Source organism: Desulfovibrio sp. JY (assembly GCA_021730285.1).
Classification (GTDB): Bacteria; Desulfobacterota; Desulfovibrionia; order Desulfovibrionales; family Desulfovibrionaceae; genus Solidesulfovibrio.
In genome coordinates, this window is the sequence record CP082962.1 from 3,869,412 (window position 1) to 3,984,117 (window position 114,706).

Annotated in this window: 103 protein-coding genes and 2 tRNA genes (2 of these 105 only partly in view); 60 read left to right on the top strand and 45 right to left on the bottom strand. The window is 64.1% G+C overall.

Annotated elements, in window-relative coordinates:
* Positions 1-1,441, top strand: the 3' portion of a protein-coding gene (locus K9F62_17345) for a response regulator (protein ID UJX40444.1). Its footprint begins 440 nt before the window's first position; only the last 1,441 of its 1,881 coding nucleotides appear in the window; the start codon falls outside the window, past its left edge; its stop codon occupies positions 1,439-1,441.
* Between the two features lie 211 nt (positions 1,442-1,652).
* Here K9F62_17345 and dapB read toward each other — a convergent pair whose 3' ends face one another.
* The 8 genes from dapB to K9F62_17385 form a co-directional block, all read right to left on the bottom strand.
* Positions 1,653-2,441, bottom strand: coding sequence for a 4-hydroxy-tetrahydrodipicolinate reductase (gene dapB / locus K9F62_17350; GenBank protein UJX40445.1), 789 nt, complete (start codon positions 2,439-2,441; stop codon positions 1,653-1,655).
* Positions 2,442-2,502: 61 nt separating this feature from the next.
* On the bottom strand, positions 2,503-3,504 hold the full coding sequence (hypE, locus tag K9F62_17355; GenBank protein UJX40446.1) for a hydrogenase expression/formation protein HypE: 1,002 nt from the start codon (positions 3,502-3,504) through the stop codon (positions 2,503-2,505).
* A gap of 412 nt (positions 3,505-3,916) precedes the next feature.
* A complete protein-coding gene (locus K9F62_17360) occupies positions 3,917-4,990 on the bottom strand; it encodes a chemotaxis response regulator protein-glutamate methylesterase (protein UJX40447.1) in 1,074 nt (357 codons plus the stop codon).
* 31 nt (positions 4,991-5,021) lie between these two features.
* A complete protein-coding gene (locus tag K9F62_17365) occupies positions 5,022-5,882 on the bottom strand; it encodes a chemotaxis protein CheR (protein UJX40448.1) in 861 nt (286 codons plus the stop codon).
* 5 nt (positions 5,883-5,887) lie between these two features.
* Positions 5,888-6,400: a chemotaxis protein CheW gene (locus tag K9F62_17370; GenBank protein ID UJX40449.1), complete on the bottom strand. Its 513-nt coding sequence runs from the start codon at positions 6,398-6,400 to the stop codon at positions 5,888-5,890.
* Between the two features lie 75 nt (positions 6,401-6,475).
* Positions 6,476-8,599: a chemotaxis protein CheA gene (locus tag K9F62_17375; GenBank protein UJX40450.1), complete on the bottom strand. Its 2,124-nt coding sequence runs from the start codon at positions 8,597-8,599 to the stop codon at positions 6,476-6,478.
* A gap of 39 nt (positions 8,600-8,638) precedes the next feature.
* Positions 8,639-10,462: a methyl-accepting chemotaxis protein gene (locus K9F62_17380; protein UJX40451.1), complete on the bottom strand. Its 1,824-nt coding sequence runs from the start codon at positions 10,460-10,462 to the stop codon at positions 8,639-8,641.
* A 294-nt stretch (positions 10,463-10,756) separates the two neighbouring features.
* Positions 10,757-11,335, bottom strand: a complete 579-nt coding sequence (locus tag K9F62_17385; GenBank protein UJX40452.1) for a DedA family protein — start codon at positions 11,333-11,335, stop codon at positions 10,757-10,759.
* A 217-nt stretch (positions 11,336-11,552) separates the two neighbouring features.
* On the opposite strand from K9F62_17385, the gene K9F62_17390 reads away from it, so the two are divergent.
* The 21 genes from K9F62_17390 to K9F62_17490 all read left to right on the top strand — a co-directional run bounded on the left by K9F62_17390 (position 11,553) and on the right by K9F62_17490 (position 30,351).
* Positions 11,553-12,029: a chemotaxis protein CheD gene (locus K9F62_17390; GenBank protein UJX40453.1), complete on the top strand. Its 477-nt coding sequence runs from the start codon at positions 11,553-11,555 to the stop codon at positions 12,027-12,029.
* A complete protein-coding gene (locus tag K9F62_17395) occupies positions 12,026-12,880 on the top strand; it encodes an HDOD domain-containing protein (protein UJX40454.1) in 855 nt (284 codons plus the stop codon). Before K9F62_17390 ends, K9F62_17395 begins: the two co-directional genes overlap by 4 nt.
* A gap of 12 nt (positions 12,881-12,892) precedes the next feature.
* On the top strand, positions 12,893-13,660 hold the full coding sequence (locus K9F62_17400) for a tRNA 2-thiocytidine biosynthesis TtcA family protein (GenBank protein UJX40455.1): 768 nt from the start codon (positions 12,893-12,895) through the stop codon (positions 13,658-13,660).
* Positions 13,661-13,677: 17 nt separating this feature from the next.
* A complete protein-coding gene (locus K9F62_17405; GenBank protein UJX40456.1) occupies positions 13,678-14,574 on the top strand; it encodes a M23 family metallopeptidase in 897 nt (298 codons plus the stop codon).
* A gap of 33 nt (positions 14,575-14,607) precedes the next feature.
* Entirely contained in the window at positions 14,608-15,387 is a 780-nt protein-coding gene (gene fliR / locus K9F62_17410; GenBank protein UJX40457.1) for a flagellar biosynthetic protein FliR, read from the top strand.
* A gap of 15 nt (positions 15,388-15,402) precedes the next feature.
* Entirely contained in the window at positions 15,403-16,476 is a 1,074-nt protein-coding gene (locus K9F62_17415; protein UJX40458.1) for a flagellar type III secretion system protein FlhB, read from the top strand.
* A 32-nt stretch (positions 16,477-16,508) separates the two neighbouring features.
* The gene (gene flhA, locus K9F62_17420; GenBank protein UJX40459.1) at positions 16,509-18,611 is read left to right on the top strand and encodes a flagellar biosynthesis protein FlhA; all 2,103 of its coding nucleotides are present in this window, start codon (positions 16,509-16,511) and stop codon (positions 18,609-18,611) included.
* Entirely contained in the window at positions 18,601-19,734 is a 1,134-nt protein-coding gene (locus K9F62_17425; protein ID UJX40460.1) for a flagellar biosynthesis protein FlhF, read from the top strand. Before flhA ends, K9F62_17425 begins: the two co-directional genes overlap by 11 nt.
* A gap of 9 nt (positions 19,735-19,743) precedes the next feature.
* A complete protein-coding gene (locus K9F62_17430; protein ID UJX40461.1) occupies positions 19,744-20,610 on the top strand; it encodes a MinD/ParA family protein in 867 nt (288 codons plus the stop codon).
* The gene (locus K9F62_17435) at positions 20,552-21,346 is read left to right on the top strand and encodes a FliA/WhiG family RNA polymerase sigma factor (protein ID UJX40462.1); all 795 of its coding nucleotides are present in this window, start codon (positions 20,552-20,554) and stop codon (positions 21,344-21,346) included. The genes K9F62_17430 and K9F62_17435 overlap by 59 nt, the downstream gene beginning before the upstream one ends.
* 111 nt (positions 21,347-21,457) lie before the next feature.
* Positions 21,458-21,841, top strand: a complete 384-nt coding sequence (locus K9F62_17440; GenBank protein ID UJX40463.1) for a chemotaxis response regulator CheY — start codon at positions 21,458-21,460, stop codon at positions 21,839-21,841.
* Between the two features lie 149 nt (positions 21,842-21,990).
* A complete protein-coding gene (locus tag K9F62_17445; protein UJX40464.1) occupies positions 21,991-22,695 on the top strand; it encodes a flagellar basal body-associated FliL family protein in 705 nt (234 codons plus the stop codon).
* Positions 22,696-23,010: a hypothetical protein gene (locus K9F62_17450; protein ID UJX40465.1), complete on the top strand. Its 315-nt coding sequence runs from the start codon at positions 22,696-22,698 to the stop codon at positions 23,008-23,010. It abuts the gene before it with no gap.
* Positions 23,011-23,121: 111 nt separating this feature from the next.
* A complete protein-coding gene (locus K9F62_17455; protein UJX43238.1) occupies positions 23,122-23,541 on the top strand; it encodes a hypothetical protein in 420 nt (139 codons plus the stop codon).
* Between the two features lie 380 nt (positions 23,542-23,921).
* Complete coding sequence (locus K9F62_17460) at positions 23,922-24,764, top strand: hypothetical protein (GenBank protein ID UJX40466.1); 843 nt, start codon at positions 23,922-23,924, stop codon at positions 24,762-24,764.
* Between the two features lie 53 nt (positions 24,765-24,817).
* Positions 24,818-26,263, top strand: coding sequence for a menaquinone biosynthesis decarboxylase (locus K9F62_17465; GenBank protein UJX40467.1), 1,446 nt, complete (start codon positions 24,818-24,820; stop codon positions 26,261-26,263).
* A gap of 2 nt (positions 26,264-26,265) precedes the next feature.
* Complete coding sequence (locus tag K9F62_17470; GenBank protein ID UJX40468.1) at positions 26,266-26,856, top strand: DNA-3-methyladenine glycosylase I; 591 nt, start codon at positions 26,266-26,268, stop codon at positions 26,854-26,856.
* Entirely contained in the window at positions 26,853-27,353 is a 501-nt protein-coding gene (locus tag K9F62_17475; GenBank protein UJX40469.1) for a DUF488 family protein, read from the top strand. The genes K9F62_17470 and K9F62_17475 overlap by 4 nt, the downstream gene beginning before the upstream one ends.
* Positions 27,354-27,498: 145 nt before the next feature.
* Positions 27,499-27,756 carry a hypothetical protein gene (locus K9F62_17480; GenBank protein UJX40470.1) on the top strand — a complete coding sequence of 86 codons (258 nt, stop codon included), beginning with the start codon at positions 27,499-27,501 and terminating at the stop codon, positions 27,754-27,756.
* Between the two features lie 530 nt (positions 27,757-28,286).
* Positions 28,287-29,642 (top strand): pyridoxal phosphate-dependent aminotransferase, encoded by a 1,356-nt coding sequence (locus K9F62_17485; GenBank protein ID UJX40471.1) that lies wholly within the window; start codon positions 28,287-28,289, stop codon positions 29,640-29,642.
* Positions 29,626-30,351: a hypothetical protein gene (locus K9F62_17490; protein UJX40472.1), complete on the top strand. Its 726-nt coding sequence runs from the start codon at positions 29,626-29,628 to the stop codon at positions 30,349-30,351. The genes K9F62_17485 and K9F62_17490 overlap by 17 nt, the downstream gene beginning before the upstream one ends.
* Before the next feature lie 198 nt (positions 30,352-30,549).
* Here the strand turns inward: K9F62_17490 and K9F62_17495 are convergent, their stop codons facing one another.
* The 4 genes from K9F62_17495 to argF all read right to left on the bottom strand — a co-directional run bounded on the left by K9F62_17495 (position 30,550) and on the right by argF (position 35,970).
* Positions 30,550-32,109, bottom strand: coding sequence for a sigma 54-interacting transcriptional regulator (locus K9F62_17495; GenBank protein UJX40473.1), 1,560 nt, complete (start codon positions 32,107-32,109; stop codon positions 30,550-30,552).
* Positions 32,091-33,473 carry an argininosuccinate lyase gene (argH, locus tag K9F62_17500; protein UJX40474.1) on the bottom strand — a complete coding sequence of 461 codons (1,383 nt, stop codon included), beginning with the start codon at positions 33,471-33,473 and terminating at the stop codon, positions 32,091-32,093. The genes K9F62_17495 and argH overlap by 19 nt, the downstream gene beginning before the upstream one ends.
* A 373-nt stretch (positions 33,474-33,846) precedes the next feature.
* The gene (locus tag K9F62_17505) at positions 33,847-35,040 is read right to left on the bottom strand and encodes an argininosuccinate synthase (protein ID UJX40475.1); all 1,194 of its coding nucleotides are present in this window, start codon (positions 35,038-35,040) and stop codon (positions 33,847-33,849) included.
* A 21-nt stretch (positions 35,041-35,061) separates the two neighbouring features.
* Positions 35,062-35,970, bottom strand: coding sequence for an ornithine carbamoyltransferase (argF, locus tag K9F62_17510; GenBank protein UJX40476.1), 909 nt, complete (start codon positions 35,968-35,970; stop codon positions 35,062-35,064).
* 241 nt (positions 35,971-36,211) lie between these two features.
* On the opposite strand from argF, the gene K9F62_17515 reads away from it, so the two are divergent.
* The 3 genes from K9F62_17515 (at position 36,212) to K9F62_17525 (ending at position 39,159) form a co-directional block, all read left to right on the top strand.
* Positions 36,212-36,583: an SH3 domain-containing protein gene (locus K9F62_17515; protein UJX40477.1), complete on the top strand. Its 372-nt coding sequence runs from the start codon at positions 36,212-36,214 to the stop codon at positions 36,581-36,583.
* Positions 36,584-36,884: 301 nt separating this feature from the next.
* On the top strand, positions 36,885-38,048 hold the full coding sequence (locus K9F62_17520; GenBank protein UJX40478.1) for a DUF459 domain-containing protein: 1,164 nt from the start codon (positions 36,885-36,887) through the stop codon (positions 38,046-38,048).
* Entirely contained in the window at positions 38,014-39,159 is a 1,146-nt protein-coding gene (locus tag K9F62_17525; protein UJX40479.1) for a DUF459 domain-containing protein, read from the top strand. Before K9F62_17520 ends, K9F62_17525 begins: the two co-directional genes overlap by 35 nt.
* 36 nt (positions 39,160-39,195) lie before the next feature.
* Here K9F62_17525 and K9F62_17530 read toward each other — a convergent pair whose 3' ends face one another.
* The 3 genes from K9F62_17530 to K9F62_17540 all read right to left on the bottom strand — a co-directional run bounded on the left by K9F62_17530 (position 39,196) and on the right by K9F62_17540 (position 45,706).
* Positions 39,196-42,186 carry a PAS domain S-box protein gene (locus tag K9F62_17530; GenBank protein ID UJX40480.1) on the bottom strand — a complete coding sequence of 997 codons (2,991 nt, stop codon included), beginning with the start codon at positions 42,184-42,186 and terminating at the stop codon, positions 39,196-39,198.
* Positions 42,187-42,512: 326 nt separating this feature from the next.
* Positions 42,513-43,880, bottom strand: a complete 1,368-nt coding sequence (locus tag K9F62_17535; GenBank protein ID UJX40481.1) for a sigma-54 dependent transcriptional regulator — start codon at positions 43,878-43,880, stop codon at positions 42,513-42,515.
* Positions 43,877-45,706, bottom strand: coding sequence for a PAS domain-containing protein (locus K9F62_17540; protein UJX40482.1), 1,830 nt, complete (start codon positions 45,704-45,706; stop codon positions 43,877-43,879). Before K9F62_17540 ends, K9F62_17535 begins: the two co-directional genes overlap by 4 nt.
* Before the next feature lie 271 nt (positions 45,707-45,977).
* On the opposite strand from K9F62_17540, the gene K9F62_17545 reads away from it, so the two are divergent.
* Positions 45,978-48,023: an MCP four helix bundle domain-containing protein gene (locus K9F62_17545; GenBank protein UJX40483.1), complete on the top strand. Its 2,046-nt coding sequence runs from the start codon at positions 45,978-45,980 to the stop codon at positions 48,021-48,023.
* A gap of 92 nt (positions 48,024-48,115) precedes the next feature.
* On the opposite strand, the gene K9F62_17550 is transcribed toward K9F62_17545, so the two are convergent.
* From K9F62_17550 to K9F62_17585, 8 genes are all read right to left on the bottom strand, one after another.
* Positions 48,116-49,126, bottom strand: coding sequence for a DUF1566 domain-containing protein (locus K9F62_17550; GenBank protein UJX40484.1), 1,011 nt, complete (start codon positions 49,124-49,126; stop codon positions 48,116-48,118).
* A gap of 98 nt (positions 49,127-49,224) precedes the next feature.
* Entirely contained in the window at positions 49,225-49,677 is a 453-nt protein-coding gene (locus tag K9F62_17555; protein UJX40485.1) for a C-GCAxxG-C-C family protein, read from the bottom strand.
* Between the two features lie 153 nt (positions 49,678-49,830).
* The gene (locus tag K9F62_17560; protein UJX40486.1) at positions 49,831-50,082 is read right to left on the bottom strand and encodes a ferrous iron transport protein A; all 252 of its coding nucleotides are present in this window, start codon (positions 50,080-50,082) and stop codon (positions 49,831-49,833) included.
* Positions 50,083-50,205: 123 nt separating this feature from the next.
* Positions 50,206-50,457, bottom strand: a complete 252-nt coding sequence (locus tag K9F62_17565; GenBank protein ID UJX40487.1) for a ferrous iron transport protein A — start codon at positions 50,455-50,457, stop codon at positions 50,206-50,208.
* A gap of 79 nt (positions 50,458-50,536) precedes the next feature.
* Positions 50,537-51,211: an ABC transporter permease subunit gene (locus K9F62_17570; GenBank protein UJX43239.1), complete on the bottom strand. Its 675-nt coding sequence runs from the start codon at positions 51,209-51,211 to the stop codon at positions 50,537-50,539.
* Between the two features lie 18 nt (positions 51,212-51,229).
* On the bottom strand, positions 51,230-51,949 hold the full coding sequence (gene modA, locus K9F62_17575; protein ID UJX40488.1) for a molybdate ABC transporter substrate-binding protein: 720 nt from the start codon (positions 51,947-51,949) through the stop codon (positions 51,230-51,232).
* Positions 51,949-52,704: an ATP-binding cassette domain-containing protein gene (locus K9F62_17580; GenBank protein UJX40489.1), complete on the bottom strand. Its 756-nt coding sequence runs from the start codon at positions 52,702-52,704 to the stop codon at positions 51,949-51,951. Before K9F62_17580 ends, modA (K9F62_17575) begins: the two co-directional genes overlap by 1 nt.
* A complete protein-coding gene (locus tag K9F62_17585) occupies positions 52,704-53,423 on the bottom strand; it encodes an alpha/beta hydrolase (protein UJX40490.1) in 720 nt (239 codons plus the stop codon). Before K9F62_17585 ends, K9F62_17580 begins: the two co-directional genes overlap by 1 nt.
* A 295-nt stretch (positions 53,424-53,718) precedes the next feature.
* Between K9F62_17585 and K9F62_17590 the strand changes: the two genes are divergently transcribed.
* Positions 53,719-54,903 carry a TOBE domain-containing protein gene (locus tag K9F62_17590; protein UJX40491.1) on the top strand — a complete coding sequence of 395 codons (1,185 nt, stop codon included), beginning with the start codon at positions 53,719-53,721 and terminating at the stop codon, positions 54,901-54,903.
* 104 nt (positions 54,904-55,007) lie between these two features.
* Here K9F62_17590 and K9F62_17595 read toward each other — a convergent pair whose 3' ends face one another.
* Positions 55,008-56,351, bottom strand: a complete 1,344-nt coding sequence (locus K9F62_17595; GenBank protein UJX40492.1) for a TrpB-like pyridoxal phosphate-dependent enzyme — start codon at positions 56,349-56,351, stop codon at positions 55,008-55,010.
* A gap of 210 nt (positions 56,352-56,561) precedes the next feature.
* On the opposite strand from K9F62_17595, the gene modA (K9F62_17600) reads away from it, so the two are divergent.
* The gene (gene modA / locus K9F62_17600) at positions 56,562-57,308 is read left to right on the top strand and encodes a molybdate ABC transporter substrate-binding protein (protein ID UJX40493.1); all 747 of its coding nucleotides are present in this window, start codon (positions 56,562-56,564) and stop codon (positions 57,306-57,308) included.
* 73 nt (positions 57,309-57,381) lie between these two features.
* On the opposite strand, the gene K9F62_17605 is transcribed toward modA (K9F62_17600), so the two are convergent.
* Positions 57,382-57,732 (bottom strand): cupin domain-containing protein, encoded by a 351-nt coding sequence (locus K9F62_17605; protein ID UJX40494.1) that lies wholly within the window; start codon positions 57,730-57,732, stop codon positions 57,382-57,384.
* Positions 57,733-57,945: 213 nt separating this feature from the next.
* On the opposite strand from K9F62_17605, the gene K9F62_17610 reads away from it, so the two are divergent.
* Complete coding sequence (locus K9F62_17610) at positions 57,946-58,791, top strand: hypothetical protein (GenBank protein UJX40495.1); 846 nt, start codon at positions 57,946-57,948, stop codon at positions 58,789-58,791.
* Positions 58,788-60,296, top strand: a complete 1,509-nt coding sequence (locus K9F62_17615; GenBank protein ID UJX40496.1) for a carboxypeptidase M32 — start codon at positions 58,788-58,790, stop codon at positions 60,294-60,296. The genes K9F62_17610 and K9F62_17615 overlap by 4 nt, the downstream gene beginning before the upstream one ends.
* Here K9F62_17615 and K9F62_17620 read toward each other — a convergent pair.
* Positions 60,284-60,916, bottom strand: coding sequence for an MBL fold metallo-hydrolase (locus K9F62_17620; protein UJX40497.1), 633 nt, complete (start codon positions 60,914-60,916; stop codon positions 60,284-60,286). The two genes, K9F62_17615 and K9F62_17620, sit on opposite strands and share 13 nt — an antisense overlap.
* Before the next feature lie 83 nt (positions 60,917-60,999).
* On the opposite strand from K9F62_17620, the gene K9F62_17625 reads away from it, so the two are divergent.
* The 3 genes from K9F62_17625 (at position 61,000) to K9F62_17635 (ending at position 64,791) form a co-directional block, all read left to right on the top strand.
* Positions 61,000-62,172: a hypothetical protein gene (locus K9F62_17625; protein ID UJX40498.1), complete on the top strand. Its 1,173-nt coding sequence runs from the start codon at positions 61,000-61,002 to the stop codon at positions 62,170-62,172.
* A gap of 241 nt (positions 62,173-62,413) precedes the next feature.
* Entirely contained in the window at positions 62,414-63,508 is a 1,095-nt protein-coding gene (locus tag K9F62_17630; protein ID UJX40499.1) for a D-alanyl-D-alanine carboxypeptidase, read from the top strand.
* A 233-nt stretch (positions 63,509-63,741) separates the two neighbouring features.
* The gene (locus K9F62_17635) at positions 63,742-64,791 is read left to right on the top strand and encodes a polysaccharide deacetylase family protein (protein ID UJX40500.1); all 1,050 of its coding nucleotides are present in this window, start codon (positions 63,742-63,744) and stop codon (positions 64,789-64,791) included.
* A gap of 12 nt (positions 64,792-64,803) precedes the next feature.
* Here K9F62_17635 and K9F62_17640 read toward each other — a convergent pair whose 3' ends face one another.
* Positions 64,804-65,277, bottom strand: a complete 474-nt coding sequence (locus tag K9F62_17640; GenBank protein ID UJX40501.1) for a hypothetical protein — start codon at positions 65,275-65,277, stop codon at positions 64,804-64,806.
* Positions 65,278-65,395: 118 nt separating this feature from the next.
* Between K9F62_17640 and K9F62_17645 the strand changes: the two genes are divergently transcribed.
* Entirely contained in the window at positions 65,396-66,835 is a 1,440-nt protein-coding gene (locus tag K9F62_17645) for a DUF853 domain-containing protein (GenBank protein UJX40502.1), read from the top strand.
* Positions 66,836-66,997: 162 nt separating this feature from the next.
* Here the strand turns inward: K9F62_17645 and K9F62_17650 are convergent, their stop codons facing one another.
* From K9F62_17650 to K9F62_17665, 4 genes are all read right to left on the bottom strand, one after another.
* Positions 66,998-67,225: a hypothetical protein gene (locus K9F62_17650; protein ID UJX40503.1), complete on the bottom strand. Its 228-nt coding sequence runs from the start codon at positions 67,223-67,225 to the stop codon at positions 66,998-67,000.
* 193 nt (positions 67,226-67,418) lie between these two features.
* Positions 67,419-68,081 carry a lactate utilization protein gene (locus tag K9F62_17655; GenBank protein ID UJX40504.1) on the bottom strand — a complete coding sequence of 221 codons (663 nt, stop codon included), beginning with the start codon at positions 68,079-68,081 and terminating at the stop codon, positions 67,419-67,421.
* Positions 68,078-69,496 (bottom strand): lactate utilization protein, encoded by a 1,419-nt coding sequence (locus tag K9F62_17660; protein UJX40505.1) that lies wholly within the window; start codon positions 69,494-69,496, stop codon positions 68,078-68,080. The genes K9F62_17655 and K9F62_17660 overlap by 4 nt, the downstream gene beginning before the upstream one ends.
* Positions 69,493-70,215, bottom strand: coding sequence for a (Fe-S)-binding protein (locus K9F62_17665; protein UJX40506.1), 723 nt, complete (start codon positions 70,213-70,215; stop codon positions 69,493-69,495). The genes K9F62_17660 and K9F62_17665 overlap by 4 nt, the downstream gene beginning before the upstream one ends.
* Before the next feature lie 126 nt (positions 70,216-70,341).
* On the opposite strand from K9F62_17665, the gene gltA reads away from it, so the two are divergent.
* From gltA to K9F62_17690, 5 genes are all read left to right on the top strand, one after another.
* Positions 70,342-71,631 (top strand): citrate (Si)-synthase, encoded by a 1,290-nt coding sequence (gene gltA, locus K9F62_17670; protein ID UJX40507.1) that lies wholly within the window; start codon positions 70,342-70,344, stop codon positions 71,629-71,631.
* A 128-nt stretch (positions 71,632-71,759) separates the two neighbouring features.
* Positions 71,760-74,192: a mechanosensitive ion channel gene (locus K9F62_17675; GenBank protein UJX40508.1), complete on the top strand. Its 2,433-nt coding sequence runs from the start codon at positions 71,760-71,762 to the stop codon at positions 74,190-74,192.
* A 71-nt stretch (positions 74,193-74,263) separates the two neighbouring features.
* On the top strand, positions 74,264-74,539 hold the full coding sequence (locus K9F62_17680) for a hypothetical protein (GenBank protein UJX40509.1): 276 nt from the start codon (positions 74,264-74,266) through the stop codon (positions 74,537-74,539).
* A 57-nt stretch (positions 74,540-74,596) separates the two neighbouring features.
* Positions 74,597-75,019: a polymer-forming cytoskeletal protein gene (locus tag K9F62_17685; GenBank protein UJX40510.1), complete on the top strand. Its 423-nt coding sequence runs from the start codon at positions 74,597-74,599 to the stop codon at positions 75,017-75,019.
* A gap of 188 nt (positions 75,020-75,207) precedes the next feature.
* The gene (locus tag K9F62_17690) at positions 75,208-75,432 is read left to right on the top strand and encodes a hypothetical protein (protein ID UJX40511.1); all 225 of its coding nucleotides are present in this window, start codon (positions 75,208-75,210) and stop codon (positions 75,430-75,432) included.
* Between the two features lie 270 nt (positions 75,433-75,702).
* On the opposite strand, the gene K9F62_17695 is transcribed toward K9F62_17690, so the two are convergent.
* Entirely contained in the window at positions 75,703-77,043 is a 1,341-nt protein-coding gene (locus tag K9F62_17695) for a UDP-glucose/GDP-mannose dehydrogenase family protein (GenBank protein UJX40512.1), read from the bottom strand.
* Positions 77,044-77,264: 221 nt separating this feature from the next.
* Here K9F62_17695 and K9F62_17700 point away from each other — a divergent pair, with 221 nt between their 5' ends.
* The 14 genes from K9F62_17700 (at position 77,265) to K9F62_17765 (ending at position 89,941) form a co-directional block, all read left to right on the top strand.
* Positions 77,265-77,990 carry a pyridoxine 5'-phosphate synthase gene (locus K9F62_17700; protein ID UJX40513.1) on the top strand — a complete coding sequence of 242 codons (726 nt, stop codon included), beginning with the start codon at positions 77,265-77,267 and terminating at the stop codon, positions 77,988-77,990.
* Positions 77,991-78,002: 12 nt separating this feature from the next.
* Positions 78,003-78,461: a holo-[acyl-carrier-protein] synthase gene (locus K9F62_17705; protein UJX40514.1), complete on the top strand. Its 459-nt coding sequence runs from the start codon at positions 78,003-78,005 to the stop codon at positions 78,459-78,461.
* A 159-nt stretch (positions 78,462-78,620) separates the two neighbouring features.
* Positions 78,621-80,168 (top strand): NAD(P)H-hydrate dehydratase, encoded by a 1,548-nt coding sequence (locus K9F62_17710; protein UJX40515.1) that lies wholly within the window; start codon positions 78,621-78,623, stop codon positions 80,166-80,168.
* Between the two features lie 2 nt (positions 80,169-80,170).
* Complete coding sequence (locus K9F62_17715) at positions 80,171-80,629, top strand: CBS domain-containing protein (protein UJX40516.1); 459 nt, start codon at positions 80,171-80,173, stop codon at positions 80,627-80,629.
* 8 nt (positions 80,630-80,637) lie between these two features.
* Positions 80,638-81,138: a tRNA (adenosine(37)-N6)-threonylcarbamoyltransferase complex ATPase subunit type 1 TsaE gene (gene tsaE / locus K9F62_17720; protein UJX40517.1), complete on the top strand. Its 501-nt coding sequence runs from the start codon at positions 80,638-80,640 to the stop codon at positions 81,136-81,138.
* 55 nt (positions 81,139-81,193) lie between these two features.
* Positions 81,194-82,429 carry an aspartate kinase gene (locus tag K9F62_17725; GenBank protein ID UJX40518.1) on the top strand — a complete coding sequence of 412 codons (1,236 nt, stop codon included), beginning with the start codon at positions 81,194-81,196 and terminating at the stop codon, positions 82,427-82,429.
* Positions 82,430-82,555: 126 nt separating this feature from the next.
* Positions 82,556-84,184: a citramalate synthase gene (gene cimA, locus K9F62_17730; GenBank protein UJX40519.1), complete on the top strand. Its 1,629-nt coding sequence runs from the start codon at positions 82,556-82,558 to the stop codon at positions 84,182-84,184.
* Between the two features lie 56 nt (positions 84,185-84,240).
* Positions 84,241-85,314: an acyltransferase gene (locus K9F62_17735; GenBank protein UJX40520.1), complete on the top strand. Its 1,074-nt coding sequence runs from the start codon at positions 84,241-84,243 to the stop codon at positions 85,312-85,314.
* 87 nt (positions 85,315-85,401) lie between these two features.
* Positions 85,402-85,854: a universal stress protein gene (locus K9F62_17740; protein ID UJX40521.1), complete on the top strand. Its 453-nt coding sequence runs from the start codon at positions 85,402-85,404 to the stop codon at positions 85,852-85,854.
* Positions 85,855-85,911: 57 nt separating this feature from the next.
* Positions 85,912-86,703, top strand: a complete 792-nt coding sequence (locus K9F62_17745; protein ID UJX43240.1) for an alpha/beta hydrolase — start codon at positions 85,912-85,914, stop codon at positions 86,701-86,703.
* 264 nt (positions 86,704-86,967) lie between these two features.
* Complete coding sequence (locus tag K9F62_17750) at positions 86,968-87,216, top strand: hypothetical protein (protein UJX40522.1); 249 nt, start codon at positions 86,968-86,970, stop codon at positions 87,214-87,216.
* Between the two features lie 245 nt (positions 87,217-87,461).
* Entirely contained in the window at positions 87,462-87,665 is a 204-nt protein-coding gene (locus K9F62_17755; protein ID UJX40523.1) for a hypothetical protein, read from the top strand.
* 273 nt (positions 87,666-87,938) lie between these two features.
* Complete coding sequence (locus K9F62_17760; GenBank protein ID UJX40524.1) at positions 87,939-88,922, top strand: GTP-binding protein; 984 nt, start codon at positions 87,939-87,941, stop codon at positions 88,920-88,922.
* Positions 88,919-89,941, top strand: a complete 1,023-nt coding sequence (locus K9F62_17765) for a WD40 repeat domain-containing protein (GenBank protein ID UJX40525.1) — start codon at positions 88,919-88,921, stop codon at positions 89,939-89,941. Before K9F62_17760 ends, K9F62_17765 begins: the two co-directional genes overlap by 4 nt.
* Positions 89,942-90,091: 150 nt before the next feature.
* Here the strand turns inward: K9F62_17765 and K9F62_17770 are convergent, their stop codons facing one another.
* Entirely contained in the window at positions 90,092-92,884 is a 2,793-nt protein-coding gene (locus tag K9F62_17770) for a PAS domain S-box protein (GenBank protein UJX40526.1), read from the bottom strand.
* A 204-nt stretch (positions 92,885-93,088) separates the two neighbouring features.
* Here K9F62_17770 and K9F62_17775 point away from each other — a divergent pair, with 204 nt between their 5' ends.
* From K9F62_17775 to K9F62_17790, 4 genes are all read left to right on the top strand, one after another.
* Positions 93,089-93,988: an NAD(P)/FAD-dependent oxidoreductase gene (locus K9F62_17775; protein UJX40527.1), complete on the top strand. Its 900-nt coding sequence runs from the start codon at positions 93,089-93,091 to the stop codon at positions 93,986-93,988.
* Positions 93,989-94,091: 103 nt separating this feature from the next.
* A tRNA-Ile gene (locus K9F62_17780) sits at positions 94,092-94,167 on the top strand.
* 128 nt (positions 94,168-94,295) lie between these two features.
* Positions 94,296-95,318, top strand: a complete 1,023-nt coding sequence (locus K9F62_17785; GenBank protein UJX40528.1) for a Nif3-like dinuclear metal center hexameric protein — start codon at positions 94,296-94,298, stop codon at positions 95,316-95,318.
* Positions 95,319-95,334: 16 nt separating this feature from the next.
* Entirely contained in the window at positions 95,335-96,099 is a 765-nt protein-coding gene (locus K9F62_17790; GenBank protein ID UJX40529.1) for a hypothetical protein, read from the top strand.
* Positions 96,100-96,260: 161 nt separating this feature from the next.
* Here the strand turns inward: K9F62_17790 and K9F62_17795 are convergent, their stop codons facing one another.
* Entirely contained in the window at positions 96,261-96,980 is a 720-nt protein-coding gene (locus tag K9F62_17795) for a YrhK family protein (GenBank protein ID UJX43241.1), read from the bottom strand.
* A gap of 255 nt (positions 96,981-97,235) precedes the next feature.
* Between K9F62_17795 and K9F62_17800 the strand changes: the two genes are divergently transcribed.
* Positions 97,236-98,249, top strand: coding sequence for a glycerophosphodiester phosphodiesterase (locus K9F62_17800; protein UJX40530.1), 1,014 nt, complete (start codon positions 97,236-97,238; stop codon positions 98,247-98,249).
* Between the two features lie 80 nt (positions 98,250-98,329).
* On the opposite strand, the gene K9F62_17805 is transcribed toward K9F62_17800, so the two are convergent.
* The 3 genes from K9F62_17805 to K9F62_17815 all read right to left on the bottom strand — a co-directional run bounded on the left by K9F62_17805 (position 98,330) and on the right by K9F62_17815 (position 102,951).
* Complete coding sequence (locus tag K9F62_17805; protein ID UJX40531.1) at positions 98,330-101,209, bottom strand: caspase family protein; 2,880 nt, start codon at positions 101,207-101,209, stop codon at positions 98,330-98,332.
* A gap of 244 nt (positions 101,210-101,453) precedes the next feature.
* Positions 101,454-102,005 carry an AmmeMemoRadiSam system protein A gene (amrA, locus tag K9F62_17810; protein UJX40532.1) on the bottom strand — a complete coding sequence of 184 codons (552 nt, stop codon included), beginning with the start codon at positions 102,003-102,005 and terminating at the stop codon, positions 101,454-101,456.
* A gap of 82 nt (positions 102,006-102,087) precedes the next feature.
* Entirely contained in the window at positions 102,088-102,951 is an 864-nt protein-coding gene (locus tag K9F62_17815; protein ID UJX40533.1) for an alpha/beta hydrolase, read from the bottom strand.
* Positions 102,952-103,069: 118 nt separating this feature from the next.
* Between K9F62_17815 and K9F62_17820 the strand changes: the two genes are divergently transcribed.
* Positions 103,070-104,851, top strand: a complete 1,782-nt coding sequence (locus K9F62_17820) for a methyl-accepting chemotaxis protein (GenBank protein ID UJX40534.1) — start codon at positions 103,070-103,072, stop codon at positions 104,849-104,851.
* A 206-nt stretch (positions 104,852-105,057) separates the two neighbouring features.
* On the opposite strand, the gene K9F62_17825 is transcribed toward K9F62_17820, so the two are convergent.
* From K9F62_17825 to K9F62_17855, 7 genes are all read right to left on the bottom strand, one after another.
* Entirely contained in the window at positions 105,058-107,427 is a 2,370-nt protein-coding gene (locus K9F62_17825) for a bacteriohemerythrin (protein ID UJX40535.1), read from the bottom strand.
* Between the two features lie 102 nt (positions 107,428-107,529).
* Complete coding sequence (locus K9F62_17830) at positions 107,530-108,315, bottom strand: amidohydrolase family protein (GenBank protein UJX40536.1); 786 nt, start codon at positions 108,313-108,315, stop codon at positions 107,530-107,532.
* 26 nt (positions 108,316-108,341) lie between these two features.
* Positions 108,342-108,776 (bottom strand): acyl-CoA thioesterase, encoded by a 435-nt coding sequence (locus K9F62_17835; protein UJX40537.1) that lies wholly within the window; start codon positions 108,774-108,776, stop codon positions 108,342-108,344.
* Between the two features lie 7 nt (positions 108,777-108,783).
* Positions 108,784-109,980 (bottom strand): cofactor-independent phosphoglycerate mutase, encoded by a 1,197-nt coding sequence (locus tag K9F62_17840; GenBank protein ID UJX40538.1) that lies wholly within the window; start codon positions 109,978-109,980, stop codon positions 108,784-108,786.
* 70 nt (positions 109,981-110,050) lie between these two features.
* Positions 110,051-110,692, bottom strand: coding sequence for a DJ-1/PfpI family protein (locus K9F62_17845; protein UJX40539.1), 642 nt, complete (start codon positions 110,690-110,692; stop codon positions 110,051-110,053).
* A 177-nt stretch (positions 110,693-110,869) separates the two neighbouring features.
* Entirely contained in the window at positions 110,870-112,168 is a 1,299-nt protein-coding gene (locus K9F62_17850; GenBank protein ID UJX40540.1) for a homoserine dehydrogenase, read from the bottom strand.
* 2 nt (positions 112,169-112,170) lie between these two features.
* Positions 112,171-113,343: an aminotransferase class I/II-fold pyridoxal phosphate-dependent enzyme gene (locus K9F62_17855; GenBank protein ID UJX40541.1), complete on the bottom strand. Its 1,173-nt coding sequence runs from the start codon at positions 113,341-113,343 to the stop codon at positions 112,171-112,173.
* 154 nt (positions 113,344-113,497) lie between these two features.
* On the opposite strand from K9F62_17855, the gene K9F62_17860 reads away from it, so the two are divergent.
* Positions 113,498-113,591, top strand: a tRNA-Ser gene (locus K9F62_17860).
* Positions 113,592-113,982: 391 nt separating this feature from the next.
* Here the strand turns inward: K9F62_17860 and K9F62_17865 are convergent.
* On the bottom strand, positions 113,983-114,706 hold the 3' end of the coding sequence (locus K9F62_17865; protein ID UJX40542.1) for a glucosyltransferase domain-containing protein. Its footprint extends 776 nt past the window's final position; 724 of the gene's 1,500 nt are visible here — the last part of the coding sequence; the start codon falls outside the window, past its right edge; its stop codon occupies positions 113,983-113,985.

The following is a 114,706-nucleotide window of genomic DNA, read 5'->3' on the forward strand; positions in this document are numbered from 1 at the left end:
CACGGAGCTGACCTCCAAGCAGCGCGAGTATCTGGAAATGGCCCGCCACTCGGCCCAATCGCTTTTGACCGTGCTCAACGACATCGTGGACTACGCCCGCATCGAGGTCGGCGCGCTCGAATTGGCCAAGACGCCGTTCGACCTGTTCGCCACGGTGGAGGAGGCGGTCAGCGTCTTTCGTCCCCTGGCCGTCAAAAAAGGCCTGTCCCTGGAATACCGTTTTCTCGGCGAGGTGCCCCAGAATCTCGTCGGCGACGCCAGCCGGCTGCGTCAGATTCTCATCAATCTCGTCGGCAACGCGGTCAAGTTCACCGACTCCGGCAGCGTCGTCCTGGCCGTGTGTCCGGAACAGGATACCTCCCTCCCAGGCAAGGTGCGGCTGCGCTTCGCCGTGCGCGACACCGGCATCGGCATCCCGCGCGACAAGATCCAGGCCATTTTCGACAGCTTCACCCAGGCCGACGTGTCGCCGGCCCGGCGCTACCAGGGCGCGGGGCTGGGGCTGGCCATCGTGCGGCACCTGGTCGAGATGCAAGGCGGCGTCTACGACGTGGAAAGCGAAGAGGGGCAAGGCAGCGTCTTTTCATGCACCATCGATTTCGGCTTGCCCGCCGACCACGACGAGAACGCCCCCGACACCGTGGTGTCCCCCCGGACGGCCCCATCCCGTCCCCTGACCATCCTGCTGGCCGAGGACAACCCCATCAACCAGATCTATGCCCAGGAACTGCTGGAAATGGATGGGCACCAGGTGGCGGTGGCCCATACCGGCCGCCGGGCCCTGGAGGTGCTGCGACGGCGGCGCTTCGACATCATCCTCATGGACATCCAGATGCCGGAGATGGACGGGTTGGAGGCGACGCGGGCCATCCGTCAGGACAAGACCGGGGACTTCGACCCGCAGATCCCCATCGTGGCGCTGACCGCCCATGCCCTCAAGGGAGACCGTGAGACGTTCCTGCGTGCCGGCATGAACGAATATCTGAGCAAGCCCGTCAGCCCCGAAAGCCTGGCCACGGCCCTGTCGCGGGCCATGGGACGTCAAGCCACGACCGCACAGGAGGTGGCTCCGGCAGCCCCCATGCCGGCCGATGCCGGCAGCCTCGAATGGTCCGAACTTCTCACCAAGGCCCGGGGCAACACCGGATTTCTCATGAAGCTTTTTGCGGCCTTCGTGGCCGAACAGCCGGTCAACCTGGAATCCATGCGCGAGGCGCTGGCCCTGGCCGACTTCGACCAGTTGGCCTTCATGGCCCACTCGCTCAAGGGTGCCGCCGCCACCATGTGCACGCCGCTGTTGCGTGAGGCCAGCCACGCTCTGGAACGAACGGCCAAGGCCGCGGACGCGAAAGGAGCCGCTCATGCCTTCGATGCCGTGGAGGCGGCCCTGCGCGACGTGGTGCGGGCCATGCGCGAGAAGCTCGCCGTCTCGGCCGCTTAGACAGGAGAATTGAAGCCGCTGGGGGAAAACTTTTCTGAAGAAAAGTTTTCCCCCAGACCCCCTTTCCAAAGACTTTCAATAGGAATGGGATGTTTCCCGCACCACATCGCGAAAGGTAAAAAGTTTAGGATGGGGAGAGCGCGAGAGGGGAGAACCCTTTTCAAAGGGTTTCCCCTCTCGCACGTTCTTCACGCTTCTCCCCTGCCCTTCCCTACGCCAACATGTCGGCCATGGCGTAGAGTTTGCCGGGCTTTTGCCGCCGCACCCAGGCGGCGGCCCGCAGGGCTCCCTGGGCGAAGGTTTCCCGGTTGCCCACCCGGTGCGTCACTTCGATGCGTTCGCCGGGGCCGAAGAAATAGACGGTATGATCCCCCACCACATCACCGCCGCGAAGCGCCGCCACGCCGATTTCGTCCTGGGTGCGCGGCCCGATGATGCCGTCGCGGGTATGGCGCTTGACCGCGTCGTACTCCTGGCCCCGGGCCGAGGCCAGGCACTGGCCGAGCTTGATGGCCGTGCCGCTCGGCGCGTCGGCTTTCCGGTTGTGGTGGATTTCCATGACCTCGAGGTTATAGGCGGGGCCGAGCTTGCGCACGAGATCGGGCAGCACGGTGAGGAGCACGTTGAGGCCCACGCTCATGTTGGGGGCGAAAAAAATAGGCGTTTTTTCCGCCGACCGGGCCAGGGCGGCCGTCTGTTCGGGGGAGAGCCCCGTGGTGCCGATGACCATGGGGTTGCCGGCCTTGGCCGCGATTTCCGCCGAGGCCACACTGGCCTGGGGAGCCGTGAAGTCGATCACCACCGCGCCCGGGCATTTGGCCAGAACAGTCGCCAGATCGTCGCCCACGGCGCATTCGAGCCCGGCCAACCCATCGGTGCAGCCGCTGCGTTCCAGCGCCCCGGCCAGACGGTAGTTGTCCGGATCGGCCTTGGCCAGCCGGGCCAGGGTCGCGCCCATGCGCCCCATGGCCCCCATGATCACCACATCGCACACGCTCATGTTCGCGCTCCCATCGGGTCAAAGTGTTGCTGCCGCCACAGGCGCCGCCCGCCGGACGGCGTCAGCAGATACGGGGCAGTTGCTCGCCTTCGAGCATGCCGAGAAGCCTTTTCCCGCCAAGCGGCGTAATCATGGCCACCTTGCCGGGATGGTCGGACACGACCCGGCCGATGATGGCCGCTTTTCCGCCCAGGGGATCGGACCGCAGCACCTGCAAGGCCGCCTCGGCATCGGCCCCGGGCACGATGCAGATGCACTTGCCCTCGTTGGCCAGGTACAGGGGATCGAGCCCGAGCACGGCGCAGCCGCCGGTCACGGCCGGGTCCACGGGGATGGTGTTCTCGTCCAGCTCGATGCCGACCCCGGACTGGCCGGCGATCTCGTTTAACGTGGTGGCCAGCCCGCCGCGCGTCGGGTCGCGCAGCACGTGCACGTCCGGCAGTCCTTCGAGCAACCGGGACACCATTCCGGCCAGGGAGGCGCTGTCGCTGACCACCGGCGCATCGAAGGACAGCCCCTCGCGGGTGGACAGGATGGCCAGGCCATGATCGCCCATGGAGCCGGAAATCAGCACCGCGTCGCCGACGGCGGCCCGGTGGCCGCTCGGGGCCGGATCGACCTGAATTTCGCCAATGCCGGCCGTGTTGATGAAGATCTTGTCCGCCGCGCCCTTGGGCACGACCTTGGTGTCGCCGGCCACGATGCGCACCCCGGCCTTGCGGGCCGCCTCGCCCATGGAGGCCACGATGCGTTCGAGATCGGCCATGGGCAGGCCTTCTTCGAGGATGAAGCCGCAGGTCAGATAAAGCGGTCGCGCGCCCATCATGGACACGTCGTTGACCGTGCCGTGCACGGCCAGTGAGCCGATGTCGCCGCCCGGGAAAAAAACCGGATCGACCACGAAGCTGTCCGTGCTCATGGCGATGGGGCCTTTGACGGAAAGTACGGCGGCGTCGTCCATGCGGGCCAGGATGTCGTTGCCGAGATGGCGGAAGAACAAGTCGTTGATGATGCGCTGCGAGGCCCGCCCCCCGCTGCCGTAGTCGAGCAATACCTTATCCATGGTTGGGCCTTTGGAGCTGCGGCGGGCGGGAAGGCAGGCATGCGGCGCGCAGGCGTTCGCCCGGCCCCGCGTCCTGTCGCGACGGTTTTCGGAAAATGCGTCCCGGCCCGCCGCCCTGGGTTGCGGTCACGACGCGATATGCGTCAGGGCCGCACCATAGCCCCAAACCGGGATTGTTTCCAGAGGGTTTGGGGAAGGGCAATGAGGCGGAAAGGAAGAGGATAAAAAAAGTGCGAGAGGGGAAACCCTTTTGCAAAGGGTTCTCCCCTCTCGCGCTCTCCCCTTCCTAAACTTTTTAACTTGTGCGATGTGGTGCGGGAAACATCTCGTTACTATTGAAAGTCTTTGGAAAGGGGGCCCGGGGGGAAACTTTTCTACAGAAAAGTTTCCCCCCGGCATGCCTTGCACCCTCCTACCCGGCGCAGGCGCGAACCACTTCGCCGGCGATGGCGCCGAGGGACATGACCTTGTCCACGCCACCGAGCTTGATGGCTTCCTGGGGCATGCCGAAGACCACGCAGGAGGCCTCGTCCTGGGCGATGGTATAGGCCCCGGCGTCGTGCATCTCCTGCATACCGGTGGCCCCGTCGTCGCCCATGCCGGTCATGATGACGCCCACGGCATTTTTCCCGGCGTAGCGGGCGGCGGAACGGAAAAGCACGTCAACGCTCGGCCGATGGCGGCGCACCAACGGGCCGTCCTTGATTTCGACGTAATAGCGCGCGCCGCTGCGCTTGAGCAGCATATGACGGTTGCCCGGGGCGATGAGCGCCTGGCCGCGCAAGATCGTGTCGTTGTCGGCCGCTTCCTTGACCGTGATGCGGCAGATCCCGTCCAGCCGTTTGGCAAAGGCGGCCGTGAACTGCTCGGGCATATGCTGGACGATGGCGATGCCCGGACAGTTCTGGGGCATGGCTTCGAGGAATTCGCGCAAGGCCTCGGTGCCGCCGGTGGAAGCGCCCACGGCAACAACCTTTTCGGTGGTCTGAAACATGGCCTTCCCCACCGGCCCCGGCAGCACGACATCGGCGGAGAGCTTGGGCGCGACCTTCATCGTGCTTACGGGCAAGAGCCTTTTCATCTTGGCCCGGGCCGCCGCCTTGACCGCGTCCACCACCCGGATGCGCGACTCCTCGAGAAATTGCCGGGTGCCGAGCTTGGGCTTGAGGATGATATCCGTGGCCCCGTATTCCATGGCCTTGAGCGTCGTTTCCGAGCCGGATTCGGTCAACGTCGAGCAGATGACCACCGGAATGGGGTGCTGGGTCATGATCTTGCGCAGAAAGGTCAGGCCATCCATGCGCGGCATCTCGATATCGAGGGTGATGACGTCCGGAGCCTCTATCTCCATGCGCTTGACCGCGGCATAGGGATCGACGGCCGCGCCGATGACTTCAATTTCGGGATCCGAGGACAGGATATCGGTGAGCGTCTGACGGACAAGCGCGGAATCGTCCACCACGAGAACTTTGATGGTGTTTTTCACGGACGGCCTCTTTTGCAGGTTGGAGCACCGGCTAAATCTTTTTATATACCGTTGGAGCGTGCTGGCGCAAGGGCAAGTCCATTCCGGTGAGGCTCTCGGAATGGCCTATAAAAAGGAACCCGTCCCGACGCAGTTGGGTGCAGAATTTCTGCAGCAACTGCTCCTGGGTCGTCCGATCGAAATAGATCATGACGTTGCGGCAAAATATGGTGTCGAGGGGTTCCGGAAAGCTAAAGGGTTGCATGAAGTTCAAGCGTCTGAAGTCGATGCCCCGGCGCAATTCGGGCATCAGGCGCACGAGCTTTTTCGACCGGTCCTTGCTGCGCAGGAAATAGCGGCGCTTGAAATCCAGGGACATCTTGGCCAGCCGTTCCTCGGGATAGACGCCATTTTTGGCCATGGCCAGCACCCTGGTCGAAATGTCCGTGGCCATGATGGCGTAGCGGAAGCCCGGGGTACGCAGGGCGAATTCCGACAACACGATGGAAAGCGTGTAGGGTTCCTCGCCTGTGGAGCAGCCGGCGCTCCACAGGCGAAACGGACGCGAGGGGCCATAGGCGGCGCGCCAGGTAGGCAGGACGTCCTGGGTCAGGACCTCGAAATGGCGCGGCTCACGAAAAAACTCCGTGGTATTGGTGGTGATGACGTCGATCAAGTGCACGAGTTCCTCGTCCAGCCCCCTGGGGCTGAACAGGAAATCGTAATAGTCGTGGTACCCGGACATGCCGAGGGTGCGCAGGCGCTTTTGCAGCCTGGCCTCGACCATGACCTTTTTGGACGGCGGCAGCTTGATGCCGACTTCGGTATGGATGAACTCGCTAAGCTTCTTGAATTCCTTCTCCGTCATGGCCACAAGGCCGCTGGCCCTGGTCTGAACGCCGACAGCCGCCATGGGGATCAGGCCTCCCCGTTTTCCGCGGCCACTTCGCCGAGACTCTGGGTCAGCCCGGCCAGTTCCAGGGAAGTGAAAACCTTGTTGATGTCGAGAATGATGATGAATTTCTCGCCGGATTTGCCGATGCCCCGGATGAACTCGCCCCTGATCGGGGTGCCCATGCGCGGAGCCGGCTCGATCTGCCCGGTTTCCATCTCGTAGACTTCCTGGACCGAGTCGGCCAGGGCCCCGAGCACCGTGGACTCGCCGTCAAGAGCGACCTCCACGATGATGATGCAAGTATTGACCGTGCGTTCGGTGGCGCCCATGCCGAACTTGAGCTTGAGATCCACCACCGGCACAGCCCGGCCGCGCAGATTGATCACGCCACGGATGTACTCCGGGGTACGCGGCACGCGGGTGATGTTGACCAGCTCCAGGACCTCGCGCACCGAGCCGATATCCAGGGCGAAGAGCTCCCGTTCCAGGGTGAAGGTGAGGTATTGGTTGTCGTTTGAGCTTGCGGCCTCGGCCATGTATTCCTCCCTGCGGCGGCGTTCGTGACGCATCCCTTGAAAAATAGGCCCAGATGGCCATGGGCGGCCTTCCGGTCAGACGGTGGCAGGCCGGCGGATCTCGCTGGATTCGGCCCGGCGCACCAGGGCGGCCACGTCGAGGATCAGCGCCAGGCGACCGTCCCCCCGTATGGTTGCCCCGGAAAACTCCCCGATGTCGCGGTACAGCGGTCCCAGGCTTTTGATCACGGTCTGATGTTCCCCGATCACCCGGTCCACGGCCAGCCCGACCCTGATCCCGTCGACGGCCACGACGACGATGGGCTCGATGTCGGGCGGCGCACCGTCGATGGCGAACAGGTCGCGCAGCCGCAGGCAGGGCACGACCTCGCCGCGCATGTTGAGCATCCCGGCTTCGCCGCCGTTGCCGGGCTCGCGGGCCATCTCCAGGCACTCCCCGACCGAAGCCAGGGGCAGGACATAATATTGCGCGCCCACCTGCACCTGCAAGCCGTCGATGATGGCAAGCGTCAGGGGCAGACGCACGGTGATGGTCGTGCCCCGGCCGGGCTCGGAATCAATTTCGACCACGCCGCGAAGCGTTTCGATGGCCCTTTTGACCACGTCCATGCCCACGCCCCGGCCGGAAATGCTGGTAACGGCCTTGGCCGTGGAAAAGCCGGGCAGGAAAATGAGGTTGTAGAGTTCCTTGGGGGTCATCTCCAGGCCGGGGGGAACAAGTCCCCGCTCCTCGGCCCGGGTACGGATGGCGGCGGCATCAAGTCCCGCACCGTCGTCGGCCACGGTGATGACCACCTCGCCGCCGGCATGGGCGGCGCCCAGGCGGATGACGCCGGTCGCGGGCTTGCCCGCCGCTGCCCTGGCCTCGGGCGATTCGATGCCGTGGTCGATGCTGTTGCGCAAAAGGTGGACCAGCGGATCGCCCAGGCGCTCGATGACCGTCTTGTCGAGCTCGGTCTCCTCGCCCGTGGTCACGAGCTCGATCTCCTTGCCGAGTTCCGCGGTCAGGTCCCGCACCAGGCGGCGGAACTTGCCGAAGGTGGCTCCGATGGGCAGCATGCGGATGGAAAGGGTGGAATCGCGCAAACTGTCGCCCAGGCGCTCCAGGTGCTCGGCCAGGGAGCGCAGCAGCGGATCGCCCCGCTCCTCCACGGCCTGCCGGATCTGGGCCTGGACGATGACCAGTTCGCCCACGAGGTCGACCAGGGCGTCGAGCTTGTCGGCGGCGACGCGAATGCTCGAGGTCTTTTCGGCGCGCTCATGATGCTTGACGGCCAGCTCGCGCACGGCGGCCTGCTCGGACAGCGCCGAGGCCACCTGCCCGTTGCTGACGACCCCCTTGTCTTTGAGAATGTCGCCCAGGCGGCGCTGGCTGGAGAGCGCCTCGGCCAAATCCTCGGGGGTGATGTCGCCACGGGCGACCAGGATGTCGCCCAGGCGGCAATGGACCTGCTCCCCGTTCACGGCGCAACCGTCATCAAGGACTTCCACGGAAAGCTCGCAGTCGTCCTCGGCGAACACGAACACGTCCGTCAGGGCCGCCGCATCGGACGTGGTGCGGATGACGCAGTCCCACCAGGCCAGGCAGGCCTCCGGGTCCAGACCGTCAAGGGGGGGGATATTCTCGACATGGACGTACAGGCGGCAATCGCCCAAAGCGGCGACGTCCTCGAGCAGGTGCAGCGGATTGTTGCCCGAGGCCAGCATGCCGGCATGGGGCTGGAAACGCAGCCGGAAAATGCGCATCACCGCGGCGGGGGACGCCTGGGCAGCGGGCTCGGCCTGGGGCGCTTCGGTGGCAGGCTTGGCCGTTTCACCGCCAAAGGCTCGAAACCCCTCAAGGATTTCCCGCCCATCGGCGTCAAGGGTTGCCGCATCCTCGTCTTCAGAGGAAAGCAGGCTTTTGATGTGGTCGCAGGCGCGCAGCGACAGGTCGAGCAGCCGGCCGTTGACCGCGAGCAGGCCGTTTCGGACGCGGTCGAAAACCGATTCCACGTCGTGGGTGAAGGCCGCGATGTCGTCGAAGCCGAACATGGACCCGGAGCCCTTGATGGTATGCAGGGCGCGAAAAATTTTGTGCAGCAGATCGGCGTCGTCCGGGGTGCGCTCGAGTTCCAGAAGCGATGCTTCCAGATCGGCAAGCAGTTCCCGGGCTTCTTCCAGGTAGGCGGCGCGGTGGGCATCTTCCTGCGTGTTCATGGACAACCGCCCCTCCCAGCCTGCGCCTTGGGTTCGTGGTTAAAACAATTCGACATTGTCCCCGAATTCCCCTGCGTCGGTGGACGCCGCCTCGGGGGCCGCCGTACCCGGATCGGCCTTTTTCTTCCCCACCGGGGCCAAGCCAAACGCCGTTTCGTGCACGGCCCGCTCCGCCTCCATGGTGTAGCGATCGTACAGCTCGCGCAAGCGCGTGCTGGTGCCTTGCCCGCCTTCGGGCACGATTTCCCGGGCCTTGGCCACCTGCCCGTCCAGCGTCCGGCGGATGGCGGCCAGACGGGAGCCGATCTCGCGGTCGAAGTCGATGCCCTGCCCCACTTCGGCGGCCCGGGTCCCGAGGGAGGCGCTGGCGTCGCGCAGAAAGGCGAAAAGCGACTGGCACTTCTCCGCAGTCACCGAAACGTCGGCCAGGACGGCGTCGAGCTCGCCCACCACCCGCCAGGCCTCGGACTGGTCGTTGTGCTTGCCGGCGTTGTCCTGAAGCGTCTTGGCGGCGTTTGAAATCTCGCCGAGGATGGCGGCCACGGCGTCGGTCTGTCGCCTGGCGTCGGCGGACAGATGCTGGATGGCCAGGGCCAGCACGCCGAGCGCCGCGCCGGCTTCGCCGGTATGGGCGGCCTTGATGCTGGCATTGAGCGCGATCAACTCGATTTCCGCCCCGACCTCCTCGATGGCCTCAATGGAATCGCCCATGCCGGTGATGGTGGCGGCAACCGAGTCCATGATGCCGCCAAGCGCTTCCCCCTGGGCGGCGAAATCGCCCAGCTCGGCCTTGACCGAGGCGATGCCCGCCTGCACGCGGGCCAAAGGACTGGCCTCGCCGGCCCTCCCGCCCACAGCGGCGATGTCCACGCCGATGCCCCGGATGCGGGAGGCCAGGGAGGCGAGACTTTCGCGCAACACCCCCGCCGCCTCGGAAAAATGGTGATTAGCGCTATCCAGTTGCGAATCCTGCAAGGTGAGCACGTCGGCGACAAAGGCCACCAAGTCCCTGGCGTCCTCGCCATCGTCGTCGTCCTTGGGACCGGCTTCGAGCAGCCCGGACACCTCGGAGAGGGCGCGTTCGGCATGCTCGATCTGCTGGCGGACGATATCGTGGGATTGCAGCGACCTGACCGCCTGGCCGATATCGGTTTCTATCTCACCGGCGGCCAGGGACAGCTGGCGGGAGACCACACCGGAACGCTCGGCCATGTCGGCCACATTCTCGATATTGGACGTCAGTTCCCGGGAAATGACGTCGTAGCAGTGCTCCTGGGCCTTGATGATGCCCCGGGTCCGTTCCTTGGCCGCGTGCACATGGCCGCGCAGGGTCTCGACCTTGGCGGCGATGGCCCCGCAGTGGTCCACGATCAGATGGGCGAGCTTCTCCACGTCGTCAGCCAGGGTGGAAAAACCGCGTCCGTCGGCGCCAAGGCGGGCGCTTTCGATGCGGGTGGCGATGCCGAGCATGCTCAGGTGCTTGACGATCTTGGAAAAGGCCGCGGTGATGGAGGAAAGTTCCTCGACGATCCTGCCGACATTCTCAATGTCAGCCAGGCTGCGGCGGCCGGCGTCGTTGGCCGAGACATCGGTCAGGTCGGTCAGCTCGCCGGAAAGGCGGCCAAGGGAGGCGTGCATGTCCGCGCCGGCGGTCTGCTCCACCAACTCGTGGGCATTGCGCGAGATCTCCTCGCAGCCCGATTGCAAGGCCATGAGGTTTTCCCCAAGGCCGAGAAAATCCCGTTCGCGCCCTTTCATGAGGGACGACAGGCCGTGTTCCATGCCGCCAAGAGCCGCGCGGCATTGACGCAGCATGTCGAGAGTGGACTGCGCGTGGTGCATGGTATCAGCCATTATTCCCATCTCCGCCGCTTCGGCTTTACGAAGAGCGACGCCGGACATTCGCGCTTGACACTGCCGCGCGCATTTCCAAACAACCCCCACGGACGAGATGCCGGGGTCATGGAGAAACTACACGTTTTTTTGCGGATTTCAAAGGATTCCTTTGCCGTCGTACAAGTCGCGCAACACGCCCCTCTGGCCATTGCACGGTGGAGCGCGATCCGCTTTCCCCGCGAATCTCCTGAAATAGCCAGTATCGTCAACCTAATAGTAGGTTGGAAAGGAAGAAAACATCCGGAGCTTGCAGGCGCAAGGCTAGCGGCGGCGCACCCGCTTGACGACCCAGACGACGACGATGGCCACGACGGCCAAGCCCAATATGGCCAGCTCGGCGTGGTGCACGTTGTCGATCAGCCGGATCAACACGTTTTCCAGAATGCTGCCGAACGCGTAGCCCACCATGGCGAAGGCCACGGCCCAGACGGCCGCACCGATGGCGTTTAAAAAGAAGAACTTGCGCACGGTGATATCGGCCGTGCCAAGGACGAACGGCGTAAGGTTGCGCAGGCCGTAAAAAAAACGGAAAGAGAGAATAAGGATTTCATGATACTTTTTGAGCATGGTATGGACCCGCTCGGCCCGTATCCGCCATTTCTCGCTTTTTTGGATCAACCGGCGGCCGAAGTGGCGGCCGACGAAAAAGGCCGTCTGGTCCCCGGCCAGGCTGCCGGCGAAGGCGAAAAGAATCACGTAGCGCAAATCCAGTCCGAACTGCGGTGACTGGGCGGCGAATCCGGCCAGGAGCAGGATGGTCTCCCCTTCGAGAAACGTGCCGATAAAAAGGGCGAGGTACCCGTATTGCTCAATGATGTGTTTGAAAAATTCGATGGACATCGCCGGCTCCTGATGGGCCTTTGCCCTATTTCCGCAGCGTCTGCGAAAACCTGGGGAAAGTATGCGCTTGCCCGGATTCTGTCCACAACCATGGGCGACGGCACGGCCCGGGGGCTGGCGCTACCTTGTCCTTGTCCGGCTTTCCGGATAAGCTTATCCCCTGGATTTCAAAAGACCTTAACCATTTTGCCGTCAAGGACCACGCAGGCCGCAGCCCATGGAGATCATCGTCAGCATCTCCGACATGAAGGTCACCACCCGGGCCAGGGATGTGCTTGTCACGCATGCTTTGGGCTCGTGCCTGGGGCTTGCCGTCTACGACCCCACGGTCGGCGTGGCCGGGCTCATCCATTGCCTGCTGCCCGTTGCCAGGGACGGTGCCAAGGGGCCTGTCAAAAACCCCTTCATGTATGTTAACCTGGGCGTACCGCAAATGATGCGCGCCATGTTCGGTCGGGGCGCGACCCGGGATAACATGATCCTCAAGGCCGCTGGTTGTGGAAAGATGATGAATATTTCCAACCAGTTCGATACGGGAGCCAACAATTTCGCGGCACTGAAAAAGCTGCTACAGATCAATGAAATGCGCCTGGCCGCCGAGGACGTCGGCGGCACCATTCCGCGCACCATGCGTCTTTTCACGGAAACGGGCAGGGTTGTGATCTCATCTTGCGGGAGGTCCTGGGACTTATGAGCCGACGCGAGGAAATCATCCAAAAGGCCACGGCCATCCCCCAGATGCCCATGCCCGTGCAGAAGGTTCTGACCTATATCGGCAACCCCAAGGCCGACCTGCGCGAACTGGCCCGCATCATCGAGTACGATCCGGGGCTCACGGTCAACGTGCTGCGCATGGCCAATTCCTCGTTCTTCGGTTCCGGCGGCAAGGTAAGCTCGGTCAAGGAGGCGCTGATGCGCCTGGGACTGCACCGGATCTACCAGCTCGTGATCGCCTCCGGGGTCGCCCCCATGACCCGCAACGCCATCGAGGGCTACGGCCTGCGCCCCGGAGAACTGCTGGAACATTCCGTGGCCGTGGCCACGGCTTCCGAGAGCCTGGCCAGGGAACTGGACCTGACCGCTCCGCCCCACACGTTCACGGCCGGCCTGCTCGTCAATATCGGCAAGACGGTGCTCGGCTCCTTTCTGGAGGTGGACGCGGCGCCCATCCTGGCCCTGGCCCATGAACGCCAGATATCCTTCGAGCAGGCCGAGGAGGAAGTGCTCGGCATCAACCACGCCGAGCTCGGGGCCGTGCTGCTCGAACGTTGGTCCATCCCCATTCCCATCGTCAACGTGGTGCGCTACCGCCTGCGGCCAGACGACTGCCCCGAGCCGGATCTGGCCCTGGACCTCGTGCACGTGGGCGACGTCATCGCCAAGATGACCGGCATCGGCATGGGCATCGACGGCATGCAGTACACGCCTTCCGAGTCCGTGTTCGCCCGCCTCGACGTCACTCCCATCCAGATGGAAAACGTCATGGCCGCCATCCTCGAGCACATCGCCGAGGTGCGCGACATTCTCATGAAAAACACGCTGTAACAGGGAAGATTCATGACGGGCGCGACAAAGTTCCTGCGAACCCGGGACCTGGGCTATGCCCAGCGGACCTGCGTGGCCAAGGCCGGCAAGCTCATGATGCACACCGGCCAGCTGACGCCGAGGGCCCGGGTCGGTGTGGCTGTTTCCGGCGGCGTGGACAGCCTGGTCATGCTGGCCGTGCTGGGTATCCGCCGCCGCATCGTGCCCTTTCCCGTGGAACTCATGCTGCTCCATTTAAACCCTGGGTTCGACAGGGAAAACCATCTGCCGCTGCTTGATCTGGCGGCGGACATGGGTTTGGCCGCCCATATCGAGGTCACGGACTTCGGGCCCCGGGCCTTTTCCGAGGAGAACAAAAAGAACTCTCCCTGCTTTTATTGCGCCTGGCTGCGCCGCAAGCGGCTCTTTGACCTGTGCGCGGCCTACGGGCTCACCCATCTCGCCTTCGGCCACAACGCCGACGACCTGGCGGCCACCTTTTTCCTCAATATGTTCCAAAACGGCCGCGTGGACGGCCTGTCCTGCCGGGAATCCTTTTTCGAGGGACGGCTGACGGTCATACGTCCGCTGCTTCTGATCGACAAAAAGACCATCATCCGGGCGGCCAAGGCCTGGGAACTGCCGGTTTTCGCCAATCCCTGCCCCATGGCCGGCAAGTCCATGCGCCACGAGGCCGAGGGGTGGGTCGCCGGCATCTGCGCCGGCGACAAGAAACGCGCCGTCAACCTGGAGCATGCCCTGGGCCGCTGGCAGCTTGACAAGGACGCAACGCCCCGTTAGCCGCCTTCCCAGCCGTCATGTTTAAAAACTACCATATCGTCGTTTTCCGGGACCAGCACGGCGTGTGCCGCAAGCTGCGCCTGCGGGGCTGGCTTTTCGCCGCCATCCTCATTCTGGCCGCCGTGCTTGTGGCCGGCAACGTCTTTCTCGTAAAATATTTTTATAATTATAAACAGATGGAACGCGACGTGACCGCCAAGGAAAAGCAGGCCACGGAGCAGACCAGCCAGCTTCTGGCCTTGTCTGAAAAAGTCAAGACACTGGAGGCGGACCTCACCAGACTGCGTGGCTTCGACGCCAAGCTGCGCCTGATGGTCGGCCTGGACAAGGAGCCCCGCGACGTCTCCTCGGATGGGGCCGGGGACAAGGATTTCGAGAAAAAATACCTGCCGCTGTACCGCCAGGAAATGCTCACCCGCAAGCTCCATGAATTTCTCGGCCGCCTGCGCGAGACCGCCTCCCTGGAGCGCGCGCGCCAGCGGGAACTGTTCGACGCCCTGTCGCAGGAGGGAAGCCTGCCCGCCTCCATGCCCATGTCCTGGCCGGTGACCGGCTGGATCTCCTCGCCCTTTGGCGAGCGGGTTTCGCCTTTTACCGGCAAGAAGGAACTGCACAAGGGCCTGGATATCTCCGCCCCCATAGGCACACCGGTGGTGGCCCCGGCCGACGGGACGGTGACCTTCGCCGGCGAGGCCGACGACGGGGGATTCGCCGTGACCGTCGACCACGGCGGGGGGCTGACCACCTCCTACAGCCATCTGCGCGACGCGGAAGTGGCCGCCGGCCAGACCGTCAAGCGGGGCCAGTTGATCGGCCATGTGGGCGATCTCGGCCAGTCCACGGGCCCCCATCTGCACTACGAGACGCGCCTGGGCGGCGTGCCCGTGGACCCCATGCGCTACATCCTGGAATAGGCGCCCTGGCCCGGGTTTTGCTTGCCGCACGGCATGAATCTGTTCCAATTCGAGCCCGCCACCGTTTTCAGTTTCGTGCTGACGCTCATGCGCATAAGCTTGGTGGTGTTTCTGCTGCCTTTTTTCGGGGCCAACTTCCTGCCCAATATGGTCAAGGCGGCGTTTTGCCTGATGCTGACCCTGGCCGTCTTTCCCATGCTGTCCTTTCCGGGGACCATGATGCCGGGCAACGTCTGGTCGCTGTCGCTGATGCTCCTTGGCGAGGTGGTCATGGGGCTTTTGCTCAACATCCTGGTCCTGTTCCTTTTCTCGGCCGTGCAATGCGCCGGCTCCATCATGGGCTTTTCCATGGGCTTTTCGCTCATGAACAGCATGGACCCCATGACCGGCGCGTCGGAGTCGGGCCTTGGGCACCTGATGAGCCAGGTGACCACCATGCTTTTTTTGAGCTTAAACGGCCATCTGGTCCTGCTCGGCGGGCTGGCCCAGAGCTTCAAGCTGGTGCCGCCGGGTGGGCTTTTCATAAGCCCGGCCCTGGGCGAACATCTCATCACCTTTTCCGGGCAGATGTTCGTCATGGCGCTTAAAATCGCGGCCCCGATCATGGCCTCGATCTTCCTGGTGGACCTGGCCCTGGCCTTGGTGGCCCGGGCCGCGCCCCAGATGAACGTGCTTTTCATCGGCTTTCCGCTCAAAATCGGCGTGGGCTTTCTCTTTATGACCCTGGTCTTCGGCGCGCTGGCGCTGTACGTCGGGCGCTATATCGCCGAGATCGGCCCGATGTACGCGCTCATGCTCAAGGCGTCGGGATAAGCCGCCTTTTCCGCCATGGCCAAAGATCCGAGCAAAACAGAACAAGCCACCCCGAAACGGCGCGACAAGGCCCGCGAAAAGGGGTCGGTCCCCCGCAGTCAGGAACTGCCCAAGCTCACCGTGCTTTTCACGGGACTCTTTGTCATCCGTTTGACGATCAGCTCTCTGGGCGACGAGCTCCAGGAGGTGTTCGCCTTTTTCTTGGGCCAGCGCCTCCGGTTCGAAGCCACCCCCGATGCGGTCTACGCCCTGCTCTGGATGCTCTCCGGCAAGCTGGCCATGATGCTGCTGCCCCTTTTTCTGGTCATCGCCGTCATCGCCTTCGTCACCCAGCGAATGCAGGTCGGCTCCATTTGGCACTCGAAGCTGTTCGAGCCGGATTTCAGCAACCTCTTCAATCCCATGGGCGCGCTGCAAAAGCTCCTCATAAATCCAAGGACCCTTGTGCAGCTCGGCAAGCAGGTGGGCATGGCCGCGGCCATCGCCGTTGCGCCCTATCTGATCCTCAAAAACAAATTCAACGAATTTTTACCGCTTTTCTACCAGACGCCCCATACCCTGACGGTTTTTCTGCTGCAAAACGGCTTCACCATGGTGCTCTACACCCTGGCCCCCATGGTCCTCATCGCCGTTCTCGACGTCTGGTACACCCGCTGGGACTACGAAGAAAACCTCAAGATGACCAAGGACGAGATCAAGGACGAAACCAAGCAGTCCCTCGGCGACCCGGCCATCAAGCAACAACAGAAGCGCAAGATGATGGAAGTCATGCAGCGCCGCATGCTCCAGGATGTTCCAAAGGCCGACGTGGTCATTACCAACCCGACCCACCTTGCCTGCGCCCTGCGCTACGACCCCAAGGAGTCCCCGGCCCCGCTGCTTCTGGCCAAGGGCGCCGATCATCTGGCCGAAAAGATCAAGGAAGTGGCCCGGGAAAACCACATCCCCATCCGGGAGAACAAGCCCCTGGCACAGGCTTTGTATAAGAATGTGGAAATTGGCCAGACCATCCCCGAGGACCTCTACCAGGCAGTGGCCTCGATCCTGGCTCAGCTCGACAAGTTCAAGCGTCCCGGCCGCATCCGCTGATCGGCCAAGGCCGGGGCAAAGGCGTCAAAAACATGGCGAAGATAGCCGAACCGGTCAAATTCAATTACGAGCGCTTCACCAAGCAGGGCGACCTCATGCTGGCCGGTGGCGTGGTGTTGATCCTGTTCGTCATGTTGGTGCCCGTTCCGCCGGCGTTCATCGACCTGATGCTCACCTTTTCCATCTCGATCAGCCTGGTGGTGCTCATCACCAGCATGTTCATGGGCTCGCCGCTGGAATTCTCCATCTACCCGTCCCTGCTTCTGGTCACCACCATGCTGCGCCTGTCCATGAACGTGGCCTCAACGCGCCTGATCCTGCTCCACGGCGACGAGGGCCCCTCGGCCGCCGGCCACGTCATCCAGGCTTTCGGCCAGTTCGTGGTAGGCGGCAACTACATCGTCGGCTGCGTCATCTTCCTGGTCCTCTTCGCCATCAACAAGAAGGTCATCGTCTCCGGCACCACCCGTATCGCCGAGGTGGCCGCCCGCTTCACCCTGGACGCCATGCCGGGCAAGCAGATGGCCATCGAGGCGGACTTGAACGCCGGGATCATCAACGAAAAACAGGCCACGGATCGCCGCGAAGCCATCCGCAAGGAGGCCGACTTCTACGGCGCCATGGACGGCGCGGGCAAGTTCGTTTCCGGAGACGTGACCGCGACAATCATCATCACGGCGATCAACATTTGCGGCGGCTTCCTCATCGGCGTCATGCAAAAGGGCATGGACTGGAAGGACGCCGCCCAGACCTATACCCTGCTCACCATCGGTGACGGCCTGGTCTCCATCATCCCGTCCATCATCATTTCCACCTCCGCCGGCCTGATCGTGTCCCGGGCCGCGGCCGAAGCCAAGATGGGCGAGGAATTCCTGGCCCAGCTCACCTTCCATCCCCGGGCCCTGCGCATGGTCTCGGGCATCCTGCTTTTATTCGCCATCGTCCCGGGCCTGCCCACGCTTCCCTTCCTCATCATGTCGATTCTGCTCTTCGTCGTGGCCCGCCTGTCCGGAAAGCAACAGGAGATGCTCAAGGCCGAGGCCGAACAGCATGAGAAAAAGCCGGCCCCGGAACTGGAAACGCCCGAAGAGGTCCAAACGCTGCTGCCTCTCGACGCCCTGGAACTGGAAGTGGGCTACGGGCTCATACCGCTGGTCGACGAGGAGCAAAACGGCAACCTGCTGACGCGCATCCGCTCCATCCGTCGCCAGTTCGCCCTGGACATGGGCGTGGTCGTCCCCTCGCTGCACCTGCGCGACAACCTGCAATTGCGCCCCGGCCAGTACGTGGTGCTCATAAAGGGCAACGAGGTGGCTTCGGCCGAAATCCTCATCGACCATTACCTGGCCATGGACCCGGGCGACGCCAAACACCGCATCAAGGGCGTGGAAACGCGCGAGCCGGCCTTCAACCTGCCCGCGCTGTGGGTGCCGGAACTGCAAAAGGAAGAGGCCATGCTGGCCGGCTACACCGTCGTCGACCCGGCCACGGTCATCGCCACCCATTTGACCGAGGTCTTCAAGCGCCACCTGCACGAATTCCTGGGCCGCCAGGAAGTGCAGACCCTCCTCGACAACCTGGCCAAGCGCGCGCCCAAGGCCGTGGAGGACCTGGTGCCCGGGACCATGAATCTCGGCGGCGTCCAGAAGGTGCTGCAAAACCTGGTCAAGGAAAACGTGTCCATCCGCGACATCCTGACCGTGGTCGAAACCATGGCCGACTACGGAAGCTCGGTCAAAGATCCCGACCAGCTCACCGAATACGTGCGCTCGCGCATGGGCCGCACCATCGTCAAGCCCTACCTCACGAGCGAAGGCGCGCTGCCCATCTTGAACCTCGCGCCCAAGGTCGAGGGGGCCATCCAGGAAAGCGTCCGCCAGACCGATCACGGCGCCTATCTGGCCATGGAGCCGGGGCTCGCCCAGCGCATCATCCAGGCCATCCAGAAGTCCATGGACAAGGCCATGCTGACCGAGGGCCAGCCTGTGCTTTTGACCACGCCGCTGGTGCGGCCGCACCTTTCCCAGCTCCTCTCGAGGTTCATCCCCAACCTGCCGGTGATCTCGCAAGCCGAGATCCCCGCCGAGATCAAGCTGCAATCCGTCGGCAACATAGGACTGACCAATGCGGGTTAAGACCTTTCGCGGCGAAAGCATGGCGGCCGTGCTCTCCCAGGTGCGCCAGGAACTCGGATCCGAGGCCGTCATTTTGGGCAACCAGACCGTGCGCGAGGACGGACACTGCCTTTGCGAGGTCATGGCCGCCCTGGAACAGCCGGAAAAGCCCTTGGCAACGCCCCAAAAGCCGGCGGCCCCCACACCCGCCCGGGAACGCGCCGCCGGCCCGGCGCGCCAGGCCACGACCGCCGCGTCCCCCTCCCCCGGGCCGGCGGACTGGACCCGGGAATGGGACGAAATCAAGGGGCACATGCTGGCGCTTCTGCGGCCGCGCATGGATTTCGGCGTCCTGGCCCCACGCCAGCGCCTGGCCCTGGAATATCTCGAACGGGAAGGCGTGGACGAGGCCTCGATCCTGGCGCTTTACCGCTCCATCGTCGATGGCGGCGAGGACAAGGTCATTCCGGCCCTGTCCCGGATGGTGCGCGTCAAACCCCTGACGGTCGACCAGTGGCCGCAAACCGCCCACATGTTCGTCGGGCCAAGCGGCGTGGGCAAGACCACCGCCCTTGTGCGCCAGGCCCTGGCCGTGCGGCGGGGAGAGCCCGGTCGGCGGGTGATTGTGGTCAACGCCGACGGCGATCGCGGCAAGGGAAGGCTCCTTTTGCGCCACTATGCCGAACTGTCGGGCCTGACCTACGCCGAGGCCGACGGCCCCGAGGGGTTCCGCCGCCTTCTGGACGAGGCCCAGCCCGGGGACGCGGTGTTCGTGGATACGCCGAGCCTTCGCGGCGAAGGGGCCATGGCTGGCTGGTGCCGGGAGATGGGCCTCGCCGACCGGACGGACCTGTGCGCCCATCTGGTCCTGTCGCCGCTTTACGCCCCGGCGCAGGCGGCGCATTTTCTGCGCGTCTACGCCTGTGCCCCACTTTCGAGCATCATCTGGACGAAGCTCGACGAAGCCTGTAATTATGGTTGCCTTGTCAATATGGCGCATGCCGCGTCCCTGCCCGTTTCGGCCCTGGCCCACGGACCGGAACTGACCCAGGGCATGACGCCGGCCTCGGGCAAGGCCGTGTGGAAACTGCTTTTCAAACACCAGTTGCCCGGCGAGTATTCCGATGCCGCCGCCGGCGTTTAAGGACCCTGCATGGCTAGCCGCACATCCGAACTGCCGCCAAGCGCCTCCCACGGGACGGACATCCCCCGGGTGATCTCCGTCACCTCGGGCAAGGGCGGCGTCGGCAAAACCAATATTTCGGTCAATCTGGCCTATTGTCTGTCCAAGATGGGACGCAAGGTCGTGCTGCTCGACGCCGACCTGGGGCTGGCCAACGTCGATATCCTGCTTGGGCTCACCCCCAAGATGAACCTGTTCCATCTCTTTCACGAGGGTGTGGATCTGCGGCAAGTGCTGATGGAAACGCCGTTCGGGTTTTCCATCCTGCCCGCCTCCTCGGGCGTCAGCGAGATGCTGGCCCTTTCCACCGGCCAAAAGCTCGACCTGCTGGAAGCCATGGATTACCTTGAAGGCCGCATCAATTATTTGCTAGTGGACACCGGGGCCGGAATCAATGACAATGTCATTTATTTCAACTTGGCCGCGCGGGAACGGCTGCTTGTGCTGACCACCGAGCCCACGTCGCTCACCGACGCGTATGCGCTTATAAAGGTCATGCACCTGCATCACGACGTGCACCGCTTCCGCGTCCTGGTGAACATGGCCCCGAGTCTCAAGGCGGCCAAGGCCGTGTACGAAAAGTTGTCCACGGCCTGCGACCATTTTCTCTCGGGCATCTCCCTGGATTTCACGGGGATTGTGCCGAGCGACCCGGCAGTGAAAAACGCGGTGATCCGCCAAAAACCGTTCTGCCACCTGACGCCGGAGGCTCCGGCCAGCAAAAAGCTTCAAGAGCTGGCCCAAACGATCGATTCCTGGGACGTGGACGCCAAGCTCGATGGAAACATCAAATTCTTCTGGAAAAAACTCCTCTTCCAGGAACAGCCCCTGGCTTGACCTCGAATCCGGGGCGAAACGGTGGGACGATTTCGATGCGCGCGATCGCCAGGAGATCGTGCGCCACTACTCGCCCAAGATCAAAATCGTGGCCACGCGGCTCAAGGCCAAGCTGCCGCAGTCCGTGGAGCTGGGCGAGCTTCTAAGCGCCGGGGCCATGGGGCTGATCGAGGCGCTGGGCAGATTCCGGCCGGAACTGGGCATCAAGTTCGAGACCTATGCCGAATCCCGCATCAAGGGGGCCATGCTCGACGACCTGCGGCGCATGGACTGGTTTTCCAGGGGCCAGCGCCACCGGGTGCGCACCCTGGAGGAGGCGACGCGGCGCATCGAAAGCGACTCCGGCCGCACCCCTTCCGTCGAACAGCTGGCCGAGGCCACGGGGCTTTCCGAACGCGAGGTGACCCAGGGCCTCGAGGCGCTGCAAAACCAGCTGTGCCTGAGCCTCGACGCCATCACCGAAAATATCTCCTCCTACCAGAAGAACCAGCTGGAAAACGAGCCCTACAAATCGGCCGAGTTCAGGGAGCTCGTCGACAAGCTTGCGTCCCTGATCGATGATTTGACTCCCCGGGAAAAGCTGGTATTGTCGCTTTATTACGGCGAGGAATTGAACATGCGGGAGACTTCCGAGGTCATGGGCATCACCGAGGGGCGCGTATCGCAACTGCACTCCCAGGCTCTGGCCAGGCTTCGTCAAAAGTTCAAGGCCCAATTCAATATCGAGCAGCACTGACGCCGGTATGGCCCGAGGCCGGTTTACCCCGGCAAAAAAGAAAAACCGCCATGCCGCGCGTCGCCCCGCGTCGGGCGACTGACGGGCATTTGCAAGCACAGGAGAAAAGCCATGGCCGCCAACAAGGAAATGCGCATCCTGGTCGTCGACGATTTTTCCACCATGCGCCGCATCATAAAGAATATTCTCAGGCAGTTGGGTTTCAACAACATCATCGAGGCCGACGACGGCAGCACCGCCTGGGAAACCCTCAATAAAGACAAGGTCGATTTTATCATCTCCGATTGGAACATGCCCAAGATGCCGGGCATCGAACTGCTGCGCAAGGTGCGTTCCAGCGAGGAATTCGTCGATACGCCGTTCCTCATGGTCACGGCCGAAGCCCAGCAGGAAAACATCATCGAAGCCGTCCAGGCCAAGGTCTCCAATTACATTGTCAAACCCTTCACGGCGGAGACCCTCGGCCAGAAGATAGACAAGATTTTCGAAAAGTAATCCGCTTGCCGTCAGGCTTAGGCCCACGCGCCATGTGTGTGGGGTGAGGGACAGGCGCAGCCGCCAGGGCCCTTCACGGGACGGTCTGCTGCGTTGCGGCCCAACGCCCTGTCCTCGCGACGCGAAGCGGCATACGCCACGAGGCATCCATGGCTGTCGACGACGGTCTCGAGTCCCAGGTCAAGGCCAAGCTCGACGACAGCGAGCTGTCCGACGACCTCCCCAAGGCGCTGCAAAAGGTCGACCTCGACCTCGACGATGCGCCCTTTCTCGAAGACGAGGAAGAGGCCCCCGCCGCCGAGGAAGGCCAAGCCGAGGAATCGACGCCGTTCCCGATCGAGGCCGAAGAGAAAAAGCCTTCCCGCAAAAAAAAGCTCATTTTGATCGTCGCGCCGGTGCTGCTGCTCGTCATCGGCGCGGCCGTCTTTTTTCTGCTGCACAAAAAGCCCGCGCCGCCCCCGGCTCCGGTCGAGGAGACGCCGCCGGTCGAGCAGGCCCCGCCGCCCCCGGAACCGGTGCCCACGCCGCCGGAACCGCCCGCGCCCAAGCAGGAAATCGTCATACCCATGGAACCCTTCCTCGTGGAGTTGACCGACTCCCAGGGCCGCACGCGATTTCTCACCATCCGCTTCACGGCCGTGACCCAGGAAAAAGCCGTGGAGCTGGAATTCAAGCGCAACATCATTGTCCTGCGCGACGCCGTGTATTATTATCTGAAGAATAAGAAATTGGAGTTTTTGACCGATAAGAACAATGCCGATGTCCTGAAAAAAGACGTGCTGTCGGTCATAAACCAGTTTATCGGAGCTCAACCGTTGGATAACCTGCTTATCGAGGATTACCTGGTGAAGTAGATGTCCATCGATTTGACCACAATCTTCCAGGCCATGCCCTACGTGCAAAACGTGGCCCATGCCGAATTGGTCCAGCCGGACGCCGCCCTGGCCTCCGCGCAGGTGCTGGCCCAGCAGGCCCTGGCCGAGCAACGCAAGCAGCCCCAGCGCATCGAAGAACAAAGCGCCATGGATTCCGTCGGCGACGAACGCCAGCGCCAAGCCGGCGGCGAGCAACAGCATCGCCCGCGTCGCCACCCCGAGCCGGAGCCCGAGGAAACCCAGGCCAGCAATACGTCGCCGTTTGCCGGCCAGATCATCAACCTGAAAATATAAGGACTCGCGCGGCCGGAGACGTCGCCACAGGCCCGGGGTCGGCGGCGGCCGCCGTCCATGGCCTGTTCCGCTTACGCCCTGCCTCCCCGCGCCGGCCCGGATATCCGCCTCATGAATGGCTATTCCACCCTCGTCATCTTTCTGACCGTCTGCGAACTGGCCCTGCTCCTTTTGGTGGTGCTTTTTTTCTCCCGGCTGCGCCGGTCCGAGGATCTGCTGGCCAAGATGCAGAAAAACCAGGACGGGCTCCTCAAAAAACTCGACTTCAACGCCAGGCTCGAACAAGAGCTGGTGGGCAGCTTCCGGCAACGGCAGGCGGAGCTGGCCGAGCTCGACCAGAAGCTGGAGCAGCGCCGCGGTGAACTGGAGAAGCTGGTCAAAAAAGCCGAAGAATGCATCCGGTCACCGGATTTTTTGCGCCAGATCATCCTCAACGGCTCCCGCCGGGGCCAGTCCCCCGTGGCCCTGGCCAAGGCCACCGGCCTGTCCCGGGAAGAAGTGGAACTGATCCTGGCCCAGGAAAAGCTGTAATAGGCAGGAGAGGCTCTGCCTCTCCTGCACCTCTCCGCCAGGGCGCTGCCCTGGACCCGCCGGGGGACTTGATGTCCCCCGGACCCCCTTTTACCGGGTTGGGATGGTGAGGTGGGAGTGTGGTCGGGTCAGGTTGGTTTGGTATTGTCGGACAGCGGGACGCCGTATGTTAGTTGCCGCAATCGGCCCGGCGACACGAGGCGCTCACGCGCCTCGACGCCGGACGCGATTGCGGCAACAACCGCGCCAGCGGCGAAGCGCCGCATAAAAGACATGAAATAAGGACATTACCCCACCATCAAGAGTTTTTGGGGAGGGTGGGGGTCCGGGGGAGGGAACCCCTTTTTGCAAAAAGGGGTTCCCTCCCCCGGTTCACAACTATGCCATACAGCAACACACAGGCTTTCCGGCGCGGACACAAGGTTGGGCAGACCGTCCAGGGAAGACTCCTCTCGCCCGGACCCGGAGGCCTTTTCTGGGTGGTGGTGTCCGGCATCAAGCTTCTGGCCAGCCTGGATCACGAGCCCGTGCCCGGTCGCGAATTGACCTTTCGCATCGAGGCCCTCGAGCCGGAACTGGTTTTAAAGGACATCACCCCGCCGCCCAGTTCCGCCACGGAGCCGGGCCTGCTCCTTGCCGGCATCGCCGCCGCGCGGACCCGTTTCGAGCGCCACTTGCCCCGATTTGCGCCGCCGCCCTGCCCGCCGCTGGACTTGACCGCCGCGCGTCGTCTTTTCCACGCTTGGCTGGCTGGCGATACCACCGCGCGCGCGGATTTCAGCGCCGTCCAGGAGCTTTTCCGGCTGGCCCGGACCTTCGTACCCCGCGCCGAGGGGCGTCCGCGCTACCTTCCCTGGGTCTTTCCCGGGCTCACCCAGGCCGAAGCCCTGACCGCGCGTCTTTCCCCGGAGGAAGGCGGCCCGGGATTTCGTCTGCGCCTTTTCGGCCACCTCCCCAACCTGGGCCCTATCGCCGTCGAGGCCAGCCATCACCCCACCACCCGGGAAGCGCCGGCCCGCACCGTCTACCGGCTCATGCTCGAACGCCCGCAAGAGGCCGCCGACTGCATGGCCATGCTGGTCGACCTGCGCTTCGGCAAGGCCGTCCTGGCCCCGGCGTGCCTGTCCGCCGGAGCGCTGCCCGCACCGCTTGCCGCCGGGTTCCTGGCCCGGATCGTGGCCGCAACTTCCCGGCCCTTTACGGGGCTTCGCCTTCGCGTATAAATATGGGGACCGGCCGGCGCGGCCCAATCCACCGACCTCTGGAGCGTTTCCCCATGGCGTACAAGGACTTGCAGGAATTTTTGCGGCTTCTGGAAAAAAAAGGCGAACTGCGGCGCGTAAAGCCCGAACTGGACCCGTATTTGGAAATCGCCGAGGTCACGGACCGGGTGTCCAAGGCCGTCGGTCCGGCCCTCTACTTCGAACACCCCAAGGGATCACGCTTTCCGGTGGTCACCAATGCCTTCGGCTCGTTTCCCCGCATGCACCTGGCCCTTGATTGCGACAACCTCGACGCCCTGGGACACCGCATCGACGCCGTGCTGGAGATGGAAAAACCGGATGGGCTCATCGACAAGCTCAAGATGCTGCCCAAGCTGGCCAAGATGGCCGGCATCTTCCCCAAGACCGTCAATTCCGGCCGCTGCCAGGATGTCGTTTTGACCGGCGACGACGTGGACCTGTCCCTCCTGCCGGTGCTGACCACCTGGCCCGGCGATGCCGGCCCCTTCATCACCCTGCCCGTGGTCGTCACCAAGGACCCGGAAAGCGGCAAGCGCAACGTGGGCATGTACCGCATGCAGGTCTTCGACAAGAACACCACCGGCATGCACTGGCACCGCCACAAGGGCGGGGCCTACCACTACCATCTGGCGGAAAAGCGCGGCGAGCGCCTGCCCCTGGCCGTGGCCATCGGCCCGGACCCGGCCTGCACCTATGCCGCCACCGCCCCGCTGCCGGACGACATCGACGAATTTCTCTTCGCCGGTTACCTGCGCCAGGCCCCGGTGGAGCTTGTCCAGTGCAAGACCGTGGACTTGCAAGTGCCGGCCTCGAGCCAGTTCGTGCTGGAAGGCTACGTGGACCCGGGCGAACGCCGCCGCGAGGGGCCGTTCGGCGACCACACCGGCTATTACTCCCTGGCCGACGACTATCCCGTATTCCACGTCACGGCGCTCACCCATCGCAAGGACGCCGTCTATCCGGCGACCCTCGTCGGCCCGCCGCCCATGGAGGACTGCTACATGGGCAAGGCCACCGAACGTCTGTTTTTGCCGCTCATAAAAAAGCAGCTTCCGGAAATCGTGGACATGAGCCTGCCGCTTGAAGGCGTGTTCCACAACTTCTGTTTCGTCTCCATCGACAAGCGCTATCCCGGCCAGACGCGCAAGATCATGTACGCCATCTGGGGCCTTGGGCAGATGATGTTCACCAAGATCATCGTGGTGGTCGATGCCGGGGTCAACGTGCAAAATACGTCCGAGGTGCTCTGGCGGCTCGGCAACAATGTCGATCCCCGGCGCGACATCATCATCGTCGACGGGCCTCTCGACGCCCTGGACCATGCCTCGCCCACGCCTTTTTACGGCGGCAAGATCGGCATCGACGCCACGAAAAAGGGCCCCGAGGAAGGTCATATGCGCGAATGGCCCGATTCGCTGGTCATGTCCCGGGAGGTCAAGGGCCGCATCGACGCGCTGTGGAACGAACTGGGGCTGTGACCATGACCGTGGACAAAGCAATCATCCGCTGCCCATGGTGCGGCGATCTCGACCTCTACGTACGCTACCACGATACGGAATGGGGCGTGCCGCTGCACGACGACCGGGCGCTGTTCGAGCTGCTCATCCTCGAAGGCGCTCAGGCCGGTCTGTCGTGGCTGACCATCCTCAAGCGCCGGGAAGGTTACCGGGCCGCCTACGAGGGTTTCGACCCGGCGCGTGTGGCCGACTACGACGCGCCAAAGCTCGCCGCCCTGGCGGAGGATGCCCGCATCATCCGCAACAAGGCCAAGATCAAGGCCTCGGTGGCCAACGCCCAGGCATTTCTCGCCGTCCAGGAGGCCTTCGGCTCCTTTGACGCCTACCTCTGGCGCTTTGTCGACGGACGGCCCATCGTCAACCATTTCTCGGAGTTGCGGCAGGTCCCCGCCACCACGCCCCTGGCCGAACAGATCAGCCGCGACCTCAAATCCCGGGGATTTTCCTTTGTCGGCCCGACCTGCGTCTACGCCTTTCTCCAGTCGGCAGGCCTCGTCAACGACCATCTGACCGGCTGTTTCCGCCACAAGGAACTGGCCGGAGCCGTCCGATGACCCAGGGACCGCTTTCCCGCCCGCCGATTTACACGCTGGGCCACGACAACCATGACCGGGCCGTCTTCCTGAGCCTGCTCACCCGCCATGGCGTCAACATGCTTATCGACGTGCGGGCCGAGCCCTACTCACGCCACCTGCCGCATTTTTGCAGGAACGCTCTGACGGCGTCGCTCAAGTCCTGGGGCGTGGGCTATCTTTTTTGCGGCCGCGAACTCGGGGGACGGGGGACGTCCGTGGTGGACGCTGTGTCGTTTTGTCGAGGCATCGACCGGGTGATCGCGGCTTGGCGGCAGGCCTACCGGCTGGCCCTGGTCTGCGCCGAGGAGGACCCCAGGCGTTGCCACCGGGCCTGGCGCATCGCTCCGGCGCTGCTTTCCCGGGGTGCCCGGGTGGTGCATATCCGGGGAGACGGTCGGCTCGAACCCCACACCCCGGCCTGGGCCGATTATGCCGTTTCCTGTGCGACAGCGATGCCAACGCAAGAGATATCATAGCAATATTGTTAATATTTTAATCATAACCAAGGTTATGATTTTTATTTCGATCAGGCCTTGCCCGCCCGCTTTTGGACAGTTCAAGGTCAAAACCCACACGCGGCAGGCACGACGAAGGCCGCCGGACAGAAAAAGGAAAGAAGACGTGAGCGAGGACCCCAAGGAGACGCAAGCGCAATGGGTGACGGTGTCGAGCTTTTATCGCCCCGAGGAACCCGAGGCCGGCTTCGAGGATATTCTGGCTTCCGAGGAGGCCAGGTGGGCGGACACGGCCAGGCAGGCCGGCCTTGCGCCCAAGGAACATGTCCGGGTGCGACGCGGCGAAGAGGAAGTGACCATCGAGGTCAGCCAGGCCCTGGACGCTGTCTTCACGCCCGTCCAGACCTTATGGAAGGCGCAATAAAGGGAGGGAGGGGAGAAACGGCGCGAGAGGGGAAATCCTGTGGAACGAGGGTTCTCCCGAAGAATCGCCACTGCCGTGGAGAGCGCGCCAGGACGCGGTTTCCACCGACAACTCTCTTCCCTGCCTGAAAATACTTCCCGCGACACTTGACCTTTCCAGCATTCTCTCTCTACAATTACACGCATGAAGTTTACATCCCCGCTCTGTCCATCCAGTCCGCGCCGTTATGGACGTCGTCCTGACAGCGTATGGCTCGACGGCTTGGGGAACGCATCCCTGCCGCCCACTTCCGCCTTACTCTCCCGTCTTGACGGGAACGCCGCCGCATTCGCATCCGCCGCCGCAGCCGTTGCTGGATAGCCGAGCCGCGCTTCCAGGCGCCCGCTCGGCTGATCCTCGTGATCCGGAACAACTCGTTGGCCTTGGCCATGCAGTCGCGACCGCCCGCCGCCCCGCCGTTTTACGTGCGGTGCTTCGCCGCCGGCCGTGACGCCGTTCGCTTCCAGAATATCCAGCACGGAGAAAATAGCATGTATTTGCCCCAGCCCGCCGACCGCCATCTCCCGGATTCCATGCCCCAGCCGTCGTTTCCCGCCGGCGCGGGCAACTCCTGTCCCATCCCCGGCTTTCGCAGCGTGCCGCGCACGGGCGTCATCCATGTCATGCACCGCGCCCAGGCGCTCGGCTTCACGTCCGAGCATCCGGAGTGGGCCAACCTGGGCCAGGGCGCCCCGTCCACTTCCGGGTTGCCCGATGCCCCCCGACGCATCGCCTGCGTCGAGTGCGCCCCCTGCGAACAGGAGTACGCGCCGGTCGCCGGCCGGCAGGATCTGCGCATGAAGGTGGCCGAATTTTACAACCACTTCCACCGCCAGGGAAAGCGTTCCAAGTACACCTGGCGCAACGTCTGCATCGCGCCGGGCGGACGGGCGGCGCTCACCCGCGTGGCCGCGGCGCTCGGCAACATCAATCTCGGCCATTTCATTCCGGACTACACGGCCTACGAGGAACTGCTGGCCGTATTTCGCTCCTTTACCCCGATCCCCATTCTCCTCGATCCCGCAACCGGCTACCGCATGGCGCCGTCCGTGCTGGAGCGCGAAATCGTCAGCCGGGGCCTCGGGGCGATCCTCACCTCCAATCCGTCCAACCCCACGGGCCGGCTGGTGGCCGGGGACGAACTGCGGCAGTGGGTGGAGCTTTCCAGAACGTACGATTGCGCCCTGATCATGGACGAGTTCTACTCCCATTATGTCTACGGCCGGGACGAGGCGCGGGTTTCGGCCGCGGCATTCGTGGAGGACGTGGACCAGGACCCGGTGATCGTGGTGGACGGCGTGACCAAGAACTGGCGCTATCCCGGCTGGCGGGTCGGCTGGATCGTGGGCCCGAGCCCGGTCATCGAGGCCGTGGCCAGCGCCGGGTCGTTTCTGGACGGCGGCGCGAACCATCCGCTGCAACGCGCGGCCATGGAGTTGCTTTCCCCGGAAGTGGCCGAACGGGAAATCGCGGCCATCAAGGCGGAGTTCGGCCACAAGCGGGACTACCTTGTGGGGGAGCTTCTCCGTCTGGGATTCGAGATCGAGGCCGAGCCGGCCGGAGGCTTTTACGTCTGGGCCAGCCTCAAGGGGCTGCCCGAGGTATTTCGCGACGCCATGGTCTTTTTCGAGAAGGCGCTGGCGGAAAAGGTCATTGTCGTGCCCGGGGCGTTTTTCGACGTGAATCCCGGGCGGCGGCGACCCCATTCCTGCTACAAGGACCACATCCGGCTGAGCTTCGGGCCGGACATGGAGGTGCTGCGACGCGGCGTGGCCGGACTGACCCGGATGCTTCGGGGCCAGGCCGTGGGCGCAAAGGACGCGAGAGGTAATGCCGAAGGCTTCTGATCCGCTGGCAAATATCCCTGACCTGCGATCACGGGAAGAAATTGTCTCCTGGTTGCAGGGTGAGGACGGCTACAGGAAAATACGGGAGATGCGGTTCTCCGATGCAGGGGAAGCTTTTTCCGTGACGTGGGACGAGGTGCATCCCCTTCCTTCGAAGGGGAATGCGGCGTCCCTGAATCGCTTCGTGTTGGCGCTGCTGCTGGCCGATTGGGCCTGTTACGCCGATGCGGCCGACCGCGAAGACTCTGCGCATTTACAGACGGTTGTCGCGACGTTTCCCAAAGGTTTTCGGTTGTGGATGGCCAGGGTGCGGGAACGGTGTGTCCCTGTCGGCTACACGGGCTTTCATCCCATCGCGAAGGAAACCTTTTCGCTGATGCGCGATGCTCCCGAGCGTATCACCAGCCGGACGCAAATCGCGCCGGAGCGGGCATCGACGGGCGCTCACAACTATTTTTATCTCTTCAACATCGGCATCGTGAAACAGTTTCATGGCACCAATGCGAGCCGGGCGCTGGTCAAGGTCCTGGCCAGGGATCTGGCCTCGACTCCCAAACGGGGCTTGGCCGCGATCGTCATTTCGCCGGACGGGAAACGGGTGGTCGAGCGGTTCGGGCTGCGCCAATCGGGCTTTATCACCCATGCCGGGCAGCGTGAACTTGCCTACGTCGGCGAAAGCGACGCCACGCAAAATTCCTGTCGCGCCTGATCCGCAGCAGCTGGTGGGAAATCTCCCGGGCCGTGGTCTGCATATCACCCCCCTGCGGCTGATGCGCCTTGTCGGAGTTTCTTTTTTTAACTCCTGCCGGATACTCTGAGAGCTTCCCCTCGACACAAAAACAGGCGGTCACCCGCAAGGAATGACCGCCTGTCAAACAACCAGACGTCGCTGCCCGTACTGAACCGATCAGGCCCGGCTTTTCACCCGTTGCACGGCAACCAGGGATTCGAGATTGAACTTCTTGACCCGGTAGCCCATCTGGCGCGGCGTGATGCCGAGTTCCCGGGCCGCCTTGTGCTGGATGCCGCCGCTGCGGCGCAGGGCGTCGATGATGACGGACTTCTCCAGGCTTTGCAGCGACGGGGAATTTTCGCCGCCCAGCTCGACCTCGTGGCTGCCCTCTTCCCGCGACGGAATGGTCAGATAGGGCCGGATGAGGTCGGCGTCGATCCGCTCTTTTTCAGCCAGAATCACCAGCCGTTCCACCAGGTTCTCCATCTCCCGGACATTGCCCGGCCAGTCGTATTGCTTGAGCACGGCCAGGGCCTCGGTGGAAAAGGTCAGCTTGCGGGCGTATTCCTTGGAGACCTTGTTGAGGAAATGGATAAGCAGGCTCGGGATGTCTTCCTTGCGGTCCCGAAGCGGCGGGGCGTTGAGCGGAAAAACGTTGAGCCGGTAGTAGAGATCGGGGCGAAACGACCCCTCCTCGGCCAACGCGGCCAGATCCTTGTTGGTGGCGGCCAGGATGCGCACGTCCGCCTGCCGGGTCTTGTTGCTGCCCAGGCGCTCGAACTCCTTGTCCTGGAGTACGCGCAGCAGCTTGGCCTGGAGCCCGAGCGGCAGTTCGCCGATCTCGTCGAGAAAAAGCGTGCCCTTGTTGGCCTCCTCGAACCGGCCGGGCTTGGTCTGGTCCGCCCCGGTGAACGCACCCTTTTCATAGCCGAAGAGTTCCGATTCCAGCAGGGTTTCCGGAATCGAGGCGCAGTTGACCTTGATGAAGGGATAGTCCTTGCGCTCGGAAAGATCGTGGATGATGCGGCCGATAAGCGTCTTGCCGGTGCCGGACTCGCCAAGGAGCAGCACCGTGGCCCGGGTCGGGGCGACCTTTTCGATCTGGCGCTGCACATCCTGCATGGCCAGACTCTTGCCGACGATATAGAGCCCCTGGGATTCCTGGGACAGCTTGTATTTGAGCGAGATGTTTTCCCGCTTGAGATTCTCGACCTTGGCCTCGTATTTCTGGTTGAGGCTCATGAACTGGGCAATGAGCGTGGCCACGACGGTCAGAAAAGCCACGTCCTCCCCGTAATCCACTTCGTCGCCGAAAAGCCGGTCCACGTTGAGCACGCCGATGGCCTGCCCGTGCAGGATGATCGGCACTCCGACAAAGGAGATCGTATGGCGCTCGATCTTACGCGACTGGGTTTTGTCCAGAAAAAGCGGCTCGTTGCGGATGTCCGGCACCACGTAGGGCTGGGCCGTCTGGAAAATGAGACCGGTGACGCCTTCGTCAAGGCCGTAGACGCCCCGCCGCTTCTCCTCGGCGGACAGCCCCTGGGAAACGCTGATGACAAGCTTGCCCGTGGAGCGGTCGACCAGGGTGATGGTGGCGCGCTTCATGGAAAGCGTTTCGGCCAGGATACGCAAAATATCCTGGAGCGACTGCTCGAGGTCGAGCGCCTTATCGATGATGCCGCTTATGGCGGAGAGGCAGGAGAGCTGGAGATTTAGCGTTTTTGAAGCCATCGGGTAAGTTCCGCCATCTGTGCGGTCACGGATTCGGGACCCGTGCCGCCGGGTCCGTTACGTCTGGCCACGGCGGTTTCATACCGCAGGGCCTCGAAAACATCAGCCTCCATGGCCGGTGAAAACACGCGCAATTCGTCAAGGGTCAATTCTTCGAGCGCCTTGCCCTTGGATTCGGCAAAGGCCACGGCATGGCCGGTGATGTGGTGGGCCTCCCGAAACGGAACACCCTTGGCCGCCAGATAATCCGCCAGCTCCGTGGCGTTGAGAAAGCCCTGGGTCAGGGCTTCGCGCATGCGCTCGGGACGAAAGGCCAGCGCGCCAAGCATCCCGGCCATGACCCGAAGCGAGGCCCGCACGGTGTCGTCGGCGTCGAAAAACGGCTCCTTGTCTTCCTGCAAGTCACGATTATACGTCAGCGGCAACCCCTTGACAACCGTAAGCAGCCCCATAAGCGAACCATACACCCGCCCCACCCGGCCGCGCATCAGTTCCGCCGCATCGGGATTTTTTTTCTGCGGCATGATGCTCGATCCCGTGGCGTAGGCATCGGGCAGCGCAACATAACCGAAACGCGGATTGGCCCAGAGAATGATCTCCTCGCAAAAGCGGCTCAGATGCGCCATGACCAGCGAAGCGCAAAAAAGGGACTCCAGCACGAAATCGCGGTCCGAGACGGCGTCCATGCTGTTGGCAAAGGCGTGGGAAAAGCCCACCGTCCGGGCCACCATGCCCGGATCGAGGGGATAGGTCGTGCCGGCCAGGGCCGCCGCGCCAAGGGGCGATACCTTGACTCTTTTGAGCGCATCCTCGGCCCGCTCGCAGTCGCGCCGCAGCATCCAGGCATAGGCCAGCAGATGATGGGCGAGGCTCACCGGCTGGGCCGGCTGCATATGTGTGCAGCCGGGCAGCAACGTGTCCTTGTGCTCCCCCGCCCGCTCCAGGAAGACGCCGACAAGCTCCCGCAAAAGCTTGGTCCAAACCTCCAGGCTCTCGGCCACGTAGAGCCTGAAATCCAGCGCCACCTGGTCGTTGCGGCTGCGGCCGGTATGGAGCTTGCCGCCAAGGGGGCCGATGAGTTCGGTCAGACGCTGCTCCACATTCATGTGCACGTCCTCGAACTCCACCCGCCAGGGAAAGCCGCCAACCTCGATCTCGTCCAGCACCTGATCCAGGCCATACACAATGCGCTCGGCCTCATCCCCGGTCAAAACGCCGCGTTTGGCCAACATCCGGGCATGCGCCTTGGACCCGGCAATATCCTGCCGGTACATGCGGCGGTCATAGGAAACCGACTCGCTGTAGGCTTCCATCAAGGCCCCGGTACCTTCGCCAAACCGCCCGCCCCACATTTTGGTGGACATGGTGTGTATCCTCCGGAGGAGGGGAAGAGGAACCGGGGGAGGGAACCCCTTTTTTGCAAAAAAGGGGTTCCCTCCCCCGGACCCCCACCCTCCCCAAAAAATTCTCAACGGGGTTGTATAATCCCCTGGTCCTAACGTTCTTCCATGCGGCGCTTCGCCGCTGGCGCACCTTGTCGCCGCAATCGAGTCCGGCGTCGAGGGGCTTTTGCCCCTCGTGCCGCCGGGCCGATTGCGGCGACAAACGTCCGGAGTCCCGCTTCCCCGCCATGGTCTCGCCCGACCAAAGCCGAGAAGGGGGGACCGGGGGGCATCAAGCCCCCCGGCGGTGGGGTCCAGGGGAGGCAGAGCCTCCCCTGGCCGCCGGAGGCAATTCCTACTTCCCAAGCCCGCGCAGGCGCAAGCCGACCAGCTTGATGAAGCCGGACGCGTCGGCCTGGTTGTAGATCTCGTCCTTTTCGAAGGTGGCGAGCTTGGGGTTGTAGAGGCTGTTGGGCGACTTGCGGCCGACCGGGTAGGCTTGGCCCTTGTAAAGCTTGACGCGCACGGTGCCGGTGACGCGGTCGGAGGCTTCGTCGATCATGGCTTGCAGGGCCTTGCGTTCCGGGCCGTACCAGAAGCCGTTGTAGACCATCTCGGCGTACTTGGGGATCAACCCATCGCGCAGGTGCATGACCTCGCGGTCGAGGCAGATGCCTTCGAGGTCGCGCTTGGCGATATGCAGGATGGTGCCGCCCGGGGTCTCGTAGACGCCGCGCGACTTCATGCCGACGAAGCGGTTTTCGACCATGTCGATGCGGCCGATGCCGTGCTTGCCGCCAAGGGTGTTGAGCAGCTTGATGAGCGACGCCGGCGAAAGCTTTTCGCCGTCAACGGCCACCGGGTCGCCGTGTTCGAAATCGATGGCGATGACGTCCGGGGTATCCGGGGCTTTCTCCACGGGCACGGTGAGGAGGTAGGTGTCGGGGCCGGGCTCGTTCCAGGGATCTTCCAGCTCGCCACCCTCGAAGCTTAGGTGCAGCAGATTGCGGTCCATGCTGTGGTCCGAGCCTTTCTTGTCCGAGGGGACGGGGATGCCGTTTTCCTTGGCGAAATTGATAAGGTCGGTGCGCGAGGCGAAATCCCATTCGCGCCAGGGGGCGATGGTGCGCAGATCGGGGGCCAAAACGCCGGTGGTCAGCTCGAAGCGGACCTGGTCGTTGCCCTTGCCCGTGGCGCCGTGGGCCACGGCCTGGGCGCCTTCGGCCCGGGCCACCTCGACCAGGCGCTTGGCGATAAGCGGCCGGGCGATGGAGGTGCCGAGCAGGTAGCGGCCTTCGTAGATGGCCCCGGCCCGCAGCATGGGGAAGATGAAGTCCTTGGCGAATTCCTCGCGCAGGTCGTCGATGTAGGCCTTGGACGCGCCGGTGCGCAGGGCCTTTTCCTCCAGGCCGTCGAGTTCCTCTTCCTGGCCCAGGTCGCAGGTGACGGTGATGACCTCGCAGTCATACGTCTTCTTGATCCATTTGAGGATGACGGAGGTGTCGAGACCGCCGGAATAGGCGAGGACGACTTTCTTGATGGCGCTCATGGCTCGTTCCTTCTTGCGGGGCTATTTCCCCTTGGTGAAAATCCATTCGAGAATGGCTTTCTGCACGTGGAGACGATTTTCGGCTTCGTCCCAGACCACGGAATGGGGTCCTTCCATGACGGAATCGGTGATTTCCTCCCCGCGATGGGCGGGCAGGCAGTGGAGCACCTTGGCATCGGGTTTGGCCAGGGCGAGAAGCGCGTCGTTTATCTGGAACCCGTCGAAGGCCTTGGCCCGGATGGCCTGTTCCGATTCCTGGCCCATGGAGGCCCAGACGTCGGTATAAAGGTAGTCCGCGCCCTTGGCCGCTTCGGTCGGATCGTTGACCACGGCCACGTCGGCCCCTTCGTCCCGGGCGCGTGCGACCACGGCGGGATCGGGCTCGTAGCCCTTGGGCGCGGCCACGACCACGCGGATGGGGAAGCGGGCGGCGGCGTTGATAAGCGAATGGGCGATGTTGTTGCCGTCGCCGACAAAGGCCAGGGTGAGCCCTTGCAGGCGGCCGGAGTGCTCGCGCATGGTGAGCAGGTCGGCCATGATCTGGCAGGGATGGTATTCGTCGGACAGGGCGTTGACCACGGGGATGGAGCCGGCCGCGGCCAGTTCCTCGAGCTTGTGGTGGCCGAAGGTTCGCACGATCAGACAGTCGGCGTAGCGGGACAGCACCCGGGCGGTGTCGCGGATGGGTTCGTCGCGGCCGAGCTGGGAATCGTTTTGGGTCATGAAAATGGGCCAGCCGCCGAGATGGCGCACGGCGACCTCGAAGGAGACGCGGGTGCGGGTGGAGGCCTTTTCAAAGACGAGGATGCAGGTTTTGCCGTCGAGCAGGCCCGAGCGGTAATCGGCGGCCTTCATGGTGGCGGCCCTGTCGAGCAGGGCGGCGGCCTCTTGCTTGGAGAAGTCCAGAATGGTCAGGAAGTGTTGGGGCATGACGTTATCCTTGCGACGCGACTTGCCATAAATTGTAGAAAAGGCAATATATAGTCTTATCCGCCAGGTATTGTAAAGGGCCTGGACGCCACATCGCTGTTCCGGATGCGTTGACCCGGCCGCCGTCAAGGTGGTAGCAAAACCCCATGCTGACACATCCCATCCGTCGCCGGGCCGCCTGTCCGGCCGGGCGCGGAAACACGGGCCCGTCGGCCCATAATCCAGGCGGGAGGATGCACTCATGAAGGCAATGCGCACGGTGTGCCTGTTGGTTGGCTTCTCGGCCCTTGTGGCTCTGTCGGGATGCGTGGTCGCGGCCGGTCCCACGGTGTACGTGCCGTCGCCGCCGCCCGTCTGCCCGGACGGCTACTACTGGTCGCCGGGATACGGCTGCGTGCCCGCGCCCGTCATGGTCGCTCCAAGCGTCGTCTACGCCCAGGTCAATACCCAGTACCTGAGCCTTCGGTCCTGTCCGACGACCAAGTGCGGCATCCTGGCCTCGCTTGACCTCGGCGAGCAGGTCCAGGTGCTTTACCACCAGGGCGGCTGGACCCATGTTTTCGTCCCCACCCGGGGGCTTGAAGGCTGGGTCGCCACCAAGTACATCGATTAAAAGCGTTTTCTTGTCGTGCGGCGGTCGGCCAGCCAGGTCGTCCGCCGCAGCGCCCCCCTCCGTCTGGACAAAGCGCCGCGCCGGCTCTATAGGTAGCCGGATGCGATATTTCCCGTCGACTGCCGCCTGCCGGCGCATCCTTCGGATCTCCGAACGCCTTTTTACCGCCACAACGCCGGTTCGGGTCGCCGCCTTTCGTCACGCCCCGACCCCGGCTGCAAACGAATTGCCCCGGGCCGAGGCCAACTGACGGCTTCCGGCGGACAGCCCCATCCCTAACTCCCGAGCACAGTCAAGGCCCATGAGCTGGAAAAAAGCCTGCCTGATTTTTTATATCGCCCTGCTGGTGACGGCCGTGGCCAACATTGAAAAGGTGTCGGTGTGGGTCGATGAGCGGCTGGCCGACGGCCCCGCCCCCGGAGTGGCCCGCGAGGTGCGCCACGTGCGCAACCTCTGGCGCGAGACCGGTCTGGCCACCGTCTCCCGCAAAATGGACTGCGCCCTGGCGCCTTTTTTCGACGAGACCTACAAAAACACCCTGGCCTGTCGCGACGAACCGGCCACGGCCAAGGCGGCCCAGGCCCTGCATGACCGCCTGGACCCCAACCAGCCGGTGATCAAAAGCGACATCCCGGTGGACACGGCCGGACTGCTGGCCGCCCTGGCCCCGCCACGACCGCCGGTAACGGATACCGGGGCGGCCGGCGACGCGAGCACCACCCAGTCGGGCGCGCCCTCCGCGGGACAGCCGGAAGGTCCCCAGTTGACGGCCGCCAAGCTGCAAGCCCCCCGCAGGATGCTGGTGGTGGGCGATTCCCTGGCCATCGGCCTGTCCCTGTCCCTGCGCCGATCCGTGGCCGAATTCGACGGCATGGAACTTTTCGAGGAAGGCAAGGTGTCAAGCGGCCTGGCCAATCCCAAGTATTACGACTGGAGCAGGGCGCTGCGCGTCTTTCTCGACAAGTACAAACCCGACGTTGTGGTTGTCATGATGGGGGCCAACGACGCCAAGTACATCAACATCAACGAAAAGCCCCGGGCGCCCGGAAGCACGAACAAGACCTGGCCCGAGGTCTTCGCCATGCGCCTGGAAAATCTTTTGAGCGCCTTGCAGGACAAAGGCATCCGCAATTACTGGATCGGGCTGCCCATCATGGGCGATCCGGCCTTTGCCAAGCAGGTCCAGGTCATGAACGGGATACTCAAGACCGAGTGCGCCAAATACAGCGCCAGCCGTTTTCTCGACACCTGGAATCTGCTCACCGACGCCCAGGGCAATTACTCGACGTTTCTGCCCAACGAAAAGGGCGTCAAGATCAAGGTGCGGGCCAACGACAAGGTGCATTTCACCGTGGCCGGGGGCGACATCCTGGCCCAATCCTTCCTGGCCGCCCTGGCCAAGGACATGGAACTTCGGCCCAAGAAATCCGATGCGACCAATACAACGGCTTCCAACAAGCCATGACCCTTGCGCCAAGGCGCCAAACACCGGTTCAGCCCACGCCCGCCGTGGCGGGAAGGGGCGCATTCTCCCGCTGCTTTTGGCCTGTGCCTTGTGTTTCATGGCCGTCTCCTGCAAAGGCGAAAGCGGGGAGACGACCCAGCCCGACAGCGTGCTGACCCCGTCGGACCTCTTTTTCCGACGCGCCCCCAAACCGCCCCACGCCTCCCCCCTGCGGGTGCTCGTCGTCGGCGATTCGCTCTCGATCAGCCTCGGCGAGCAGATGGAACACGCCCTCGCCGGCGCGGTGGGCATCGACTACACCCGCGACGGCACGCGCTCGACCGGGCTGACCAGACCCGAGCTCCTCGACTGGCCGGCCAGGCTGCGCGAACGCGTTGCCGGCGATCCGCCGGACGTGGTGGTCATCATGATCGGGGCCAACGACGTCATGCCCGTGGAAGGGCCGGACGGCAGCCGCGTGTTCTTCGACAACCCCGCCTGGCCCGAGGCCTATGCCGCCAAGGCGCGCGAGCTGGTGGCCATCTGCCGCGCGGCCAATCCCCACGTCCGGGTCTATTGGGTGGGGGTGCCGGCCATGGGCGAGGCCGAACTGGCCAAGGGCGCGATCCAGGTCAACGCGGCGCTTTCGTCCATGTGCGCCGCCACGCCGGGCTGCCGTTTCATCGACACCCACGCGGCCTTCAGCGATCCCGACGGCCACTACAGCCGCCACGGCCGCGACGGCGCGACCGGCGAGCACCTGACCCTGCGCACGGCCGACGGCGTGCATATGACGGAAGCCGGGGCCAGGCTCCTCGGCGGCGTCGTCCTGGCCGGCATCGCCAAGCGGGAACATCTGCCCCCCATCGCCGGCGTGGACGAACTGCGCGCTTACGCCCGGGACGTCCACCCCACCCCCGACCAGACCGCCGCCGCGGAGCCGCAGGCGAAACCCAAAAAGACCAAGGCCAGGCCGTCCGGCAAGGTCTATACGGTGAAAAAAGGGGACACCCTTCGCCTCATCGCCCGCCGACTGGGGATTTCCGCCGACGATCTCATGGAAATCAATCCCAAGGTGGAAGCCACCCGCCTGTCGCTCGGGCAGTCCCTGCGACTGCCGGTCAAACGCTGACACGGAGAAAGACTCTCCCCCGCTCCGCTTTAGGCCCTAGGACGCACTCTTGCCACAGGCCCGCGCAAGCGCCGCGGCCAGGGCCTCCTGGTCCACGGGCTTGGACACGTAGTCGTCCATGCCGGCGGCCAGCAGGTTTTCCTTGTCCCCGGCCATGGCGTGGGCCGTCATGGCGATGACCGGGATGGGATTTTGCCCGGCATCCCGGGTTCTCTCCCGGATGCGCGCCGTGGCCTTGACGCCGTCCAGGACCGGCATGCCCACATCCATGAAGATGCAGTCGGGGCGTATGGTCAAGGCAAGCTCCACGGCCTCCTGACCATTGCGGGCCACGGTCACGACATGGCCGAGCTTTTCCAGCATGCGGCTGATGCCCATGGCGTTTATGGCGTCGTCCTCGGCGACCAGAACGCGCACGCCGGTTGCCGTCCCCGGCGCGGCGGCGGTCGGGAGGGCTCGGCTCTCGTCGCCCTGCGCCCGCGGCTGTACGAGCGGCAGGGCGCACACGCAGCGCGTGCCCCGGCCGACCTCGCTTTCCACGCTGATGGTTCCCTGCATCAGGTCGAGCAGACGGCGCACGATGGCAAGGCCGAGTCCCGCCCCCTGGAAGCGCCGGGAAAACGACCGCTCCACCTGGTGAAAGGCCTCGAAGACCCGCTCCAGTTCCGATTCGGGAATGCCGACCCCGGTATCGGTCACAGCAAAAAACACGCTGCCGTAGCCCGAGGCATTGGCCGGACCGGCCCAAACCTCGAGGCGTACGCCGCCGGCTTTGGTGAATTTCACGGCGTTGCCGACCAGATTGTAGAGGACCTGGCGCACCCGGCCCTCGTCGCCGAAAAGGACCTCGGGCACGCCCGGGGCGACTTCCGTGCCCCAATCGATTCCCGCCTCGCGGCAAATCGGCATGAACGCCGCGGTCACCGCGGACAGAAGGTCCGCCAGTCGAAACGGTTCGGGGAGCAAGGTGAGCTTGCCGGATTCCACCCGGGACAGGTCGAGGATGTCGCCCAGAAGACGCGTCAGCCGGCGGCAGGAAATCAGGGCGGCGTGTACGTATTCATGCTGTTCGGGCGTGAGGCTGGTCGTGGCGAGCAGTTGGGTCATGCCCTGAATGCCGTTTAAGGGGGTGCGCAGCTCATGACTCATGTTGGCCAGAAACTCGCTTTTGACCCGGCTGGCGCGTTCCGCCGCCTCCTTGGCCGCAAGCAACGCGGCCGCATCGCGCCGCCTGGCCACCATCCGCCAAACAGTGTCCAGGAACAGGGAGATGGAGCGCATGTCGGAGGCATCGTAGGGTTCCCGCTTGCCGGCGACGACCAGCATCGCCACCACCCTCTCGTCCGAAACGATGGGCACGCACACCGTCTCGCCGTCACTGCCCGCCTTCCCCGCAGGTACGACCACGGGACGGCGCGTCGCCAGCGCCTCGGACCATTGCCCCGGAACATGCCGCTCAAAAAAACCATCCGGTCGATGGCGCAGGCACTGCGCATCGCATGCCTCGGCCACCCGCGACAGCCGACCGTCCGCTTCGTCCTGCAAAAAAATGCAGCCGAACCGGCTCCCGGTCAGCCGCCTGACCTCTTCCACGGCATGGACAAGCAGTTCGTCGAGGTCAGCCGCCTCCATCTGGGTTACGGCAAAAAGGCTTTGCATCCGGGCTTCCCCCAGGCGCAGGCGCTCTTCGTCGCGCTTGCGCTCGGTGATGTCCCGGAAAAAGACCAGCGCCCCGTCCTTGCCGTCCCAGGCGACAGGGACCGCGGCCACTTCGGCCAAAAACGCCTCCCCGTCCAGGCGCAGCATGGTTTCCTCGACCAAGGGCGCGGCACGCCTGTTGACATTGAGGTCATGGATACGCGCGCGCGCCCGGTCCTGGTCGTGAATGGCGACCCGATCCAGCGCCGCCGTACCGATCAAGGCTTCGGGCGTATCCGCGCCCAGAAAGCTGCGGGCCTGGGGATTGGCGTAGGCAAAAACGCCATCGGTCTGCACGAAAACGCCGCTTGGGGCATGCTCCACGAGCTGGCGAAACCGTGTTTCGCTTTCGATCAGGCGATGTTGGGCCTCCAGGCGGTCCGTGACATCGATGATCACGGAATACAGCAGCTCCCGCCCCATGAGGCGGATTGGTCCGGCATTGACCTCGACCTCCCGGATACGTCCGTCGGCCAGACGGTGGCGGAAGTTGAAGGTCGTGGCCCGCCGGGTCGTTGCGGTTTCCATGGCTGCCTTCACGGCATCAGGCGGCAGCGTGTTGATCTCATGCATTCTTTTCTGCCGGATCTCCTCGCGCGTCCAACCGTAATAGGCGCAGGCCGAGGGATTGGCGTCGACCACGGCGCCGGACTCCGGGTCGATCAGCAGCATGACGGCATGGTTGTTTTCAAAAAGGCTCTGATAGCGCGATTCGCTCTCGGCAAGGTGCAGGACAAGCTGGTTCCGGGCCAGCCGACGCACCATGAGCAGACCCAGGCCAGCCGTCACCAACGGATAAACAAGCAGCACCGGCAAGGTGACGCGGCGAAGCGTCATCAGCGCATAATGGCCCGGCAACAGCAGCATGCAGGCCAACATGGCCACATGCACGACAAGGCCGAAAACATAGAGTTCCCCAAGCCCCAACCCGGCCAGCCGGTCCTTGCGCCATTGCCGCCAGGCCAATCCGATCAGGCCCGAGGCGATGCTGACCGCAACGCCCGCATACAGGCCGACGCCGCCTTGCCCCAGACGCAGGCAGGCCACCATGACCGTGGCCAGGGCCGTGGGCACGAAACCGAAAAAGAGCCCGGTCACGCCGAGCAGGATGGATCGGGTATCGAAGAAAAGCCCGGGGCGCAGCTCCCAGGGGTTGAGCATCACGGCCATGGCGATGACGCCCAGGCAAAGCCCCATCAGGACGCGCCGGGGAAACGAGGCGTGCACCGCTTCGGCCCTGGTGAACGAATCGTAGAGAAAAGCCAACACGAGCAGCAAGGCCGCATTGTTGGCGAGGCCAAGGAGCATGCTTTTGGGGAAAAATTCCATGGATGCTCCTTGCCGGGGCATGAAGGATGTCCACCCGATTGCTGCGCCTGCCTGACGTGGAAGTCTCCACGTTCGCCGTATCACCCACGTTGCGGCCAAAAGCGACTATCGCCGCGTTGTTCCCCGTGTCGTCTCCTTGAAACTAGTGCAGACGAATTTTAAAGGCAACATCTTTAAATAATTATTTTTTATCAAAGACAGTCGTGTTTTAAAAGACACAATACCCAGGGGCTGTTCCTCACAAGAACATACAGGGAAAAATTTTTCCGGAGAAGCAATAAGCGCTCTCGTACGTTCCTTTCAAAACCAAATAAAAAAGCACACCTCTAATCTTCGCCATATTTCTTGAGCTTTTTGTGCAAGGTTGCACGGGTGATGCCGAGCACGCGGGCGGCCTCACTCTTGTTGCCGCCGCAGGAATCGAGGGTGGCCAGGATGACCTCGCGCTCCACATCGTCCAGTGGCCGTCCGGCCAGCCCGCCCACGTCCCCCGCGCCGGCCGCCGCATCCACCCTGGTCCCGATGGGATCGCAAAGGGGCAACTCACGCTCGGAAACATATTCGCCGACGGACAAGATCACCGCGCGCTCCACGGCGTTTTCCAGTTCACGCACGTTGCCGGGCCAGGGGCAGCGGATGAGGTGGTCCATGGCCGAAGGGGTGAACCCCTTGATGCGCTTGCGGTTTTTCTCGGCGAACCGGGCCAGGAAGAACTGGGCCAGCAGCGGAATGTCCTCGGCGCGCTTCCGCAGCGGCGGCACGGTCACGATCACGACATTGAGCCGGTAATAAAGGTCCTCGCGAAACCGCCCTTCCTCCACTTCCTTTTTGAGGTCGCGGTTGGTGGCGGCCAGAATGCGCACATCCACGCCCACCGGCTTGTCCCCGCCCACGCGCTGGATTTCGCGCTCCTGAATGACGCGCAACAGCTTGGCCTGGATGGGCTGGGCGATCTCACCGATCTCGTCGAGGAAGATGGAGCCCTTGTTGGCGGCCAGAAACCGCCCTTCCCGGCGGCGCTCGGCCCCGGTGAAGGCCCCTTTTTCATGGCCGAAAAGTTCCGATTCGAGAAGGGATTCGCTTAACGCCGCGCAGTTGACGGCCACGAGCGGCCCGGAGGACCTGGGGCTGCCGGCGTGGATGGCCTTGGCCACAAGCTCCTTGCCCGTGCCGGATTCCCCGGTAATGAGCACCGTGGCCTCGGTGGGGGCGACCATGCCGATCATGTTGAAAAGATCACGCATCGCCTTGGATTTGCCGATGATTTCCGGCCCGCCGGCCACGGGGCCGAGCTGTTCGCGAAGCGAGGCGTTTTCCGCCGCCAGACGCATATGGTCCAGCGCCCGCTCCAAGGTCAGGCGCAACACGTCGAGGTCGAGGGGCTTGGTCAGGTAGTCGTAAGCTCCGGTCTTGAGCGCCGCGATAGCCGTTTCCACCGACGAATAGGCCGTCATGATGATGACCGGCACCGAAGGGTTGTACTCCTTGATGCGCGTGAGCGCCTCCATGCCGCCCATGCCGGCCATGCGCACGTCGAGCAGCACGGCGTCGTAGGCCTTCTCCCGGACCATGGCCACGGCCTGCTCACCGTCGGAAGCCCCTTGCGGGGCATAGCCCCAGCCGGAAAGCACCGTCCGCAACATGGACAAATGCCCGGCGTCGTCGTCAACCACAAGTATTTGCGCCTGGTTCATGATTCCCCGCTTTCGCGCCGCCGGTTGTCGGACGGCAGGTACACCGTGGCCACGGTGCCGCCGTCCGGCCGGGCGGCCAGGACGATCTCGCCGCCGTGGGCCGCCACGATCTTGTGGGCAATGGGCAGCCCCAGTCCGGTCCCATGCGGTTTGGTGGTATAATACGGATCGAAAATCCGGTCGCGCTCCGTGTCGTCGATGCCGCCGCCGGTATCGGCCACGGACAAGAACGCCCGCCCGTCCGGGGCGGTGCCCGCGGCCAGGGTCATGACGCCGCCGGGCTGCATGGCCTGTATGGCGTTTAGGCACAAATTGAGCAACGCCTGGGTAAGACGGTCCGGATCAGCGGTGACTTCCGGCCCGTCGGCCGCGCCGGAGATGTCCACGGACACGCCCCGGGCCGTGGCGTCGGGCAGGGTCAGCCGGGCGGCGTGGGAGGCCAGATCGGCCAGACGCACCGGCCGGCGCTTGATGTCCGAGGGCCGGGCGAATTCGATCAGCTCGGAGATGACGCGGTTTAAACGGTCCACCTCGCGAACCATGACCTCGGCCGCCTGCCGGTCCTCACTGCCCGGGGCGAACTTGGCCCCGAAATAGGCGGCGTAGCCCCGGATGGAGCTCAGGGGATTCCGTATTTCGTGGGCTACCCCGGCAGCCAGGTTGCCGACGGCGGCCAGCTTCTCGCGCCGCCGTATCTCGGCTTCCAGCCGACGCATCTCACGCAGGTCCCGCAGCACAACCAGCGATCCCACGGGCGTTCCTTCCTCGGTGCGCACGGCCGAGACCGCCACGCCAAGGGCAATGGGCGCGCCACCGCTTATGGCCACGTCCATCTGGCGCTCGCCGCCCTCCGCGCCATCGAGGAGGTCCGGCGGCAACACCTCGCCGGCCGGCCGACCGACAAGGCCCCCGGAGACCACGCCGGCCAGGTTTTCAGCCGCGCCGTTGGCCATGGCCACCCGGCCGTCCGGGGCCACGAGCAGCAGTCCCGCCGGCATGGCGGCCACCACTTCCGAGGCCAGGGCCGTGGTCTGTCGCAAGGCCCGGCGCTGGGCGCGGTAGCTTTGAGCCCAGAAAAGGGCCAACACGCCGCCAAGCCCGAGGACCAGCAGCACGCCGGCCGTGGTCAGGGTGTTTTGGAGATCGACCCGGCGGGCGGCCTCGATGGGGGCGACGTCGAGGCCGACGAAAATGACCAGGGGCATGCCGCGCAAGTCGCGCCGTGCCCCGGGCACGTCGCAGTCGTCCGTGCAGAAAAAACCGGGATCGTGCATGGAGGAATGATTGCCATGGAAGCCGTGGAGTCCTCTCCCCCCCCGCGACGAGGGAATAAAACGCCGGTAGACCAGAAAGGACTCGCGGCCGTCGTCTTCCTTGGCCAGACGCCATTTCTCCGTGGCTTCCGGGGCCAGATCCCGCATGGCCTCGGGGCTGAAGAGCTGGTCGCCGATGCGCTTGGCGTCGTTGTGGGCCAGGATGCGACCGCCCGTGTCCGTGACGGCGATATAGAAGATGCCGGGCTGGTTGGCCGTTTCCTCGAGCAGGTGCTGCAACCGGATATTGGCTCCGAAGCCGCCGCGCATGCCCGTGCGGGTGCCGGCTTCGAAGGCCTTTATCAGAGCCGCGCCTTTTTCCAGCAAGAGTTGGGTGACGTATTGCTTTTCGCGGCCCAGGTCGATGACGGCCATGGTGATGACGACGGCCGCCAGGATCACGGCCGCACCGATGACCAGCAAGGGCGACGAAGCCCCGCGAAAAGGATTTCGCCGGAGAAACGCCAGCGCATTCCTTGCGCGCGTCAGAAGCCTGTTCTGCATAAAATCCATACAACCTGGTTAAATTCTATACGGCACAATCCCACCACTGTCCAGAACAGAAGCGGGTTCGGCCATCCTCCGGAGAGAAACCCGCCAGCCGGGCAAACCATTGCATGGAGTGTTCCAGGCAACGCAACCCTTTTCGCCTGCCCGGCGGCCGTCGGAATCGTCAGCAAACAAATCGGATAAATTTGACAAGCCGTCACTCGCCGCCGTAGGGAATTCGGGAAACCATCAGCATGCCTTTTCTCTTCAACCATCTGGCAACGGGGTGTATTTCATGCGGAATCTGAAACTCGGGGTCAAACTCATCGGTGGTTTCCTTCTCAGCGCCGCCATCACGCTCGTTGTCGGGTTGGTGGGGCTGGCAGGGTTGTCGACCGTTTCCAACCAGTTAAGCATCGTCACCGACGTCGACATGCCGACCGTGCGTGATCTGCAACTCATAAAGATCGCAGGCGAATCCATTCGTGTGGCCCAGCGGACCCTGCTCGTGCCCGGCGTGCCCGAAAAGGACCGCAAACGCCAGTACGACAACATCGCCCGTGTCCGCGACAGCTACCACGAAGCCTGGAACGAATACGAAAAGCTGCCCAAAACGGAAAAGGCGAGGCGCCTCTGGCAGGAATTCGTGCCCGCTTGGCAGGAATGGGTCAAAATCAACAACGAGACGTTCGACGCGGCCCGGGAATGGGACAAGTCCGACCTTGGCGACCCCAACGTGTTAAGCGGCAAGATCGCCAAATTCCGCGGCGACCATTACAAGCTTTTGAGCGATGCCTGGGCCTTGGCCCTTTCCGGCGCGCCCCTGACCGGTGGGGATGACGCCACGGCCTGCGCCTTCGGCCAGTGGCTCGACAGCGAGGGCCGCGACATCAAGAACCCCGTCTTCCGCAAGAACCTGGCCGCAATCCAGCCCGTCCACGAGGCGCTGCACAGGGCCGTGGCCAAACTCAAGGCGCTGGCTGCCCGCAACGCCCCGCGCGAGGAACAGATCGCCCTCGTGCAGCACGACGTCATACCCGCCGTAGAAAAGACCATGAGCCACTTTGCCGCCATGGGCGAGGAAGTGGCCCGTATCGAGGCGACTTACGCCAACATGCGCCAGCAGGCCATGGTCACCACGCGGGACAAACAAATCCGGTGCTTCAAACTGCTCGACGAGCTCATGGCCGACTCCCTGGCCTCCGCCCAGAAGGGCAAGAAGGACGGCGAGGAAGCCGCCTCCCGGGCAATGGTCATGCTGGTCTCGGGCATCGGCATCGGCGTGCTGTTGGCCGTGGTGCTCGGGCTCATCATTTCCCGCATGATTACCAAACCCGTCCTCCTCGGGGTCCGGGCGGCCGAGGGACTGGCCGCCGGCGACCTCAACCAGCGCATCGATCTCGACCAGAAAGACGAAATCGGCGCACTGGCGGCGGCGCTGCGCCACATGATCGCCAAGCTGCGCGAGGTGGTGGGACAGGTCCAGGGCGGGGCGGAAAACGTGGCCTCGGGCTCGGAGGAGCTTTCGGCCACGACCCAGAGCCTGTCGCAAGGCGCGACGGAACAGGCGGCCAGCGTCGAGGAGATCTCGTCGTCCATGGAACAGATGGCCGCCAATATCCGCCAGAACGCCGACAACGCCAAGCAGACCGAACAGATGGCGCTCAAGACGGCCAGGGATACTGAAAGCGGCGGCCAGGCCGTGGCCCAGACCGTTTCGGCCATGAAGCAGATCGCCGAAAAAATCGGCATCATCGAGGAAATCGCCCGCCAGACCAACCTGCTGGCCCTCAATGCCGCCATCGAAGCGGCTCGGGCCGGCGAACACGGCAAGGGCTTCGCTGTGGTGGCGGCCGAGGTGCGCAAGCTGGCCGAGCGCAGCGGCAACGCCGCCGGCGAGATCAGCGAGCTGTCCTCCTCGAGCGTCAAAATCGCCGAAAACGCCGGAGAGTTGCTGGCCCGCATCGTGCCCGACATCAAGCGCACGACCGAACTCATCCAGGAAATCGCGGCCTCGAGCGTGGAACAAAACGCCGGCGCCGAACAGGTCAACCGGGCCATCCAGCAGCTCGACCAGGTGGTGCAGCAAAACGCATCGGCCTCCGAGGAAATGGCCTCCACCGCGGAAGAGCTCTCGGGGCAGGCCCTCCAGCTCCAGGAAACCGTCTCCTATTTCCGCCTGGACACGGTGCACAGAGCTCGCCGCGTCGCGCCCAAGGCCATTGCCGCCAAACCGGCACCCGCGGTCAAACCGACGGCCAAGCCCCAGGCCAAGGGCACAAGCGGCGTGTCCCTCGACCTTTCGAGCGACACGTCGGACGACGAGTTCGAACGGTTTTAAGAGAAGGACAGCGATGCGAGAGGGGAAACCCTTTGAAAAGGGTTCTCCCCTCTCGCGCTCTCCCCTTCCTAAATCCTATAATTTTTAATTCGTTAGATCATTTCCGGGCCGCGAACCGGCCAGACCAGAAAATCCCGGCCGTTTTTGAAGCCCACGCCCACGGCTCCCTTATGGAGGTAGAGGGCGTGGGCCCAATTTTTTTCAAAGGCGCTGGTGGTCGAAGACCAGTAGGCTTCGCCCACGTGCGTGAAGGGGTGTCCGGCGGGCAGGGCCGGAAAGGCGCACTCGGCGTCGACCAGGGATTCCAGCTCGTTGATGTCGGGCAACCGCCAGCCCTCGCCAAAGGCGGCGGCAACGGCCAGCGCCTCCTCCCAGGCAACGGTTCCCCCGGCCGCATCGGCCGCGCGGGCCCAGAGGAGGCCGGTCAGCCGGTCGCGCACAGCCTCGCCGCGCACCTCGAAACGCGGACTCGGCCAAGGCGTTCCCTGGCGCAGCTCCCCGTCCTGCCCGGTGCCGGCGCAGGCGATGCCCTCCCCTGCTTTATCGAAGCACCGGAGCTGTCCGGTGCGCGGCAAGAGCATGTCCCCGGCCACGGGCCAGCACAGGCAGTCCTGGTCCTTGCGGCCGTAAAACATCCGCCCGCCCTCCATATGGACGTACCAGGCATAGCCCGGCGCGGGCGCGGCGGTTGTCGCGGTCCAGTACCAGCCGAGAAAGACGTTTCGAAAGGGATGGCCGGGCGGCAAGGCCGGACGCGCGGCTCCGTAGGAAACGAGGCTTCGCAGCTCGCGGCGGTTGGGCAGCCGCCAGTCGGATCGGCCGAAGCGCCCCTGGCTGGCCCAGGCGGCGACGAAAGCGAGGGCCTCGCCCCAGGGCATGGGGAAGCCGGCCAGCCCGGCGTCACGTGGCCAGACAAGGCCGGTCAGTGCGTCGGCGACCAGTTCGGGTCCGTCCGCGACAAACCGGTCCCCGTCAATCCGCCCGCGTCGGACATGCGCCGCGTCCTGGCCGCTGCCGGGGCAGGGAATTTCCCGACCGTCCGCATCGTGGCAGGTCGTCTGCCCGGTCGGCAGCACCGCCGTTGGAGAAAATTGAAGCGCCATCCGGCCAGTCTACCCGCCATCGGGCCGCGTGGCCAGACCAAGGTACAAGGCATGCGGCGCGCATCGCCCCAGTCCCCGTACCAACGCCTTCATCACCCTCAGGCTTGGCCCGGTTCCTCGATAATGGCCGCGGCGATGGCCGTGGCGTCGCGCACGAAGGACATGCAGAGCGTTTTGAAGCGGCCCTCCCGGCGGGCGCGTTCAAGGCCTTCCGGGGTGGAGGGGTCCAGGCCGATGAGTTCACGGCAGACAAGCGAACCGTGGAGCTTGCGAAAGCAGGTGTAAAAGTCCTCGATGCGGTCATAGGTCGCGGCCTTGGCCGCAGCGTTATCCGGACCGCCGCCCCCGCCGAAAAGCCCGATCGCCAGCATGGCCCCGGATACGGCCCCGCAGGTCGCCCCCCGGTACATGCCCACGCCAAATCCCGTGGCCAGCCGCGCGGCCGTGTCCGTATCCAGTCCATACGGCGCGCAAAGGGCCATGAGCACGGACTGGGAACAGTTGTAGCCGCTCGAAAAATGCGTCACCGCCACCTGTGTCGCGTCAGACATGGTCTCCCTCCGGGTTCGTGGCCGGGATTGGCCGTCTGCGTACTTCGCAAACGGCATATCGGGCCGCAACGCCCGAGGCAAGCGACGAAACGGAACGGCTCATGGCCTCTTTACGAGGGAAAATGCGAGGGCGGCGCTGCGGCCGCAAACGGCTTACAGCAAGGTGACGGTGATGTGGTCGGCTTCGTTGTTGCGCAGGGTCAACGTAAAATCGCGCAATCGCAAGGCCACGGGGTCCCGAAGCGGCGCGCGGCCGATGACCGCCACCTCGGTGCCTGGAACCAAACCCATGTCCCGCAGCCGCCGGCCAAGCTCACCTCCGGCATCCACGCGGACAATGCGGGCCTTCTCGCCGACCTGCAGCCGGCGAAGGCCGATGATCGGCGTTGTCCCATCCGTGTCCATGCGCGCTCCCCCCAAAAAACAGCGCCCGGAGAAGGTTCCCCGGGTCGCCGGTCAAGACTGTATGATCGTCTACCCGGCAAGACCAGCCGGGCTTTCCGCAACTTTCGGAGGAAGGAACGAAAACTAGGCCGCCTGAACACAGTCCTCGGCCAGCCGGCCCATGACCTTCTCGGCCAGGCCGCGTCCGATGGAAAGGCACGTGCCCCTGGCCCGCAGACACACCGGCCCGCCACAGCAAGCAGTGATCTCGATCACCGTGCCGGGTGTTATGCCCATGGCGAAAAGCCGCCCCCTGGCCTTGGGGCAATCGCAAATGGATTCGACGCGCACGTGGCTGCCGGGGGGAAAATGGGCGAGGCAATGAAGGGGGGCCATATGGTGCTCCTTTCCTGGAGCCTCATCTAGCCATGTTGAGAATGATTGTCAAGCTCCCTTTCGATTAAACACGCACGCCCTATCCCCTGCCCGTCCGCTTGAGCGCATAGGTAAGTCCCAGGGAAACCAGGGCCAGAAGGGCCGACAAAAGCCCGGCCCGGAAAAAATCGCCCGTAAAAACGGCGTTGTAGATTTCCAGGGAGACGGTGTTGGTGCGCCCGACGATATCGCCGCCCAGAAGCAGGCTGACGCCGACCTCGCCAAGCGCCCGGCCCGTGGCCAGAAAAAGCCCGGCCGCCACACTCTTGCGGCAATGGGGCAGCACCACCCGCACAAAGGTTGTCAGCGGCCCCTTGCCGAGCACGGACGAAAGTTCGACCAGGCGGAGCAGATCGCCCCGCACGGCGGCCTGCACCGGCCGCACCATCAGCGGTATGCCGGAGGTGATGGCGGCCAGGGCCAGGCCGGGAAAGCTGAAGATGATCTCGACGCCGAAAAAATGCTGGAGCGGCGCGCCGATGAGCCCCTTGCGGCCAAGGAGCAGCAACATGAAAAAGCCCACCGCCATGGGCGGCAGCACAAGCGGCAGAGATACCAGGAAATCGAGTATCGCAATAACCCGGCTGTGCCCCCGGCCGAGCAGGTAGCCCAGGGGCACGCCGAGCACGAAGAACACCGGAATCGCCACGGCCATCACCCAAAGCGTCAGCCTTATGGGGAAAAGGACGCCCGGGTCGGACAGGGCCGCTACAATCGCTTCCGGAGTCAATCCCTACATCCCATGCTTTTTGGCGATGGCCTTGGCCGCATCCGTGGCCAGAAAGGCGGAAAAGGACTTGGCGCCGGCGACATTGGGCGAGCCGGCCAGGGATTCGGCCACGATGACGATGGGCGCGTACAGCGACGGATCGACTTCCAGATAGCCTCCGACCTTGTCGCCGACGTTCATGATATCGGTGCGGTTGACGAAGCCGGCGTCCACTTCGCCGCTGACTATATACGTGGTAACCTGGGGCACGGTGGCCACGACCAGGAGCTTATCCTTGACGGTCTTGTCCAGGCCGGTCTTGGCCAGAAACTGGGTGGCGGCCCGGCCGTAGATGGCCTTTTTGGCATCGGGCATGGCCACGCGCTTGACATCGGGCCTGGCGATCTCCTTGGCGTCGGTGAAGGTTTTGCCCTTGGGCCAGGCCAGACACAGGATGCCGTGGCCGATCTCGGCGACGCCCGAGAACTTCAGGCCGGATTTTTCCAGGAACCCCTTCTCGCCGATGATCACGTCGATGACGCCGCCGGCCTTGGCCTGGGTCGTGACCTGGCCCATATTGCCGAAAATGAGTTCCGGCTTGGTCCCGGAGGTCTTTTCATAGGCGGCGGCCAAATCCGTGACGAGCTTTTTGTAGCCCGCGCCGGCGGCGATGGTCAAAGGTCCGGCCAGAGCCTGACCGGCCATGAGAAGCACCAGGACGCAAGTCCAAAGAATTCGCAGCATCACATTCCCTCCTCGCAGCAGTGTTGGGGGTTTGGCGGGGGGGCGGCCATCACGGGCGAAGCCGCGCCGAAACGCGCGAAAAGCGCCTCGCGTTCCTGCCGGTACTGGCACAACTGGGTCGTGAACCAGTCCGGATCGATAGTCCCCCGGTTGATGGTCACGACCTGATCGCCGAGGATTGCCGCCTCGGCCAGGTCGTGGGTCACGTGTACAATGGGGATGGCGAACCGTTGCCGCACGTCCAGAAGCTCATGGCGCAACGTCACGCGGGTGGCGGCGTCCAGAGCGGAAAAGGGTTCGTCGAGCAGCAGCGCCTTGGGCCGCCGGGCCAACGCCTGGCACAGCGCCCCCCGCTGGCGCTCGCCGCCGGACATGGTCCCGGGATGGGCGTCCTTCAAGTGGGCGATGCCGAACAGCTCGAGCAGCTCGTCGGCAAAGGCCGTGTCCTTGGTGGCGTAGGCCACGTTCTCGGCCAGGCTCATGTGGGGGAAAAGCGAGTATTCCTGGAAAACAAGCCCGATCCCGCGCCGCCTGGGCTTGACGCGGATGCCCTTGGCCGTGTCGCGCCAGATCTCGCCGTCGAGGCCCACCCGGCCCTTGTCCGGGTCGTCCAGGCCGGCGAGAAGCCGCAGGATAGTGGTCTTGCCCGACCCCGATGGCCCGGTCAGCACCAGTATGCCGCCGGGTGGACAGGAGAGCTCCACATCCAGGGTGAAATGGGGGAGCTTTTTCGTCAGGCGCGCAAGGAGCGTCATTACGCCTTGGCCTCACCGTTTTTCTTGTCCACGATGGTGGCCAGCACCCGGGCCAGTTCCACGGGCACCGTCATCTGGGGACAATGGCCGCTTTCGATGGCGTGCATGACAAAACCCAGGGATTTTGCCCGCTCGGCCATGGCCACCAGCATGGGGTTGGGATTTTGGGCGCAGCGCAGGTAGTGGCGCTTTTCCGGAAAGACCAGTTCGTCGACCGCCGCGTCGGTGAAGGCGGCCAAAGGAAACGGGACCACACGGGCCATGAACCAGTCCGCATCGGGCGAGCCGGCCACGCCGAACATACCCGCTTCCCACGGCGCGACCAGCCAGCCGTCGGTAAGCCTTGATTCGAGCATGGCCCGGAAGGGAGCGCCGCCGAGATCGGCAAAGGACTTGCCGGGCTGGGGAATGATGCCTTCCACATAGATGGCGCCGGCCAACCGTTCCATCAGTTCGGCCATGGCCCCGGCGCAGACAAATCCGGAATAGCTGTGGGCGACGAGAAACGTGTCCGAGAGGTCTTCCAGCTCGAAAAACTGGGTCAGATCGCGTACATACGCCCCAAGTCCCAGTCTCTTGTCCATGGTGTGGCGATGAAAGCCGCACCCGGACAACGTGGGCGCATACACCCGGTGCCCCATGGAAAAAAGCGCTTCGGCGGTCCGCTTCCAGACCCAGCCGCCCTGAAACGCGCCATGCACGCAAACGAATGTGGCCATGCTCCCTCCTTTGCCGGCAACCGGCCGCCTGGCCTGTCGCCGGGCGGCATGCGGCACATGCTACAGTTAATGAACAGTAAAATCCAGCATCACCCGTATTTCTATCCGCGTGACACTACTACTCGCAGAATTGAGTATCACGATTTAATTAATTACCGTGACTCTACATAGCAAGACCTTCGCTTTGAAAGTTTTCATGCACGGTCACTGCATAAATGTCACGCCACAAAAACTATTCGTGATAGAAGCGCTGTATTCTTTACAACATAAGAAATGTCGGCTAACCCATCAAAGCATGAGTACGGTCGAAGAAAACATCCTGGAAAGAGTCTCCGGTCTCGACGTCCTGGCCTTGGAACGCCTGCGGGACCACGCCGAAGCCTTGCTGGCCCGGAAATCCGATCGGCCGACGCACAGACGGCAGCATGGCGCACTGGGTCCCTGCCAGGCGGCGCTGTTTACGGTCCCAAACGACATCCGGCATCTGGAAACGGATCAGATCGAGCGTTTGACGGCCGCCTTCGACGAATGGCGCGACGCCGCCCGCACCGCCCCCATCCGCCGGGCCCGCGACCGCATGCGGCTGGTCTACCTGATGTTGCGCCACAGCGGCGGCAAGCTTGGGGAAGTGCTGGCGCTCAATGAGCGCACGGACATCGACCTGGCCCAGTCGACCGTGAGCTTCGGCGGGTCCGACCCCAACGAAGCCCCGCGCAAGGTGGTGGTGCCCAAGTCGCTGCTCGAGGAAGTGGTCCGATTCGCCGCAAGCCCCGCCAACAGGGGGATACGCGGCGAACTGTTCCGCCTCGACCCCGGGTTCGTACGCCGCAAGCTCTACGAGCAGGCGCGCCGGGCCGGCCTGCCCCCGGGCCGCGTCAGCCCCACGTCGTTGCGCCATTCCCGGGCGGTGGAGCTCCTTCGCGGCGGCGTTCCCCTGCCCGTTGTCCAGGTTATGCTCGGCCATTCCAGCCTAGTGCTCACGTCCATTTACTGTTCGTTTTCCGACCAGGACTGCCAGCGCATCGTCAACCATTGCGTCGCCAAGGAGAGCCGTGTGAAAACAAGCGCCCGCAACACATTTTTCGGTTCCGTCACCAGCGTGCGCAAGAGCCCGCTTTTAACCGAGGTTTCCCTGACCGCCCAAAATGGTTTCGAGATCGTCTCGGTCATCACCAACGAAAGCTTCGAGCGCCTGGGCCTGACCGAAGGCGGCCAGGTCACGGCCCTGGTCAAGGCCCCGTGGGTGCTTTTGGCCAAGGACGAGAAGATGGCCCGCACCAGCGCCCGCAACTGCTTCCCCGGCCGGGTGGTGAGCATCCGGGGCGACGGCGTGGCGGTGGAGATTATGGGACTCCTGGACGGCGGCACGCCCATGTGCGCGCTTATCACCGCCGAATCCGTGGAAACCCTCGACATCAAGGAAGGCGACCAGATCTGGTTTTTCTTCAAGGCCTTCAGCGTGATCCTCAATATCGATTGACCGCGGCGCATCCGATCAGGCAAACGGACCCGCCTCCTCAAAAGAACGGCCCGGCGAAGCTCGCTTCGTCGGGCCGTTCGCTTTGACGCGTCGTATGCGCGCGATCAGTCGACATCCGGGCAGGCCTTGAGCGCCTCGGTGATGTTGGACTCCGGATAGGCGTAATCGGTCAGCTTGCCTTGCAGAAAGGCGTCGTAGGAAGCCAGGTCGAGCAAGCCGTGGCCGGAATAGAGGAAGACCACGTTCTCGTCGGGTCCCGCCTGCTTGGCCGTCTCGATGGCGGCCTTGATGGCGTGGGAGGTTTCCGGGGCCGGCAAAAAACCTTCGGTGCGCAAAAAGAGCTGGGCCGCCTCGAAGCATTCTGTCTGGAAATAGGCCGTGGATTCCACGATGCCCTCGTTGGCCAGGTTGCACACGATGGGCGCGCCGCCGTGGTAGCGCAGTCCCCCGGCATGGATGGGCGCCGGCATGAAGGCATGGCCCAGGGTGTGCATCTTCAAAAGCGGCGTGAGCTTGGCCACGTCGCCGTAGTCGTAGCGGAACTGCCCCCGGGTAAGCGTCGGGCAGGCCTTGGGCTCCACGGCGATAAAACGGATCTTCTCGCCCGCGAGCTTGCGGGGCAGAAACGGCAGCACCAGCCCGGCGAAGTTGCTGCCGCCGCCCACGCACCCGACCAGATAGTCGGGCTTGGCCCCGATCATGGCCAGCTGTTTTTCCACCTCCAGGCCGATGATGGTCTGGTGGTGCAGCACGTGGTTGAGCACGCTGCCAAGCGCATAACGGGTGTCGTCGTGGGTGACGGCGTCCTCCACGGCCTCGGAAATGGCAAGCCCCAGCGATCCCGTGCAGTCGGGGTCCTGGGCCAGCATCGCCCGGCCGGTCTTGGTGTTTTCCGAGGGCGAGGGGAAAATCTCGCCGCCGTAGGCGTTGATGAGAATGCGGCGATACGGCTTCTGGGTATAACTCACCTTGACCATGTACACCGTGCAGTCGAGGCCGAGCTGGGAACAGGCGAAAGACAGCGCCGTGCCCCACTGCCCGGCCCCGGTCTCGGTGCTGATGCGGCGCACGCCCTCCATCTTGTTGTAGTAGGCCTGGGGAATGGCGGTGTTGGGCTTGTGGGAACCGGCCGGAGAGACGGACTCGTTCTTATAGAAGATCTTGCATTTGACCCCGAGGGCCTTTTCCAGGCGCTCGGCCCGCACCAGCGGCGTCGGGCGGTAGAGGCGGTAGATATCCAGCACGGGCTCGGGAATGGGGAGCCAACGTTGTGAAGACAGTTCCTGCTCGATGACGGCCTTGGGGAAAATGAGCTCCAGCTGGGCGGGGTCCACGGGCTGCTTGGTCTGGGGATCGAGCGGCGGCGCCAGGGGAGTCGGCAGGTCAGGCAGGGCATTGTACCACTGCCGGGGCATCTCGCTTTCGGGAAGGGTGATTTTCAGCTCCATGCATCTCTCCGGATATGTTTTTTGTCGTGCAGGCCGTAACGGCCCCGCCTTGCCGTCCTGTCCGCGCTGCTGCCGGACACGTCGCAAAGCCAGTCAGCTAAAACCGGCCGCTCCATGGTGTCAATACGCGCGAGGCACTCGGCAACAGCGCTTTCCGTCCGTAAGCGGATCGGTTAGAAAAAACCGGCCCATACGCCAAAGGACACGGACATGAAACGATTCGCCTGCGCCCTTGCCCTTGTTTTCGCCTGCGCCCTGCCCGCCCGGGCCGGGGAAATCATTGTTTTCGCCGCCGCCAGCCTGACCAACGCCGTGGGGGAAATGGCCCCGCTTTTCGCCAAGCTGCATCCGGGCCTGACCGTGCGCGGGGAATACGCCGCCTCGGGCGCGCTGCTTGGACGCATGGACAACGGCGAGGCCTGCGACGTTTTTTTGAGCGCCGACACCCAGACCATGGACGCGGCCGCGGACAGGCGACGTATTGTCGCCACGACGCGCACGACCTTTGCCGGCAACGCCCTGGTCCTGGCCGTGCCGGCCGGCAACCCGGCCCATGTGACGGGCCTGGAATCGCTTTTTCGCGGCGGCGTGCAGCGCATCGGCGTGGGCAACCCCGAATCCGTGCCGGCCGGACGCTATGCCAAACGGGCCCTGCAAAAACGGGCCATGTGGTTCGCCCTGACCAGCAAGCTCGTCTACTATCCATCCGTGCGCCACGTCCTGGCCGCCGTCAAAGCAAGCGACTGCGACGCCGGCTTCGTCTACGCTACCGACGCGGCCATCGCCGGCAAGGCCGTGGCCATCGCCGCCACCGTGCCGCTCGCGCCTCCGGTCACCTATGCGGCGGCCGTCGCGGCCAAGGCCCCCAATCCCCAAGGGGCGGCCACGTTCCTCGCCTTCCTGGCCACGCCCGAAGCAAAGGCCATCCTCAGCCGCTTCGGCTTCACCGTTCCATGAAAAGGGGAGAAATGCGCCGGGGGGAAACCTTTTTAAAGGGTTTCCCCTCTCGCACTTCCTCTCCTAAAAGCATTTATAGTTCCGGTGCGGCGGGGGGCACGAGGCAGATGAAGATAAGCGGTTCGTCGCCGGTATTTTGCATCTGGTGGGTGGCGTTTGGCGGGATGAAGGCCACGGACCCGGGTCCGATGTTTTTGCGCACACCGTCGCATTCCACCCAGCCCCGGCCGGAATGGACGAATTGCTGATGTTCCCAGGGATGGCTGTGGGCCGGAATGACGCCCCCCTTGGCCACCTCGATGACGCGCATGCAGAAATTGTCCGCGCCGTCGGCCTTGCCGATGACCACCCGGCCGGTCACGCCATGCATGGTGGCGGCGGTCAGTTCCCGGGCCGGGACCTCGTCGAATGTGATGCACTTCATGATCGTTACTCCCTTCCATCACGGCTTGCCCGGCCGGGCCGCGCATGGGGCGTGTCCCGACGCGGGGTTGTCTTCCGGGTACACGCCGCGCCCCGAAACGACAAGCCGCCCCCCGTTTTCCGCCTGCCCGACGAAAGATGCCGCCGGACCTTCCCTTTCCGCAGGGCATTGGCTAGCATGCGCCAACGTCACTTCCCTGCCCGGAGTTACCGCATGTCCCGCATCCGACCCGCATTTGTCCTGCTGCTTGTCCTGGCCCTGACCGCCTGCGCGCCCAAGCCCCAAACCCGGCACGACGCCGCCAAAGCCAAGTCCACGGCCAAATCCGCCGCGAAGGCGCCCTCCTCCCAGCCGCCCCACCGGGTTGTCCTTGGCGAGCCGTTGCCGCCCGATGCGCCCGTTGCCCCGGCTCCGGCAGAGCAGTCGCCCTTTCAGCAGCCCCTTGCCCCCCCGGCGTCCGCTGCGCCGGCTCCTGTTGCCCAGGCGCCCGCGGAACAGATTCCGGCCCCGCCGGCGCCTTTGGCGCAGCCACCGGTCCAGGCGGACCCCGCCGCCGCGCCCCAGGGCGTTCCCATGTTCGGCGAGGCGTCCGCCCAGGTTCCCGGCACGGCAGCGCCCACGGGATTTGGCGGACTAGCCTGGGGAGCCTCGGCCAAATCGACTCCGGGACTGGCCACCTACGAGGTGGACAAGGGAGCCGATGTGGTTACCTGCATCTGGCCCCAGGGTCCCAAGGACATCGCCGGCGCGCCCATCCGCGACGCTTTCTATGAATTTTTCAAAGACCGTTTCTACCATGTGTGGATCGATTTCGACGGCATGGGCACCTACAAAAAGGCGCTGGCTGGCCTGACCAAGGAGTTCGGCCCACCGACGGAAGAAAAGCCCGACCAATACTACCATTCCTGGAGCATCGGCGACGTCAACATCTACTGCGTTTTCCATCCCGCCGAAAACGCGGGCGACGTGAGCTTTTTCTACCAGCCGCTCTACGAACCCATGATGGCGGCGAAAAAAGCGGCCGCTGCCCAAAAAGCCCCGAGGAGCCGCAAGAAATGACCGCGCGCGAAGCCTACGACCGCCTGGTCGCCCATGGCCGGGCCAGCGCCGACATCGGCGCGGCGCTAAGCCTTTTGTCCTGGGACCAGCAGGTGATGCTGCCCGCCGCCGCCCATGCCGGCCGGGCCGCCCAGATCGGGGAGCTGACCGCCATCCTGCACCGCCGGGCCACGGACCCGGCCATCGGCGACTGGCTTGCGGCCTGCGAGAAATCGGAACTGACGGCCGTGCCGGCAAGTCCCGAGGCGGCCAACATCCGCGAATGGCGGCGGGATTACGACCTGGCCGTGAAAATCCCCCAGGACCTGGCCGTGGCCTTGGCCCGGGCGGCCAGCACCGGGCAGCGGGCCTGGGAGCTCGCCAGAAAAGACAACGATTTCCAAGCGTTCGCCCCACAGCTTAAAGAGCTACTTGAGCTTTCGAAACGGAAAGCGGAAGCCCTGGGCTATGCCGGCGAACCCTACGACGCCCTACTCGACGGCTTCGAGCCGGGGGAAACGACCGCCACCATAACGCCGATCCTGGTTGAGCTGCGCGACGCGATCCGCGCCATCATGGACGCGGTGGCCGGCGCGCCGGTCCCAGCTCCCCTGCCCGGCGGGCCGTACCCGCTCGCGGATCAGGAAGCCTTTTTGGCCGAGGTGACCCGGCGCATCGGCCTGCCGCCCGAGGCCTCGCGCCTGGACGTGTCGGCTCACCCCTTCTCGACCCAGATCGGCCCAGGCGATGTCCGCATTACCGTGCGCTACGACGCGGACGATTGCACCAAGGCGCTTTTCGGGGCCGTGCACGAGACCGGACATTCACTCTACAGCCTCGGCCATGACACCGGCGACGCCCGCCATGGCACCCCCATGGGCGAATACGTTTCGCTGGGCGTGCATGAATCCCAGTCCCGGCTCTGGGAAAACCAGGTGGCCCGGTCGTTGCCCTTCTGGGAACATTTCCTGCCGCTGGCCGGGAGGCATTTCCCGCAACTCACCGGAGTTGCGCCCGAAGCCGTGTTCAAGGCCGTCGGGGCGATCGCGCCGGGGCTTATCCGGGTGGACGCCGACGAGACGACCTACAACCTGCACATCGTGCTGCGTTTCGAGCTGGAGCTGGCCCTGGTGCGCGGCGATCTGGCCGTGGCCGACCTGCCCGGAGCCTGGAACGCGAAATCCGAGGAGATCCTCGGCATCGTGCCGCCGGACGACGCCTCCGGCTGCCTGCAGGACGTGCACTGGGCCACTGGAGCCTTCGGCTACTTCCCCACCTACAGCCTGGGCAACCTTTACGCCGCCTGTCTGTTCGAAGCGGCGGGCAAGGCCATCCCCGACCTGCCGCAACGCATGGCGGCCGGGGATTTCGGGGCGCTGCTCGCCTGGCTGCGCACGAACATCCACGAAAAGGGCCGCCTGCTCCGTCCGCGCGACCTGATCACTGCGGCAACGGGCCAAGCCCCGACAGCGGGACCGCTGATCCGGCACCTGCGAGCCAAGGCGGCGGCCATTTACGGCGTGTGAACGCCTTTGGGCGCGAAGAAGGGATTGCGGGCCTTTTCCCGGCCCACGGTGGTCGACGGGCCATGGCCCGGGAAAATTTCCGTCGCGTCGGGGAGATTCAGGAGCCTGTCCCGGATGGAGGCCAGAAGCAGCGGACCGTCGCCGTAAGCCGCATCGGTGCGGCCCACGCTGCCGGCAAAAAGCGTGTCCCCGGTGAAGGCGATCAGGGAGCGCGGGAAAAAATAGGCCAGATGCCCCGGCGTATGCCCGGGCACGGGCAGGACCAGGCAAGGCTCGTCCAGAAAGACATGGCGTCCTGGGGGGATATCCTCGAAGGTGAAGGAGGGGCTCACCAGCCGCCCGCCCGGCGAGGCGATGCCGTCCCCGGCCAGAAAGGCGTCGGCGCAAGAGGCGTACACCGGCGCGCCCGTCTCCCGGACAAGTTTGGCCACGCCGAGTACATGGTCGTGATGCAGATGCGTGAGCAGCACGGCGGTAAGCGTGAGCCCACGCTTGCCGATCTCCCCCAGCACCAGCCCCGGCCGGCCGCCGCAGTCGACGACCACGGCCCGGCCGTCCTCCTTCCAAAGCAGGTAGGCGTTGACCTCGAGCGGGTCCATGCGAAAGGTCCGTATCAACATGCGGTTGCGGAAATTCCGTCCTCCCGGCAGTCTCGCTTGCAAGCCCCTTGCCGAACGGGCTTAAAGGCCTCCAGGAGCCAGACATGATCCTTTTTCGCGGCAACTGCCAGATGCAGTTTTGCGCCGAGGCGGCAACAGCTGCCGGGCTGCCGGCGAGCTTCGACTCCCTGGCCTCGCCCGTGACCCTGGCCCGGTCGCCGGGGTTCGTGCCGCCGCTTCTGGCGGAGATGATCGCCGCCGCCGGAGTGGGGGAATACCTGCACACCAGGGCGCTTGCCGCCCAGTTCCTGCCCCCGGCGGCCGAGCCTCGTCCCGAGGCCCTGGTGGTCAACCTCTTTCACGAAAATACCCCTCTTTTTCTGCACAATAGCGACGGGCACGCCTTCTACATCGATCCCCGGTCCCTGGATGCCGCGCCGGCTTTCGGCCGCTTCATCCGCCGCCACTACCGCACCATCGCGCCCAATCCCGCAACCTATTGCGACCGGCTGGCGAGCATGCTGCTGGCCTGGCGGGAAGCCCTGCCCGAAGCGCCGCTTATCGTGTGCGGCCGGATGTCACACTTTCCGGGCCTTGGCCCCGCGCCCCACTCCTATTTGCAAGGCTGGGGCGCGGCCTGCTTTGGCGCGGGCCGGGAATTCGCGGCCTGGGCGGCCAGCCTCCCGGGCGTCCATTTTCTCGATGCCGACCGGATCATGGCCGGGGTGATGGCCCGAAGCGGCACGCCTGTGGAGGCGCATTTCCCGTTTCTGCGCATCCAAACGGCCGAGGCCGGGAGGCTGGCCATAAGCCGGGACCTGGAGCATGCCGGCGGGCTGTGGCCGGCGATTGTCGCCAAAGTAAAAGCGTTGCTGGAGACGGGTCAGGTGACCTACACCCCGGCCGAGGTTGTGCCCGGAAGCTGGGAGCGGCCCTTTGCGCCCGAGCGCCTGGACGATGGGGCCATGCTCCCCCTGCTCATCAGCGGCTCCAACTACAAGGCGGCCCGGGCGGTGGGCCAGTTTTTCTTCCGGCCGGAAACCGACTTCACCGGGCTTCTGGTCACGGCGGCCCCGTACATGCCGGTATGCCACAACCTGCTGTCCATGGTGCGGGCCTACGGCCGATGGCGCAAGAACCCGGCCCTGGCCGGCTGGTGCGAGGCCCATGCCCGCACGGCCGCGACGTTCACGGCCAACGGCGAGGCCTACCGCCGGGAGTACCTGGGAAAAATCGCGGAACTTGCCCGGATGCTTCTTGCCCCCGGGAGTGTTTAAGATTATCAAACGCCTCGTTTGAGAATTTCAAACCGGTCTTGGAGGCGGTCCGAAACGGTTCGCCCCATCCTGCGCGGGCGTTTATCGCCCTGATTCAAAACCCAAGTTTTGTCGGCCTGTTATCGCAGCGCCCGCCTTCCACGCGGGGTTTGTGGCATGGTTCGTGCTGCCTGTGGAAAACATTTGGGGAAGGGCTTTCACTCGCAGGAGTTGTATGATTTTTTTAAACGGGGAGGCGTCAATGCGGCGCGTTATGTTCTTGCTCATCGTCTTGTGCCTGATCGGGCCGAAAACGGCATTTCCAGCCAATCATTCCGGCAAGCTGGCGGTCAAGGCCGCCCTGGTCGCCGATTACGGCACGGGCAAAATTCTCTACAGCCAGGACCCCGATCGGCGCATCGCGCCCGCTTCCGTGACCAAGGTCATGACCATGTACCTGGTCTTCGACATGGTGGCCGCCGGCCAGGCCAGCTTCAACGACCGGGTCAAGGTCAGCCGCCACGCCGACGCCACGGGCGGTTCCACCATGAACCTGCGGGCCGGTGAAACCGTCACCCTCGACGAGCTCATGCGCGGCATGGCCGTGGCTTCCGGCAACGACGCCGCCGTGGCCGTGGCCGAACATTTCGGCGGCGTGTCCGCCTGGGTCAAGCGAATGAACGCCAAGGCCCGGCAACTCGGCATGAGCAGCACCACCTTCAAGACTCCCAACGGACTGCCCGCCCCCGGCCAGCTGACCACCGCCCATGACCTCATGAAGCTGGCCGTAAGCTACCTGCACCACTATCCCCAGGCCCTGCGCTACCACTCCACGACGACCATCAACCACTGCGGCGCGGTCCATGCCAACACCAACCACCTGCTCGGCGTGTGCGAAGGCATGGACGGCATCAAGACCGGTTATGTCGGAGCCAGCGGCTTCAACATCATCGCCACGGCCAAACGCGGCAACACCCGCATCATCGCCGTGGTCCTCGGCGGCCGTACCAGCCAGGTGCGCAACCGCGAAACCGAACGCGTCCTCGACGCCTCCTTCGACGGCTCGGTGAACAGCATGCTGGCCAAGGCCGACGTCGTCCCGGCCAAATCCTCGATCAAGCACTCCAGGTCGCACCGTCACGGCAAGAAAATCCGCGTGGCCGACGTCGAGCGGCACGGAAAAATCAGCGCCAAACGCGGCGCGTCGGCGCACATCGACGGCCACAAGGCCAGCGTCAAATCCAGCCGCCACAAGGCCGCCAAGGTGCAAAAGGCCTCCCCCAAAAAGACGAGCCACACCGCCTCCCGGTCCAAGACCAAGCACAAGAAACAGACTGGCGCTTCGAGCCGGAAGTAACCCCCGCTTCCCGCCTGCCGCGGCCGTTCTCCTCGCCCCCAGAATCGCGCGGACCGTTTCCCACACGCCCTCCCCGGACGGGAAACGGTCCGCCACGGCTGGCTTCTTCTCCCCGCAGTCCCGTGTTCCCAAGTCTCCGGGATCGTGCCGCCGGCCGGCAGCCTTCCCGCCGTCTTGCCACCGCTTCGGCCCGGTGCCATGGTGCTCCCCATCCCCTTTGCCGGAGGCCTCCCATGCGTTCCATCCACGTGTTCCTGCTCGCCTGCTGCCTGGTCTTCGCCCTTGGCGTGGCCACAGCCCGGGCCGAGGGTTCCGCCGCCGTCTTCGACGCCCTGTGGTCCCCGCAGGCCCTGGCCGCCCAGCCGGGAGAGCGCACATCGGGCCGGCTCGGTCCGCCCGACCGCTCACCGCCCGAGGCCACCACGTTTCCGGCGCTCCCGGCGCTGCCCGAGGCCCTGGCCGGCTCCATCCGCCGGGTGAACACCCATGGCGAGAAGCTCGTCGCCCTGACCTTCGACCTGTGCGAGCTGGCCGACCAGAAATCCGGCTATGACGGCGCGGTGCTGGACGCCCTTCGCGCCGCCGGGGCGAAGGCCACCTTTTTCGCCGGTGGCAAATGGATGCGCTCCCACCCGACGCGGGCCATGCAGCTTATGACCGATCCGCTCTTCGAGATCGGCAGCCACACCTGGACCCACGGCAATTTCGGCCAACTCGACACGGCCGAAATGCGCCGGCAAATCGCCTGGACCCAGGCCGAATACACCCTGTTGCGGGAAAAAATCGCCCATATGGCCCGGGAAAAGGGCGTCGCCGCAGCGGCAATCGCCACGATTCCGGCCGTGCCGACGCTGCTGCGCTTTCCCTACGGCCGCTGCCGGCCCGAGGCCTTGTCCCTGGTCGCGTCCATGGGCCTTGCCGCCATCCAGTGGAGCCTGACCACCGGCGACCCGGACCCGCACTCCACGCCGGAGCGCATCATCAAGATCGTGCTCGACCGGGTGCGTCCCGGCGACATCATTATCGGCCACGCCAACGGCAATGGCCACGGCACCGGGGAGGCCCTGCCGCGTCTTTTGGAGGAACTGCGCAAACGCGGCTACCGGTTCGTCACGGTCAGCGAACTGCTTGCTTCCGGACAGCCGCTTATCGCCTCGGATTGCTACGACTTCCATCCCGGCGACACGGCGCAATACGACCGCATCTTCGGCGACGGCACCACCCATCCCCGCCATAAAAAAGGGCCGCGACCACAGCCGCGACCCGAAAAGCCCGGTCAGTAAGGACCCATAAGCCTATTTCTTGGGCTCTTCCTTGTCCTTATCGGCCGTTTCCCGCCGGTAGTGGGTGATGGAAGCGACCTTGGACTCCTTGGTCCCTTCGACGTAGGTGATGATCATGGTATTTTTGCCGGTCAGCTTGCCGATATAGATGCCGTCGTCGTCGGCCATGGACAACTTCGAAGCGCCATCGATGACGCCGACCACGATTTCCTTGGCCCGGGCCGAAGCCTTGGTGCCGTAAAAGGCCCGGCCATCCTGCTTGTCGATGGTGAGCGTCCAGTCGACATGCAGAAACTGCGGCGTGTGCACGGCATCGGCATGGCCGAGCTTGCCCATGGCCACGCTGTCGGACGTGCCTTTCCACACGCCGGTGATGTCGGGCGCGGCGTTTTCCTTTTTCTCCTTGTGCTCCTTGGCCAGGGCCGGAAGGGCGGTGCAGATTAAGCCGAGCACGAGCAGAATCACCAGGATGCGGACACGGGACATGGGGACCTCCGGGGCTAAGGTGTGGCCGGCACTTGGCGCGAAGCCGGCTGTTACGATAAGAGGATGGGCAACCGCCGCATACGTCTTGCCCTTCTATTTTTAAGCAAAAGGATTGCCCATGACAACAGAGACCGCCCCGATCCTCGTGGCCAGGGGGAAAAAGGACGCCGCGCTTTCACTGTCCATGGCCAACCGGCACGGGCTGGTGGCCGGAGCCACCGGCACGGGCAAGACCGTCAGCCTGCGGGTCCTGGCCGAAGCGTTTTCCGAACGCGGCGTGCCGGTCTTTCTGGCCGACGTCAAAGGCGATTTGTCAGGCCTGGCCGTGCCGGGCGGCGACAACCCCAAAATAACGGCCCGGGCCAAGAAACTCGGCCTCACCGACCCGCCGGCCGGCTATCCGGTTGTTTTTTGGGACGTGTTCGGCCAGACCGGCCATCCGCTTCGGACCACGATTTCGGAAATGGGGCCGCTGCTGCTCTCGCGGCTGCTCGGGCTAAACGATACCCAATCAGGGGTCATGGAGATCATCTTCCGCGTGGCCGACGATTCGGGGCTTCTGCTGCTCGACCTCAAGGACCTGCGGAGCATGGCGACATACGTAGCCGAAAACGCGGCCGAACTGCGCACCCGCTACGGCAACGTGTCCACGGCCAGCGTCGGGGCCATCCAACGGGCCCTGCTCGCCCTGGAGGGGCAAGGCGGCGACACGTTTTTCGGCGAGCCGGCCCTGGACCTCGATGACCTGCTCCAGACCGACGCCTCGGGCCGGGGTGTGGTCAATATCTTAAATGCCCAGCGCCTGCTCGGCGCGCCCAAGGTCTACGCCACCATGCTCCTGTGGCTGCTCTCGGAGCTTTTCGAGCGCCTGCCCGAGGTTGGCGACCCGGTAAAGCCCAAGCTGGTCTTTTTCTTCGACGAGGCCCACCTGCTCTTCGACGACGCGCCCAAGGCCCTGGTGGAAAAAATCGAGCTGACCGTGCGGCTCATCCGCTCCAAGGGCGTCGGGGTCTACTTCGTCACCCAGTCGCCCCTGGACCTGCCGGACACGGTGCTGGCCCAGCTCGGCAACCGGGTGCAGCACGCCCTTCGGGCCTTCACCCCGCGCGAAAAAAAGGCCGTCAACGCGGCGGCCGACACCTTTCGCCAAAATCCCGCCTTCGACGCGGCCCAGGCCATCACCGAACTCGGCGTGGGCGAGGCCCTGGTGTCCTTTCTCGATGAAAAGGGGCAGCCGGAAATGGTGGAACGGGCGCTTATCGTGCCGCCGCGCAGCCGCCTTACTCCCCTTGCCGACGCGGAACGCCAGGAAATCGTGCGGGGCTCGACGCTCTACGGACATTACGAACAGCTGGTGGACCGGGAATCCGCCTTCGAAATGCTCCAGGCCAGGGCGCAGCGCCGCGAGGAAGAAACCAAGCCCTCCCGGCCCCAGGCCTCGCCGGTGGAAAAACTCATCGGCTCCATGGCCCAAAGCGCCGTGCGCTCCATCGGCAGCCAGATCGGCCGCCAAATCGCCCGAGGCATCCTCGGCGCGTTATTTGGGGGGAAGAGGTAGAAGGAGGAGGAGGAGGAAGAGGGAATATGCGAGAGGGGAAACCCTTTTGCAAAGGGTTCTCCCCTCTCGCGCTCTCCCTTTCCTAAACCTTTTTACGATGTGGGGCATCGTACGAAGGATCGCCCCTTTTCGGGAAGGAGCTGTGGGAAAGGGGTTATGCCATTAGTAGTAACGCCACGTGCCGGGTTCTTCCCGGAAGTTCGTGTCGAGGGCTTCGCTGATGCCCACCCGTATTTCGACGTCGCTTTCGGCCATGGTCACGTTCTTGGCCGGATCTAAACCGACGTCCAGGCAGACATCCTCCCAGTGCTTGCGCACCTGACCGGCGGCCCGCCGAATATCCTCTTCCTGGCCGGACCGCTTGAGCCAGCGTGCCACCCAGATCCACATACAGGGCCTCCTGGTTCAAGAGTCAACAGGTTATACCAACCTGCCTCCCCTATAAATAACCACTCGTTCCCGTATGTAACCCCACCCCCACTAAAGGGGGACCGGGGGGGATTATCCCCCCCGGCAGGGATGTCCAGAAGGGGCAGCGCCCCTTCTGGCAGGGTCCAGGGGCAGCGCCCCTGGCATCATACCGCTACAACCACTCCAAACCGATGACGTGGACGGCCAGCGGGCCATGGACGCCGCGCACGTAGACGAATTCGATGTCCCCGGTGCTGGAGACGCCGGAGACGCAGTTGACGGCGCTCGGCATGGGGCCTTTGGCCAGCCCCTCGAACACGGCCGGCAGGTCGGGCACGAGCTTTGAGGCCGGGAGCAGCGCCACGTGCAGGCGCGGCACCAAGGGCGTTGCCCGCTCCCGGCCCTTGCCGGCGGCGAGGATCAGGCTCCCCGTGGCGCACACGGCATAGGCGACGCTGGTAATGCCCATATCCACGGCGGCGAGCGACGGACAGACGCGCTCCGGCAGGTCTTCGGGAGCCAGCACGGCCACGCCGGCACCGGCCAGGGTGGCGGCCGCATCCACGGCGTCGAGGTCGGGGTGGTCCCAGCGCACGGCGGTTTTAACCCCGTTTTTGGCGACCACGGCGGCCAGGGCGGCCTTGGCCGCATCCGGCGTTCTGGCCAGCTCGAAGGTCGGGCCAAGGGCGGTCAGGGCGGCGGCGAAGGTTTCGAAATCGACGGCATCCAGACACTGGCGGCGCAGCGAGAGGGGACGCCTGGCGCGCGGCAAGCCCTTGGGCTGGCCGGCCCGCAGCCGGGAAAGGATGGCGGTTCTGGTTTGCGTTTCGTTCATGACCGACCTCCCTTGGCCTGCGCCCGGGACAGGCGTTTGGCCATCGCCTTGAAGCGCCTGGAAAAAGGCTTTGACAGGCCCGGGAATTTCCGGCCGCGCAAAAACTTGCCCACCGGCCCGTCCGGGGCCATGGCCGCGACGCGGTCGAGCCTGGGGTCGACGGTCCGGGCCCAGGCCGCCGCCGCGCCGAAAAGCAGGGGATGGCGGGCCAGGGCGGCATAGCTTTTGGTTGCCGTGTCGGTGCCTTGCTCGGCCTGTCGGCGGCGCAACTCCTGGAGCAGCACCGGATGGTCGATGCCGGCCGGGCAGGCCTCGGCGCAGGCCCCGCAGTGGGTGCAGGCAAAGGGCTGGCGCGCATCGCCCGCCGCGTCCTTGAGCACCGAGGACAGGATCGAGCCCATGGGACCGGGGTAGACCGAGCCGTAGGCATGGCCGCCCACGCTCTGGTAGACCGGGCAGACGTTGAGGCAGGCCCCGCAACGGATGCACTTGAGGATCGGGCGCAGGATCGGATCGGCCAGCAGTTCGGAGCGGCCGTTGTCCAGGATGACCAGGTGCATTTCCCTGGGCCCGTCGCGTTCGCCGTCGCGGCGCGCGCCGGTGAAAAGGGACAAGTGCACGGGCAGGGTCTGGCCGGTCGCGGACGGGGGCAGGATGTCGAGCACGGCGGCCGCCTCGGCCAGGGAGCCGACGACTTTTTCCAGGGTCATCAGCGCCACGTGGATGGGCGGACAGGAGCCGGTGAGCCGGATATTGCCCTCGTTTTCCAGCACCATCACCGTGCCGGTTTCGGCCACAACGATATTGGCCCCGGTGATGCCGGCGTCGGCGGCCAGGAACTTGGCCCGCAGGCTGTCGCGGGCGATGCGCGTCATCTCCGGGATGTCGGTGCTGGTGCGGCCGAATTTTTCGGCGAAAAGCGCCGAGACCTGCTCCTTGGACACGTGCAGGGCCGGGGCCAGGATGTGGGAAGGTTTCTGGCCCATAAGCTGGATGATGTACTCGCCGAGGTCGGTCTCCACGGCCTCGATGCCGGCCGCGGCCAGGGCCTCGTTGAGCCCGATCTCCTCGCTGACCATGGACTTGCTCTTGACAGCCAGACGCACGCCGCGCGCGGTCAAAAGGTCGGTAATAAGGCGCGACGCCTGGGACGCGTCCTCGGCGAAATGGACGATGCCGCCGGCGGCGGTGACGCTCGCTTCCAGGGTCTCGAGCAGGTCGGGCAGGCGGTCGAGCGTCGCCTGGCGCACGGCCACGGCCCGGGCCCGGCGATCGGTGAAATCGGGCATGGCGTCAACCGAACGCTGCCGCAGGGCGTGGATTTGCAAAATGGCCTTGTCCAAAATGGCCCGGCTTTCGCCGTCGGCCAGAGCGGCGGCCGAAGCCTTGCCGAAATTGTGTCGGCACGCGCTCATAACTCCCCTCCCGCCAGCACTTCGGCCAGATGCAGCGCCTTGACCGGGACTGCGCGCTTGGCCAGGGCGGAGCTGATATTGAGCAGACAGCTCGGTTCGGCCGTGATGACCGCCTCGGCTCCGGTGGCGATGATGTCGTCGATCTTTTTGGCCAGGATGGCCTGACTCACTTCCGGGTAGTCCACGCTGAACGCCCCGCCGAAGCCGCAGCAGCGCTCGGGATGGGCAAGCGGCAAAAGCGTGAGCCCCTCCACGGCGGCAAGGAGCATTTCGGTGGCGTCCCCGACGCCAAGCGCCCGGGTGGTCTGGCAGGAGGCGTGCAGGGTCGCCCGTGCGACGTAGCGCGAACCGAGGTCCGGGCACCCGAGCTTGTCCACCAGAAACTCACCGAGTTCGAAGGTCCTGGCTGCCACGCGCGCCGCGCGGTCGCGCCAGGGATCACCCGCTTCGAAAAGCGTGGGGTACTTGCGCACCATGGCCGTGCACGAGGCCGACGGGCTGACGATGACCGGGGCGTCCTCGAAAATTTCCACAAACCGCCTGGCCAGGGGCCGGGTCAAATCCGGACGGCCCCGTTTGTAGGCGAACTGGCCGCAGCAGGTCTGGCCGGCGGGGAGTTCAGGCGCCACCCCGGCCCGGGAAAGGACCATGGCCGTGGCCTCACCCACCCGGGGCAGCACATGCTCGACCAGGCAGGGAATGAAGAGAAAGGCTTTCACAAAAATCCTCCTTGGGGGGCCGCCAAATTACGCCGGTTGCGATACGGGTCAAGAGCGGCGGGGAGGCGTGCTTTACACTGGCCGGCACGGCGGCTATCATTTGGCCATTTCGCAAAAGGAAGTTCAATGACAGCACCCGACACCGCCACCTTGACGTACGACGGCAAAAGCGTCTCCCTGCCCGTGATAAATGGCGACCACGTGGAAAAAGCGCTGGACGTGCGCAAGCTGCGTGCCCAGACGGGCTGGATCACCCTGGACCCCGGCTACGCCAACACGGCCGTGTGCAAAAGCGCCATCACCCACATCGACGGGGAAAAAGGCGTGGTGCTCTACCGCGGGTACGACCTCGAGGAACTGACCCGGAAGTCCACGTTCGTGGAAACCGCCATGCTGGTCATGTTCGGCGAACTGCCGACCAGTGCGGAACGCGAGGCGTTTCGCATCATGTTGCGCGACCAGGAGTTGTTGCACGAGGATCTGCTCAGCCACCTGGACGGCTTTCCGCCAAACGGCCACCCCATGGCCATTTTGTCCGCCATGATCAACGCCATGGGCAGCTATTATCCGGAGCTTTACGACATCAGCTCCCAGGACGACTTTCGCCTGGCCGCGGCCAAGATCATGAGCAAGGTGCGCACGATAGCCGCCTTCAGCTTCCGCAAATCCCAGGGGATGCCGCTCAACTATCCCAATCCGAACCTGGATTACTGTCGCAACTTCCTGCACATGATGTTTTCCGTGCCGTTTTGGGTCTACGAAGCCCCGGACCCCATCGTGCGGGCCTTAAGCATCTTCATGATGTGCCACGCCGACCAGGCCCTCGACACCTCCTGCGCCACGGTGCGCATGGTGGGATCGAGCCAGGCCAACCTGTTCGCCTCGGTCTCCGCCGGCATCTGCGCCCTGTGGGGCCGCCACCACGGCGGCGCCAGCTCGGCCGCCATCCGCATGTTCGAGGACGTGGTGGCCGGACGCACCACGGTTTCCCGCATCTTCGAAGCGGCCAAGTCCCGCTACGGCCGGCTCATGGGCTTCGGCCAGCGGGTCTTTCACGTCGAGGACCCCCGGGCCCGCATCATCAAGGCGACTTACGAAAAACTCATCGCCACCGGCTACGCCAAGCGCGACGCCTTCCACGACATTGCCCAGGAAATAGAGGAACGGGCCAGCGGGGACGAATACTTCGCCTCGCGCCACCTGCTCCCCAACACCAATTTCTATTCGAGCCTGCTGCTTCGAGCCCTCAACTTTCCGCCCAACATGTACCCGGTCATCACGGCCATAGGGAACATGCCGGGCTGGATCGCCCACTGGAAGGAAGAAACCCATTCGCCCGACCAGCGCATCCAACGGCCGCGCCAGATTTACACCGGCCGCAAACGCCACTCCTATACCTCCATGGAGAAACGGTAGACACGAGAAGGCCGCGAGAGGGGGACCCCGGGAAACGGATTCTCCCTCTCGCGCGCTCGCGCCTGCCGAAACTTTTGCTTTTGAAAACGCCGCTGACCTTTCCGAACGGTTCCCGACAGGATTCTTCCATGCCCCGTATGCTCCGACTGTGCATCGTCTTCGTGGTGGTTTGGCTCGGCCTGGCCCTGCCCCGCATCCCGACCGATCCTTTTGTCCCAAGCGCCCTGGCGGCCCCGGCCAACGGAGCCAAGCAGCCGGCCGACAAACCCGACAAGGACGACGCCGAGGACGCTTCGCCCAAGGATTGGCAGGTGCTGCTGTCCATCCACCAGGACGCCCTGGTCCAGCAGGCGGTGCGGTTCAAATCCCTCGAGGGACTTTTACCGAAAAACGTGCGTCACTTCAGGACCGCCCTGTCCGATCTGCAAAGCAAGCTCGACGCGCTGAACCTCATCATCTCCATTTCCGGCGGCAACCCCTGGGAAATGCGGGCCGTGCTCAGCGACATGAGCCGTTTGCGCCAAAACGCCCAGGCCCTCATCGACCCCTTTGCCAACAGCCGTGACGAGATCGACAAGATCGCCGACCGCCTCGATTCCCTCAAGGAAGAGTTCAGCAAACATCTTGCCGACGGCCAGGATCAGGCCCTGACCGACGCCATCACCTATTACCTCAACTACATCAAAGGGGTGCGGGCAAGTCTGGCCAAGGTTCGCTCGGCCCTGGAAAAACAGCTCGGTCCGGCCAAGGATTTTCTCGATGGGCTGGCGCAAAACGAGAAGACCCTCAAAGCCAGACTCCCCAAGGCCTGGCAGCAATATTACTTCACGCCCGTGGGCGAGGTCTCGTCCCTGGCCGCTTGGTCCGACACCTTTGCCAGCATCCAACTGTGGCTGCGCTCCAACATGTCCATGATCCAGTCCCTGATCGGGGGCGCGGATTCCGCGCGCACCCTGGCCGCTCTGGTCCGTATCGCCATCGGCTTTTTCATCCTGGGGCTGGCCGACTTCATGGCCGCCTTGCGACTGCGCCGCCGCTACCCGGATTTCAAGGAGCTCAAACAGACGCGCCGCATCTGGCTGCTGGTCGGCCTGGGCTGGCTTTTCAGCTGGGTGGCCGGGGACGCGCCCATGCTGCTCCACGAATTTCTCAATGCCCTGGCCGAGATATTCCTGGCCGCCGCGTTGGTCGCCTTTGCCGAAATGCTCGCCCGGCTCACCTCGCCGACGGGCAAGGCCAAACCGGCCGTGCATCTGCGCCGGCTGTGGCTGCTTTTCTCCCTGGGCCTGCTGCTCCAGATCGGCGCCTTGCCGGACGTGCTCATGACCGTGGTGTGGATGGTTCTGCTGCTGGTCTTTTTCACGATCGCGCGCAAAAAGCCCGCCGCCCGCACCGGGCCTTCGCGCCTGGCCGGCGGCTTCACCCCGGCCCTGTACATCCTGCTGTGCCTCATGACCGCCATAGGCTGGCAGCACCTGGCGGTTCTGGCCTTGGCCGGGTGGTTCCTCTTTTTGGCCGCCATCGAAACCGGCGCGGGATTGTCGCGGCTGGTAGCCAAGTGGCAGGACAAGGCCGCCCGCGAAGGCGCGCCCATCGTCACCCGGGCCGTGGTGTCCGGCCTCGGGTTCCCGCTGATTTTCCTGTCCCTGTTCTTCCTCGTCCTCTACTGGTTCTCCACGGAACTCGGCGGTCAGGAAGTCTTTGCCGCCACCGTGTCCTTTGCCGTCAAAATCGGCGACCTCCACCTGACCGTCGGCGGGCTGGCGCTGGTCCTCACCGGCTTTTTCGTGACCCGCTCCACGGTCTACGTGGTCAAGTCCTTCATCCACGACCTGCCGCGGCTCCAACCCGGGGTCGACCCGGGCGTGCGCGACGTGCTCGACACCACCTCCACCTATCTGCTGTGGGGGTTTTACGCCATGCTCTCCCTGTTCCTGCTCGGCTTTTCCTTCACCAGCCTGGCGGTGGTCGCCGGCGGCCTTTCCGTCGGCATCGGCTTCGGCCTGCAAAACATCGTCAACAACTTCATCGCCGGCCTGATCCTGCTCTTCGGGCGCTCCATCCAGGCCGGGGACATCATCCAGATCGATACGACCTGGGGCAAGGTCAGCAAGGTCAATATCCGCAACACCGTGGTCAAGACCTTCCAGAACGCCACGCTGTTCGTGCCCAATTCCGACCTCATCTCCGGCAAGCTCATCAACTGGACCCACCGCGACGCCACCATGCGCCGGGACATCACCGTGGGCGTGGCTTACGGCTCCGATACGGGAAAGGTCCGCGACATCCTGCTCGATGTGGCGCGGGCCCATCCCCATGTGCTGCAAAACCCCAGCCCCAGCGTGCAGTTTTCGTCCTTCGGCGACAGTTCGCTCAATTTCCTGCTCATGGTCTGGGTCGACAACGTCGCCTACGGCATGGATACCGAGTCGGACATCCGCTTCAGCATCGACCGGCGTTTCCGTGAAGGCGCCATCGAAATCCCCTTTCCCCAGTGCGACGTGCGCATCATCCGGGAACCGGCCCCTCTTCCCGACAAAACGCCGCCCGGGGACGCCTGACGGCGCCGAAGCGCCTTTTTTCACGGGACAGCCGCCGCAGGCTTTGCTATCCTGCCCAGTGGGAGAAGAATATGAAACGCCGCGTCATTGCCTGTTGCTGCCTGCTTGCCACCGTGTTGCCCCTTGGCGCCGGCTGCGACAAGAAGGCCACGCCGCCCGCCATGCCGCAGCTTGCCAATCCGCAGCCCGGCCCCGGCGCCAGCCCCCAGGAAGTGGAACGCTACCAGTTGGAAGAGGAAAAACGCACCCTGGTGGATAACTACGGAGACAACATCGACCGCATCCAGCAGATCAACGCGCGCCTGATTCAGCTCAACATGGAAATCCACAACCAGGCCCACCAGTAGGCGCGGCATCGGATCACCCCACGCCCCGGGCGGCGCGGGCAAGCAAGGATCTCTTTCATGTTCGGACGCACCCGCAAAAAAATGCCCCGCCAGGAGGCCATTTCCGCCTTTCTTGGCGCGGGCACCCAATACCATGGCCAGTTCAACTTCCAGGGCGTCGTGCGCATCGACGGCGGCGTCATCGGCGACATCATCTCCGACGGCACGCTGGTGCTCGGCGAACAAGGCTATGTCGAAGGCCGCATCCAGGTGGCCGAACTGGTCTCGAGCGGCCACATCGTCGGCGACGTGGAGGCCGCCAGTCGCGCCACCCTCTTTAACCGCTCGAGTCTGTGCGGCAACCTGCTGGCTCCGGCCGTGATCATCGAGGAAGGCGCGACCATCAACGGGTTCGTGCGCATGGACGCCCCTGAAAACGCCGCCCTTGACGAGGGCGAAGCCCCACCGCAGGCACTGACCGCGGGGAACGAGGCCCCGTAAGCCGCAACCAGGACGGTCGCAACCGGCCAGGAAACGCCCGGTCGGAATTTCCCGCAGGCAATAATACCGTGGCGGATTTGGCAGGACACCCTAAAAACCACTGGAAACGAGGGTTGCCAAAACAGGCGTCGCCGTTTACACGGCGGTCACGCCGCCAAGCGTCCCCGCACTTAAGGAGTCGACCCCGCATGGGCCAATTTTTTCCGGATAGCGACCAGTTCCCCCTGGTGGATCAGATAAAAAATCTCGGTGATGACGAACTGCTCGATTTTTGGGAGGAGACCCAATATCTTGAGCGCATGCTCGTGGAAGAGGAAAACCCCGAAGCCGAAAACTCCATGGAATACGAACGGGTGATCCTCCAGGAACTCATGCTGCGCTCCTGCCGCCGCACCCTCGAAGGGAATCGGTAAGCCTCTCCCCTCCCCCCGCATCCTGACGCCCCGCCGGACGCCTTCCCAACGCCTCTCGGAGAAAGACACGACCCGCGCCCTGGCTGGTGCGTTGCCTGCCCCGCCGCCGTGCCGAAGCGCCCGTACGCCACGCCAGCCATTTCACTTGCCCGGCCCCGTCCGGGCATCACGCTATTTTCGCCACAGGCCGGGTGACTCCCTTCCCTTGGGCCGAACAATAAAAAAGGGCGGTTTCCCGCCCTTTTTTAAGACCTGTCGGTCGATCGATCGTTAGATCTTCGGCGCCGGACGGCCGATGCAGAAGTACACCATGCCGAGGTCGGCCAGAAGCTGCGGCGAGTACAGGTTGCGGCCGTCAAAAACCAGCGGCACCTTCAGCATCTTCTTGATGCGGCCGAAATCCGGATTGCGGAACTGGTTCCACTCCGTGACCACGGCCAGGCAGTCGGCCCCTTCCAGGGCGGCGTACTGCTCGTCGACCACGGTCAGCAGGTTGTTCCCCTTGAAATGCTCGCGGGTATTCGGGCCGGCGACCGGGTCGAAGGCAACGACCTTCATGCCCTTGGCCGTGACGTCCTTGATGAGCTCGAAGGCCGAGGCCTCGCGCACGTCGTCGGTGTTGGCCTTGAACGCCAGGCCCCACAACGCCAGGGTCTTGCCCTTGAGCCCGCCCTGGGGCTCGAAGTAGGACTCAATCTTCTTGGTCAGGGTATGCTTCTGGCGCTTGTTGACCTCGTCGACGGAAGCCAGCAGCTGGGGCTCGAACTTGTACTGGCGGGCGGTGTCGATCAGCGCTTTGACGTCCTTGGGGAAACAGGAACCGCCGTAGCCCATGCCCGGGTAGATGAACTGGTAGCCGATGCGGTGGTCCGAACCGATGCCCATGCGCACTTCGCGCACATCGGCCCCGACCTGCTCGCAGATATTGGCCACTTCGTTGATGAAGGAAATCTTGGTGGCCAGCATGCAGTTGGCGGCGTACTTGGTCATCTCGGCCGAACGCACGTTCATGACGATGACTTTTTCGCGGCTGCGGGCATAGGGGGCGTACAGGGCCTTCAACAGTTCGCCCGTACGCACGTTGTCCGTGCCCACGACCACCCGGTCGGGCTTGAAAAAGTCGTTGATGGCGTCGCCTTCCTTGAGGAATTCGGGGTTGGAGACCACGTCGAACTCGATGGCCTCACCACGCTTTTTGAGTTCCTCGCCGATGAACTTGCGCACTTCGTCGGCCGTGCCGACCGGGACCGTGGATTTGTCCACCACGATCTTGTAGTCGGTCATGCTGGCGCCGATATCCCGGGCCACCTGGTAGACATAGGACAGATCACACGAGCCGTCCTCGCGGGGGGGCGTGCCCACGGTGATGAACACGAACAGGGCATTCTCCATGCCCTCGGAGACTTTGGTGGTGAAACGCAGGCGGCCCTCGGCCACATTGCGCTTGACCAACTCGTCAAGACCGGGCTCATAGATGTGAATTTTGCCCTGGCGCAGGTTTTCGACAATGGTGGGGTTGATGTCCACGCAGCAGACGTCGTTGCCCATTTCGGCGAAACAGGCGGCGCTCACCAAGCCGACGTAACCGGTGCCTACAATACAAAGATTCATACCTGTATACTCGTTGTTAGGGTTTTTCCCCGGCGACGGGAAAGGGCCGCCGAGGATGGGGCGTCTTGTGCCGGCTCGCGGCCAGACCCCGTTTTCGAAGAAAGTGGTTCGCACTTACGGATTGGTCGGACGTTTGTCAACAATCCCACGCCAGCCATGGCCGGTTGCCTCGCAAATGTAAAAGGCTTACCGTCCAAGCAACAGTAAAAAAGGAGTCTGTCATGCCTCTGCTCGCGGTCAATGTCGACCATGTGGCCACCGTGCGTCAGGCGCGCCTGGGCCAGAGCCCCGATCCCGTCGCCGCAGCCGCCATGGCCGAACTCGCCGGCGCGAGAGCCATCATCGTCCACTTGCGCGAGGACCGCCGCCATATCCAGGATCGGGACGTGCGCCTGCTGCGCCAGACCATAAAGACCCGCCTGCACCTGGAGATGGCCGCAACCGACGAGATGCGCGGCATCGCCCTTGAGCTCAAGCCCGACATGGTCTGCCTGGTGCCGGAAAAGCGCCGGGAACTGACCACCGAGGGCGGTCTCGGCGTGGCCGGCCGGAAAAAGGAACTGGCCGCCTTCGTGGCCGAACTGGCCGACGCCGGCATCCCCACCAGCCTTTTCATCGATCCCGACCCGCACCAGATCGAGGCGTCCATCGCCGTGGGCGCGGCCTATGTCGAACTGCACACCGGGGCCTACTCCGACGCCGCGACGCGGGAAACCCGGCAAGCCGAACTCGACCGGCTGCTGGCCGCCATTCCCCTGGCCCGCCGGGCCGGACTCGGCGTCAATCTCGGGCACGGCCTCGACTACGACAATATATATGCCTTTAAAGACACAAGCGGCATCAGCGAATATTCCATCGGCCACAGCATCATCGCCCGGGCCATCATGACCGGCATCACCGAGGCCGTCTCCACCATGGCGGCCATCGTCGCCGGTTTTCCCGACTGACGGAGCACGGCCGTGATCCTCGGCCTCGGCATCGACCTGGTGGAGCTGGCCCGCATCGAATCTGCGCTCGACCGGTTCGGCGAGCGGTTCCTGGCCCGCATCCTCACCCCGGCCGAACAGGCCGCCCTGCCGCCGCGTCCCGTGGCCAGGGCGGCCGGACTGTTCGCAGCCAAGGAAGCGGCCGTCAAGGCGCTCGGCACCGGCTTTTCCCAGGGAATCGGCTTTCAACACCTGCAAATCCTCCCCGATGCCCTGGGACGCCCGACCCTGACCCTGGCCGGCCCCGCCTTGGCCCGCGCCCAAACACTCGGTGCGACCATCTGGCACGTCAGCATCACCCACGAACGCGCCACCGCCGCCGCTGTCGTGGTAATGGAGGGAGAGCCTCCGGCGGCCAGGGGAGGCTCTCCCTCCCCTGGACCCCACCGCCGGGGGGCCATGGGCCCCCCGGTCCCCCCTTCCCGCCGGTAGGAGCTTTCCTTGGCGGCAGCCGCCAAGGAAAGCTCCTACCGGAAAAAAGGAAACCGAGAGCACCTTCCATACGAAACCTTTGAAAGTTTTTTGGAGGGGGGTCCGGGGGGAACCTTTTTTTTAAAAAAGGTTCCCCCCGGCCGCCGGAGGCACACCACAATGCCAATACTCGATGAACGCTATTTTGATCCATTGCCGACGCCGCAGGAGATTGCCGGTTGGGATGCCGCCAGCGTTGCCGAGTGCGGCATGTCGTTTCTGGCGCTGATGGAAAACGCCAGCCGCGAGGCCATGCATGCGCTGGTCGGTGAAGTCGGGGATGTGTGCGGCAAGACGGTGCTCTTGTTGGCCGGCCCGGGCAACAACGGCGGCGACGCCGTGGCCCTGGCGCGCCATCTGGACGGCCTGGGAGCGCGGGTGACCATCGCCCTGGCCCGACCGCGCGGGCGCTACAAAGGTGCGGCCGGGTTCAATGCCCGGCTTGCGGCCAGGCTCGGCCTGCCCATGATCCCCCTGGCCAAGGCCGATCTTTCGGGTGGGAACGGGCCGGACATCGTTGTCGACGGCCTGCTCGGCACCGGTTTTTCTGGAGAACTCCGGCAGGAAATGCGCAAGGTGGTGGAGGCGGTCAACCGGCTGGCCGGCCGGTCGTACATCTTCGCCCTGGACATTCCGTCCGGGCTTTCCGGGGCGACCGGAGCGGCCTCGCCCGTGGCCGTGACCGCCGACGCCACGGTGACCTTCGAGGCGGCCAAAACCGGGCTGGTCGTACCCCAGGCCGCGCCCTACGTGGGCAAACTCTTGGTGCGCCAGATCGGCATTCCCCGCCGCGTCAGGAACGACCACCCGTGCCGGTCCTGGCGCATGACGCCACGGCTCGCAAGCGCCCTGCCGGCGCCTGATCCGCTGCTGCACAAGGGCTCGGCCGGCCGGGTGGTCGTTGTCGGCGGCAGCCGGGGGCTGACCGGCGCGCCGCTTTTGGCCGGACTCGGCGCGCTTCGGGCCGGGGCGGGGCTGGTCAGCGTAGCCTGTCCGGGCGCGGTGGAAATCGCGCTCAAGGCCGGGCATCCCGACGTCATGACCCTGCCCGTGGGCGCGGGCGACCATTTCGGCCCAGCCGATGCCGGGACGATACGCGATTTCGTCGCCACGGCCGGCGCGGTAGCCCTGGGGCCGGGCCTTGGCCGCCATCCGGACACCGGGGGCTTTCTGCGCGAACTTTTGCCGCTGCCCTGCCGGCTGATCCTCGACGCCGACGCCCTGTTTTTTCTGGCCAACGATCCGGAACTGAAGGGGAAAATCGGGCCGGACACCATCATCACGCCCCATCCCGGCGAGGCGGCCAGACTGCTCGGCTCGGACATCGCCGCCGCCCTGGCCGACCGGCTGGAAGCCGCCCGCGCCCTGGCCGCGACCTATGGCTGCGTGGCCGTGCTCAAGGGGCCGGCGACTATCGTGGCCGCGCCGGACGGCCGGGCGGCCGTAAGCCCGGTGGTCGCACCGAATCTGGCCGTGGGCGGTTCGGGCGACGTGCTTTCAGGGCTTGCCGGGGCTGTCGCCTGTACGCCGCTTTCCCCCTTGCTTGCCGCCTGCCTTGCGGTGTATTGGCATGGCCTTGCCGGCGCGCGCCTTGCCGCCTTGTACCCCAGACGGGGCAATCTGGCCTCGGAAATTGCCGATATGCTGCCCCGAGCCCTCATGGAGTGACCATGCTCAAAGCCAAGGACGTGATGACCACCACTGTCGTCACCATTACCGAAGACACGGAAATAAGCGCTGCGGCCAAGCTTCTCTTCGACAAGGGATTCAATGGCATGCCGGTCCTCAATGCCAACGGCAAGCTGACCGGCATTCTCTGCCAGTCCGACCTTGTCGCCCAGCAGAAAAAACTGTCGCTGCCCTCGGTCTTTTCGCTCCTCGACGGCTTCATTCCGCTGGGGTCCATGAAGGACCTCGACCGGGAAGTGGAAAAGATGTCGGCCCTGACCGCCGTCCACGCCATGTCCCGTAATCCGGCCACCGTTTCGCCGGACACCGACATCGACGAGGTGGCGTCGCTTATGACCGACAAGGGCTACCACACCATTCCGGTGACGGATGGGCAGGGCAAGGTGGTCGGCATTATCGGCATGAGCGATGTTCTCGGCACGCTGGTGGACAAGAAATAGTCCCGGCGATGGACGCTGGTTCCCGGCAGCTGCTCCTGTCCCTGCCCGATACGGAGGCGACCCTGTCCCTGGGCCGTAAACTGGCCGTTATCGCCTCCGATCCGGCGACACGGACGGCTTTGCTCTTGCGCGGCGGACTCGGTTCGGGCAAAACCACGCTCGTCCGGGGAATGGTGACCGCCCTTCCGGGCGGCGACGCGGCGGAAGTGGCCAGTCCGAGCTTCAACATCGTCAACGTCTACCCCACGAACCCCGAGACGTTCCACGTGGACCTGTACCGGATTGCCGGCGGCGATCCCTGCGTGGAGGAGCATCTGGAGGCAGCCGCGGACCAGGATGCCCTGGTGGTCGTGGAGTGGGCCGAATATCTCGCCCGGGCGGCCCTTCCCGCCGACCGCCTGGAAATCGACTGGCTCCCGGCCCAAGCTGGACGGCGATGCCGGATCACGGCCGCCGGAGAGCGCGGCCGGGCGGCCTTGATCGCCTTGGCCCGGTCCTTGGCCATGTAACGGCGCGACGCCGGGACGGGAGCAGTGAGACGCTCCCGGGACCTTGGAGGCAACCATGCGGATTATCGTACAAAAATACGGCGGAACGTCGGTCAAGGGCCTGGAGCGCATGCGCCTGGTCCTGGCCCGGATACAAAAGGCCCACGCCCTTGGCTACAAGCTGGTGGTGGCCCTTTCGGCCATGTCCGGCGAGACCAACAAGCTGCTGGCCCAGGCCAGGGAATTTTCCGCCGACCCCGATCCGGCCGAACTCGACGTGCTGGTCACCACCGGCGAGCAGGCCTCGGTCGCCCTTTTCACCATGCTGGCCAAGGACGCCGGACTTCGCGTCCGCTCGCTGCTGGGCCACCAGATCCCCATCACCACCAATTCGAACTTCACCCGGGCCCGGATCATGGAGATCGACGCCCCCCACCTGCGTTCCCTGCTCGAGGACTATGACGTGCTGGTGGTGGCGGGTTTCCAGGGCGTGGACTGCCACGGCCGCGTCACCACGCTCGGCCGGGGCGGCTCGGACACCACGGGCGTGGCCCTGGCCGCGGCGCTCGAGGCCGATGTCTGCGAGATCTACACCGACGTCAACGGCGTCTTCACCACCGACCCCAACCTGTGCTCGGCCGCCCGCAAGCTCGACCGCATCTCCTATGACGAGATGCTGGAATTCTCGAGCCAGGGGGCCAAGGTCCTGCAGATCCGCTCGGTGGAACTGGCCAAGAAATTCAATGTCCCGGTCCGGGTGCGCTCGACATTCACCGACGATCCCGGCACGCTGGTCACTTCGGAGGATACGGAAATGGAAGACGTCCTGGTTTCGGGCATCGCCTACGACAAGGACCAGTGCCGCATCACGGTGCGCAACGTCAAAGACACCCCCGGGGTTGCGGCCGCCATCTTCGCCCCCATCGCCGAGGCCGGCATCCTGGTGGACATGATCATCCAAAACACCGGGCGCGACGGCCACACGGACATGACCTTCACCATCTCCCGGGCCAACCTCGACAAGACCCTGTCCATCCTCGACCATCTGCGCCCCGAAATCAGCGCCGACGAGATCCAGCACGATATCCACGTGTGCAAGGTGTCGGTCATCGGCGTCGGCATGCGCAGCCATTCCGGGGTCGCCTCCACGATGTTCACCTTGCTCAAAAAGGAAAACATCAACATCCTCATGATCGCCACCTCGGAGATCAAGATCACCTGTCTGATCGAGGAAAAATACCTCGAGCTGGCCGTGCGCACCCTGCACGACGCCTTCGGGCTGGGCGAAGGCCCGGCCGTGGCCTGCGTCTAGACGACGCGGCCCGCTCATAACGCCTTGCGGCCGTTGTCCATGGCGACGGCCGCGAGGGCAATCCCCCGCCGGAATTCGCCGCATGGCCCTTGGGCCGAAGGCTCCGGCGGCAATCAGGAATATCCCATGCGACGCGTGCTTTGCTACGATACGACCCTGCGCGACGGCACCCAGGCCGAAGACATAAACCTCACCACCGAGGACAAGCTGCGCATCGCGCTCAAGCTCGACGATCTGGGCCTGTCCTATATCGAAGGCGGTTGGCCCGGATCCAACCCCACGGACAAGCGCTTTTTTCAGGAGATCCAGAATTACGACCTGAAATACGCCAGCATCGCGGCCTTCGGCAGCACCCACAACCACCGCGCCACGGCCGCGACCGACCCCAACCTCAAGGCGCTCGTCGATTCCGGCGCGCCGGTGGTCACCATTTTCGGCAAAAGCTGGGACATCCACGTCACCGAGGCGCTCGGCACCACCCTGCCCCGCAACCTGGAGCTGGTCAGCGATTCCCTGGCCTTCCTGCGCCAGCACTTCCGGGAAGTCTTTTTCGACGCCGAGCACTTTTTCGACGGCTACAAGGCCAATCCCGACTATGCCCTGACCGTGCTGCGCCGCGCCCAGGAAGCCGGCGCCGACGTGCTGGTCCTTTGCGACACCAACGGCGGCACCCTGCCCGTGGAATTTCGCGCCATCATGAGCGCCGTGACGGCCGCCCTGCCCGAAGCCCGCTTCGGGGTGCACGCCCACAACGACGCGGGGCTGGCCGTGGCCAATACCCTCGAAGCCGTGGAACTGGGCGCGGTGCAGGTCCAGGGCACGATCAACGGCTACGGCGAGCGCTGCGGCAACGCCAACCTGTGCACGATCATCCCGTCCCTGGCGCTCAAATGCGGCATCGAATGCCTGCCCGAGGGCAAGCTCGAGTTGCTGACGCCAACGGCCCACTTCGTCTCCGAGATGGTCAACCAGCAGCCGCCCTCCAACCAGCCCTACGTGGGCGACGGGGCCTTTGCCCACAAGGGCGGGGTGCATGTTTCGGCCGTGGTCAAAAACCCGCGCACCTACGAGCACGTCACGCCCGAAACCGTGGGCAACGCCCGGCGGGTACTGCTCTCGGACCTCTCGGGCCAGAGCAACATCCTCTACAAGGCCCGGGAATTCGGCTTCGAGCTGGATAAGAACGACCCCTTCGTGCTGGAACTCTTGACCACCATCAAGGAGCGCGAGGCGCTCGGCTACGAATACACGGCGGCCGAGGCCTCCTACGAGCTGCTTTTAAACCGCGTGCTCGGCCGGGCCCGCAGTTATTTTACCGTCACCCGTTACCGCGTGCTCGATGACAACGCCTATGAGAGCGTTGAGCCATTGACCGAGGCCACGGTGATGATCAAGGTCGGGGGCAAGGTCAAACACACAGCCTCCACCGGCCGGGGTCCCATAAACGCCCTGGACAAGGCCATCCGCAAGGCCCTGCGCGGTTTTTATCCGCGTCTGGCCGAAATGCGCCTGCTCGACTTCAAGGTCCGGGTACTGTCCGGGACCGTGGAGGACGCGGAGTGCGGCCGGGGCGGCTGCGGCACGGCATCCCACGTGCGGGTGCTGGTGGAATCGGGTGACGCGACAAAGCGGTGGGTGACGGTGGGTGTTTCCCACAACGTCATCGAGGCCAGCTTCCAGGCGATGGAAGACGGCATCAACTACAAGCTTTTCAGCGACGACAAAGAAAAACTCACCAAAGCCCTGAAGGGATAGCCCGCATCCCGCTCCGGTGATGGGGCGGGCGACAGGTGGGAAGACGGGCGAACGACATGGGTCTGGTGCGATTTCTTCTGGCCGCGACTGTGGTGATCAACCACACCGGCCCCCTGTACGGCTTGGTCTTTACCGACGCCTACATGGCCATCAAGATATTCTTCATCATCTCCGGCTTTTATATGGCGCTTATCCTGTCGGAGAAATACACGGGACCGGGGCGCTACCGCCTCTTTTACGGGAACCGCTGGTTGCGGCTTTTCCCACCGTACTGGGTGGTGCTCGCCTTCTCCCTTGGCGTGTCGCTTTTTTTCGCCACGTTCCTGCACACGTCCCTGCTCATCGGGCCGTGGCGGACCTGGCTGCACGATCTCTCGCCCACGACAGTGGCCGCGCTGGTGACGGCCAACATCACCATCGTCGGTCAGGATCTGCTCTTTTTCACCAACCTCAACCACGCTTCGGGAACGCTCGCCTTCACCTGGGACGCCCTGTACCGGGCCACACCGGGCTGGTTTTTCCTGCTCACGCCCCAGACATGGACCATCTCGCTGGAACTGCTGTTCTACCTGCTGGCCCCCTGGCTGGTGCGGCGCTCCAACCTGTTTTTGGCCACCATCATCGGCCTGAGTTTTGGACTGCGATCCCTGGTCTACCTGGACAAACTGCCTTTCGACCCCTGGAAGCAACGCTTTTTCCCGGTCGAATGCGGCTTTTTCCTGCTCGGTATCCTGTCCTATCGCCTGTACGCGGCGCTGAAGCCCGTGCCCATCGCCCGCCAAATCCTGTGGACGGTCAGCGGCCTCTATGTGGCGGCCATCCTCGGCTACCAGTTTCTGCCCGGAACACTGGGCAAGGAATACTACCTCTACGCCACCACGGCGCTTTCCATCCCGTTCCTCTTTTTGCTGACCAAAAAGATGCGGTTCGACCGGGCCCTTGGTGAGCTGTCCTACCCCATGTACATCTCCCATTGGACGGTCGTCATGCTGATCGAGTATTTCTACGGCAGACGAAACCTGCCGCTGGTCGCCTTGGCGGCCACCATCGTCTTTTGCCTGGCGCTCAACCGGCTGGTGACCACACCCCTTGAGCGGCTGCGCCAGGAGCGGGTGCTGCGTCGCCGCTAACAGGCCGCCATAAAAAGCTTCTTCCGCTTTCGTACTCCCTGTGGTAGATTGATTGCGCGAAAAAACCGCAACCACGAGGAGTCCGCCATGGTCCAGATCAAGACAATCGTCTGCGCACTGGATTTTTCCGAGGTCAGCCCCAAGGTGGCCGAATACGCCAAGAGCCTGGCCGAAGCCTGCGGGGCCAAGATCGTGGCCCTGTACGTGGCCCCGTCCCTGACCCAGTATGTGGAGTTCCACGTCCAGGCCAGCTACATCGACGACTTCGTCACCGGCATCGTCAGCGGCGCCACGGACACCATGAATTCCTTCGTCAAGGAATACTTCCAGGGCGTCCCGGTCGAGTCGCGGGTGGTCTCGGGCTATGCGGCCGAGGAAATCGTTGCCGTGGCCGAGGAAGTGGGCGCCGACATTATCGTGCTCGGCACCCACGGCCGCAAGGGCCTCGACAAGATCCTTTTTGGCTCGGTGGCGGAAAAAGTCATCAAGACGGCCAAGATACCCGTCCTGTCCATGCGGCCCGAGGGCAAGGGAGACTAGCCGGATGCCGCACCTCCCCGGGGCCATCACGTGTTAAATGATGGCCCCAGGACGCGGCTGCGTCGCTACGGCCCGCCGCCGTATCGCCTGGCCGTGTTGCATGGCGGACCTGGCGCGACCGGTGAGGCGGGCCCGGTGGCCAAATGGCTCTCCCGCCATGAAGGCGTGCTTGAGCCGCTCCAGACCGCCGATTCCGTTACCGGGCAAATCGACGAGCTGGCCGCCTGCCTGGAACAGGAGGCGGACGGCCCGGTCACGCTGATCGGCCATTCCTGGGGGGCTTGGCTCGGCGTGCTCGTGGCTGGGCGCTATCCCGGTCTGGTCAAAAAGCTCATCCTCGTCGGCAGCGGCCCGTTTTTGGCCCGCTATGCCCCCGCCATCATGGAAACACGGCTCGGCCGCCTGGAACCGTCGCAGCGCCAGGAAATGCTGGCGTTTTTCACCTCAGGCTCCGCGATGGACGAGGCAGCCCTGGCCCGCCTGGGCAGCCTGCTCGAGCGAAGCGACGCCTATGATCCCCTACCAGCCGGGGAAGATGCACTCCCCGCCCCGCCTTGCGTCTTCACGGCCGACATCAACGCCAGCGTCTGGCCCCAGGCGGCGGCCCTGCGCCAAAGCGGCGAGCTGCTGCGCGTCGCCTTGTCGCTTTCCTGTCCCATAACCGCCATCCATGGCGACCATGACCCCCACCCCGTGGCCGGCGTGGCCGAGCCCCTGTCCGGTCTGGCCGGGTTTCGTCTGGTCGTGCTGCCCCGTTGCGGACACACGCCCTGGCGGGAACGGCAGGCCCGCGAGCCTTTTTTCGAGGCCCTGTCCGTGGCCATCGGCGCCAAGGCCGCGTCCACCTAGGCCTTCCCAGCCGCCGCCTGTCCTGGCACGGCATCGCTTTACAGAATTGTTCGATACACTTCCCGACCGTCGCATGCCAGCGCCCGGCAAGCCGACCGGGCCCCTGCAACGGAGCCCCGACAGTCATCCATAAAATGGTAAATATTAACATATAGTTACAATACTATTTATTCCTTCCTTTTTTTTGTCGTTGCTTTTTGCTCCAGAAGCGTTAAGTGGTAGCCGAGTTGAATTTTAGCTTTTTTGTCAAAAAGGAGAGACCTCGTGCAGAAGCAAACCCTGGAAAAAGTGTTCGAATACGCCTCATCCCCGGTTCACGGCACCCTTTCGCGCAAACTGCGTAAGGGCGTGAAACTCCAGATCAACGAAGGCAAGTTGTTCGAAGCCGCCACGCTTTTTCTCGGCGATGAATTCGTGCGCATCACCGAGAAGCTGGGCGAGGAAACCCGCAACACCTACTACGCCTGGGACAAGATCTGCTGCGTGAGCACCGTCGGCAAGGTCGAAGAATAAAAAACACGCCGCGTCGCGACCGGTAACGCATGCCGGACGCGAAGCTTGCCCAATTTGGTCCACGCCGGCCCCCCCTCTCCCGACGCGGACCACACGCCGCCCCATCTCTCCACGGGGCGGCGTTCTTTTTTCCAAATTTGTCATCCCAACTTCCTTCCTGACCAACCGAAGGCGACAGGCCGGTTGCCAAACCCGGGAACATACTTATCAGGTCAACGAGGGAGTCGCAGAGAAAGGAGGACTTCATGCAACAACTCAAGCACATCTATAAGGGGTATTCCATCGAACTCACCCCAGAGAGCAACTACTGTTCCGCCTTTGCCATCGACGTCCGGGACGAGACGGGACACCTGCTTTCCCATATGGGCGCGGCCGGCAAGACCGAGGAAAACGCCGTTGCCCGGGGCAGGGAACTCATCGACTTCGAAGAGGCGTATCAACAGCACTAGCGCCCCTTTCACCAAGGAGGCCGCGGAAACCTTGTCTTAGCCAAGGTCCTGCGCGCTTCCTTGGTGCTCATCACCCAACAAGATGCTCTTTGCTGTAACGATCCCAAAGAAATAAAATTTAGGAAGGGGAGAGCGCGAGAGGGGAGAACCCTTTATAAAGGGTTTCCCCTCTCACACCCTCTTCTCCTCTTCTCCTCCCCCCACATCCGCTTTCTTTTCAAATCGCCGCTTTGGTGCTACCCCCGGGACCCTATCGCAACGAGGGGGCAGCTTATGCGTTCCATACCCGTCACGGTCCTGACCGGCTTTCTCGGCGCCGGCAAAACCACCCTGCTCAACCGGGTGCTTTCCGAAAACCACGGTCGCCATTTCGCGGTCATCGTCAACGAATTCGGTGAAATCGGCATCGACAACGAGCTGGTCGTCTCCTCCGACGAGGAGATCTACCTCATGAACAACGGCTGCATCTGCTGCTCGGTGCGCGGCGACCTGATCCGGGTGCTCTCCGGGTTGGCCAGACGCCGGGGGGCCTTCGACGCCGTGCTTTTGGAAACTACCGGCCTGGCCGATCCCGCCGCCATCATCCAGACCTTCGCCATGGACGAGGACACCCGGGATGCCTTCACCCTCGACTCCGTGACCACCGTCGTGGACGCGGTCCATTTTCCGCGCCATGTGGCCGAGAACAGGCAGGCCCTGGAACAGGTCGTCTATGCCGACCTCGTCATCTGCAACAAGGCCGACCTAATCGACGACGCGGCCATCAAGGACATCGAGGCCACGGTGCGGCGGCTTAACGACACGGCCGAGATCGTGGCCGCCGTGCGCTGCGACCTACCCATCGCCAAGCTTCTCGACCGCAAGGCCTTCGATATCGGCCGCATGCTTTTCGGCAATCCGGCCCTGGCCGCCGCGCCCGGGCATGTCCATACCCACGAGCACGACCACGGCATTCAGAGCATGAGCTTCACCCTTGACACCCCGCTCGACCCCGAAAAGCTCGGAACCTTCCTGGCCGACCTGCTGCGGGAGCACGGCCAGGACATCTACCGCTGCAAGGGCATCATGGATGTGGCCGGCACCAGCCAGCGTTTCATTTTCCAGGGGGTGCACATGTACCTGGAGACCGCCTGGGGCGCGCCCTGGAAGGATGAGGAGGCGCACACGAGCAAGGCCGTGTTCATCGGCCGGGGGCTCGACCGGGATCTGGTGGAAAAGGGGCTGGCCGCCAGCGCGGCCAAAGGGGGCGCGGCATGAGCTTTGCGCCCGATGCCGAACTGCCGGGACTGCAACGGACCGATTTCGGGGCCTATGTCGCGGCTTGCGCCGTCAGCCCCGACGGGTCCGTGGCCGCCTTCGCCCTGGGCGACGGACGGTTGGCCCTTGCCGCCGTGGCCACGGGCGAGACAGCCTTTGTCGCGGCCCATTCCGGCGCGACGGCGTGTCTGGCCGCAACGCCTCTGGGGTTTATGACCGGCGGCGATGACGGCCGGGTCGCCCTGATCGACGTGTCCGGCCGGACGCGGGAACTGGCCGCCTTTCCCGGGCAGTGGATCGAACACGTGGCCGCCAGCCGCGATGGACGCGTCCTGGCTGCCGCCTGCGGCAAACAGGTCGTGCTCTTTGCTCCCGACACCCTGGCCCCGACCCAGCTGTCGCCGCTGCCAAGCGCCATCGGGGGGCTGGCCGTCAGCCCCGACGGCCGGACCCTGGCCGCGACCCACTACGGCGGCGTCACGGTCTACGCCCCGCCCCGTCCGGACTGCCCGGGCAACACCTTTGACGGCCCGGGTTCGAATCTGGTCGTGGTCTTTTCCAGGGACGGGGCCAAGATGGCCTGCGCCACCCAGGACAAGAGCGTGCGCGTCTACGACCTGGACCGGGCGGCGGGGTACCTGCTGGAAGGCTATCCGGCCAAGGTGCGCTGTCTGGAATTTTCCCTGGAAGGCGATCTGCTGTGGACCGGCGGCGAGCAGGCCTTCGTCGCCTGGCCGGTGGATGCGGCCGCTTCCCCGGCGGACCGGGAAGCCACCGTGTTCGGGGCCTTCGAGCACGGGCTCCTGGGGAGCCTGGCCGTGCATCCCGCGCTGCCGCTGGTGGCCGGCGGTTTCGACGGCGGCGTGGTGTTTCTCGGCAGCCCCGAGCGCAAGGCCGCTGCCCCTCTTTTCGCCATCTCCAACCGCCGGGTCACCTGCCTCGCCTGGTCGCCCGACGGCCGGCGACTCGTCGGCGGCGGCGACGACGGCGCGGCGTTCTATATGGATATGGCGGGGTAGACGGCGGGGGATGGGAAGAAAAGATGCGAGAGGGGAAACCCTTTGAAAAGGGTTCTCCCCTCTCGCGCTCTCCCTTTCCGAAACTTTTTACCGGGGATCGTTGGGCAAAAGGGGGAACGGCTTATGCGTCCCTCGGGATCGACACCGGCGTCACTGCAACATGTCGCGGATGGCGGCCCGCACCTTTTCCAGCTCGTCGAGGATGTACCTGCCGGCCTCGCGACAGCCGGCGGCATCACCGGCCAGACAGACTTCCTGCAACCGTCGCGCCCGGTCGACCAGCCCTCCCGCCCGCAGGGGGACGGACATGCCAAGCAGGGCATGGGCGGCCTCCCCGGCCCGCTGCCAATCCCCGGTCCGGATCGCCGCGGCCAGGGACGCCTCGGTCCGCGGGCTTTCGTCCAGAAACATGCGGCAGATTTCCCGGGCAAAAGTGCTTTTGCCCCGCTCCTCGTAATAGGCCATGTCCATGGGCGAGTCCGAAGCGATGAGCTGGGCCGGCAGCCCTCCCCGCCGGTCCAGCACCCGGCGCATGACCATGAAAAGTTCGTCCACGTCCACCGGCTTGGACACGTAATCGTCGAGCCCGGCCGAAAGAAACCGCTCCCGGTCCCCTTTCATGCTGTAGGCGGTAAGCGCCACCACCGGCAGGCCCTTGTTCGCCTCGCCCGCCTCGCCGTCCCGGATGCGCCGGGTCGCCTCGGTCCCGTCCATCTCCGGCATCTGGATGTCCATGAGCACCAGATCGACCGGCCCGTTTTGCAACTGGGCCAGAGCCTCCCCGCCCGATCCGGCCAGCCGCACCTCGCAACCGGCTTCGCTCAGGAAATGCTTGAGAAAAAGCCGGTTGACCTGGTTGTCCTCGGCCAGAAGCACCGTAAGCCCGGCAAAGCCGCCGCTCGAGGCTTCGGACCGCGACCCGCCGCTGTCGGAGCATTCCTCCTGGGCGGGCCGCAGCGAAACGGTAAAGGAAAAAATGCTGCCCTGCCCGGGACGGCTGCGGACCCCGATGGTGCCGCCCATCATCTCCACCAGCCGCCGGCTGATGGCCAGCCCCAGTCCCGTGCCGCCGTAACGCTTGGTCCGCGACGACTCCAGCTGCGAAAAAACCTGGAAGAGTTCGGGAAGACGGTCCTCCGGAATACCGATGCCCGTGTCGCGCACCGCGCATTCGACCAGCATGGGGTCCCCGGGCCGCAACAACCGAAACGCCACGGCAATCTCGCCCTGGTCCGTAAACTTCAGCGCATTGCCGACGAGGTTGCGCACCACCTGCATGATCCTGTCCGGGTCGCCGTGGAGCACCTCCGGCACCCCCGGGGAGATGCGCGAGGAAAGGCGTAGCCCCTTTTGCCGGGACGAAAAATGAAACGGCTTCATGGTCCGGTCGAGTATCTCGCGCAGGTCGAAATCCACCGGCGAAAATTCCATCTTGCCGGCTTCGATCTTGGAAAAGTCCAGGATATCGTTGACGATGGCGAGCAGGGACCGCGAGGAATCGAGAATGAGTTCCAGGTGTTCGCGGACCTCCGGCCTGGGACTTTGGCTCAGCGTCATCTGGGTCAGACCGATGATGCCCGACAGCGGGGTGCGTATCTCGTGGCTCATGTTGGCCAGAAAGCCGCTTTTGGCCTGACTTGCCGCCTCGGCCTGCTTCCTGGCCCGCTCCAGGTCGCGCTCCCGGGCCCGGTCCTTGACGTGCCCGAGCACCCCTTCGCCAAGCAGTATCAGGCGATGCACGTCGGCCTCGTCGTAGGGCTCGTCCTTGTCGATGACCACGATGAGCAGCCGGTTGTCGCCCTCGCCCTCCACCGGCACGACCAGGGAGCGCCAGGGCAAGCTCTGCGCATCCGGAGCGCTCGGCGGCGTATTGGCCATCACGGGCTGCCGTGACAGCCAGGCGGTGGAAAACAGTTTGATGCTGCGGGGGTCGAAGGACTGTGCGCCGGGCGGCATGCCGAAGGCGGAGAGCGCCCCGGGGTGGGCGGCCAGGAGCCGAAAGGTCTCCCGCACCGGTTCGTACAGGGCGATCAGCCCATCGGCGCTACCGGTCAGGGCCACGGCCTGGGACAAGGCATAGGTGCCGAGTTGGGACAGCCCGGCCTCGCGCATGCGGCCAAGGCGCAAAAGGACCTCAAGGGTCTTGGTGTGCAGGGCGATCTGCCCGGAGTTGCGCCGGGACTCGGTCACATCCAGGACATGGGAAATGATGCATCGCGGCGCGCCGGCGGCATCGCGCACCAGACGGGCCGAAACGCGTCCCCATATCACGCGTCCCGAGGCGTGGAAATACCGCTTCTCGAAACGAAAGTGTTCGGCTTCCCCGGAGACGGCCCGGGCCATGAGGCGCGTACTGCTCACACGGTCGTCGGGATGCGTCAGTTCGAGAACCTCCATGGTTGTCAGAACCTCGGCCGGATAGCCCATAAACTCGCAAAAGGCCTCGTTGACCCGTAAAAAATGACCCTCGGGTGAAAGGATGCAGAGCCCCTCGCTGGCGCTCTCGAAGGCCATGCGGAACAGCTCCTCGCTGGCGGCCAGAGCCTGCTCGGCCTCGCGCCGCATGGTGATGTCCTCGATGGCCGCAAGCGACCGCACGAAGCTCCCTTCGCCATCGTACTCGCCCACGGACGACAGCAGGATGTCAATGGTCCGCCCATTTTTGGACAGCATGGTATAGGGAAATTCCGAGATTTGTCCCTCGCGCAGGAACATCGGCAGATTGCGCGCAAATTCGGCTTTGGATGCCTCGGTGAGAAAATCGCCAAGGGATCGTCCGATGACCTCCTTGCGGGTGTAGCCCAGGTTTTCCAGCCATCGGTCGTTGACGGCGAGCAGGCGTCCGGCCGCATCGACGGAGTGGAGCATGACCGGCGCCTTCACATAGAGCGGCCCAAGCCCTTGCAAAGCCTCGTCCGGACCGTCGGCGTCACAGTATTCCATACCCTAAACCTCCCGTCTCGCGGCACACGGCGCTTACCACTGGCCTAACCCTAGCCCAGCTCCCGTGTGAAGACAACGGGAGGCCCGATTCCTCTTGACCTCCGCCCGAGTCCCGACGCCTTGTCCACCGCGCCGGTTTGAGGTTATCATGCCACCCACGCCGGGCCGCCCAAAGACCCGACCCACGCTTCGGGAGGTATGTTCATGAAACGCATCCAGTGCCTGATCATCGGCGCGGGCCCCGCCGGACTTTCCGCCGCCATCTACACGGCCCGGGCCGGCATGGATACCATCGTCGCCGGCTGCGAGCCCAAAATCGCTGGCGATTACGAGATCGACAACTATTTCGGCTTTCCCGAGACCATTTCCGGACGCGAGCTGATCAAACGGGGCGTGCGCCAGGCGGAGCGCTTCGGCGCGCGCATCGTGTGCGAACGCGCGCTTTCCGTCCACATGACCGAGGACGGCGCCTTTCAGGCCAAGACCGACAAGGACGAATACGAAGCCCAGGCCCTGATCATCGCCGCCGGCGTCACCCGGGTGCGTCCCGGCATCGCCAACCTCGCCGACTACGAGGGCAAGGGCGTCTCGTATTGCGTCAGCTGCGACGGCTTTTTCTACCGGGGCCGCAAGGTGCTCGTGGTCGGCGAGGGCAACTATGCCGCCAACCAGGCTTTGGAACTGACCAACTTCACCAAGGACGTCACTGTCTATACCCAGGGCAAGGAGCCGGCGATGGGCAATGGATTCGCGGCCAAGCTGGAAGCCGCCGGCATCGTGGTGACCACCGACAAGATCGTGCGCCTCTCCGGCGAGCCGGCCATGGCCGCCGCCGTGCTGGAAGACGGCCGGGAAATGGCCGCCGACGGCCTGTTCGTGGCCATGGGCCAGGCCTCGGCTCTGGATTTCGCCAAGACCCTGGGCGTGGCCTCCCGGGGGGCCTTCCTGGAGGCGGACCACGAGCAAAAGACCAATATCCCCGGCGTGTTCGCGGCCGGCGATTGCGTGGGGCATTTCATGCAGATCAGCGTGGCCGTGGGCGAAGGGGCCAAGGCCGGGCGGGCGGCCATCGCCCATATCAAGGAACGCGTCGGCCAGGCCTGAGCCCGGACCGGGCGGGACACCGCCCGGCCGCAGGTGACAAAGGGAATCCCCCTTGACAGGGCTTAGCGCATAAACGTATAAGTACCAGTTCACAATGCGGCATGGGCCTATAGCTCAGTTGGTAGAGCCACCGGCTCATAACCGGCAGGTCCCAGGTTCGAATCCTGGTGGGCCCACCACGAAGGATACATGGCTACCCCAGCAAAACTTCCCGGAAACGCCTTCCCCGCCGTCGCGGCGACACGGATGACGCGACAAAGGCGCTTTTGCCAGTCCCACGGACCAAAAGCGCCTTTTTTCATGCGCCATGCGCGTTAACGATCTGATCGGGGTTATCGAGCGCACGGCCGTCCCGGCCCGCGCCGCCAGTTGGGACCGCTCCGGCGTGCAGATCGCCGGAACCCTTGCCGACTGCGACAAGCTGGCCGTGGCCCTGGACCCCACGCTTTCCATGGTCGGGGAAGCGCTGGCCTGGGGCGCGCAGGTCATCCTCACCCACCATCCCCTCACCCTTTCCCCGCGCCTGCCCGACCGCGTGGACGACTATCACCGCCTGCTCGCCCTGGTGCTCGGGGCCAAAGCTTGGCTCTACGCCGCTCACACCTCCCTGGACACTGCCGTGGACGGGCCGCCCGCCTGGCTGGCCGACGCGCTCGATCTGACCGACCGCCGCATCCTGGAGCCGGCCGGAACCGAGCCGCACTGGCAGGCACGCTGGCGCGCCGCGCCGGGCAAGGACGTCGCCCGGGCCCTTTCCGCCCTCCCCGGCGTCACGGCCCATCCCTGCGTCGGACAGGTGGAGGCGGTTTTCCCGGCCCGGGAGCGCGAGCGCGTGGAAGAGGCCCTGGCGGCCGTGTGCCCCGAGGCAACCCTCATCTCCCTGGTCGCCCTGGCCGCACCGGCTGCGGCCTACGGCTACGGACTGGTCGGAAAACTGCCCGCTCCGACCACGCTTTCGGAACTCGAAACACGGCTGGCCGCGCTGTTGCCCAGACGTTTTTTCATTGTTGCCGGCGATCCGCCCCCGGTCATCGCCAGCCTGGCTTATTGTCCGGGGTCGGGCGCTGACATGGCCCCGAGGGCTTTTGCCGCCGGTGCCGACGTCTACCTCACCGGCGACCTCAAATACCATCAGGCCCAATCCGTTCCGCCGGGCAAATGTGTCGTCGATGTCGGCCACTTTTCCCTGGAGGAAGTCATGATGCGCCGGTTCGCCGACGATCTGGCCGCGACCCTGGGCGAGACCGGCCCGACTGTCCGCTTTTTTTCCGGAAAGGACCCTTTTTCAGCGCATGTCCTGGATGGGGCCCTGCCCTCCCGGACCGAATAACCACTCGGAGAACCTCATGTACTTGAAACAAATCGAACAATTGGTGGTCTTGCAGAAGGTGGACGACGAGATCGTCATCCTCCAGGAAGAACTCGACAAGGCGCCTTTGCAGATTGCCGAACTGGAAAAACGCCACCAGGAAGTCGAGGACAGCGCCGGAGTGATCCGCGACAAGCTCAAGTATTTGAGCGACCAGCAAAAAAGGCTGGAAACGGAGATCGAGACCGACTCCGTGCGCCTGAAAAAAAGCAAAAGCAAGATGATGATGGTGGGCAACACCAAGGAATATCACGCCATGATGCGTGAGATGGACAACCTGGAAAAGCAGAACCGCGGCCGGGAAGAGGAAAAGATCACCGTGGCCGAGGAGCTGGCCCGCCAGGGGCTTGAACTCAAATCCGTCGAGGAACGCATGGGAGAGCTGGACACGGAACTCCAAGCCGCCCGCCAAAGCCTGGACGAGCGCATCGCCGTGGCCAAGACCAGACTCGACGAGCTCGACAAGCGCCGGGCCGAAGCCGGCACGGCCGTGCCCAAGCCCATTTTGCAGCGCTACGAGTTCATCCGGTCGCGGCTCAAAAACCCGGTCATCGTTTCAGTCGAGGCCGGCATCTGTTCCGGCTGCCACATCTCCATCCCGCCGCAGTCCTTCATCGAACTGCAAAAGGGCATCCAGATTTTAAGCTGCCCCAACTGCCAGCGCCTGATCTACTGGAGCGACCACATCGCCCCTGAGCCGGCTCCCGAGGGTGCCGAAGCGGCCACGGAATCCGAAGCGTAACGGCCTGTTAAGCCTGATTCGCAATAAAATCGGGCAAAAAGAAGCTTCCGACGGCCAGAGGGAACCTTTTCCCAAAAAGTTTCCCTCTGGCCTCACTGCGACAATTCCCACAGAACTGCCGGCGAGGTCTGGAGACCAGGCAGCCTGGAAATGCAGCCGCTTCAGGCCGCTTTGCCGCGATGGAGCGTGGCTTGGCGCAGCAAAACATACGCGCGCCAATAGTTGAACACCCCGCCCAACAAGAAAAACGTACTTCCCACGAGATACTGCCAGGCAAGAAACGAGAAAAGTATCTCCTTGTCGTGCCCAGTCTTGAAGTTCCATAAATAGGGTATCGAGGCCACTGTAAAAAGTACGGAACCGATCACGAAACTCACGGCCGTGAGGTTCATCAGTTGCAGCGTGACCAGATTTTTCGAGGAGACAATCCGCAATACGTTGATGCATGCGCCAAGGACGAAAAGCAGGCTGCCGACAACGAAGCACCAGGCCCCTGCCTTGGGCAGCCCGACACGGGAAAGGAAAAAGATGCTGCCGACGGTAAAAAGGATTGTTCCCCACAAATAACTGGAAGCGGCCAGCCATTCGAAGACATCGAATATGCCATGATGCCTGGACTGATGCCAATGACGCCAAACCTCGATGATGTCATGGACCGTGACGACGAGGTACAGCAGGGATCCGGCGAAAAATATCCAGGCCCCGATGTCCTGATACGCTTCGAACCTCGGGAAAAACAGTATACTGCCGGCGATGAACACCAACCCACCCAGTTTGTAGAGAACGGCATTGAAGGTTTCCCAGCGAAATTGCGCCTGAAGATTGGCCTTGTCTTTGGTCAAATCGTACAGTCTGATACGATTGGCAAACATATGAGGCATGACGTCGCCTCCCTTGAAGCTGTATCCCTCCCCTGAACCGGACAGGTCGAGTTTTCGATTGCACAAAGCCTCGCGTGGCGCGGTCTTGTTTCCCGCAGACCTTGTGGGACGAGTGCGTCCGTGGACAGCAGCACCCTGACACGGCAAAAAACGCGCGTCCACCCGGATGGCGACGCCCCGGCACTTCGGGCAGTGCCGGCCACCGACGGTCCGCCCCCTTGCCCTTATCCGACTGTCCATGTCAGGGAAGCCGTCATGGACTTCCCCCAACCGATCATCATCGGCCATCGCGGCGCCTGCGGCCATCTTCCCGAACACACCCTGGCTTCCTACGCCATGGCCATCGAGCTTGGCGCGGACTTCGTCGAGCCGGACCTCGTGGCCACCAAGGACGGCGCGCTCATCGCCCGCCACGAAAACGAGATCGGCGGCACCACGGACGTGGCCGACAAGTTTCCGGACCGCAAAACCCGCAAGGTCGTCGACGGCCGGACGGTCGAAGGCTTTTTCGTCGAGGACCTGACCCTGGCCGAGGTGCGGACCCTGCGGGCCAAGGAACGCCTGCCGTTTCGAGACCAGAGCCGAAACGGCCTTTTCCCCGTACCCACCTTCCAGGAAATCATCGGCCTTGTCCGGCGCAAGGAACGGGAAACCGGAAGGCGCATCGGCCTCTATCCCGAGACCAAGCACCCATCCTATTTCCGTTCCATTGGGCTTGCCCTGGAAGGCCGGCTGGTGGAGATTCTCGAGCGCAACGGCTACAGCGGCCCGGACGCGCCGGTCTACATCCAGTCCTTTGAGATGGAAAACCTCAAGGACCTGCGTCGGATGACCGGGGTGCCGCTCATTTTCCTGCTCGAAGCACCGCAGGCGCGGCCCTACGACTTCGTCCTGTCAGGCGATCCGCGCACCTACGGCGACCTGACCACCCCGGCCGCGCTGGCCGCCATCGCCGCCTTCGCCCAGGGCATCGGGCCCTGGAAGCGGCTTATCGTCCCGGAAGCAAGCGACAAGAGCCTCGGCGCGCCAACGGCGCTCGTGGCCGACGCCCACGCGGCAGGGCTCCTCGTCCATCCCTACACCTTCCGCAACGAAGGGCGCTATCTGGCCCCGGCCTATCACAACGACCCGTCCGCGGAATACCGCCAATTCTTCGCCTTGGGCGTGGACGGCGTCTTTTCGGATTTTCCGGATACGGCCGCAACCGCCCGCGCCAGCTTCTTTCAACCGCCGCAGGCTTTCCCACCCCAACCCGGTCAAAAGGTTTAGGAAAGGGAGAGCGCGAGAGGGGAGAACCCTTTTCAAAGGGTTTCCCCTCTCGCACACTCTTTTCTAATCGTCTTTTCGCCTTAATCGGCGGCGATGGGGAAGTCCTCGACCGTGCCGGGGACGCCGGTGGTCGGGGTCTGTTCGCCGTGGGTGATTTCCTTGACGCGCTCGGAGATGTAGAGGTCGAGCATCTTGAACGTCACGCGGCCGGTGTGGCGGATATCAGCCTTGCCCATGACCCCTTCGACCAGGGCCTTGGTGAAGGCGCCGTTTTGCCAGGCCGGGTTTTCCAGGGAGTACTGGCGGCCGGTGGAGGCGGCAAAAACCACCGCGCCGTTGCCGGAGCTGGCCAGTTCGTTGATGACGCCGTTGATGTCGCCCATGCCGCGCCGCTTGGTCTGCCCCATGACGGAACCGCTGTGGCAGGTATCGACGAAGAAGAGCGTCTTGCCGGCGATGTTGCGGATGGTCTTTTGGATCTCCATGAACGGCAGGCCCGAGGCGCGCAACTTTTCCAGATCCACCGTGGCCGGCAGGAAGTAGTAGTCGCCGTTTTTGTCGTCCACGCCGTGGCCGGCCAGGAAGATCATGGCCACGTCGTGCTGGGTGGTCTGGCGTTCGATCCAGTCCAGGCCGTTCAGGACGGCGTCCTTGGTGGCCGCGCCGTCGGTGAGCACGCGGGCGACCACGTCGCCGTAGAGCCGGCCTTTTTGCAACGCCATGGCGGCGGCGAAATCCTGAGCGTCCTTGGCCGGGAATTGCAGGGACAGGGCCTTGTCGTCATAGGCTCCCACGCCGATGGCCAGGACGTAGAGCTTGGCCGCCGGGGCCGCCGGGGCCGCCGCCTTGCCGGCCCACTTGAGGCGCACCGTGGCCGGGGCCGAGGAACCGTTCTTGTTCTCGGCGATGACGGAGAGCACCACGTCGCGCCGGGGAAGCGTCACCTTCGACTGCAACACGCTCGGTTCGAAGCCGCGTCCGCCAAGGGACGGATGGTCCTCGACCACGCGCGCGCCGTCGACCAGAATGCGCACGTCCGTGACGGCTTCGCCGCCGGGGCTGCGCACGGCGAATTTGACGGTCGCGTCCGGGTTGCTAAAGGCCGAGCCGGCGGACGGCGACAGGATTTCCACCACCGGCGGCCGGGCGGTCAGCACCGAGGGCGAACGGACATCGCCGCCCCGAGCCGCATTGGCGGCGGCCAGGGCCCGGTTCTCGTCCAGGGTGCGCAGGGCCAGGTCGACCACGTCCGGGCGGTGGAAGGCGTCGCGGAAACGCGAGGCCGGGAAAAAGTCGGCGGCCCGGTCCGGGCCGTTGTTGACGTTCCAGCCGATCATGTCCTCGCCGCCGGAAGACGCGTCATAGTAGCCGGACGGCGTCCACAGCACCCAGCGCCGGCCGTCGGCATTGGGGAAATAGGACAGAATCTCCCGGCCGTCCTCCATGCGATACCAGCGGATGGAACCGTCGCCCATGGCCGCCGCCACCACCCTTCCGTCACCGCTGACGTTGACGGCCCAGACGGTATCCGGGGCCGGGGTCTGCCACAGGGGGTGGCCGTCTACGCCATAGGCCCGCACATTCCACGACGTGCCGAGCACGAGCCGCCGGCCGTCCGGGGCGATGGCCAGGGAATAAGCCGTCTCGAATTCCTTGAGCGGGAGCGCCTTGCCGTTGAGCTGTGGCGTACGGCCGCCCTCCCAGCCCGTGACCACGATGCCGGGGGCCTGGGTACGGGGCGCGGCCATGCCGGGCGTGGGCGCTTCGATCTGGCGCAGGTCGCGACCGGGCAGGGCGAAACGGTACAGACCCTTTTTGGGCGTGGCGTCATAGGCCACGGTCTCGCCGGTGCGGTCGAGGTAAAAACGCTTGGCCGAGGCGCGAAAGTCGCGAATGGCCGGGGATCGCGTCATGCCGAAGGTACCGTCCGGGCGCAGCACGCCCCAGCGCGGGGCCACGGTGCCGTAGGCCAGACCGCCGTCGGGCAGGGGGCAAAGGGTCACCACGGCGGACTTGCCCGTGTCCAGGTCCTGGTAGGCGACAAAATCGGCGGGCTTGAAACGCCGCACCGGACAGCCGTGGTCCGTGACCCAGCGCCCGGCGGCCAGAAGCGACCCGTCGGCGGCAAAGGCCACCGAGGCCAGATTCCCGTTGTCCACGCCGGTCAGGTTCGGCGCGCCGAGCAGGTTCAGGGTCTCGGCGTCAAGGACCGTGACGGCGGCGGTGTCGGTAAAACCCACGGCGAGCTGGGTCCCGTCCGGGGAAAAGGCCAGGGAAAAGGGACGCGCTCCGCCCTGGGTCCTGGTCTTGGCTACAAGCGACAGGCTCGTGTCCGTCACCTTGTATAGGCGGATGGCCCCGTCGTAGCAGGTGGTGGCCAGATGGCCCTTGCCGTCGAAAGCCGCGCCGTAGGATTCGCCGCCGTAGTCCTTGTCCCCGCCGACCAGGGACAGGTCGGACAGCCGCCAGACGCGCACGCCCTCCTCACCCATGACCGCGGCCAGGTACGCGCCGTCGTGGGATACGGCCAGGTGGTTGATGACGCTCGGCAGGCCGGTCAGGCGCTTGACCAAACGGCCGGTCTCACGCTCGAAGATGTAGATGCTGTGCGTCTTGTCCCAGCCATAGCCGGTCCAGCCGCCGCAAAAGACGTAGCGGCCGTCGGGGCTCATGGCCACACTATAAAGCCTGCCCTCGTAGCCGTGGCCGATGGGCGGGCGCAACACGCGCAGCTGTTCGCCGGTCTTGATGTCCCAGACGCGGCAGGTTTTATCATCCGAGGCGGTGGCCAGATAGCGGCCGAGGCCATCCACGGCGATGCGCTTTATGAGCGCCGTGTGCATGCCGGTTTCGATGCGCAGTATGGGTTCGGCCGGCGGTGTGCCGGCGCCAGCGGCGGTGGCATGGCAGAAGGCGACAAGGATCAGGACAGCGGTCAGGATCAGGACGCGAAGGCGCATACGGTCACTCCTCGCCCCGTAACGGGCGGCGCGCATTCTTGTCCTAGTCGCAAACGGCGTCAAGAGGCAGGAATGCGCGCCCGGGGAAACGCGCCCAAAAGGGCAGGCCCCCCTCTCGCACATTCTCCTTCCCAACGTCTTTCCGGTACGGCGGTTGTGCGGATAACAGGCTATTATTCTTAAGAGACTTGAGAAAGGGGCTCCGGGGGAAACCCTTTCCTCAGAAAGAATTTCCCCCAGGATTTTAAAAAACTTCAGCTTCGAACCAAAATATCTGAGTGGCCGGATCCTTCCAGCAACCGGGTTCCATGCCGGCCTTGCGGCAGGTCTGGCCCAGAAACGTCTCCCGGTCCCAACCCCACTCCACCGGCACCTGGGGCAGGAGCAGCCCCGAACGCCCGCCCCGGCGCATGAGCAGCCCATGGCGGCCCACTTCCACCAGATTCGGGTCCGGACAAGGCGTCAGGGGACTGAGGACCGATATTTCCACGGTGACGGCTTCGAACTCCTCACGCGTCAGCGGCGGAAAGCGCGGGTCCTCGAAGGCCGCCGCCTCGGCCATGGCGGCGATGGTCGTAAAAAGCGGCAGGTCGCCGACGATATGGCCGATGCAGCCCCGCAGCCGGCCGCGCAGATTGAGTGTGACGAAAGCGCCGTAGGGCTCGCGCAGCTTGTCCGTCGGCGGTTCAGGCACGGCGACCGCTTTGCCGGCCAGCCTCGCGGCGATGCGCATCTTGACGCAATTCTTGAGATAATCCTTTTCTTCCCCGGTCAAGGCAAAATGAAACGCGTCCATGGTTTCCTCCGGCAAACGGCTTCACTGTCCATTCCCTTTTGCGCCCTGTCGCCAGAAGGAGCAAGTCGGGGAGCGCCCGTTCCTACCGACAGCATTCCCCGAGCAGGGCGTAAAACTCACCGGCCGTGGCCTGCATGAGAAAATGACAATCCGTCGGAAACGGACGCTGCCTGATGTCGTGCTGCTGCAAAAAGTTCAGCGTTTCCGGGACGAGGTCCCGGCCGTAGGCATAGGTGACGGGCATTTTCAGTCCGGCCAAGGCCGCGCCGGCGGCATGGCTCCATTTCCCGGGCAGGGACTTGGCTTCCCGGCGCACGGCCATCACGGTACCGGCAAAGGCCTCCCGGCGGCAAAATCGCAACGAGGCATAGTAATGCCGGCAAAAGGGAAACCGGCCGAGGTAATCGCGAAAAATCACCTGTTCCCGAAACGTGTCGTACCATTCGTCGAACCGGCCGGAGAGCCTTGCCGCCTCGGCATGGGCGGTAATGAACGAGCCGAAGCGGGTGACCGAGGCCTCGGCCAGAATCAGATGGGCCACCTCGCCCGGCGCGGCGTCGCGACAGTAATAAATGGCCGGGATGCCGCCCACGGAATGCCCGACCAGATACAGGGGATTCGGACGCAGGCCGTATTCCGACGTCAGGTGGTTCAGGACCGCCCGGACCCTTCCGGTCGCGGCCTCCATGGAATAGTCCCTGGCGGCGGGGCTGGCTCCATGGCCGGCCATGTCCGGAACGATAAGACTGGCTCCGGCCAGGTAGCGCGTCTCGAAGGCCTCCTCGAAGGCCAGATGGGAATCGCCGAGGCCATGCAGACAGACCACGGCCGGGGCTCGGCCGGAAATGATCCGGACCCGGGCATAAACCGGTGCGTCGTCCGTCGGCACGAGGACCTCGCGTATCCCCATGTCGCCGCGTTGCTCCGAAGCAAAGAATTTTCCCATGATCTTGACCGCCCCCCTCCAGCGCATGTAATCCTAACGGGAATATTGAACTCCCGCCAGTCGTCCCACGGCGAGCCTGGTGGGCGGCTGCAACACTACGACAGGCGGGCAATACCTCATGAAGTTCACCATCGCGACCCGATTGGGCCTTGGCTTCGGACTGGTTCTCGCGGCCATGACCACCGGAACGCTGGTCATGACGCTCTCCATGAACGCCGTGAAGGAACGCGCGACCAACATCCACGCCGAAAGCCTGCCCCTGGCCGACGAAGCGGCCAGGATGCAATTTATGGCCGTGAACGTGCAACAGTTCCTCACTGACGTTTCGGCAACCGGCGAAGAAGACGGCTTCGCCGGGGCCAAAGAGGCGGCGGACACGTTTCGCAAGGGCGTTGCCAAATTCACGGAAGCGGCACGCCAAAGAAACGACGCCGCCCTGCGGACGGAAATCGAGGCCATCGCCAAGGATTTCGAGGCCATGAACGATGTCGGCGTCCGCATGGCCAAGGCCTACATCACAAACGGCCGCGAGGCCGGCAACGCGCTGATGCAGGACTTCGACGCGCGAACCGAAGCCCTGGCCAAGCGCATCAATCCGCTCAAAGAGCGACAGTTCAAGAGAGCCGGTGCCCAGGTTTCCGCCGTGGTCGACTCCCTGGCCTCGGACCTGACCCTGCAATACGTCCTGCTCGCCCTGTCGCTGGCCATCGGCGTGGTCACGGCCTGGCTGGTTTCCAGAAGCATCGGAAGACAGCTCGGGGCCGAGCCCGAGGAAGTGGCCGCCCTGGCCCGGGAAGTGGCCGCCGGACACTTCGACAACGTCCAGGCCGCCTGCAACCGCAACGGCCACACCTGCGGGGTCATGTCGGCCATGGCCGAGATGGCCAAGAAACTGCGGGCCTCGTTCGAGGACGCCGCGGCCGGCAAGGCCGCGGCCGAAGCCAAAAGCGCCGAAGCCGAACGCAGCAAGCTCGCGGCCGAACAGGCCATGGGCCAGGCCGAGCACGCGCGACTCGCCGGCATGGCCGAAGCGGCCGACCGCCTGGAAGACCTGGCCGATGTCGTGGCCCGGGCCGGCAACACCCTGACCGACCGCGTGGCCCAGGTTTCGGGTGGCACCCAGCGTCAATACGACCGCACGACCGAAACAGCCACGGCCATGGAGGAACTCAACGCCACCGTGCTCGCGGTGGCCCAAAACGCCGGCAGGGCATCGGAAAGCGCCCAGGCCGCCCGGGAAGGGGCAAAGCAGGGGCTCACCGCCACCGAAGAGGTTTCCCACTCCATCGAACGGGTCCGGGAGCTCTCCCTCGGGCTCAAGGCCAGCCTCGACGGACTGGGCGAGCGGGCCAAGGGCATTGCCGCCATCATGAACGTCATCTCCGACATCGCCGACCAGACGAATCTGCTGGCCTTAAACGCCGCCATCGAGGCCGCCCGGGCCGGCGATGCCGGGCGAGGCTTCGCCGTGGTCGCCGACGAGGTCAGGAAGTTGGCCGAAAAAACCATGCAGGCAACCGGTGAGGTCGCGGCCGTGGTCACGGCCATAAACGACGGCGTGCGGGAAAACGTGGCCGGCATGGACACGGCCGTGGATGCCGTTGCCGCCACCACGGAACTCGCCGGTAAATCCGGAGACGCCCTGCGCCATATCGTTGCCATGATGGAGTCCACCACCGAGGAAATCCGGCAGATCGCCGACGCCTCGCAGCAGCAGTCCGCCGCCTCGGACGAGATCAACCGGGCCCTGGCCGACATCAGTCTCGTGTCGGAAGAGACGGCCCAGGGCATGGACGATGCCCGGGGGGAACTGGACCGGCTGTCCCAGTCGGCGGCGCAACTCGCCGCGCTGATCGACGGACTGCGCCGGGAAGGCTCCCCCGCCCTCCCGAGTGTATAATCCTTTTGCAATGAGAGATGGGGGGAAACCTTGTCTTACGAAAGGTTTCCCCCCAGGCCCCCCTTCCAAAGACTTTCAACGGTTACAGAGCGTTACCATGAGAGCGCCTATCACCGTGAAAAGTTTTTGGGAGGGGAGAGCGCGAGAGGGGGACCCTTTTTTCCAAAAAGGGTCCCCCTCTCGCATCTTCCTCACCTCTCAAAAGCTCAACGAACGCCGCGTTCGTTGAAGAACGAACTGTACTTCTGGTCGGTGCCCTTGATGTGGCCGACGAGCCAGTTTTTCAGGAAGTTCATGACCTCGTTGGTCAGCGCCACCTTGTTGGCCCGGAAGTCTTTGCCAAAGGCGAGGACCTTGTCCACGAACTTCTCGTGCTCCTTGCGGTGGTTGAGGTAGCCCGGATACTTGTACTGCTCCATGAGCTTTTCCTCGAAACCGAAATGCTCCACCGCGTATTCCTCGAGTTCGCGCAGGATGCTTTCCACCTGATCCTTGCCCTTTCCGCTGCGCATGGCCTCGTGCAGGTCGCAGATCATCCGCACCAGCTTCTGGTGCTGGCTGTCGATTTCCTGGATGCCGACGGCCAGGGATTGGTCCCAGATGAGGATGGCGTCGTTGATGGAGCAGGACACGGAACCACCGTTGCCGGATGCGGATTTGGCCGGCGCGGCATGGGCAGGAGCAGGATGCGCGGACGTGGCCTTAGGCGCGGGCTTGGCCGGCGCATGGGGAAGAGCCTTGGCCGCGGCCGGACGCCGGGGAGCGGGCAGCGACTTGGCGGCGGGCCGACTCGACGGCAGGGACGGCACTCTGGGGCTTGCGGCCACAGCACGCGGCGCGCCGGCCTTTTTCGGATGGCCCGCGGTCGTATCGCCGGTCATGCGGCGAATGACGTCGTCAAGTTCGCCGGACAAGGCGGACAGGGCGGACAGGGCGGCGGTGGCGGTTTCCATGCCGTCGGCGGTCTCGCCGGCGATGCGGTTGACCTCTTCCACGGCCCGGTTGATCTCTTCGGAGGTGGCGGACTGTTCCTCCGAGGCCGTGGCGATGGAGGCGACTTGCGAGGCCGTGGCGTCAACGATGCCCACGATCTCGTCCATGAAGCGGCCCGAAGCGGCGGCGGCGGCGGTGCTCTCCTCGATGCCCTGGGCGGCGGATTCCACGGCGGCGATGTTCTCGCGGGCCTGTCCCTGGATGGAGATCACGGCCTCTCCCACCTCCTTGGTGGCGGTCATGGTCTTTTCGGCCAGCTTCCTGACCTCGTCGGCGACCACGGCGAAGCCCCGCCCGGCATCGCCGGCCCGAGCGGCCTCGATGGCGGCGTTTAAGGCCAGCAGGTTCGTCTGGTCGGCGATGTCGGAGATGACGTTCATGATATGACCGATGCTGTCGGCCTGCTGGCCAAGGCGGGTCATGGATTCCTTGAGTTCCAGGATGCGCTGGCGGATGACTTCGATGGACTCGACGGCGGAGCGCACGCCCTCGGCCCCTGTGAGCGCCTTGCCCTTGGCCTCGTCGGCGCTGGTCGCCGCCGCGGAGGCGTTGTGGGCAACCTCGAGCACGGTGGCGTTCATCTCTTCCATGGCCGTGGCCGTCTCGATCATGCGGTCGCGCTGGTGCTGGGCGCCGCCGGCCACGAGTTGGGCCTGCTCGAGCAGACTCGCCGACTCGTCCATGACGGATTCGGACACGCTTCTGGCCTGGGCCGCGGCTTCATGCATGCGGGCAAGCAATTCGTTGGTGCGGGTTTCCTGTTCCCGGGTCGCCACGAGGGCCGAATGGGTTTCGGCGGCCTGGAGCTCGCACTCCTGCCCCTTTTTCTGGGTCTCGCTCATTTCCTGTTCCAGCGAGGCCACCATGCGGGACAAGGCGTCCCGCAGTTCGGAGAGCTCCGGGGGGTAGTTTCCGGCGGCCCGGGCCTTGAGGTTCCCCTGGGCCACGGCCGTGGCGTATTCCCGAAGCCGGGTCAGCGGGGCATTCAGGCTGCGGCTCAAAAGCACCAGCACGGACAAGAAAACCACCGCGCCAAGCGCCATGCCGCTGGCCTGGATCGTCATCAATGTCGTGACGTTGCCCTCGGCGATCTCTTCCAGCCTGTCGACGGCCTTGTCCTGGGCGAGCGCCATGTCCTCCGCAGCGGCCGCCAGCCTGTCGGCCGTGGTGCTGTCAGGCTTGGACAGCATGGTTTCCACTTCGGCCACGAAGGGCTTGATGCGCGCGGCGGCGGCCATGAGCAGGGCCGCCGTTTCGCGGTCGGCCTTGGGGATATGGAAGCCCTTACCGTCGTTGTAGTCGCCGCCGGCTATCAGCAGGTTCTGGACGTCTGCGAAGGCGACCAGGCGCTTACGCACATCCTCGGCCAGGGCGGCATTGCCTTTCCCGGACTTGGCGTTCTGGGCATAGGCCAGAGCGTCCTTGGCGATTTTCTGGACCTGCATCCACTGCCGTCCGGCCAGGGTGCTGACGAGTCCGTCCGCCTTTTGGGAAGCGGTCAGGCTCCAGGTGGCGCCGAACATCACGCAACTTAAAAGGAACATGATCGCGAGGGAGCAGAGAACCTGCAGACGAATACTCATGAAAGGGCTCCTTGAGCCCGGGCGAGCGGTGAAATCTTGCAATACAGCCCGGGCTCAGCCCTTCCAGCATGAGGCCCGGGCGAAAGTCAATGGACATTTTGGTTATCGGAAAAGTGAGGTTGCGGCCGAAAGCATGCCCTCGAGCTCCGCGTCGCGAAGAGACAGGCGGCGACGCAGCAGCCCGATCTCGTCGCCGGGATCAAAAAGCGGGTAATCGCTGCCGAAAAGGATGCGTTCGCGGGGATGACCGTCCACGATGCGGTGCAGGGTGTCGTCGTCGATAAAGGACAGGGAACTCGACGTGTCGATGTAGACGTCCTTGCCCACGAGATGCTCCAGCACATACTGCCAATGGAGATACCCCCCCAGGTGCGCGGCGATGACCGTCAGCCCGGGGAAATCGCGCACAATGGCCGCCACCTTGTCCGGGGAGGAATTGTTCTGCTCGGGCGGCAGGTTGTCGCCCACGTGGAGCATCACCATGAAGCGGCCGGACAGGGCCTCGAAAATCGGCCAGAGCCGATGGTCGTCCAGGCGGAAACCCTGGAAATCGGCGTGGAACTTGATGCCCTTGATACCGTTGCGTTCAAGCCTGTCCAGCTCGCGCTCGAAGTCCGGGTAGTCCGGATGCAGGGTGCCGAAGGAAAGCACCTCGGGGTTTTCCCGGTGGATGCGTATGGCCCAGTTGTTGGCCGGAACCACCTGGGCCGCGGCCGTGGCCGCATTGTGGACGACCACCCGGTCGAGTCCCGCCTTTTTGGCCCGGGCGATCAGGTCGTCGATCTGCCCCGTGCCGACGGGTTTGATGCCATAGTGGCTTTCGAGCTGGGCCAGGACCTTGTCCGATATCTTGGGATGATAGGCGTGCGTATGGATGTCGATGAACATGATGTGCGACAAAAAGGAGAGACAGGTTAGACGGCGAAAAGCTCGCGCAGCCAGCCCGGGACGGCCATGGGCCTTCCTTCGGGCGTGGTGCAGGCGTGCAGGGTCTCGCCGGCGGCCAGGAGCATCGAGGCGTCCGGCGGACCGAAAACCTGGTAGACAAAGGTGACCGAGGCCCGGCCCCAGGCGGCGATGGCGGTACGTACGGTGACCACGTCGTCGTAATGGGCGGGGCGCAGGTAGCGAACGGCCAGATCGCGCACGGGCAACCACACCCCGCGTGCCTCGACGTCGCCGTAGCTCATGCCGCGCTCCCGGATGAAATGCCCCCTGCCCCGCTCAAACCAGTGGGGATAATGCCCGTAATAGGCATAGCCCATGCGGTCCGTTTCCCCGTAGGAGACGGTCAGCTCCAGCCGGGAATCGGGGGAGGGAAAATCCTCGGGTTTTACGATAGGGGCCATGATGCGTTTACTGTTTCCCGTTCGCCCAGCCGACAGCCGTCGGCAAAAGGGTATGCCCTGATGCGACGGCAAGGCCGGTGGCGGCCGCTTCGCGTTCGGAAAATGCGACCGCGCCGGAAGGGGTTACGCCTTGCTTCCAGAAAAGGAAAGGCACGGGATCGGCGCTGTGCGTGCGAATGACAATGGGGGTGGGATGGTCGCAGGCGATCAGAAACGCGACATCCTCTCCCAGGGCCTCGCGCATGGGGGCCACGATGCGGGCGTCGAAGCGGGCCACGGCCTCGGTCTTGGCCGCCGCGTCGCCGGCATGGCCGCACTCGTCCGGCGCTTCCACGTGCACAAACACGAAATCGCCGGTCTTCAAGAAATCGAGCGCCGCCGCCACCTTGCCTTCGTAATTGGTGTCAAGCAGTCCCGTGGCCCCGGGCACGTCCAAGACAGCCATGCCGGCGGCCCGTCCCAGGCCCTTGACCAGATCCACGGCCGAAACCACGGCCCCGCGCAGCCCGAACGTTTCGGTAAAATCGGGAAGCGCAAGCGCCCTGCCCTGCCCCCACGGCCACACGGCATTGGCCTTGCTGCCATTTTCCGCCCCGGCCAGAACCTTGCCGGCGCATTGCACGAAATTCCACAAGGCCGGGGCCCGGCGCAGTTCCTCCAGGTCGGGGGCGATCCCCTGATCCGTGATGTCATGGGGCGGACGCACCGCGACCCGCGCCTCGGGACGCCCCGCCGCGCCCTTGGCCACGAGCAGATGGCGGTACTGCACGCCCGGATGGACCACATAGTCCGACGGACAGCACTCCCGGCCGATGGCCTCCACCAGCTTCGTCGAGACGTCCGTGGCGATATGCCCGGCGGAATAGTCGCGCATGAGCCCAGAGTCGGAAAGTTCGCTGACCGTCACGGTATTGAGCCGGAAGACCACGTCGTCGGCTCCGAGCGACAAGCCCATGGCCGCCGCCTCGATGGGACCGCGCCCGGTGTGATACGTGGCCGGGTCGAAACCCAAAAGCGCCATATTGGCCACATCCGAGCCCGGGGCCATGCCCTCCGGCACCGTGCGGCAAAGCCCCACCATGCCCTCTTTGGCCATGGCGTCCATGACGGGTGTCGCGGCCGCTTCCATGGGTGTTTTGCCGCCAAGCGCCTCGACCGGCAGATCGCCCATGCCGTCAGCAATAAGGAAAACGAGTTTGGACAAAGCATGCCTCCGGCGGCCGGGGAGAAACTGTGTGCAAAAAGTTTCTCCCCGGACCCTCTTCAAAAACTTTTCACAGGGAAGAGAGGGATACTCTCCGTTTGTTGTCTTGGGAAAAACAATATTCCAGGTGGGCCGCCGTCTCCTTGGCGATAGCCTCGTCGTAGTACCGGGCGACAAGCCGCAGGCCAAGGTCGATACCGGCGCTGATGCCGGCGGAGGTCAGGAGATTGCCGTCCTCCACCACATGCGCGTCGTCCACTACGGTGACGTCGGGATAGCTGGCGCGCATCCAATCGAGGGAACGCCAGTGGGTGGTGGCCCGCCGGCCCGCCAGAAGCCCGGCCTTGCCAAGCAGCATGGAGCCGGTGCACACGCCGGCAAGGGTCCGCGCTTTCGCGCCGGTCTCCCTGATCCAGGCCACAAGCGCCGCGTCGTCGAGGGCCTTGCGCACGCCCCAGCCACCGGGAACGAGCAGAACGTCCGGGGCGGCACAGGCCGCCAAGGTCGTATCGGGCAGGAAACGCGGTCCGTTGGCGCAGGCGACGGGTTCAAGGGAAGCGGCGACAAGTTGCAGGCGAAAGGGCGAAGAGTCCTCCCGCCGCCGTGCTGCATCAAGCCGGCAGGCGGAAAGCGCCTCGTACGGACCGGTAAAATCCAGAAGTTCCACACCCGGGAACACGAGGATCGCCACGTCGGTCGATTGCTTTGCCATCAGACTTCCTCGCGCTCTTCCGCGTTGCGGCGGGCTGTCGCCAGAGCCGGCCGGCGCGACAAAAAACCGGCTTGCGCCGGAACCATCCGCGACAAGGAGATAGTCCCTCGTCCCTGCCGTTGCGAGTTGGTCCGGAAGGCACGTAACCACCTCCCGGACCAGCGAATTCCCTTTCCTCTACAATACCCTGAAATGCACCGTGCCGGGTTTGATGAACGGCATGGCGGCGGCGTCTTCCAGCACGCCCTTGATGGCCCGTTCGGTGGCTTCGTGGGTGAGGAAAACAATCGGCACGTGCCCGTCCTCGGGGGCGCCTTTCTGCACCGCCTGGCGGATGCTGACCCCATGCACGCCCATGGACTTGGAGATGGCGGCCATGACGCCGGCCTGATCCTTGACCGTGAAGTGGATGTAATGGGGACAGATTGCGTCTTCAGGGTCGGGCTGACTGGCCTCGGGCAAGGGTTCGACCAGAAAGCCGGTGTTGTTGGGGATCATGCCTTCACGGGCCAGGGCCATGATGTCGCCCAGAACAGCGCTGCCCGTGGGCAGGTCGCCGGCCCCCTTGCCGTGCAGAATGATCGGACCGGAGGCGTCACCTTCCACGCGCACGGCATTGAACGCGCCATTGACGCTGGCGAGCAGATAATCCTTGTGCACGAGCATGGGGCTCACGCTGGCGGAGAGCCTCCCTTGGACTTCGTGGACCTGGCCGATGAGCTTGATGGTGTAGTCGAACTCACCGGCGAAGCGAATGTCCTCGGTCGTGACCTTGGTGATGCCCGTCACGGGCAACTTGGCCAAGGGCAGATTCTGCCCGTAGGCGAGCCGGATCAGCAAGATGAGCTTGTGGGCCGCGTCGATGCCCTCGATGTCGAGGGTCGGGTCGGCCTCGGCGTAGCCTTTTTCCTGGGCCTGACGCAACGCCGCGGCAAAGGTCAGGCCTTTGTCGCTCATGCTGCTCAGGATATAGTTGGCCGTACCGTTCAATATGCCGATGATGCTGACGATGCGGTTGCCGGCCAGGGATTCCTTGAGGGTGGCCACGATGGGGATGGCCCCGGCGCAACTGGCCTCGTAGTAAAGCCCCAGCCCCTTCTCGGCCGCCAGGGCGAAAAGTTCGGGGCCGTGCTCGGCCAAAAGCGCCTTGTTGGCCGTGACCACGTGTTTGCCGGCCAAAAGGGCGCGACGGATCAGGTCGAGGGCCGCACCGGTGCCCCCCATGAGTTCGACCACAATGTCGATGTCCGGATCCGTCACCAGGGCATCGGGATCGGTGGTCAATCCGACATGGGGCGGCAACGTCACGACCCGGGGCTTGGCGACGTCGCGCACCAGCACCTTGGTCAGGGCGATGGGACGGCCGAGGCGGCGCGTGATCCAGTCGGCGTTGCGCGTGACAATGGCCACAAGGCCGGACCCGACAGTGCCGAGCCCGGCCAGACCTATACGAACGGGGCGTTTGTCGTTGTGCATGACTACCCTGAAAGCACTTTTTTGATGTTCCGTGTGGCCTGGTTGATGCGGTGCCTGTTTTCCACCAGCGAAAAGCGGACATGGTCGTCGCCAAAATGGCCGAAGCCGAGTCCCGGTGAAACGGCGACCGAGCCCTCGCGCAACAGCAGCTTGGAAAATTCCACGGATTTCATGTGAGCGAACTCTTCGGGAATCTTGGCCCACACGAACATAGTGGAATTGGGCGAGGGCACCATCCAGCCGGCGCGACACAGACCCTCGATCAGCGCGTCGCGGCGATCCTGGTAGACGTTTCGAATTTCGCTGACGCATTCCTGGGGCCCATTGAGCGCCACCGAGGCGGCGATCTGGATGGGCTGAAACATGCCGTAATCCAGATAACTCTTGATGCGGGTGAGCGCATGGACCATTTCCTGGTTGCCGCAGCAGTAGCCGACGCGCCAACCGGCCATGGAATAGCTTTTGCTCATGGAAAAGAATTCCACGCCCACATCCTTGGCGCCCTTGGCCTGCAAAAAGCTCGGCGGCTGGTAGCCGTCCAGGCCGTAATCGGCATAGGCGAAGTCGTGGATCACCATCATGTCGTGTTCTTTGGCGAAATCCACGATGCGCTGGAAGAAGTCGATATCCACGGTGGCCGTGGTGGGGTTGTGCGGGAAGGAGATGATGAGCAGTTTCGGCTGCGGCCAGGTCTGTCGGGTGGCCAGGAGCAGGTCTTCGAAGAAGTCGCTGTCGCAGCTGATGGGAATGCGCCGCACATCCGCCCCGGCGATGATGCAGGAATAGGGGTGGATGGGATAGGACGGATCGGTGGCGAAGACAACATCGCCCGGGGAGAGCATGACCAGGGCCAGGTGGGCCATGCCTTCCTTGGCCCCCAGGGTGACCACCGCCTCGGTTTCGGGATCGATGTCCACGTCGAAGCGACGCTTGTACCAGCCGGAAATGGCGTTTCGCAGGCCCTTGATGCCGCGCGAAGCCGAGTACCGGTGGTTGGCGGGCTTCTGGGCGGCCTCGATGAGCTTTTCGACGATGTGCGGGGGCGTGGGCAAGTCGGGATTGCCCATGCCAAGGTCGATGACGTCTTCGTTTCGCCGCCGCATCTGCATTTTCAGCTCGTTGACGGTGGCGAAGACGTATGGCGGAAGGCGTTCCATACGCGCGAACTTTTTCATGCCCGAGACTCCTTTTGCAGTGGACTCGATTGAGCCGAGGCAAGAGCATAGCCGTCTGGGCAGCCCCCTGTAAAGAGTACAGAGCGTTGATCGCGCGTCGGCGCAGGATTTTTTCTTGACCGGCATCCCGCAAACCGCTATCAGGCCGTGTTGCGGAGAGGTGGCCGAGTTGGCCGAAGGCGCTCGCCTGCTAAGCGGGTAACGGGGCAAAACCCTGTTCGAGGGTTCAAATCCCTCCCTCTCCGCCAGATGCCTATATCCCCGGGTTTCGCAAGAAGCCCGGGTTTTTTATTTCTCGTCCTCTTGTGCATACCGCTTCGGCATGCGTTTGTTCTCACGCTGCGAAAAATCATCCTCAACCTCTCCTGACGAGCCAAGTCCGGCGGGAGACGCTTGAGGGAATTGTCGACTGTGGATGCCCCAAGTCGCGAAGATCGATTCTGTTGCACACATTCCTCGCGCTACCGCCTCCCTTTCAAAGCAGCATGGTCTTCCAGCCCCCCCCAAAAAAACGTCTGGCCAATGGTGCTCAGGCCGCCCCCTCCCCTCTTTCCCTGGGCAAAAAACTCTTTTGAAGCGGCCGTTCGAGTGTTAATTCTCTCAACATGGCATAGCTGTTCGCATGCCCAGCGCAGGCTCTCATTGCTTGAACGAAAGGATACAGACGTCTCCAGACGCCGCAATGACATACCATGGTTCATTATAAAAAACCTTGATACCTTCTGTAGGAGGAGGAACAATATTATTATAGAGATGCAAACCATAGTCACGCAACACGTCGGAAGCAAAATAAAGATATCCAACACTCGGGTTTATCAGTTTATACATAACAGGATACTTCCTGCCAAGATTGGAAAAGGCTGGAGAATAGCCTATTGTATTTTCATAAAATATAGAATGACATTTTGTTTTTTGCTGTACTTTTACCAGCTGATAGGCCAATGGGACCAACCTGTTTTTCTCCCAATTCATCTGAGAAGCCAACAGATTTCCGTAAGCGCTTGCAAAAACAACTAACTGCAAAGAGCTATAGACCGTGATCGCAAAAAATATTTTCCGATAAAACCCTTTCTTTTGCATAAGCAACAGTGGATCAAGCAATATAAATGCGAAGGCCGCCCCAACAGCAAGAAATGTTCTTGGCGCGTAAACTGGATTGATCAAAAAAAGTTGTATAAAAAAAGGTGCGATGGTAAGAAAAAAAAGCATGATAATAAATGCTATACTCTTGAGCACTCCATTCACGATATTGTTTTTGAGAAAAACTTTTCTTATAGACACAATGATCATCACGTAAACATTCAAAATCAAAACATACTCAAAAATGGATTTATTCCAATCTGACATCAAGTAGTGATAATAT

Excerpts from the sequence above, each read along its gene's own strand:
- K9F62_17630 (UJX40499.1), top strand. The coding sequence starts at position 62,414 with ATGCGGCGCGTTATGTTCTTGCTCATCGTCTTGTGCCTGATCGGGCCG.
- K9F62_17475 (UJX40469.1), top strand. The coding sequence starts at position 26,853 with ATGACCCAGGGACCGCTTTCCCGCCCGCCGATTTACACGCTGGGCCAC.
- K9F62_17625 (UJX40498.1), top strand. The coding sequence starts at position 61,000 with ATGATCCTTTTTCGCGGCAACTGCCAGATGCAGTTTTGCGCCGAGGCG.
- K9F62_17455 (UJX43238.1), top strand. The coding sequence starts at position 23,122 with ATGAATGGCTATTCCACCCTCGTCATCTTTCTGACCGTCTGCGAACTG.
- K9F62_17735 (UJX40520.1), top strand. The coding sequence starts at position 84,241 with ATGGGTCTGGTGCGATTTCTTCTGGCCGCGACTGTGGTGATCAACCAC.
- K9F62_17675 (UJX40508.1), top strand. The coding sequence starts at position 71,760 with ATGCCCCGTATGCTCCGACTGTGCATCGTCTTCGTGGTGGTTTGGCTC.
- K9F62_17835 (UJX40537.1), bottom strand. The coding sequence starts at position 108,776 with ATGGCCCCTATCGTAAAACCCGAGGATTTTCCCTCCCCCGATTCCCGG.
- K9F62_17610 (UJX40495.1), top strand. The coding sequence starts at position 57,946 with ATGTCCCGCATCCGACCCGCATTTGTCCTGCTGCTTGTCCTGGCCCTG.
- K9F62_17580 (UJX40489.1), bottom strand. The coding sequence starts at position 52,704 with ATGACGCTCCTTGCGCGCCTGACGAAAAAGCTCCCCCATTTCACCCTG.
- K9F62_17655 (UJX40504.1), bottom strand. The coding sequence starts at position 68,081 with ATGAACGAAACGCAAACCAGAACCGCCATCCTTTCCCGGCTGCGGGCC.
- K9F62_17815 (UJX40533.1), bottom strand. The coding sequence starts at position 102,951 with ATGGGAAAATTCTTTGCTTCGGAGCAACGCGGCGACATGGGGATACGC.
- K9F62_17820 (UJX40534.1), top strand. The coding sequence starts at position 103,070 with ATGAAGTTCACCATCGCGACCCGATTGGGCCTTGGCTTCGGACTGGTT.
- K9F62_17830 (UJX40536.1), bottom strand. The coding sequence starts at position 108,315 with ATGTTCATCGACATCCATACGCACGCCTATCATCCCAAGATATCGGAC.
- K9F62_17385 (UJX40452.1), bottom strand. The coding sequence starts at position 11,335 with ATGTCCATCGAATTTTTCAAACACATCATTGAGCAATACGGGTACCTC.
- K9F62_17380 (UJX40451.1), bottom strand. The coding sequence starts at position 10,462 with ATGGGAATAATGGCTGATACCATGCACCACGCGCAGTCCACTCTCGAC.
- K9F62_17645 (UJX40502.1), top strand. The coding sequence starts at position 65,396 with ATGACAACAGAGACCGCCCCGATCCTCGTGGCCAGGGGGAAAAAGGAC.
- K9F62_17425 (UJX40460.1), top strand. The coding sequence starts at position 18,601 with ATGCGGGTTAAGACCTTTCGCGGCGAAAGCATGGCGGCCGTGCTCTCC.
- K9F62_17710 (UJX40515.1), top strand. The coding sequence starts at position 78,621 with ATGCCAATACTCGATGAACGCTATTTTGATCCATTGCCGACGCCGCAG.
- K9F62_17370 (UJX40449.1), bottom strand. The coding sequence starts at position 6,400 with ATGGCCGAGGCCGCAAGCTCAAACGACAACCAATACCTCACCTTCACC.
- K9F62_17560 (UJX40486.1), bottom strand. The coding sequence starts at position 50,082 with ATGGACACGGATGGGACAACGCCGATCATCGGCCTTCGCCGGCTGCAG.
- K9F62_17390 (UJX40453.1), top strand. The coding sequence starts at position 11,553 with ATGGAGATCATCGTCAGCATCTCCGACATGAAGGTCACCACCCGGGCC.
- K9F62_17845 (UJX40539.1), bottom strand. The coding sequence starts at position 110,692 with ATGGCAAAGCAATCGACCGACGTGGCGATCCTCGTGTTCCCGGGTGTG.
- K9F62_17590 (UJX40491.1), top strand. The coding sequence starts at position 53,719 with ATGAGTACGGTCGAAGAAAACATCCTGGAAAGAGTCTCCGGTCTCGAC.
- K9F62_17520 (UJX40478.1), top strand. The coding sequence starts at position 36,885 with ATGAGCTGGAAAAAAGCCTGCCTGATTTTTTATATCGCCCTGCTGGTG.
- K9F62_17545 (UJX40483.1), top strand. The coding sequence starts at position 45,978 with ATGCGGAATCTGAAACTCGGGGTCAAACTCATCGGTGGTTTCCTTCTC.
- K9F62_17795 (UJX43241.1), bottom strand. The coding sequence starts at position 96,980 with ATGCCTCATATGTTTGCCAATCGTATCAGACTGTACGATTTGACCAAA.
- K9F62_17530 (UJX40480.1), bottom strand. The coding sequence starts at position 42,186 with ATGGAATTTTTCCCCAAAAGCATGCTCCTTGGCCTCGCCAACAATGCG.
- K9F62_17445 (UJX40464.1), top strand. The coding sequence starts at position 21,991 with ATGGCTGTCGACGACGGTCTCGAGTCCCAGGTCAAGGCCAAGCTCGAC.
- K9F62_17365 (UJX40448.1), bottom strand. The coding sequence starts at position 5,882 with ATGGCGGCTGTCGGCGTTCAGACCAGGGCCAGCGGCCTTGTGGCCATG.
- K9F62_17540 (UJX40482.1), bottom strand. The coding sequence starts at position 45,706 with ATGGATTTTATGCAGAACAGGCTTCTGACGCGCGCAAGGAATGCGCTG.
- K9F62_17685 (UJX40510.1), top strand. The coding sequence starts at position 74,597 with ATGTTCGGACGCACCCGCAAAAAAATGCCCCGCCAGGAGGCCATTTCC.
- K9F62_17605 (UJX40494.1), bottom strand. The coding sequence starts at position 57,732 with ATGAAGTGCATCACATTCGACGAGGTCCCGGCCCGGGAACTGACCGCC.
- K9F62_17505 (UJX40475.1), bottom strand. The coding sequence starts at position 35,040 with ATGAGCGCCATCAAGAAAGTCGTCCTCGCCTATTCCGGCGGTCTCGAC.
- K9F62_17620 (UJX40497.1), bottom strand. The coding sequence starts at position 60,916 with ATGTTGATACGGACCTTTCGCATGGACCCGCTCGAGGTCAACGCCTAC.
- K9F62_17525 (UJX40479.1), top strand. The coding sequence starts at position 38,014 with ATGCGACCAATACAACGGCTTCCAACAAGCCATGACCCTTGCGCCAAG.
- hypE (UJX40446.1), bottom strand. The coding sequence starts at position 3,504 with ATGGATAAGGTATTGCTCGACTACGGCAGCGGGGGGCGGGCCTCGCAG.
- tsaE (UJX40517.1), top strand. The coding sequence starts at position 80,638 with ATGGACGCTGGTTCCCGGCAGCTGCTCCTGTCCCTGCCCGATACGGAG.
- K9F62_17660 (UJX40505.1), bottom strand. The coding sequence starts at position 69,496 with ATGAGCGCGTGCCGACACAATTTCGGCAAGGCTTCGGCCGCCGCTCTG.
- K9F62_17405 (UJX40456.1), top strand. The coding sequence starts at position 13,678 with ATGTTTAAAAACTACCATATCGTCGTTTTCCGGGACCAGCACGGCGTG.
- dapB (UJX40445.1), bottom strand. The coding sequence starts at position 2,441 with ATGAGCGTGTGCGATGTGGTGATCATGGGGGCCATGGGGCGCATGGGC.
- K9F62_17635 (UJX40500.1), top strand. The coding sequence starts at position 63,742 with ATGCGTTCCATCCACGTGTTCCTGCTCGCCTGCTGCCTGGTCTTCGCC.
- K9F62_17770 (UJX40526.1), bottom strand. The coding sequence starts at position 92,884 with ATGGAATACTGTGACGCCGACGGTCCGGACGAGGCTTTGCAAGGGCTT.
- K9F62_17515 (UJX40477.1), top strand. The coding sequence starts at position 36,212 with ATGAAGGCAATGCGCACGGTGTGCCTGTTGGTTGGCTTCTCGGCCCTT.
- K9F62_17700 (UJX40513.1), top strand. The coding sequence starts at position 77,265 with ATGCCTCTGCTCGCGGTCAATGTCGACCATGTGGCCACCGTGCGTCAG.
- K9F62_17785 (UJX40528.1), top strand. The coding sequence starts at position 94,296 with ATGCGCGTTAACGATCTGATCGGGGTTATCGAGCGCACGGCCGTCCCG.
- K9F62_17395 (UJX40454.1), top strand. The coding sequence starts at position 12,026 with ATGAGCCGACGCGAGGAAATCATCCAAAAGGCCACGGCCATCCCCCAG.
- argH (UJX40474.1), bottom strand. The coding sequence starts at position 33,473 with ATGTCCACCAAAATGTGGGGCGGGCGGTTTGGCGAAGGTACCGGGGCC.
- K9F62_17775 (UJX40527.1), top strand. The coding sequence starts at position 93,089 with ATGAAACGCATCCAGTGCCTGATCATCGGCGCGGGCCCCGCCGGACTT.
- K9F62_17495 (UJX40473.1), bottom strand. The coding sequence starts at position 32,109 with ATGGCTTCAAAAACGCTAAATCTCCAGCTCTCCTGCCTCTCCGCCATA.
- K9F62_17485 (UJX40471.1), top strand. The coding sequence starts at position 28,287 with ATGTATTTGCCCCAGCCCGCCGACCGCCATCTCCCGGATTCCATGCCC.
- amrA (UJX40532.1), bottom strand. The coding sequence starts at position 102,005 with ATGGACGCGTTTCATTTTGCCTTGACCGGGGAAGAAAAGGATTATCTC.
- K9F62_17615 (UJX40496.1), top strand. The coding sequence starts at position 58,788 with ATGACCGCGCGCGAAGCCTACGACCGCCTGGTCGCCCATGGCCGGGCC.
- gltA (UJX40507.1), top strand. The coding sequence starts at position 70,342 with ATGACAGCACCCGACACCGCCACCTTGACGTACGACGGCAAAAGCGTC.
- modA (UJX40488.1), bottom strand. The coding sequence starts at position 51,949 with ATGCTGCGAATTCTTTGGACTTGCGTCCTGGTGCTTCTCATGGCCGGT.
- modA (UJX40493.1), top strand. The coding sequence starts at position 56,562 with ATGAAACGATTCGCCTGCGCCCTTGCCCTTGTTTTCGCCTGCGCCCTG.
- K9F62_17470 (UJX40468.1), top strand. The coding sequence starts at position 26,266 with ATGACCGTGGACAAAGCAATCATCCGCTGCCCATGGTGCGGCGATCTC.
- K9F62_17400 (UJX40455.1), top strand. The coding sequence starts at position 12,893 with ATGACGGGCGCGACAAAGTTCCTGCGAACCCGGGACCTGGGCTATGCC.
- K9F62_17415 (UJX40458.1), top strand. The coding sequence starts at position 15,403 with ATGGCCAAAGATCCGAGCAAAACAGAACAAGCCACCCCGAAACGGCGC.
- K9F62_17855 (UJX40541.1), bottom strand. The coding sequence starts at position 113,343 with ATGAAAAAGTTCGCGCGTATGGAACGCCTTCCGCCATACGTCTTCGCC.
- K9F62_17690 (UJX40511.1), top strand. The coding sequence starts at position 75,208 with ATGGGCCAATTTTTTCCGGATAGCGACCAGTTCCCCCTGGTGGATCAG.
- K9F62_17550 (UJX40484.1), bottom strand. The coding sequence starts at position 49,126 with ATGGCGCTTCAATTTTCTCCAACGGCGGTGCTGCCGACCGGGCAGACG.
- K9F62_17790 (UJX40529.1), top strand. The coding sequence starts at position 95,335 with ATGTACTTGAAACAAATCGAACAATTGGTGGTCTTGCAGAAGGTGGAC.
- K9F62_17825 (UJX40535.1), bottom strand. The coding sequence starts at position 107,427 with ATGAGTATTCGTCTGCAGGTTCTCTGCTCCCTCGCGATCATGTTCCTT.
- K9F62_17585 (UJX40490.1), bottom strand. The coding sequence starts at position 53,423 with ATGGCCACATTCGTTTGCGTGCATGGCGCGTTTCAGGGCGGCTGGGTC.
- K9F62_17375 (UJX40450.1), bottom strand. The coding sequence starts at position 8,599 with ATGAACACGCAGGAAGATGCCCACCGCGCCGCCTACCTGGAAGAAGCC.
- K9F62_17555 (UJX40485.1), bottom strand. The coding sequence starts at position 49,677 with ATGTCTGACGCGACACAGGTGGCGGTGACGCATTTTTCGAGCGGCTAC.
- flhA (UJX40459.1), top strand. The coding sequence starts at position 16,509 with ATGGCGAAGATAGCCGAACCGGTCAAATTCAATTACGAGCGCTTCACC.
- fliR (UJX40457.1), top strand. The coding sequence starts at position 14,608 with ATGAATCTGTTCCAATTCGAGCCCGCCACCGTTTTCAGTTTCGTGCTG.
- argF (UJX40476.1), bottom strand. The coding sequence starts at position 35,970 with ATGCCCCAACACTTCCTGACCATTCTGGACTTCTCCAAGCAAGAGGCC.
- K9F62_17805 (UJX40531.1), bottom strand. The coding sequence starts at position 101,209 with ATGCGCCTTCGCGTCCTGATCCTGACCGCTGTCCTGATCCTTGTCGCC.
- K9F62_17725 (UJX40518.1), top strand. The coding sequence starts at position 81,194 with ATGCGGATTATCGTACAAAAATACGGCGGAACGTCGGTCAAGGGCCTG.
- K9F62_17800 (UJX40530.1), top strand. The coding sequence starts at position 97,236 with ATGGACTTCCCCCAACCGATCATCATCGGCCATCGCGGCGCCTGCGGC.
- K9F62_17450 (UJX40465.1), top strand. The coding sequence starts at position 22,696 with ATGTCCATCGATTTGACCACAATCTTCCAGGCCATGCCCTACGTGCAA.
- K9F62_17640 (UJX40501.1), bottom strand. The coding sequence starts at position 65,277 with ATGTCCCGTGTCCGCATCCTGGTGATTCTGCTCGTGCTCGGCTTAATC.
- K9F62_17430 (UJX40461.1), top strand. The coding sequence starts at position 19,744 with ATGGCTAGCCGCACATCCGAACTGCCGCCAAGCGCCTCCCACGGGACG.
- K9F62_17535 (UJX40481.1), bottom strand. The coding sequence starts at position 43,880 with ATGAACCAGGCGCAAATACTTGTGGTTGACGACGACGCCGGGCATTTG.
- K9F62_17760 (UJX40524.1), top strand. The coding sequence starts at position 87,939 with ATGCGTTCCATACCCGTCACGGTCCTGACCGGCTTTCTCGGCGCCGGC.
- K9F62_17765 (UJX40525.1), top strand. The coding sequence starts at position 88,919 with ATGAGCTTTGCGCCCGATGCCGAACTGCCGGGACTGCAACGGACCGAT.
- K9F62_17595 (UJX40492.1), bottom strand. The coding sequence starts at position 56,351 with ATGGAGCTGAAAATCACCCTTCCCGAAAGCGAGATGCCCCGGCAGTGG.
- K9F62_17465 (UJX40467.1), top strand. The coding sequence starts at position 24,818 with ATGGCGTACAAGGACTTGCAGGAATTTTTGCGGCTTCTGGAAAAAAAA.
- cimA (UJX40519.1), top strand. The coding sequence starts at position 82,556 with ATGCGACGCGTGCTTTGCTACGATACGACCCTGCGCGACGGCACCCAG.
- K9F62_17850 (UJX40540.1), bottom strand. The coding sequence starts at position 112,168 with ATGCACAACGACAAACGCCCCGTTCGTATAGGTCTGGCCGGGCTCGGC.
- K9F62_17460 (UJX40466.1), top strand. The coding sequence starts at position 23,922 with ATGCCATACAGCAACACACAGGCTTTCCGGCGCGGACACAAGGTTGGG.
- K9F62_17435 (UJX40462.1), top strand. The coding sequence starts at position 20,552 with ATGGAAACATCAAATTCTTCTGGAAAAAACTCCTCTTCCAGGAACAGC.
- K9F62_17440 (UJX40463.1), top strand. The coding sequence starts at position 21,458 with ATGGCCGCCAACAAGGAAATGCGCATCCTGGTCGTCGACGATTTTTCC.
- K9F62_17740 (UJX40521.1), top strand. The coding sequence starts at position 85,402 with ATGGTCCAGATCAAGACAATCGTCTGCGCACTGGATTTTTCCGAGGTC.
- K9F62_17755 (UJX40523.1), top strand. The coding sequence starts at position 87,462 with ATGCAACAACTCAAGCACATCTATAAGGGGTATTCCATCGAACTCACC.
- K9F62_17680 (UJX40509.1), top strand. The coding sequence starts at position 74,264 with ATGAAACGCCGCGTCATTGCCTGTTGCTGCCTGCTTGCCACCGTGTTG.
- K9F62_17490 (UJX40472.1), top strand. The coding sequence starts at position 29,626 with ATGCCGAAGGCTTCTGATCCGCTGGCAAATATCCCTGACCTGCGATCA.
- K9F62_17650 (UJX40503.1), bottom strand. The coding sequence starts at position 67,225 with ATGTGGATCTGGGTGGCACGCTGGCTCAAGCGGTCCGGCCAGGAAGAG.
- K9F62_17565 (UJX40487.1), bottom strand. The coding sequence starts at position 50,457 with ATGGCCCCCCTTCATTGCCTCGCCCATTTTCCCCCCGGCAGCCACGTG.
- K9F62_17715 (UJX40516.1), top strand. The coding sequence starts at position 80,171 with ATGCTCAAAGCCAAGGACGTGATGACCACCACTGTCGTCACCATTACC.
- K9F62_17695 (UJX40512.1), bottom strand. The coding sequence starts at position 77,043 with ATGAATCTTTGTATTGTAGGCACCGGTTACGTCGGCTTGGTGAGCGCC.